At 65.1% G+C, this 115343-nt stretch carries 77 protein-coding genes and 2 tRNA genes (1 of these 79 only partly in view); 36 read left to right on the top strand and 43 right to left on the bottom strand.

All coding sequences use genetic code 11. The features are described 5' to 3' along the window. From R2834_02725 to R2834_02710, 4 genes are all read left to right on the top strand, one after another. On the top strand, positions 1–929 hold the 3' portion of the coding sequence (locus R2834_02725; GenBank protein MEZ4699219.1) for an aldose epimerase family protein. The gene continues 148 nt to the left of window position 1, outside the view; the window shows 929 of its 1077 coding nt (coding positions 149–1077); the start codon falls outside the window, past its left edge; its stop codon occupies positions 927–929. Between the two features lie 196 nt (positions 930–1125). Next, complete coding sequence (gene galE / locus R2834_02720; GenBank protein MEZ4699218.1) at positions 1126–2121, top strand: UDP-glucose 4-epimerase GalE; 996 nt, start codon at positions 1126–1128, stop codon at positions 2119–2121. A 141-nt stretch (positions 2122–2262) separates the two neighbouring features. After that, positions 2263–4587 (top strand): cation:proton antiporter, encoded by a 2325-nt coding sequence (locus R2834_02715; GenBank protein ID MEZ4699217.1) that lies wholly within the window; start codon positions 2263–2265, stop codon positions 4585–4587. A gap of 482 nt (positions 4588–5069) precedes the next feature. Then, positions 5070–6425 carry a glucose-1-phosphate adenylyltransferase gene (locus R2834_02710; GenBank protein MEZ4699216.1) on the top strand — a complete coding sequence of 452 codons (1356 nt, stop codon included), beginning with the start codon at positions 5070–5072 and terminating at the stop codon, positions 6423–6425. A gap of 78 nt (positions 6426–6503) precedes the next feature. Here R2834_02710 and R2834_02705 read toward each other — a convergent pair whose 3' ends face one another. Next, entirely contained in the window at positions 6504–6803 is a 300-nt protein-coding gene (locus R2834_02705; protein ID MEZ4699215.1) for a hypothetical protein, read from the bottom strand. A 405-nt stretch (positions 6804–7208) separates the two neighbouring features. On the opposite strand from R2834_02705, the gene R2834_02700 reads away from it, so the two are divergent. Continuing rightward, entirely contained in the window at positions 7209–7613 is a 405-nt protein-coding gene (locus R2834_02700) for a LapA family protein (protein ID MEZ4699214.1), read from the top strand. A gap of 36 nt (positions 7614–7649) precedes the next feature. Here R2834_02700 and R2834_02695 read toward each other — a convergent pair whose 3' ends face one another. Both R2834_02695 and nifJ read right to left on the bottom strand, forming a co-directional pair. After that, on the bottom strand, positions 7650–8666 hold the full coding sequence (locus tag R2834_02695; GenBank protein MEZ4699213.1) for a dihydroorotate dehydrogenase-like protein: 1017 nt from the start codon (positions 8664–8666) through the stop codon (positions 7650–7652). 76 nt (positions 8667–8742) lie between these two features. Beyond that, the gene (gene nifJ, locus R2834_02690; GenBank protein ID MEZ4699212.1) at positions 8743–12390 is read right to left on the bottom strand and encodes a pyruvate:ferredoxin (flavodoxin) oxidoreductase; all 3648 of its coding nucleotides are present in this window, start codon (positions 12388–12390) and stop codon (positions 8743–8745) included. A 304-nt stretch (positions 12391–12694) separates the two neighbouring features. Here nifJ and R2834_02685 point away from each other — a divergent pair, with 304 nt between their 5' ends. The 4 genes from R2834_02685 (at position 12695) to R2834_02670 (ending at position 16635) form a co-directional block, all read left to right on the top strand. Further along, positions 12695–14164, top strand: a complete 1470-nt coding sequence (locus R2834_02685; protein ID MEZ4699211.1) for a sulfatase — start codon at positions 12695–12697, stop codon at positions 14162–14164. Between the two features lie 6 nt (positions 14165–14170). Further along, positions 14171–14920 (top strand): TIGR00730 family Rossman fold protein, encoded by a 750-nt coding sequence (locus R2834_02680; protein ID MEZ4699210.1) that lies wholly within the window; start codon positions 14171–14173, stop codon positions 14918–14920. Between the two features lie 138 nt (positions 14921–15058). Further along, the gene (locus R2834_02675) at positions 15059–15664 is read left to right on the top strand and encodes a hypothetical protein (protein ID MEZ4699209.1); all 606 of its coding nucleotides are present in this window, start codon (positions 15059–15061) and stop codon (positions 15662–15664) included. Continuing rightward, entirely contained in the window at positions 15661–16635 is a 975-nt protein-coding gene (locus R2834_02670; protein MEZ4699208.1) for an alpha/beta fold hydrolase, read from the top strand. The genes R2834_02675 and R2834_02670 overlap by 4 nt, the downstream gene beginning before the upstream one ends. On the opposite strand, the gene R2834_02665 is transcribed toward R2834_02670, so the two are convergent. Beyond that, positions 16628–17869, bottom strand: coding sequence for a sterol desaturase family protein (locus R2834_02665; GenBank protein MEZ4699207.1), 1242 nt, complete (start codon positions 17867–17869; stop codon positions 16628–16630). The genes R2834_02670 and R2834_02665 overlap by 8 nt on opposite strands. Before the next feature lie 119 nt (positions 17870–17988). Here R2834_02665 and R2834_02660 point away from each other — a divergent pair, with 119 nt between their 5' ends. Continuing rightward, a complete protein-coding gene (locus R2834_02660) occupies positions 17989–18954 on the top strand; it encodes a primase-helicase zinc-binding domain-containing protein (GenBank protein ID MEZ4699206.1) in 966 nt (321 codons plus the stop codon). A gap of 75 nt (positions 18955–19029) precedes the next feature. After that, the gene (locus tag R2834_02655) at positions 19030–21678 is read left to right on the top strand and encodes a T9SS type A sorting domain-containing protein (GenBank protein MEZ4699205.1); all 2649 of its coding nucleotides are present in this window, start codon (positions 19030–19032) and stop codon (positions 21676–21678) included. 192 nt (positions 21679–21870) lie between these two features. On the opposite strand, the gene R2834_02650 is transcribed toward R2834_02655, so the two are convergent. After that, positions 21871–22455 (bottom strand): fasciclin domain-containing protein, encoded by a 585-nt coding sequence (locus tag R2834_02650; GenBank protein MEZ4699204.1) that lies wholly within the window; start codon positions 22453–22455, stop codon positions 21871–21873. Between the two features lie 253 nt (positions 22456–22708). On the opposite strand from R2834_02650, the gene R2834_02645 reads away from it, so the two are divergent. The 3 genes from R2834_02645 (at position 22709) to R2834_02635 (ending at position 27678) form a co-directional block, all read left to right on the top strand. Further along, positions 22709–22921 carry a hypothetical protein gene (locus R2834_02645; protein MEZ4699203.1) on the top strand — a complete coding sequence of 71 codons (213 nt, stop codon included), beginning with the start codon at positions 22709–22711 and terminating at the stop codon, positions 22919–22921. A gap of 125 nt (positions 22922–23046) precedes the next feature. Continuing rightward, on the top strand, positions 23047–24492 hold the full coding sequence (locus R2834_02640) for an efflux RND transporter periplasmic adaptor subunit (GenBank protein ID MEZ4699202.1): 1446 nt from the start codon (positions 23047–23049) through the stop codon (positions 24490–24492). Between the two features lie 48 nt (positions 24493–24540). Next, the gene (locus R2834_02635) at positions 24541–27678 is read left to right on the top strand and encodes an efflux RND transporter permease subunit (GenBank protein ID MEZ4699201.1); all 3138 of its coding nucleotides are present in this window, start codon (positions 24541–24543) and stop codon (positions 27676–27678) included. Between the two features lie 101 nt (positions 27679–27779). Here R2834_02635 and R2834_02630 read toward each other — a convergent pair whose 3' ends face one another. Together R2834_02630 and R2834_02625 are read right to left on the bottom strand one after the other, a co-directional pair. Beyond that, entirely contained in the window at positions 27780–30479 is a 2700-nt protein-coding gene (locus R2834_02630; protein MEZ4699200.1) for an ABC transporter permease, read from the bottom strand. A 24-nt stretch (positions 30480–30503) separates the two neighbouring features. Next, the gene (locus tag R2834_02625) at positions 30504–30848 is read right to left on the bottom strand and encodes a PadR family transcriptional regulator (protein ID MEZ4699199.1); all 345 of its coding nucleotides are present in this window, start codon (positions 30846–30848) and stop codon (positions 30504–30506) included. A gap of 153 nt (positions 30849–31001) precedes the next feature. Here R2834_02625 and R2834_02620 point away from each other — a divergent pair, with 153 nt between their 5' ends. After that, positions 31002–31667, top strand: coding sequence for a DUF2461 domain-containing protein (locus R2834_02620; GenBank protein MEZ4699198.1), 666 nt, complete (start codon positions 31002–31004; stop codon positions 31665–31667). Positions 31668–31678: 11 nt separating this feature from the next. Here the strand turns inward: R2834_02620 and R2834_02615 are convergent, their stop codons facing one another. Then, positions 31679–32842 carry a lactonase family protein gene (locus R2834_02615; GenBank protein MEZ4699197.1) on the bottom strand — a complete coding sequence of 388 codons (1164 nt, stop codon included), beginning with the start codon at positions 32840–32842 and terminating at the stop codon, positions 31679–31681. Between the two features lie 193 nt (positions 32843–33035). Between R2834_02615 and R2834_02610 the strand changes: the two genes are divergently transcribed. Both R2834_02610 and R2834_02605 read left to right on the top strand, forming a co-directional pair. Beyond that, positions 33036–34136 (top strand): alkaline phosphatase, encoded by a 1101-nt coding sequence (locus R2834_02610; GenBank protein ID MEZ4699196.1) that lies wholly within the window; start codon positions 33036–33038, stop codon positions 34134–34136. Positions 34137–34382: 246 nt separating this feature from the next. Next, complete coding sequence (locus tag R2834_02605) at positions 34383–34994, top strand: hypothetical protein (protein MEZ4699195.1); 612 nt, start codon at positions 34383–34385, stop codon at positions 34992–34994. 95 nt (positions 34995–35089) lie between these two features. On the opposite strand, the gene R2834_02600 is transcribed toward R2834_02605, so the two are convergent. Beyond that, positions 35090–35656: a hypothetical protein gene (locus tag R2834_02600; GenBank protein MEZ4699194.1), complete on the bottom strand. Its 567-nt coding sequence runs from the start codon at positions 35654–35656 to the stop codon at positions 35090–35092. Positions 35657–35852: 196 nt separating this feature from the next. Between R2834_02600 and R2834_02595 the strand changes: the two genes are divergently transcribed. Next, entirely contained in the window at positions 35853–37460 is a 1608-nt protein-coding gene (locus tag R2834_02595) for a choline dehydrogenase (protein ID MEZ4699193.1), read from the top strand. 136 nt (positions 37461–37596) lie between these two features. On the opposite strand, the gene R2834_02590 is transcribed toward R2834_02595, so the two are convergent. From R2834_02590 to R2834_02550, 9 genes are all read right to left on the bottom strand, one after another. Next, complete coding sequence (locus tag R2834_02590) at positions 37597–38145, bottom strand: DUF2911 domain-containing protein (GenBank protein MEZ4699192.1); 549 nt, start codon at positions 38143–38145, stop codon at positions 37597–37599. A gap of 168 nt (positions 38146–38313) precedes the next feature. After that, on the bottom strand, positions 38314–38580 hold the full coding sequence (locus tag R2834_02585; GenBank protein MEZ4699191.1) for an antibiotic biosynthesis monooxygenase family protein: 267 nt from the start codon (positions 38578–38580) through the stop codon (positions 38314–38316). 31 nt (positions 38581–38611) lie between these two features. Further along, on the bottom strand, positions 38612–39091 hold the full coding sequence (locus R2834_02580) for a DinB family protein (GenBank protein MEZ4699190.1): 480 nt from the start codon (positions 39089–39091) through the stop codon (positions 38612–38614). A gap of 13 nt (positions 39092–39104) precedes the next feature. Then, the gene (locus tag R2834_02575) at positions 39105–39617 is read right to left on the bottom strand and encodes a hypothetical protein (GenBank protein ID MEZ4699189.1); all 513 of its coding nucleotides are present in this window, start codon (positions 39615–39617) and stop codon (positions 39105–39107) included. A 111-nt stretch (positions 39618–39728) separates the two neighbouring features. Next, on the bottom strand, positions 39729–40250 hold the full coding sequence (locus R2834_02570; protein ID MEZ4699188.1) for an N-acetyltransferase: 522 nt from the start codon (positions 40248–40250) through the stop codon (positions 39729–39731). A gap of 64 nt (positions 40251–40314) precedes the next feature. After that, the gene (locus R2834_02565; GenBank protein MEZ4699187.1) at positions 40315–40932 is read right to left on the bottom strand and encodes a peptidylprolyl isomerase; all 618 of its coding nucleotides are present in this window, start codon (positions 40930–40932) and stop codon (positions 40315–40317) included. Between the two features lie 67 nt (positions 40933–40999). Then, the gene (locus tag R2834_02560) at positions 41000–41614 is read right to left on the bottom strand and encodes a hypothetical protein (protein ID MEZ4699186.1); all 615 of its coding nucleotides are present in this window, start codon (positions 41612–41614) and stop codon (positions 41000–41002) included. 219 nt (positions 41615–41833) lie between these two features. Next, a complete protein-coding gene (locus tag R2834_02555; protein MEZ4699185.1) occupies positions 41834–42475 on the bottom strand; it encodes an NAD(P)-binding domain-containing protein in 642 nt (213 codons plus the stop codon). Positions 42476–42567: 92 nt separating this feature from the next. Next, positions 42568–43002, bottom strand: coding sequence for a MarR family transcriptional regulator (locus R2834_02550; protein MEZ4699184.1), 435 nt, complete (start codon positions 43000–43002; stop codon positions 42568–42570). Positions 43003–43273: 271 nt separating this feature from the next. On the opposite strand from R2834_02550, the gene R2834_02545 reads away from it, so the two are divergent. The 4 genes from R2834_02545 to R2834_02530 all read left to right on the top strand — a co-directional run bounded on the left by R2834_02545 (position 43274) and on the right by R2834_02530 (position 46542). Beyond that, positions 43274–43765, top strand: a complete 492-nt coding sequence (locus R2834_02545; protein ID MEZ4699183.1) for a hypothetical protein — start codon at positions 43274–43276, stop codon at positions 43763–43765. Positions 43766–43801: 36 nt separating this feature from the next. Beyond that, positions 43802–44854, top strand: coding sequence for a UDP-glucose--hexose-1-phosphate uridylyltransferase (locus tag R2834_02540; protein ID MEZ4699182.1), 1053 nt, complete (start codon positions 43802–43804; stop codon positions 44852–44854). A 1-nt stretch (position 44855) separates the two neighbouring features. Then, positions 44856–46025, top strand: coding sequence for a galactokinase (gene galK, locus R2834_02535; GenBank protein ID MEZ4699181.1), 1170 nt, complete (start codon positions 44856–44858; stop codon positions 46023–46025). Between the two features lie 148 nt (positions 46026–46173). Then, complete coding sequence (locus tag R2834_02530) at positions 46174–46542, top strand: hypothetical protein (protein ID MEZ4699180.1); 369 nt, start codon at positions 46174–46176, stop codon at positions 46540–46542. Between the two features lie 91 nt (positions 46543–46633). Here R2834_02530 and R2834_02525 read toward each other — a convergent pair whose 3' ends face one another. The 5 genes from R2834_02525 to R2834_02505 all read right to left on the bottom strand — a co-directional run bounded on the left by R2834_02525 (position 46634) and on the right by R2834_02505 (position 53515). Beyond that, positions 46634–48085 (bottom strand): pitrilysin family protein, encoded by a 1452-nt coding sequence (locus tag R2834_02525; GenBank protein MEZ4699179.1) that lies wholly within the window; start codon positions 48083–48085, stop codon positions 46634–46636. A 205-nt stretch (positions 48086–48290) separates the two neighbouring features. Then, complete coding sequence (locus R2834_02520; GenBank protein ID MEZ4699178.1) at positions 48291–49658, bottom strand: pitrilysin family protein; 1368 nt, start codon at positions 49656–49658, stop codon at positions 48291–48293. A gap of 62 nt (positions 49659–49720) precedes the next feature. Next, entirely contained in the window at positions 49721–51346 is a 1626-nt protein-coding gene (locus tag R2834_02515; GenBank protein ID MEZ4699177.1) for a tetratricopeptide repeat protein, read from the bottom strand. Between the two features lie 2 nt (positions 51347–51348). Then, positions 51349–52323: a hypothetical protein gene (locus R2834_02510; protein MEZ4699176.1), complete on the bottom strand. Its 975-nt coding sequence runs from the start codon at positions 52321–52323 to the stop codon at positions 51349–51351. 7 nt (positions 52324–52330) lie between these two features. Then, positions 52331–53515, bottom strand: coding sequence for a hypothetical protein (locus R2834_02505; protein MEZ4699175.1), 1185 nt, complete (start codon positions 53513–53515; stop codon positions 52331–52333). A 151-nt stretch (positions 53516–53666) separates the two neighbouring features. On the opposite strand from R2834_02505, the gene R2834_02500 reads away from it, so the two are divergent. Next, the gene (locus R2834_02500) at positions 53667–55634 is read left to right on the top strand and encodes a serine hydrolase (protein ID MEZ4699174.1); all 1968 of its coding nucleotides are present in this window, start codon (positions 53667–53669) and stop codon (positions 55632–55634) included. A 15-nt stretch (positions 55635–55649) separates the two neighbouring features. On the opposite strand, the gene R2834_02495 is transcribed toward R2834_02500, so the two are convergent. After that, on the bottom strand, positions 55650–58043 hold the full coding sequence (locus R2834_02495) for an ABC transporter permease (GenBank protein MEZ4699173.1): 2394 nt from the start codon (positions 58041–58043) through the stop codon (positions 55650–55652). A 262-nt stretch (positions 58044–58305) separates the two neighbouring features. Between R2834_02495 and R2834_02490 the strand changes: the two genes are divergently transcribed. Further along, positions 58306–60174, top strand: a complete 1869-nt coding sequence (locus R2834_02490; GenBank protein MEZ4699172.1) for a pyrroloquinoline quinone-dependent dehydrogenase — start codon at positions 58306–58308, stop codon at positions 60172–60174. Here R2834_02490 and R2834_02485 read toward each other — a convergent pair. The 5 genes from R2834_02485 to R2834_02465 form a co-directional block, all read right to left on the bottom strand. Beyond that, the gene (locus tag R2834_02485; protein ID MEZ4699171.1) at positions 60171–63677 is read right to left on the bottom strand and encodes a T9SS type A sorting domain-containing protein; all 3507 of its coding nucleotides are present in this window, start codon (positions 63675–63677) and stop codon (positions 60171–60173) included. The genes R2834_02490 and R2834_02485 overlap by 4 nt on opposite strands. A 292-nt stretch (positions 63678–63969) precedes the next feature. Next, positions 63970–67524, bottom strand: coding sequence for a T9SS type A sorting domain-containing protein (locus R2834_02480; GenBank protein ID MEZ4699170.1), 3555 nt, complete (start codon positions 67522–67524; stop codon positions 63970–63972). A gap of 116 nt (positions 67525–67640) precedes the next feature. Continuing rightward, on the bottom strand, positions 67641–68552 hold the full coding sequence (locus R2834_02475) for a cation diffusion facilitator family transporter (protein MEZ4699169.1): 912 nt from the start codon (positions 68550–68552) through the stop codon (positions 67641–67643). Between the two features lie 107 nt (positions 68553–68659). Continuing rightward, positions 68660–69223: a PRC-barrel domain-containing protein gene (locus R2834_02470; GenBank protein ID MEZ4699168.1), complete on the bottom strand. Its 564-nt coding sequence runs from the start codon at positions 69221–69223 to the stop codon at positions 68660–68662. A 158-nt stretch (positions 69224–69381) separates the two neighbouring features. After that, positions 69382–70332, bottom strand: a complete 951-nt coding sequence (locus tag R2834_02465) for a sugar phosphate isomerase/epimerase family protein (protein ID MEZ4699167.1) — start codon at positions 70330–70332, stop codon at positions 69382–69384. 281 nt (positions 70333–70613) lie between these two features. Here R2834_02465 and R2834_02460 point away from each other — a divergent pair, with 281 nt between their 5' ends. Next, the gene (locus R2834_02460) at positions 70614–72173 is read left to right on the top strand and encodes a hypothetical protein (protein ID MEZ4699166.1); all 1560 of its coding nucleotides are present in this window, start codon (positions 70614–70616) and stop codon (positions 72171–72173) included. Positions 72174–72188: 15 nt separating this feature from the next. Here the strand turns inward: R2834_02460 and R2834_02455 are convergent, their stop codons facing one another. Continuing rightward, positions 72189–74942 (bottom strand): hypothetical protein, encoded by a 2754-nt coding sequence (locus R2834_02455; GenBank protein MEZ4699165.1) that lies wholly within the window; start codon positions 74940–74942, stop codon positions 72189–72191. Between the two features lie 288 nt (positions 74943–75230). Here R2834_02455 and R2834_02450 point away from each other — a divergent pair, with 288 nt between their 5' ends. After that, positions 75231–76022 (top strand): peptidase E, encoded by a 792-nt coding sequence (locus tag R2834_02450; GenBank protein MEZ4699164.1) that lies wholly within the window; start codon positions 75231–75233, stop codon positions 76020–76022. Between the two features lie 190 nt (positions 76023–76212). Here R2834_02450 and R2834_02445 read toward each other — a convergent pair. The 3 genes from R2834_02445 to R2834_02435 form a co-directional block, all read right to left on the bottom strand. Continuing rightward, a tRNA-Asn gene (locus R2834_02445) sits at positions 76213–76284 on the bottom strand. A 116-nt stretch (positions 76285–76400) separates the two neighbouring features. Further along, positions 76401–79511, bottom strand: a complete 3111-nt coding sequence (locus R2834_02440) for a two-component regulator propeller domain-containing protein (protein ID MEZ4699163.1) — start codon at positions 79509–79511, stop codon at positions 76401–76403. A 75-nt stretch (positions 79512–79586) separates the two neighbouring features. Next, a complete protein-coding gene (locus tag R2834_02435) occupies positions 79587–81512 on the bottom strand; it encodes a M1 family metallopeptidase (GenBank protein MEZ4699162.1) in 1926 nt (641 codons plus the stop codon). Between the two features lie 174 nt (positions 81513–81686). Between R2834_02435 and R2834_02430 the strand changes: the two genes are divergently transcribed. Both R2834_02430 and R2834_02425 read left to right on the top strand, forming a co-directional pair. Next, positions 81687–81770: transfer RNA gene (locus R2834_02430), tRNA-Leu, on the top strand. A 2118-nt stretch (positions 81771–83888) separates the two neighbouring features. Beyond that, the gene (locus tag R2834_02425) at positions 83889–84596 is read left to right on the top strand and encodes a hypothetical protein (GenBank protein ID MEZ4699161.1); all 708 of its coding nucleotides are present in this window, start codon (positions 83889–83891) and stop codon (positions 84594–84596) included. A gap of 200 nt (positions 84597–84796) precedes the next feature. Here the strand turns inward: R2834_02425 and R2834_02420 are convergent, their stop codons facing one another. Continuing rightward, positions 84797–86131: a T9SS type A sorting domain-containing protein gene (locus tag R2834_02420; GenBank protein ID MEZ4699160.1), complete on the bottom strand. Its 1335-nt coding sequence runs from the start codon at positions 86129–86131 to the stop codon at positions 84797–84799. A gap of 436 nt (positions 86132–86567) precedes the next feature. Next, positions 86568–88937, bottom strand: coding sequence for a malectin domain-containing carbohydrate-binding protein (locus R2834_02415; protein MEZ4699159.1), 2370 nt, complete (start codon positions 88935–88937; stop codon positions 86568–86570). A 367-nt stretch (positions 88938–89304) separates the two neighbouring features. On the opposite strand from R2834_02415, the gene R2834_02410 reads away from it, so the two are divergent. The 3 genes from R2834_02410 to R2834_02400 all read left to right on the top strand — a co-directional run bounded on the left by R2834_02410 (position 89305) and on the right by R2834_02400 (position 92710). Next, the gene (locus tag R2834_02410) at positions 89305–90411 is read left to right on the top strand and encodes a mannonate dehydratase (protein MEZ4699158.1); all 1107 of its coding nucleotides are present in this window, start codon (positions 89305–89307) and stop codon (positions 90409–90411) included. Between the two features lie 77 nt (positions 90412–90488). Beyond that, positions 90489–91916, top strand: a complete 1428-nt coding sequence (locus R2834_02405; GenBank protein ID MEZ4699157.1) for a sulfatase — start codon at positions 90489–90491, stop codon at positions 91914–91916. Between the two features lie 47 nt (positions 91917–91963). Next, positions 91964–92710, top strand: a complete 747-nt coding sequence (locus R2834_02400; GenBank protein ID MEZ4699156.1) for a carbohydrate-binding family 9-like protein — start codon at positions 91964–91966, stop codon at positions 92708–92710. Positions 92711–92823: 113 nt separating this feature from the next. Here the strand turns inward: R2834_02400 and R2834_02395 are convergent, their stop codons facing one another. Next, positions 92824–93576, bottom strand: a complete 753-nt coding sequence (locus R2834_02395) for a hypothetical protein (GenBank protein MEZ4699155.1) — start codon at positions 93574–93576, stop codon at positions 92824–92826. 308 nt (positions 93577–93884) lie between these two features. Here R2834_02395 and R2834_02390 point away from each other — a divergent pair, with 308 nt between their 5' ends. The 3 genes from R2834_02390 to R2834_02380 all read left to right on the top strand — a co-directional run bounded on the left by R2834_02390 (position 93885) and on the right by R2834_02380 (position 97436). Next, complete coding sequence (locus R2834_02390; protein ID MEZ4699154.1) at positions 93885–94751, top strand: hypothetical protein; 867 nt, start codon at positions 93885–93887, stop codon at positions 94749–94751. A gap of 273 nt (positions 94752–95024) precedes the next feature. Continuing rightward, positions 95025–96047 (top strand): ROK family protein, encoded by a 1023-nt coding sequence (locus R2834_02385; GenBank protein ID MEZ4699153.1) that lies wholly within the window; start codon positions 95025–95027, stop codon positions 96045–96047. A gap of 27 nt (positions 96048–96074) precedes the next feature. Beyond that, entirely contained in the window at positions 96075–97436 is a 1362-nt protein-coding gene (locus R2834_02380) for a macro domain-containing protein (GenBank protein MEZ4699152.1), read from the top strand. A gap of 24 nt (positions 97437–97460) precedes the next feature. Here the strand turns inward: R2834_02380 and R2834_02375 are convergent, their stop codons facing one another. From R2834_02375 to R2834_02365, 3 genes are all read right to left on the bottom strand, one after another. Then, complete coding sequence (locus tag R2834_02375) at positions 97461–105239, bottom strand: CARDB domain-containing protein (protein MEZ4699151.1); 7779 nt, start codon at positions 105237–105239, stop codon at positions 97461–97463. A gap of 315 nt (positions 105240–105554) precedes the next feature. Next, a complete protein-coding gene (locus R2834_02370) occupies positions 105555–106007 on the bottom strand; it encodes a phage tail protein (GenBank protein ID MEZ4699150.1) in 453 nt (150 codons plus the stop codon). Between the two features lie 116 nt (positions 106008–106123). Next, positions 106124–108445 (bottom strand): T9SS type A sorting domain-containing protein, encoded by a 2322-nt coding sequence (locus R2834_02365; GenBank protein MEZ4699149.1) that lies wholly within the window; start codon positions 108443–108445, stop codon positions 106124–106126. A 234-nt stretch (positions 108446–108679) separates the two neighbouring features. On the opposite strand from R2834_02365, the gene R2834_02360 reads away from it, so the two are divergent. Together R2834_02360 and R2834_02355 are read left to right on the top strand one after the other, a co-directional pair. Continuing rightward, positions 108680–110665 carry a VCBS repeat-containing protein gene (locus R2834_02360; protein ID MEZ4699148.1) on the top strand — a complete coding sequence of 662 codons (1986 nt, stop codon included), beginning with the start codon at positions 108680–108682 and terminating at the stop codon, positions 110663–110665. 37 nt (positions 110666–110702) lie between these two features. Next, positions 110703–111677 (top strand): hypothetical protein, encoded by a 975-nt coding sequence (locus R2834_02355; protein ID MEZ4699147.1) that lies wholly within the window; start codon positions 110703–110705, stop codon positions 111675–111677. A 101-nt stretch (positions 111678–111778) separates the two neighbouring features. Here the strand turns inward: R2834_02355 and R2834_02350 are convergent, their stop codons facing one another. The 4 genes from R2834_02350 to R2834_02335 form a co-directional block, all read right to left on the bottom strand. Next, entirely contained in the window at positions 111779–112738 is a 960-nt protein-coding gene (locus R2834_02350) for a hypothetical protein (GenBank protein MEZ4699146.1), read from the bottom strand. A gap of 92 nt (positions 112739–112830) precedes the next feature. Beyond that, positions 112831–113445, bottom strand: coding sequence for a hypothetical protein (locus R2834_02345; protein MEZ4699145.1), 615 nt, complete (start codon positions 113443–113445; stop codon positions 112831–112833). Beyond that, positions 113442–114053, bottom strand: a complete 612-nt coding sequence (locus R2834_02340) for a PepSY-associated TM helix domain-containing protein (GenBank protein ID MEZ4699144.1) — start codon at positions 114051–114053, stop codon at positions 113442–113444. Before R2834_02340 ends, R2834_02345 begins: the two co-directional genes overlap by 4 nt. A 109-nt stretch (positions 114054–114162) precedes the next feature. After that, on the bottom strand, positions 114163–115308 hold the full coding sequence (locus R2834_02335) for an MFS transporter (GenBank protein ID MEZ4699143.1): 1146 nt from the start codon (positions 115306–115308) through the stop codon (positions 114163–114165). Between the last annotated feature and the right edge of the window lie 35 nt (positions 115309–115343).

Here is a 115343-nt window from a genome sequence, read left to right as displayed (position 1 = left end):
TGCCCGACCGCAAGGGGGCGATGGGGGAGGTGACGCTCGGTTACGACAACCTCGACGCCTATCTGGGCGGTAGCCCGTTCTTCGGCGCCGTGGCCGGCCGGTATGCCAACCGCATCGGGAAAGGCTCGTTCACGCTGGACGGGACTACCTACAACCTGCCCATCAACAACGGCCCGAACAGCCTGCATGGCGGGCTCAAGGGATTCGACAAGCAGCTGTGGGACGCCACGCCGATCAACGTGGAAGACGGCGTCGCGATCGAGTTCTCGTACCGGAGCGCCGACGGCGAGGAAGGGTATCCGGGGACGCTGGATGCGAAGGTGACCTACACGCTGACCGACGACAACACGCTGCGGCTCGACTACGAGGCGCGGACCGACAAGCCGACCGTCGTCAACCTCACGAACCACACCTATTTCAACCTGAAGGACGGCGGGAAGACGCCGATCCTCGACCACGAAATCCGTATCAATGCCGACCGGTACACGCCGGTGGATGAGAACCTCATCCCGACGGGCGAACTCGCGCCCGTGGCCGGCACGCCGTTCGATTTTACCACCGCGCACCGGATCGGCGAGCGCATCGATGCGGACAACCAGCAGATCGCCTATGGCCGCGGCTACGACCACAACTTCGTGCTCAACCGGAACGGCGACGGGCTCCAGCTGGCCGCCGAAGTCTATGCCCCGTCCACGGGCCGCGTGCTGACGGTCCGCACGACCGAACCCGGTGTGCAGTTCTACACCGGCAACTTCCTCGACGGCGCGTACAAGGCTCCGGACGGCACGCCGTACGACTTCCGCCACGGGCTGTGCCTCGAAACGCAGCATTTTCCGGACTCGCCGAACAAGCCGGATTTCCCCTCGACGCGGCTCGATCCGGGCCAGGTGTACCGGACCACGACCACGTTCACGTTCTCGACGCGCTGACGCGTCCGCGTCACCGCAACTTTCGTCGCCCCGCCGCGATGTGACGACTGCCAGTCGTCCGCTCGCGGCGGGGCGCGTTCGTTTTCCGGAATCGAAGATCCGGGCAGCACTTCCCCTCTTTCCCCGCCGGCCGCGTGGACGCCTGCCGGCCATCGTTCCGGCGCACATCACGGAAACATATCCCAGAGGGCATCTCATGAAGATACTCGTCACCGGCGGAGCCGGGTATATCGGCAGCACGGCGGTTCGCGATCTCATCGAAGCCGGCGATGCCGTCGTCGTGCTGGACAACCTGTACCAGGGCCACCGCGCCGCCGTCCATCCGGACGCCGTGTTCGTCGAGGGCGACCTCGCCGACCGCGCCCTGGTGGACGACACGATGGCGGCGCATCGCCCCGACGCCATCATGCATTTCGCCTCGCACACGCTGGTGGGCGAGTCGATGGAAAAGCCGTTTCTCTATCTGGGTGACAACATCCGGAACGGGTTGAACCTTCTGGAGAGCGCCATCGCGCACGGGGTCCGCAAGTTCATCCTCTCATCGACGGCCAATCTGTTCGGCGCCGCCGAGGTGATGCCGATCGAGCCCGAGGCCCCGATCGTGCCGGGCAGCCCGTACGGCGAGTCGAAGTACATCCTGGAGCGGATGCTGCACTGGATGGACCGCGTCTATGGCATGCGGTACGCCGCGCTGCGCTACTTCAATGCGTGCGGGGCGGTCTCGGCCGATCACGGCGAGGATCATACCCCCGAAACCCACATCATCCCGATCGTGCTGCAGGTGGCGCTGGGGCAGCGGGATCATGTGGTGATCTACGGGAACGACTACGACACGCCCGACGGGACGTGCGTGCGCGACTATGTCCATATCAAGGACCTCTCGCAGGCGCATATCCTGGCGCTTCGTGCACTGGACGCCGGTAGCCGCACCTATAACCTCGGCAACGGCAACGGATTCAGCATCCTGGAGGTCGTGGAGGCCGCACGAGAGGTGACCGGCCATCCGATACCCGTCCAGATCGGGCCGCGGCGTCCGGGCGATCCGGCGACACTGATCGCCGGCAGCGACCGGGTGCGGCGCGAGCTCGGGTGGAAGCCGGCGTACCCCGAACTCCGGCAGATCCTGGAAAGCGCGTGGGCCTGGCACAGGGCGCATCCGCATGGCTTTGAGAAGCGTGCCGTGGCGGCCTGAAACGGCGCCGGAGCACCTCCGGATCGGCGCGCGCCTGCACGAAGGATTAACACGGCAACGTGGTCTCTTTTGCGTATTATGGAGCCCGAACGGCCCGGGCGGGTTCGTTCGGTCCTTCTTCGTCTGTAGACCCCCTTCGTCGTGTCCGTAGAGCAAATTCTTCTCGGTATTGTAAGCATCTTCGTGCTCGGTATCGGGGCGCAATGGCTTGCATGGCGTGTCCGGGTGCCATCGATCCTGCTGCTGCTGTTGCTGGGGTTTCTGGCCGGCCCCGTCACGGGTTTTCTGTCGCCGGCCTCGCTGCAGGGCGAGTGGGTGTTTGCGTTCGTTTCGCTCGCCATCGGGGTGATTCTGTTCGAGGGCGGGCTGAGCCTCAAGGTGAGCGACCTGCGGGAAGTCGGGGCGGCCGTCGTGAGCCTGATCACGGTCGGGGTGCTGGTGACGTGGGTGCTGGCGAGTCTCGGGGCGCATTACATCGCCGGTTTCAACATCGGGATGGCGATCCAGATCGGCGCCATCCTGACCGTGACCGGTCCTACCGTGGTCATTCCGCTCCTGCGCCATGTGCGGCCGAGCGGTCGCGTGGGCATCATTGCGCGCTGGGAGGGCATCACCGTCGACCCCGCCGGCGCCATCCTGGCGGTGCTCGTTCTCGAGGCGATCGTGCTGCTCAACGGCGCCGAGGCCGAACACGTCAGCGAGGCGGTCTGGGAAGCCCTGGCCGGCCTCTTCAACGTGTTTTTTGTGAGCCTGGGCGTGAGCATCACCGGCGCGGCGCTGATGCTGCTCATCCTGCGCCGGCGGCTGGTGCCGGACTATCTGCTCAACCCCTTCGCGTTGATGCTCGTCCTGGCCACCTTCGAGTTATCCAACATCCTCCAGGAAGAATCGGGCCTGCTGACCTCGACGCTCATGGGGATCATGCTGGCCAACCAGCCCTATGTGTCGGTGAGGCGGATCACCGAATTCAAGGAGGATCTCCAGGTGCTGCTGATCGCGACCCTGTTCATCCTGCTCAGCGCCCGGCTGGAGATCAGTGCGCTGGATTACATCGGCTGGCGGGCGGTGCTGTTTCTGGCCTTCCTGATCCTCGTCGTGCGTCCGATAGCCGTTTTTACCTCGCTGGTGCAGTCCCGATTCGGATGGCGCGAGAAGCTGTTCCTGTCGTGGCTGGCGCCGCGGGGGATCGTCGCGGCGGCGGTGGCTTCGTTGTTTGCGTTCCGTCTGGAGCCCATCTACCCCGGCGTGATCGATGCGCTGGTGCCCATCGTTTTCCTCGTCATCGTGGGTACGGTGACGGTGTACGGGTTGACGCTCAGCCCGCTGGCGCGGCGCCTGGGGCTGGCGCAGCCGGCGCCGCAGGGGCTGCTCATCCTCGGCGCGAACGCGTGGAGCATCCGGCTGGCGAAGATCGTGCAGGAGCACAGCCGCAACGTGCTCGTCATCGACGCCAATGCCAAAAACATCGAGCAGGCGCGTCAGCAGGGCGTGCGCGCCCAGTGCACCGACGCTTTGTCGGACACGGCGTTCGACGAGCTGGACCTGGGCGGGATCGGCAAGTTGCTGGCGATGACGCCCAACGACGAGGTGAACTCGCTGGCCACGCTGCATTTTTCCGAGGTGTTCGAGAGCGCGGAAGTCTACCAGCTCGTCTCCCGCACGCAGGACCGGGATACCCGGCACGGGATGTTGCCGCTGCATCTGCGCGGCCGGCCGCTGTTTTCCGAAAAGGCCGATCACGTCACGCTGGGCCAGCGCCTCATGCAGGGCGGCGAGCTGCATGCCTTCGCCATCGACACGCCGGACGACTTCGATACCCTGATGGAAGAGTACGAGGACGACGTCATCCCCCTGCTCCTGCTCAAGCCGCAGGGACGTCTGGACGTCTTCGTCGTGGGCGAAACGCCGACGGCCGAGGTGGGGGATGTTTTCGTGGCGTTCCTGCCCCCGCAGCGCAAGGAGGAGGACGTGCGCGACGAGCGCATCTATGAGGAGATGGTGCGCTCGGCCGGCTTTGTCGAGATGATCAAGGTCGAATCCTTCTCGCGCGTCCTCGAGGAAGGCGCCAGCCGGCTCGCGGGCCGTCTCGGCACGGCCGAGGAAGACATCCTGCGCGGCCTCCAGGAGGGCACGCGCTTTGGCGCGACGCCCCTGACGCGCGGCGTGGTCCTGCCGCACTGCCGCCTGGCCGGCCTCGATCGCCCCGAACTGATGCTCGTACGATGCAGCGGCGGCGTGCGCATCCGCTACGACGAGATGCACGCCGACCCCGAGTTCACCGAAATCCCCGAAGGCAGCACCGATCCCATCTTCGCGGCGCTCCTGCTGGTCACGCCCCTCGAACGCCCCGGGCAGCACCTGCGCATCCTCGCCCACATCATCGGACACGTCGACCGCCCGTCCTTCCTCCCGCAGTGGATGGAAGGCGAAAGTCCGGACGCCCTGCGCGAACTGCTGCTGCATTAAAGGGCCGTCCTCGCCTGCCCATAAACTCAGCATCTGATTGACTTTAGAATGCAGAGGTGGTGTCGATGTTGAGAGGGTACGCTTCGAGCCATATGGAGCGCCTGTAGGGGCGTCCGTCGCGTCGTGCCGAGAGGAACCTGCACAACCCGACGCCGGCGTCCCTCGCAGCCTTCGCGTAGCGGATGGTTATGTTATCATAACAGTTCGTTCACGGACAGATCCGTGATTACGGCACACGATGGCACGGCCGTTGAATCGACGTGTGTTCTATGCACGGTGACGGCCAGACGGGAAAAATCCTCGGGATTGCCGGCGCCGTGGTGGAAAAAGGCACCTGTCCGGTCCGCCGCCCCTTGAACGCATCCGTCCGATCCGGCACCCGGTAGGCTCCCCCCGTCCCGGGCTCGTGTCGAGCGCCGGCGCGTGTGGCAAATCGGCATGGCAACGAAGCTTCTTTCTTACCAGTTATCATGCGTCATTCGATGAACAACGTACTCGCAGTCGTGCTCGGAGGCGGGGCCGGAAAACGGCTTTTCCCGTTGACGGCAACCCACGCGAAGCCCGCCATATCGCTCCTCGGCAAATACCGGCTGGTGGACATCCCCATCACGAACTGCCTGCGCTCGGGCATAGAGCGCATCTTCGTCCTGACGCAATTCAACTCGGCGAGCCTGCATCGGCATCTTTCAGAAACGTATCGTTTCGATGCCTACGACGATCGCTTCGTCTCGATTCTGGCCGCCGAACAGACGCCGCACTCGTCCGACTGGTTCAGGGGCACGGCCGACGCCGTCCGCCAGGTCCTGCACCATCTCGATCATCACGCCGGCGACTACGTGCTGGTCCTGTCGGGCGATCAGATCTACGACATGGACTACGAGACGCTCTATCGGCATCACGTGGAGCGGGACGCCGACATCACCGTGGCGACCACGCCGGTGACGGCCGAGGACGCGACGTCCTTCGGCATCATGCAGATCTCCGGCGACGACACGATCACCGTATTTCGCGAGAAGCCGGCGCCGGCGCAACTTGCGGGGCTGCGGAGTCCGGTGACGGCGGCGATGGAGCAGGCGGGCCGGCACTACCTGGCGTCGACGGGCATCTACCTGTTCAAGAAGGATGTCCTGCGCAAACTCCTGCTCGAGGACCGGTCGCGTCACGATTTCGGGAAGGACATCATCCCGTCGGCGCTCGACCTGTGGAAGGTGGTGAGCTACCCGTTCGACGGGTACTGGAGCGACGTGGGGAGCATTCGCTCCTACCACGCGGCCAACATCGCGATGACGCAGCCAAAGCCGTCCTTCGATTTCCACGCCTCGTGCCTGCACATGCGGACGCGCGCGGAGGCGTTGCCGCCGGCGAAGATCATCGGGTCGCTCATCCACGACGCGATCATCTGTGAAGGGTCGAACGTGACGAACGCGCGGATCTACCACAGCGTCCTCGGGATTCGCTCGATCGTCGGCGAACGCAGCACGCTGAAAAATACCGTCATGATGGGCGCCGACTACTACGAAGCCGGGCCTTCGGGCGGCGTGCGCAACGTGAGTGCGCCGGATCATCCCGGCGTGGGCGAGGCCTGCTTCATCGAAAACGCGGTGATCGACATGAACGCGCGGATCGGGAACGGCAGCGTGCTGGCCAACCAGGAAAACGTCCAGGAAGGCGAGGGGGCGTTCTACTACATCCGCGACGGGATCATCGTGATCCCCCGCAACGCGGTCGTGCCCGAGGGCACCCTGATCGGCGTGACCAATGTGCCCATCCACGTCAACCGGCTGCCGGCCGAATACCTCAAGCCGGCGGTGTCGGTGGGGATGGCGGCTGCGCTGTGAAGCGCACGTCGCGCCGTTGAATAAACGTAAAAAAGCCGCATCCGAGACCGGGTGCGGCTTTTTTCGTGGAATCGAGGCTCACTCGCCGGTGGGCGCGGCGTCGTCCTTCTTGAGTTTGTCGACGAACTTTTCGGCGCCGGCTTTCATCTCGGTGAAGCTTTCTTCGAGGTCGTCCTTCAGCTCCTCCCATTTTTCCTCGCCGGCCTCGCGCGCTTTTTCGAGCTTCTGCTTCAGGATTTCGCGTTTGCCTTCGAGCTCCTTGGCCTTTTCGGCGAGATCTTCCTTCAGGTCGCCGGCTTCTTCGACGAGCTTATCCTTCGTCTTGTCGAACCAGTCGAACAGTTTGCCGGCTTTGTCGAGAAATTCCTGTTTTTCCATGATCGTGCGATTTTGCGGGTTAGGTTCTGTCTGATAAATCATTCAGACCGAAACGTATCCTGAATGTGATTCAGGATCCAACGCTGTTTTGGAGGTTTTTTGGATGCTCCGGGACGGCCCGAACGATTTTTCAGACACGGCCTGGTAGGACGCAGGATGTCAGCGGGCTGATGGCGCCGGCGTCTGACGGCCTGCGGGCGGCGCTGCGATCGGCGCCCGGGTGTGGGTCGACTCATGCAATAGAACGCCTTCAAACTACGCCGGTGCCCTCGAAAAAGATACGAAAAACCGGACCCTGCGGCTCTTTTCACGCCGGGAAGGGTATCTACCCTGAGGCGCGTCCCACGATCCTGCGCATCCCATCGCCGTTCCGGTTCAACCTACATCCACCAGGAGGAAGCTGCCATGAAACTGCGCACCATCATCGTTATCGCTCTGTTATTTCTGCTGATCCTCTTCGCCGCCATCAACTGGAGCGCCTTCACGACGCCGTTTTCCCTGAGCTTCCTGTTCGGCGACATCCAGATGCCGCTGGGCGTATTCATGCTGGGCTTCGTGGGTTTGCTGGCCGTGATCTTTCTGCTTTTCCTGGGGAAGGCCGAAACCGTGGCGCTGCTGGAAGCGCGGAAGCAACACAAGGAACTCGAAAAGGCCCGCAAGCTCGCGGACGACGAGGAGCTCTCGCGCATCAACGAACTGCGCCGGCTGATCGAGACGCGGTTCGACGAACTGCACGCGCGGCTCGATGTGGCGCTGGAGACGTCGGAGCCGTCCCTGGGCGACCCGAATCGGGAGCCTTCCACACCCTGACGCCGGCCGATCGCTTCCGGCTCCGGCGACGACGCCTCAGTACGGCGAAAACCCGGCCGGGTCCGGCCGCCACGACTGCAGCTCTTTCATGTAGTTCGCCCGCTCGAACGCCGAGGGCTCCTTCACGTGCCGCTGGCTCATGCTGCCGCACATCTGCTGGATCGATTCGTATTCGTGCAGCGTCAGCCAGTGCTGCACCTCGTCGAGGATGACGGCGATACGGTCGATGCCGTGTTTCAGGAGTTCGGAGGCCATCATGGTAACGTTCGCGCCGGCCATCACCCCCTTCAGCACGTCCTCGAAGGTATGTACCCCGCTCGTGATGGCGAAATCGACCGGCACGCGGCCGTACAGGATCGCGACCCACCGCAGCGGTAGCCGCAGCTCGCCCGACTCGCTCAGCACGAGATGCGGGCGCACCTCCAGACTGTCCAGGTCGAGGTCTGGCTGGTAAAACCGGTTGAACATCACCAGCCCGTTCGCGCCGGCGCCGGCGAGCTGGAGCGCCATGTGCGCCATGGAGCTGAAAAAGGGGCTGAGTTTGACGGCGAGCGGGATCGAGATGTGTTCGCGGATCGCCTTGACGATGTCGACGTAGCGCGCCTCCACCTGGGCGCCCGTCTGGTCGGGGTCGGTGGGGATATAGTAGATGTTGAGCTCGAGCGCGTGCGCGCCGGCCTCCTCGATATCTTTCGCATACCGTATCCATCCGCCGGACGAGATGCCGTTGAGGCTGCCGATGATCGGGATGTCCACGGCCTCGCGCGCCGCCCGGATCTTGTCGAGGTACTGGTCGGGCCCCACATGGTAGGCCTCGGCCTCCGGGAAGTAGCTCAACGCCTCGGCGAAGCTCTCCGTCCCGTAGTCGAGATAGTGGTCCAGCCGGTGGCTCTCCCGCGTGAGCTGCTCCTCGAAGAGGGAGTGCATCACGACGGCGGCTGCGCCGGCGTCTTCCAGCCGGCGGATCGTCGATACCTGTTCGGACAGCGGCGAGGCAGACGCCACGATCGGGTTCTTGAGCGAGAGGCCGAGGTAGGTGGTCGAGAGATCCATTTGAGTAGCGATTAGCGATTGAAGATTTTGATTTCCGATGTGCGGTCTGTCCTGAGCGAGGCCGGGGGATCGGCGATCATGTCGCCTTGAAGCCGGGGGGCATGGTGGGTTTGGGGCGCGTGGAGGGGGCGGGTGGAGCGGGCGCGGCCATGGCGGCGCCGTCGCCGGATGGGCTCAGGCCGGCAAGGGATTCGAACTTTTTCCAGTGGGCGTCCACATGCGCTTGTGCCGCCTTGAGGAAACGCGCGGCGCCGGCGGGGTCGACCAGGGTGAGGGTCCGGTACCGGTTTTCGTTGTACGCATAGTCCTTGAAGGGCACGGACGGGGCCTTGGAGTCCAGCTGGAACGGGTTTTTGCCTTCGTCGGCCAGGCGCGGATCGAAGCGGTAGAGCGGCCAGTGGCCGGACTTCACGCCGAGCGCCTGCTGATCTACGCCGCGCGCCATGTCGATGCCGTGCGCGATGCACGGGCTGTAGGCGATGATGAGCGACGGGCCGTCGTAGCTTTCGGCCTCCTCGAAGGCGCGCACGGTCTGGGTGTCGTCCGCACCGAGGGCGATCTGGGCGACGTAGACGTAGCCGTAGCTCATGGCGAGTTCGCCGAGGTCCTTTTTGGGAGTTGCCTTGCCGCCGGCGGCGAACTTGGCCACGGCGCCGATGCCGGTCGACTTCGAGGCCTGCCCGCCGGTGTTGGAGTAGACTTCGGTGTCGAGCACGAGGACGTTGACGTTTTTGCCGCTGGCCAGCACGTGGTCGAGCCCGCCGAATCCGATGTCGTAGGCCCAGCCGTCGCCGCCGACGATCCACACGCTGCGTTTGACGAGCGCGTCCGCCACGAGGGCGAGGTCGCGCGCCTCGGCGCTGGTGTCGCCGGCGATGCGGGTTTTAAGCTGCTGGACGCGCTCGCGCTGGGCGGCGATGCCGGCGGGCGTCGTCTGGTCGGCGTTCAGCAGGTCGTCGAAGAGGGCGCCGTCGTGGTGGCGGAGCCGGCCGAGCAGGTCGCGGGCGTAGGCTTCCTGGCGGTTAACCGCCAGCCGCATGCCAAGGCCGAACTCGGCGTTGTCCTCGAAGAGCGAGTTGCTCCATGCCGGCCCGCGCCCCTCGCTGTTGCAGGTCCACGGCGTCGTCGGGAGGTTGCCGCCGTAGATGCTGGAGCAGCCGGTGGCGTTGGCCACGATGGCGCGGTCGCCGAAGAGGCGGGTCATCAGACTGAGGTAGGGCGTCTCGCCGCAGCCGGCGCACGCGCCGGAGAACTCGAAGAGCGGCTCGAGGAGCTGCACGTCCTTCGAGCGGGTGTATTTGAGGCCGTCGTCGACGTACCGCGAGCGGTCCGGGAGGCTGAGGAAATAGTCCCAGTGCGCCCGGGCGCGTTCGCGGAGCGGGAGCTGCGGCTCCATGTTGATGGCCTTGCGGTCGACGCGCGTCTTGTCCTTGACCGGGCAGATCTCGACGCAAAGCTGGCAGCCGGTGCAATCTTCGGCGGCCACCTGGAGGGTGTATTGCTGGTCCGCCAGCTCGCGCCAGCGGGCCGGCGCCGTCTTGAAGTCGGCCGGCGCGTCGGCCAGCGCCGCGTCATCCACCACCTTGGAGCGGATGACGGCGTGCGGGCAGATCATCACGCACTTGCCGCACTGGATGCAGATGTCGGTATCCCACACCGGGATCTCGTGCGCCAGATTGCGTTTTTCCCACCGGGTGGTGCCGCAGGGATAGGTGCCGTCCACCGGCAGGGCGCTGACGGGCAGCGCGTCGCCGAGGCCGGCGATCATGGATGCCGTAACGTGCTGGACGAACGCCGGCGCCTGCGTGGGTACCACGAGCGGGAGTTCGATCATGCCGGTGGCGGTCTCCGGGACCCGCACCTGGTGCAGGTGGGCGAGGGCGGCGTCGACGGCGGCGTAGTTCATCTGGACGGCCGCCTCGCCGCGCTTGCCGTAGGTTTTTTTGATGGCCTCCTTGATCTTCGTGATCGCCTCCTCGCGGGGCAGGACGCCGCTCAGGGCGAAGAAGCAGGTCTGCATGATCGTGTTGACGCGGCCGCCCATGTTCGCCTCGCGGGCGACGTCGAGCGCGTCGATCACATAAAAGGCCAGGCTTTTTTCGATGATCTGTTCCTGGACGCGGCGCGGGAGGCGATCCCACACCTCGTCCGGTCCGAACGGGCTGTTGAGGAGGAACGTCGCCCCTGTCTCGGCGAGCGCGAGCGTGTCGTAGCGTTCGAGGAAGTTGAACTGGTGGACGGCGACAAAATTCGCCTGCTGGATCAGGTAGGTGCTGTGGATCGGGCGGGGCCCGAAGCGGAGGTGGGATACGGTGCGGGCGCCCGACTTCTTCGAGTCGTACACGAAATAGCCCTGCGCGTACTGGTCGGTCTCGGTGCCGATGATCTTGATCGAGTTCTTGTTGGCGCCGACGGTGCCGTCGGAGCCGAGGCCCCAGAAGACGGCGCGCGTGACGTCCGCCGGCTCGATCTGCCAGTCGGCGTCCCACGGCAGGCTCGTGTGGGTGACGTCGTCGACGATGCCGACGGTGAAGTGGTTTTTCGGGACGTCCCGCTTCAGTTCGTCGAAGATGCCGCGCACCATCGCCGGCGTGAACTCCTTCGAGGAGAGGCCGTAGCGGCCGCCCACGATCCGCGGCATGGCGGCGAAGGGAGCGGCGCCGCCGGCCATGCCTTCCACGACCGCGGTGAGCACGTCCTGGTAGAGCGGCTCGCCGGCGGCGCCGGGCTCCTTGGTGCGGTCGAGCACGGCGAGGGTCTTGACGCTCGCCGGCAGGGCCTGGATCAAGTGTTCGACGGAGAACGGACGGTAGAGGCGGACTTTCACGAGCCCGACGCGTTCGCCCTGGGCCGTCAGGTGCATCACGGTTTCCTCGACGGTCTCCGCGCCGGAGCCCATCAGGACGATGACCCGCTCGGCGTCGGGCGCGCCGACATAGTCGAATAGCCGGTACGTGCGTCCGGTGAGGGCGCCGAGTTCGTCCATCCGCCGCTGCACGATTTCAGGTACGGCGAGGTAGTAGGGGTTGACCGTCTCGCGGGCCTGGAAGTAGACGTCCGGGTTCTGGGCCGTGCCCCGGATGAAGGGGTGATCCGGCGAGAGGCCGCGGGTGCGGTGGGCGCGGACGAGGTCGTCGTCGATCATCGTGCGGATGTGCTTTTCGGGCATCATCTCAATCTTCTGGATCTCGTGGGAGGACCGGAAGCCGTCGAAGATGTGGAGGAAGGGGATCCGCGATTCGAGGGTGCTGGCCTGGGCGATGAGGGCGAAATCCATGATCTCCTGGACCGAGTTGGCGAAGAGCATGGCCCAGCCGGTGGCGCGGGCGGCCATGACGTCCGAGTGATCCCCGAAGATCGACAGCCCCTGTGCGGCGAGGGAGCGGGCGGCGATGTGAAACACCGTGCTGGTGAGTTCGCCGGCGATCTTGTACATGTTCGGGATCATGAGGAGGAGGCCCTGGCTCGCCGTGAAGGTCGTGGTGAGCGAGCCGGCCTGGAGCGCCCCGTGCACCGCGCCGGCGGCGCCGCCTTCGGACTGCATCTCGACGACGTCCGGCACCATCCCCCAGATGTTTTTCTGGCGCTGCATCGTCCAGAGGTCGGCCAGTTCGCCCATGGGAGAGGCCGGCGTGATGGGGTAGATGGCGACGACTTCGTTCGTCTTGTGGGCAATGTAGGCGGCGGCTTCGTTGCCGTCGATCGTGGCAAAGGTGCGTTTCATGGTCCGCAACCAGAAGGTGAAAGTCGGGGCGATACGTGCCATGAAAGAACGGGGCGACGTGTAAGGCAACGTGACGGGGCAGGTCGCCGGGATGTGGCGGTGCGGGGGCGTACAGACGTGTAGGCGGGGATCCTACAGGGCTGCTTCCTGCCGAAGCGCGTGCGAGGGCCCCGAGGGATGGGGGGAGATGTGATGTGATGAAAAGAAATCCCTACATTATGCGCGGCCTGCGCCGCGCCGGCTTCTCCGGTGGCTGGCTGCAAGGCCGGTGTTCGTGATCGTCCTCCCCAACCTACACTGCATCATGAGGCTTTCTGTGCAGGGAGCGCTGTGGCTCCTCATTTGCCTTACACTCGGATTCTCTCTTCCCGGCGAGCGGACCGCCGGCAACGCGCCGAAGGCGCCGCGCAACGTCGTCTTCATCCTGAGCGACGACCATCGGTACGACTTCATGAGCTTCCATCCCAACGCGCCCGACTTTCTGGAGACGCCCAACCTGGACCGGATGGCTGCCGGCGGGATGCATATCCGCAACGCCTTCGTCACGACCTCGCTGTGCTCTCCGAGCCGCGCTTCCATCCTCACAGGGCAGTACTCGCACCGCCACGGCGTCGTCGACAACGCGACGGACGTGCCCGAAGGGACGCGCTTCTTTCCGCAGGATCTCCAGCAGGCCGGCTACCAGACCGCGTTTTTCGGCAAGTGGCACATGGGCGGCGAGACCGATGAGCCGCGCCCCGGCTTCAACCACTGGGAAAGCTTTCAGGGGCAGGGGACCTACTATAATCCCGTCCTCAACATCAACGGATCCCGCGGCGAAATAAAAGGCTATACGGCGGATATCCTGACCGATCATGCGCTGCAGTGGCTCCGCGACCGGCAGGCGGATCAACCCTTCTTCCTGTATCTGTCCCATAAATCGGTCCACGCCGAGTTCGAGCCGGCCGAGCGGCATCTGGGGCGCTACGACGACGTCAAGCTCCGCTACCCGGAGACCATGGCGAACACCGAGGAGAACTACCGGGGCAAGCCGAACTGGGTGCGCGAGCAGCGCTATGGATGGCACGGCGTCGACTACATGTACCACGGCACGATGGATTTCGACACCTTCTACCGCCGGTACTGCGAAACGCTGCTCGGGCTCGACGAGAATGTCGGGCGTGTGCTGGATTACCTGGAATCGTCGGGGTTGATCGAGAACACCCTCGTCGTGTACATGGGCGACAACGGATTTTCGTTCGGCGAGCACGGGCTGATTGACAAGCGCCAGGCCTACGAGGAGTCGATGCGCGTCCCGATGCTCGTCTACGCACCCGGCTATGTGAAGGCCGGTTCCGCTACGGACGAGATGGTGCTCAACATTGATATCGCCCCCACCGTGCTCGAACTGGCCGGCCAGGCGACGCCGGCGCGCATGCAGGGGCGTTCGTTCGTTCCGCTGCTCGAAGGCAAGACGGTGCCCGACTGGCGGAAGGAGTTCGCCTACCAGTACTACTGGGAGTACAACTTCCCGCACACGCCCACGGTCTTTGCCCTCCGGGGGGAGCGCTACAAGTTCATGTTCTATCACGGGCTCTGGGATCAGAACGAGTTTTACGATCTGCAAACCGACCCCCTGGAGAAATACAACCTGATCGACAGTCCCGAGCACCAGGCGTTGATCGCCACCATGCAGGAGCGCCTGTTCGACATGCTGGATGCCGAGGATGCCGTCAACGTGGCCTTCCGCCGGCCGCGTTATCGGCAGCAAGATCAGCGCAAATTGCACGATTGAGGCCGGATGACCGAATCGAACCAGGCGACGGCCGAGGTGGCCGGCGACGATCTTCCCCTGCTGCAGGGGCCGCAGTCGCGAAAATCAGAGCTGTGGCGGGCCATCCGGGTCTTTTTTGAGATGCTGCGGGGCTTCCGCGTCCTGCACTTCGTGGGGCCCTGCGTCTCCGTCTTCGGGTCGGCTCGCTTCAAGGAAGACCATCCCTATTACGAACTGGGCCGGCTGGTGGGGCGGGAACTCGTCCATGCAGGATTTACCGTGATGACGGGGGGAGGCCCCGGCATCATGGAGGCCGCGAACCGGGGGGCGAAGGAGGCCGGCGGACATTCGGTGGGGTGCACCATCGAGCTACCGCACGAGCAGACGGACAATCCCTATCTCGACCGCAGCGTGCGATTCCGGCACTTTTATGTGCGGAAGCTGATGCTGGTGAAGTACTCCTACGCCTTCATCGTGCTGCCGGGCGGGTTCGGGACGCTCGACGAATTGTTCGAGACGGCCACGCTCGTTCAGACGGGCAAGATTCGCGCATTTCCGCTGGTGCTGGTGGGGAAGTCGTTCTGGGAGCCGATGCTTGCGTTCATGTACGAGCGTCTGGCGGCGGAAGGAACGATCGACGGCGAGGATATGAACTACTTTTATGTGACGGATTCGCCGGAAGAGGCGGTGCGTTATGTGCGGGATGTGGCGATGGAGCGGTTCGGCCTGACCTATGGGGCGCGGATCAAACGGCGGTGGATTCTCGGCGAAGGGTAGATAAACACGGTACGTTGTTGCCGGCGGATGTGTCTGGTAGGGTAAAGACCAGCGTGGTTGCCCCGCAAAAACCCGAAGGGTCTCCGAGACCCTTCGGGTTTGGGGAAGGCCCCACCTCACCAGCCCTCGATTTTCGCCATGTCCAAACCCATCCCCCTCCAGTTCGGCACCTACTACCACATCTATAACCGTGGAAACAACCGTCAGAACCTGTTCCTCGAGGAGCGCAACTTCGCGTTCTTTCTGGACAAATACTGGCGCTATATCCCACCCGTTGCCGACACGTTCGCCTACTGCCTCCTCTGGAATCACTACCACTTTCTCGTTCGTATCAAAACCGAAGAAGAGCAGCGCGCCTGGTGGGCCGCCGAGCAAAAGCGGTCCCCGGAACACGTACTGCTCAAAGGGCCGAGCCAGCAGTTCAGCAACCTCTTCAACGGCTACGCCAAGGCCGTGAACAAGGTCTATGGTCGAACGGGTTGTCTTTTTGAACATCCCTTCCATCGGATCGAAATCCACGGAGAAGCCTACTTCAGCCGGCTCGTGACGTATATTCACCTGAATCCCCAGCACCACGGGTTCGTTAGCGATTTTCGAGACTGGCCGTATTCGTCGTACCCTGTACTGCGCTCGCCGGCTCGCACGCTCCTCATGCGGGACGCGGTGATCGAGCACTTCGACTCGCTGGACCGGTTCGAGAGCGCCCACCGCATCGTCGCCGACCCCGGCGCCTTCACCCCATGACTCCTGCCAAAGCTGTTTTTTTGATCCTGGGGATTGCCCTCGCGATCGCCTTCGTGCTCGGACCGCGCCCCGACGTCGACGAAACCATCCAGCCCCTCGACCTGCCGGCCGATCTCGACACCTACCTCGCCACGTCCGAGGCGCGCTTCGACGACATCATCCCCGGCGCCGAAAAAACGATCGTCTGGGCCAACCCGGAGAAGGCGCGCACGCCGGTTTCGGTCGTGTATCTCCATGGGTTCTCCGCCACGCGGCAGGAGACCAGCCCGCTCTCGGATTCCGTCGCCGCGCGCCTCGGGGCCAACCTGTTCTACACGCGCCTCGCCGGCCACGGTCGCAGCGACGACGCCATGGGGGAGGCCCGCATCAACGACTGGCTGAACGACACGATGGAAGCCTATGCCATCGGGCAACGGCTGGGCGAGCGGGTCGTCGTGATCGGCACGTCCACCGGAGGCACCCTCGCCACCTGGCTCGCCGCGCAGCCGGACACGGACGCGCTGATGGCCGTCGTCCTCATCTCGCCGAACTACGGTCCGAAAGACAAGATGTCCGGGCTGCTCCTCTGGCCGTGGGGCAAACAACTCGCCCGGATGGTCGTGGGCCCTTATTACATCTGGGAGCCGGCCAACGAACAGCATGCCCGCTACTGGAAAACACGGCATCCAAGCAGTGCGCTCGTGCCCATGATGGGGCTCGTGGATCTGGTGAACCGCCTCGATTTCGGGCGCATCCAGACCCCGCTGCTCGTCGTCTGCTCGCCTGACGACCAGGTGGTGGACCCCATCCGGATCGCCGAGGCCTATCCACGATTCGGCTCGTCGGTCAAGGAGCTGGTCCTCGTCGAAGAGGCCGGCGACCCCTCGAACCACGTCCTCGCCGGCGCCATCCTATCGCCCCGCGAAACGATGCCGACGGTCGAGCGCATCGTGACGTTCCTCGCGCCCCTCGCCGCCGAGCCGGTCAGATGACCTCCGCGCTCCGCGACGGGCGCAGCCACTTGAGCCAGATGAAGGCCGCCGTGCTCGCAACCGAAAACACCGCGCCGGCCGCGAAGGCCACCGGCGCAAGCGGCACGCCGGCCTGCTGCACCATCCACATCCCCACCGGAATCGTCAGCAGCCGGCCGATTTCCAGCGCCGACAGCCAGCCGTTTTTGTGCTCGAAGAGGAAGCCGAACATGAGCGTCGTCACCAGGATCCAGAGCGCGTAACAGCCCTTGGTGACCGGGTCCAGGGATGCGTGGCGGAAAAAGTACAGGGCGTTGATCGCCAGCGCGCCCAGAAATTGCGCGAGGATGTAGAGATTCACATCCCGCGCCTCGTGCTCGTCGTATTTGGTGTAGGATGGATCGACGGCCGCCAGGGGCGCCGATCCGCCCAGATACGCCGGCTGCCACCCGGGGCGCTTGAACAGGATCCGTAACACGTCGCCGGCGCTGCGCGCCTTCCGGGCCGTGTGAAACAGGTCGATGTAGTGCGCGAAGTTGGCGTAGACCGGGTTCCAGCTGCGCAGCGGACGGGTAATGCCGTAGTGCGGCCGCTCCTCCTCTTCCTGGAAGGTCCCGAACAGCCGGTCCCAGACGATCAGCACGCCGGCGAAGTTCTTGTCGATGTATTTCGGATCCCGCCCGTGATGCACCCGGTGATGGGAAGGCGTATTGAAGATCGCCTCGAACCAGCGCGGCATCTTGCCGATGTGTTCGGTGTGGATCCAGAACTGGTAGAGCAGATTGATGCCGCCGACAAACACGAACTGGATCGGATGGATCCCCACCAGCGCCATGGGAAGATAAAACGGCAATCCCCAGATAAAGCCGGTCGACGTCTGCCGCAGCGCGACGGACAGGTTGAAGTCCTCGCTCTGATGATGCACCACGTGCCCGCCCCAGAACAGGCTGATCGTGTGCGCCATCCGATGCTCCCAGTAGTAGCACAGATCCCACATCAGGAAGGCCACCGCAAACGTGCCCCACGTCTGGTCGAGCTGCACGAACGCGAATCGTTCATAGACGAGGGTGTAGATCCCTATCCGGAACAGCGTCAGAAACGTGTTGGTGAGCTGCTGTAGCGTGCCCGTGCTGACGTTGGTGACGGCGTCGTTCAGCCGGTAGGTTTTTCGATGGGTGATGGATTCGTAGACGAGCTCGACGGCCATCAACGTGAAATACATCGGGATGGCGATGATGACGGGGTTGAGATCCATGGAGGGAACGGGGTTGCAGGGCGATGCGGGAACGGGCCGTCACATAAAATACGATCCCGTTCGCTCATTCGAGAACTCGATGTGAATATGTGTGTAACATGTGCATAAACAGACTGCACATGGCTTCCATCCTGGATCACATTCCGACTCGGCTCCGCCGCGCCGGCGCCACGAACGGCGGCGAACACGCCGGCCCCTGCCCCTGGTGCGGCGGGCGGGACCGTTTTCGCGTCTGGCCGAATCAGGGCGCGTCCGGACGGTACTGGTGCCGGCGATGCGGCCGCAGCGGCGACGCCATCCGCCTCGTGCGCGAACTGCGCGGCCTGGGCTACCGGGAGGCCTGCGCGGCGGTGGGGGTGATCGCCTCGCCGACGGAAAAGTCGCTGGACCGGACCCCCGAGCGGCTCGTGCCCCCCTCGGAGGCGTGGCAGGAGCAGGCCTGGTGCGAGGCCGAACGCGCCCGCGACCGGCTCTGGGCGCCCGATGGCGGCCGCGCGCTCGACTGGCTCCGGCGGCGCGGCCTGGCGGATCGGACGATCGCCCTCGCCAGCCTCGGCTATCAGCCGGCCGACCGCAGGGATCCCCCCGCCCGCTGGGGCCTCGATCAACCGAACGACGTCTACCTCCCGCGGGGCATCACGATCCCCTGGATCATCGACGGGTCGATCTGGCGGCTCAACGTGCGCCGGCCCGCGGGGACGCCCCGCTACATAGGTCCCGCCGGCTCCTCAAACGGCCTCTACAACGCGGACGACATCCAGGCGGCGCGCCCGGTCGTGCTGGTCGAGGGCGAAATCGATGCGCTGTCCGTCATGCAGGATGCCCCCGGCGTAGCCGCCGTCGCGACCGGCTCGACGAGCGGGGGACGCCGTCGGCACTGGATCGACCGGCTCCAACGGGCCGGGACCGTACTCGTCGCCTTCGACTCCGACCCCGCCGGCGAACAGGCCGCCCGGTTCTGGCTCGATACCCTCCCCCTCGCCCGGCGCTGGCGGCCCTACTGGGACGACGCCAACGCCATGCTGCAGGATGGCATCGACCTGCACGCCTGGGTCGGGCGCGGGCTTGCCGACACGGCGGATTGACCCACCCCTGAGCCGCCCCGGCCGCCGTTGCTGCTTACTCCATCGCAGCCCTTCCGTCACCAGAGAGGTTTTACGATGGACATACGCCTTGCCAACGCGGCGCGACGCCCCGGCGCCCTGCTTGTTCTGTTCCTGCTTTTCACCGTGCCGGCCGCTCGGTCCCAGCCCGTCATGCAGCAGCTGCTCGACGGTCACGTGCTCTATCACGACGTCTTCGGTTGGGATACGGCCATGAACGACCGGTACATGGCGATTTCTTCGATTTATCCCCACCAGCCCGATCCTCCCACCCTCCCATCGGGGAGCGTCCGGATTTACAGGAGGATCAATGGCGCATGGCAGTTCTGGTTCGATCTGGAGGCGCCCGAGCCCGGGCCCATCAATGTGTACTACGGGCGCTCCATCGATCTGAGCGGGGGGATGCTGGCGGTCGGCGCGCCCCTGTACGACAGCATCGGACGCGTTTTTCTGTACGACCTCGACAGCGACACGCCGGCCACGCCCGTCGCATCCCTCGCCCGCCCCGATCCCTTCGTCCTGCCGCCGCTGGACGGACAGGCTTTCGGCATGTCGGTGTCGATCGACGGCGCCACGCTCGTTGTGGGATCCCCTTCCGAAGATCTCGCCGAGGAATTGCGCACCGGCGCCGTCCATGTCTACGAGGAGGTCAATGGCGTCTGGACGCATGTAGCCCAATTTTATCCGGAGGCCATCGACTTTCCGGATGGGCAATACGGTTTCAGCGTCTCGCTGAGCGGCGACACGTTTGTCGTTGGCGCGCCCGAGACAAGCGGGGCTACCGGGCAGGCCGAGCTGTTCCAGCGCAGAAACGGCCGGTGGGAGAAGGTCTTTCGCTTCCTCAATTTCGAGGTCAACCAGGACGTCGATTACGGCGATCTGTTCGGCTTTTCGGTGTCCGTTCAGGGCGATGTGATTGTGATAGGCGCACCGGGCGATGGCGGGGTGCGAGGCTACGACCGGGCCGGCGCCGTCTATATCTACGAGCGCCAGAGCGGCTCCTGGTCGCGCAGGACCTACGTCAAACGGGAAGAACCCACCCCGGGCACCGAAAACTGGTACGGATATGAAGTGGCGTCGTTCGACGGCGTCGTCGCGGTGGGCACCCGCTACCCGAGCGGGACGGGACCCGGGCCGGGCGGAGCGCCCAGTTCGACGTATCTCTACCGCGAAGAAACCAGTGGCTGGGAGATCCTGGAGGTCCTGAACGCTCCGGCGCAAACCTACATGGACGCCTTTGGCTGGAGCATTTCGCTGCTGCGTAACGAAGCGGTCGTCGGGGCGCCCTGGTACGGGACGACCATCGGCGGCGTGTGGGCGAATCGGGTCGGCGCGGCCTATGTCATCACGCCGGCGTTGTCCGGCCCGTTCTGGCATCGCGTAGGCGCGGCGATCACGTCCGGCACCGACGATCCGTGCGACGGCTTTGGTACCGACCTGGCGATCCATGCCGGCACGATGGCCATCTCCGTTCCCTTCTACGCGGGGCACGGCGGCGTGCAGACGTATCGCTACGTCGACGGCCGCTGGATGCAGGATGCCACCATCGTGCCCGAGGACGGCCGGCCCGGCGATCGATTTGGCGCTTCGATGGCTTTTGCAGGCGAATCGCTCGTCGTCGGGACGCCCGGCCGATCGGCTGACGGCAAAACGACATCGGGCGGGCTCGTCACCTACCGGCAGGTCGACGGCGTCTGGGTGGCGAGCGACAAGCCGCTGGCGCTGGACGGTGTCCTCGGGCTGGGGGAAACGGTGGTTGCTTCCGGCGATTGGATTGCAGCTACCGCGCGGAATGCGGCCGGCCTGGCGCAGGTGCATCTGTTCGACGGGTCGGATGGGGTGCTCGTTGAACGCGGCGTGCTGACCGCCGAAACGCCCGAGGAAGGCTTTGGCAGCCTGGCGCTGGCCGGCGATGTGCTCGCCGCGCAGACCGGCGGAAAAGAAGGGAGCATCCGCGTGTATCAGCTTCTGGAGGGCACATGGCGCGAGGTCCAGCGGTTGGGCGAGGGTTGGAGCCCCGAAGCCGCCATCGCCCTGTCTGCCGATCGCCTTGTGGTGGGGGAAAACGGACGCGTCCACATCCTCGACCGCAAGGGCGGGCTCTTTGCGGAGACGATGGTCCGTTACGGAGCGGAGAACGAGCCGGCCTTCGGCGCCTCGGTGGCCATCGAAGGCAGCCGGATCGCCGTGGGCGCTCCCGGTGTGGAAGTCAACGGAAAGATCTACGTATTCGACGGGCAGGACGAGCTGCTGGCGCCGTCGATCTGGAAAGGAGAGCGGCCGGCCTCCGGCGCAAAACTGGCGATCGGAGACGGCGTCGTTATCTCGGCCGTCGTGTCGGATTGTTTCGAATACGGACTGGTCGAACTGCCCGCCATCGCGTTGCCGAAGGCGGCATCTGCCGCCGCGCCGTCAGCGCCGGCGCGCGCCGATGGCGACGCCTTCGCCGGCTGGTCGCTCGGGCAGAACTTCCCGAATCCCGCGCGCGGGGACACCCGCATCGAATTCGTTGCACCCACCGCCGGCCACGTCGCCGTGCGTCTTTTCGACGCGCTGGGGCGGCAGGTCCGCGTCCTGTTCGATGCCGACCTCGGCGCGGGGACCCATTCGGTGCGCATCGACACCGAGGGCCTGAGCGAGGGCGTGTATTTCTACGAGTTGCGCGCCGGGTCGTGGCGCGCCGCGCGCCCGATGCTGGTCCGCTGACCCGAAGAGCAGGGCTCCACGGTCTTTGATATTGACCGTGGAGCCCTGTGTTATGTGTCGTGTTTGCGCCCCGTGCACGACGGTCGCCCGAAGCGGGGTACGAGGATGCCGGGTCGCCTGTCAAAAACAGGGTTCTTGCGGCACATTCCGGGATCCTGCATCCCTACGATGTCGCCCGCGGCGTCATGCCGTTCAGGGCAGGACGACCCGGTCGATCACGTGAATGACGCCGTTTTTGGCCGTGATGTCGAAGAGGCCGGCGCCGACCAGAATCTGCGCCGAGCGCCCGTTGGCGTCGATGAGCGCCGCGTTCTCGGCATCGACCTGGAGGCTGCCGCCCTGGAGGGTCGGGATCGACTCGGCGTGGAGGACGCGGTTGGAGAACCAGCGACCGCCGGTCACATGGTACAGGAGGACCGTGGTGAGCGTGGCGTCGTCGATATCGTCCAGGCTCTGCAGGCCCAGCTCATCCAGGAGGGCCAGGAAGGCGGCGTCGGTCGGGGCAAACACCGTTTTGGGCGTTTTTTCGAGGAACGGCGCGACGAGGTCGACGCGCGTAAGGGCGGCTAGCAGCACGGAAAACTCGCCGCTTTCGGCGTTGACGTCGAGGACGATTTCGGCGATGGTTTTCGAGGTGCGCTTGGAGTCGTCCTTGATCCGATCCCCGCTCGACGCGGAGGGGGTTGCCGGCGATTCGGTTTCGAGAACGCTGACCGGGTCGCTGCAGCCGATAAGAATGGTGAGCGTGAGGGCGAAGGTGAGAATGCGAGTCATCATGGTTGCGTGATCCGTGGTTTTCATGCGTACGTCTTCCTGTCCCGGCGCGTGGACGCCGGGCGGAGCGTATGCGGAGTTTGCGAAACGAAAAAAAGGGCTGCAAGGGAGAAGCGGTGCGCGCAGCCATATGGGGTACACGTGCCGCGGCGGAGGATGACCATGCCGGGCCGCGAGATTTTCCTGTCTGGGTTCAGGGTCTGAATTTGTACGCGACGAGGGCCGGATCCACAGCCACGCTCTCCGTCGCACCGCTATGAACCAGGCCGAAGCCCGACACATCCTCAACCTGTGCAAGACCCACAACCTGCCGCGCCCGCGGCGCGAGAACGCGCGCGCCGGCGAAGGCGTCTATCAACTCGTCTGGAAAACCCAGCGGCTCCAGGTGGCGTACATCGATTTCGACGCCTCGGTGCACTTCTGCCGTTCCATGTTCGAGGAGCGCAGAAGAGGGGGACGGACGCTTTGAGCCGCAAAATTTACATCTTTAACATGGCTTTATCGTCCGCTTAACCCCCCGCAGGAGCCGCGCGAATATCTTGTCGTAACACTGATTGGATTATTATCCCTTCCTATATCCTTATGCAAAGCTCCATGAACCGTCGGCTCGTACAGCCCCGACGTGCGGCGTCGCTCGCCGTTTCGACGCGGATGACGCCGGCGGTCCCCCGTATGGTATCCTTGCTGGCGCTCGTCGCCATGCTGTTGGCGGCCCTTATAGCGGCCGGCTGCGGCGATGGCGAGGCGGCCGGTCCATCTGGCCCCGGCGGTCCGGGAGGGCCCGGCGGTTTCGGTGGCTTCGGCGGGCCGGCGGTGACGCCGGCGGTCGAGGTCGTCCAGGCCCAGCTGGGTTCGCTGCCGCTTGAAGAACGCCTCGTAGGCACCGTTCGGGCCGACAACCAGGTCGAAATCTACCCGGAACTCACGGCTCCGATCGCCGAGGTGCTCGTCCGCACCGGCGACGTCGTGCGGAAGGGCCAGGTGCTCGTGCGCCTGGAGGCGCGGCAGTTCCGCGAGCAGCTCAATCAGGCGAAGGCGTCGCTCCGCATCGCCGAGGCCGACGCCAAGCAGGCGGAGGCCCGCATGCGCGAGCTGGTGCTGCAGCTGGAACGCACCGAGAGCCTCGCGGCCAAGGAGCTGGTGTCCGCGCTCGAATTCGAAACGCAGCGCGCGCAGACCGACGCCGCGCGTGCCAGCTACGAACGTTCGCTGGCCCAGGTGGATCAGGCGCGCGCCATCGTGGAAGAGCGGGAGACGAACCTGGCGCGTACGAACATTTTGTCGCCCATCAGCGGGCGCGTGGGTCTGAGCAATGCGGAGGTGGGCATGCGCGCCGCGGCCAACGAAGCATTGTTCACGATCGGCAACCTGGAACGGGTTCGCGTCGAAATCCCGCTGACCGAGAGCATGCTCGGCTACATCGAGACCGGCCAGACGGTGCGGATCTCCAGCGATAACTGGCCCGACACCGCCGTCGTGTGGAAACTCACCCGCATCTCGCCGTTTCTGGAGGATGTCTCGTTCAGCACGACGGCCGAGATCGAGGTGTCGAACGCCGGCGGACTCTTCAATCCCGGCATGTTCGTCAACGTGGACGTCTTCTACGGGGAAAGCCAGCAGGCCACCCTCGTCCCCAACAGCGCGCTGTACGAAGACCCGAACTCGGGTGTGATGGGCGTATTCGTCGCGACGACACTCGGCGTCGAAATGGAGGTGATCATGCCCGAATCGGAGAACGAGCCGGCGCCGCTATCCGAGCCTACGCCGCTCCAGTTCCACGCCGTGCAGGTGGTGGCGGAAGGGCACGATATCACGGGCATCAGCGGGATCGATCCGAATGCCTGGGTCGTGACGCTGGGGCAGCACCTGCTCCGCGGTGAAAAGCCGCAGGCCCGCGCACGCGCTACCACGTGGAAGCGGCTCGTGGCGCTCCAGAACCTCAAGCGCGAGGACCTGCTGGAGCAGTTCCTGGAAAAACAGCAGCAGGTAGCCAAGTCCGGCGGCATCTTCAAAAACAGCTCCCTCGAAACCTCTCCGTGAGGCGCGTCCCGCGCTCGCCGGACACCCCTCCTTTAGCCCGATACGTCCATGAGTTTTCTCACAGATACCTCGATCAGGCGGCCCATCGCTACGACGATGTTCTATCTGGTGGTCATCACCCTGGGCATGGTGGGCTTGCGCTACCTGCCCATCGACCTGCTGCCGAACATCGAGTTTACGCAGATCTCGGTGTCCACCAACTATCCCAACGTCGGCCCGGAAGAGATCGAGACGATCATCACGGACCGCGTCGAGAATGCGGTAGCGAGCGTTCCGAACATGGAACGGGTCACGTCGCGCTCGCAGGACGGTTCGAGCCGCGTGACGCTCGAGTTCTCGCGCGGCGTCGATCTGGCGGAAGCCTCGAACGACGTGCGCGACGCGCTCAACCGCGTCGTCAGCCAGCTTCCCCCGGAAGTGGATCCGCCGCGCCTCTTCAAGTTCGATCCGAACAGCTTCCCGATCATCATTATCGCCGCGAAATCGACGCGTCACCTCGAAGAGCTGACGCGCATCATCGAGCGCGACCTCGCCCAGCGCTTCGAGCGGATTCCCGGGGTGGGCTCGATCAATATCTTCGGCGGCATCTATCGCGAAATCCGCGTCGAGCTGGATCGCGAGCGGCTCAAGGCCAGCGGCCTGACTCCGCAGGACATCCAGCAGGCCATTTCGCGTGAAAACAGCACGCTTCCCGGGGGCAACCTGAAGTCGGGACTCAACGACCTCTACGTCCGCACCCGCGGCGAATACACGGAAGTAGGCCAGATCGCGCGGACCGTGGTACGCGTCGTCAACGGCAAGCCTATCCGCGTGCAGGACGTCGGCGAAGTGAAGGACGGCTTCGAGGACGCGTTCAGCCTGGTCGAACTCGACGACGTGCCGATGATCCGGTTCGCCGTCCAGAAGCAGTCCGGCGCCAACACGGTGGCCGTGGCGGAAGAGGTCAAGGCCGAACTGGAACGCATCAACAAGGAACGTACGGATATCCAGCTGACCGTCATCAGCGACCAGAGCACGTTCATCCAGCAGTCGATGGATAACGTGCAGAGCTCGGCGCTGTACGGGGCCTTCCTCGCGCTCTTCATCCTGTTCATCTTCCTGCGCAACGGGTCGACGACCTTCATCATCTCGCTCTCGATTCCGATCTCGGTGATCGCGACGTTCGGGCTGCTGTTCTTCAGCGGCATGACGCTCAACCAGATGACCTTCGGCGGTCTGGCGCTGGGCATCGGGATGATGGTGGACAACGCCATCGTGGTGCTGGAGAACATCGTCCGATTAAGGGAGACGGAGGGGGAGACGACGCACCGGGCGGCCCTGCACGGGACCAAACAGGTGACGGGCGCCATCATCGCGTCGACGCTCACGACCTGTGTGATCTTCCTGCCGCTGGCCTTCGCGACGACGACGTCGGGCGCGCTCTTCCAGTCGCTGGCGATCGTCATCGTGTTTTCCCTGATGTGTTCGCTCATGGTGGCGTTGAGCCTGGTACCGATGCTGAGCAGCCGGTTCCTGAAGGTCGGCCAGAAGGACAAGGACGCGAAGCCGTCGCGCATCGCGGCCTTCTTCCAGCGCGTCGAAACGGGATACGGCCGGCTGCTCCAGCGCGCCATCCATCGCCGCGGCCTCGTGTTCATCGCCGTGGGCATCATGCTGGTCCTGAGCGGCTATTTCTGGACCAGGATCCCGGTCGAGCTGGCGCCGCAGACCGATGCGGACGAGATCAGCGTCGACATGGAGATGGCCGAGGGGATGAATATCGCCGTCGTGCGTCAGTACCTCGACGAACTCGCGCTGGTGGTGAAGTCCGTGGTGCCGCCCGATCAGGTGAAGGAATTCACGACCGAGGTGCGCAACGGCGACGCGCAGGTGGAGATAACGCTCGTCGATGCCGCGCAGCGGCGGGTGAGCAGCCTCGAACTGGCCGACGAGATCCGTAACGCCGTCGCCGGCCTGATCCCCGGCGCCGAGATCCGCGTCCGGGCCCAGTCGGGTCTGTGGATCCTCAACCGGCTCTTCAGCTCCAGCGACGACGCGGAGGCGGTGCAGATCGAGCTCCGTGGGTACGACCTCGAGACCGCCAATGCCTTCGCCCGCACGATCCAGGAGCGCGTAGCCACGGTCCCCGGCGTCCGCGACGCCCGCGTCAGCCGGCGTGAAGGGCAGCCGGAAGAAAACCTGGTCTTCGACCGCGAGAAAATCGCCGACCTCGGCCTCTCCGTGCGCGACGTCGCGCTGGCCGTCCAGTCGAGCGTCGGCGGCGTCCTGGCCGGGCAGTTCCGGGTCCGGGGCGATGAGTTCCCCATCCGCGTGCGCCTTCGCCCGGAGGACCGCCTGACCACGATCGACCTGGACGACATCGGCGTGCGCACGCCGGCCGGCGAGATCGTGCCGGTCTCGGCGCTCACGCACCAGGAGAAAGGCCGTACGCCCACGACGATCAGCCGCATCAACGGGCAGCGCGTCACCTACGTAACGGCCAACCTCGAACAGGGCGTCCCGCTGGGCGATGCCGTCGAGCAGATCCGGAGCGACCTCGCGCAGCTCCCGTTCCCGGATGGCTTCTCCATCGTGTTCAGCGGCCAGTACGAAGAGCAGGAGAAGGCCGAGAAGGATTTCCTCCTGGCCATCATCATGGCGCTGGTCCTGATCTACATGGTCATGGCCGGCCAGTTCGAGCGCTTTCTCGATCCGCTTATCATCATGCTCTCCGTGCCGATCGCCATCGTGGGCGTGGTGCCGATGCTGATCCTCACGAACGACACGCTCAACATGCAGAGCATCATGGGGCTGGTGATGCTCATCGGTATCGTGGTGAACAACGCGATCGTGCTGGTGGACTACATCAACCTGTTGCGCAGGGAGCAGGATATGTCGATCGAGGAGGCCATCACCGAGGCCGGCCGGCTGCGGCTGCGGCCTATCCTGATGACCACCCTCACGACGGTGCTCGGCCTCGTTCCGATGGCGATGGGCATCGGCGCCGGCGCTGAAATCCAGGCGTCGCTGGCCCGCGTCGTCATCGGCGGCCTGTCGGCGTCGACGATGATCACCCTGATCCTCATCCCGCTCGCCTACATCAGCGCATACCGCGTCCGCGGGCGTGTTGCAACGCGGGTGCGAGCGCTCGTCGCCCGCTGGCGTCCGAGCTCCGGCACCCAGCCGGCGGTCCAGCCGGAGGGCTGATCGCCCCGCTTTTACTGCAAGATGCCTCCACGCAAGCCGGGGAGCTCACCGCCGAAGCGGTTGGGCTCCCCGGCTTGTTTCCGGGCGCCTCGCTTCGCCGGCTATTCGTAGCGCAGACTCTCGACAGGATCCGCCAGCGCCGCGCGCATCGCCTGCAGCCCGACCAGCGTCAGGGCGAGTCCCAGCGCCGCCAGCGCCGTCACCGCGAAAAGCCACCACGACAGCTCGATGCGGTAGGCGAAGTCGCTCAGCCAGTGCGCCATCACGAGGTACACGGCCGGTGTAGCGAGCAGGATGCCGGCTCCCACCAGGACGGCGAATTCGCGCGACAGGAGCATCACAAGCTGGGCGATCGACGCGCCGATGACTTTACGTATCCCGATCTCCTTGGTCCGGCGCGTAACGGAGAGCGCCGCGAGGCCGAGGAGGCCCAGACTGGCAATGAATACGGCGAAAAAGGCGGAATAACGGACGATCTGGCCCCAGCGGCGATCCTCCTGATACTGGGCCTCCATCTCGTCGTCGAGAAAACGGTACGCGAAGGGGATGTCCGGCGCCACGTTCTCCCAGGTGCGGCGCAGCAGGGCCATGCTTTCCGGGATGTCGCTCGGCGCAATGCGCACCAGCACGTACTGGTATCCCCATGACGGATCGAGCGTCATAACCATCGGGCCGACGGGTTTATAGAGCGACTGATGGTGAAAGTCGCGCACGACGCCCACGATGCGCGGGCCGCCTTCGGGATCGTCGCCCGGTGCGCCCGGGATCGGCTGGCCGATGGGGTCGGCGAGGTCGAAATCGCGGACGAGCGCTTCGTTGACGAGGATCGACGCGCCGGCGTCGGCGCCCCGCCGCGCATCGAAATTGCGGCCGGCCACCAGCTCCAGACCGAGAAAGTCGACGAAATTCGGCTCGACCTTAAACACGTTGAGCACGTGCCGCTTGCCCTTGTGCTGAAATGCCGTCCCCATCGTGCCCGTCTGTCCCAGCATGTTGCCCGTCGCCGTCACGCCCACGATCCGCGGCTCGCCGGCCAGCGCGTTGCGAAACCGATCGGCCACCTGCTCGCCATCGAGCCCTTCGAGCGGCAGAATGACGATCTGCTCTCGGTCGAATCCCAGCGCCAGCGACCGCGTGTAGGCCAGCTGGCGCGCCATGATCGTCGTGCTCGCGATGAGAAACATGGACAGGGCGAACTGCAACGCCACGAGCCCTTTCGTCAGGCCGTTGGAGCCGCTCAGGCGCAACCGGTTCGTGAGGGTCTCGATGGGCTGAAAGCCGGAGAGCACGAGCGCCGGATAACTCCCGGCGACGAGGCCGGTGAGCAGGACCAGCCCGACGAGCATCGCCGCGGTAGTCCCGTTGGCGATGAGATCGATTTCGAGCGTCTTCCCCGCGAGGTCGTTGAACGTGGGCAAAAACGCCGCGGCCAGCGCGAGCCCGCACACTAGCGCCGCCACGCTGAGCAGCAGCGCCTCGCCCCAGAACTGGGCGATCAGCTGTCCTCGCCGGGCGCCGACCACCTTCCGCAGCCCGATCTCCCTCGCCCGCCGCGTCGACCGCCCGATGGAGAGGGTGGTGAAATTGATGCAGGCGATCAACAGGACGGCCAGCGCGATGCTCGACAGGATGTACGAGTAGACCGGATCGCTGGCATCCGTCAGGTGCACGTCGGCGATCGGGCGCAGCCGGTAGGTTTGGACGACGCCCTCCTCCAGCCGGCCCTGCGCCTTCATCCGCGCAATGTCCTCCTGGTGGTAGGTCGCGTAGAACGCGGGCAGTTTCGCCTCGACCGCCGCGCGGTCGGCGCCGGCGTGCAGCAACACGTAGGTCTCTGGCGAGAAGAAATGCCAGTCGGTGGCCAATTCCCGATACATCTCGCTAAAGGTCGCAAGCGTCTCGAACGGCAGCACGATGCCGAACTGGATCGTAGAGTTTCCCGGCACGTCGCGCGCGACACCCGTGATCACGAAATCCTCGTACGTCTCATCCAGACGGATTTGGAGGGTGCGTCCCATGGGATCCGTGTCGCCAAAATACCGACGCGCAATGGACGCGGTGATGACGACGTTGCCCGGGTCGGCGAGTACGCCGGCCGGGTCGCCAGCGACGAGGGGAAAGCTGAAGACCTCGAAAAACGGCGCATCGGCGAAAAGGATCGGTTCGTCCACGGCATCGTTCGTCGCGCCGGCGGGGCGGGTGTAGGCGGTCCGCCGCTCGATCCGAACGAATTGCTCCACCTCAGGGATGTCCGCCTGGAGCGTCGGGCCGAGCACGCTGGGCAGCTCGATGGAGCCGTCGTCCATGCGGCCGTCGGGCTGGATCGCGGCATCCTGCACCCGGTAGATTCGATCACCGAGGCGGTGGAACCGGTCGTAGGTGAGTTCATCCCGGACAAAGAGAAAGATGAGGACGCAAAAGGCGATGCCCACGGCCAGTCCGAACACGTTGATGAACGCGTAGCCTTTCTCGCGGAGCACATTGCGCCAGGCGAGTTTGACGTAGTTTCTGAACATGGTGGCTCTCCAGGTCAGTTCGTGGATGAGTTCGCCTCGCCGGCGCCGCTTCCCCCAGTACACCTTCCGGTATTCCGTCTCCGCGGTTACATGATCCCCCATCTCGCGCAGCGCCTGGCGGTAGGCCGGCTCCAGGGCCAGGCCCCCGTCGACGAGGCTGGCCACCTGATCGCGCAGGTGCTGCTCCAGCTCGTCGAGGTCGTCGGCGGAAAAGGCCGGGTTGAAGGTGAGGCTCCGGCGCCAGGCCGCCAGGGCGTTCTCCAGGTCGAATCGGTATGCGGACATCGGCGTCGGGTGTTTCCGGAACCGTCAGGCCAGCTCGAGCCCGGGCGACGGATTCCACAACTGCATGAGCGCTTCATGGACGTCCATCCACAACTGCTTCTCGTGCTCCATCGCGCTACGCCCCTTCGGGGTGAGGGCGTAGTACTTGCGGCGCGGGCCGTCCGGCGAGATGCGCCACTCGCTCTGGAGCAACCCGTTGTTTTCCATCCCGTGGAGCACGGGGTAGAGCGTACTGGTCGTCCATTCGATCTGGCCGGCGGTCAGGGCTTTCACACGCTGGATGATGGCATACCCGTAATTCTCACCTTCGGCGAGGATCGAGAGCACGAACGGTTTGATGGATGCGGCGACGAGCGCGGTTGGGATCATGGCGTCAATGGAGGTATCTATGTCGTGTGAGGACGTAGTGTACGTCGCCATACGATATAGTGCAAGCCGGGTTACGGAATCGATCGGCAAAAACTTCGCTGCGGAGGCGGCGCGGTGTGTTGAGGCGCCGGGGCCGGCGTGTTATCTTGGGATATGGGCGCACTCCATCCCGACACGTTTGCCTTCCTGACCGACCTCGCGGCCCACAACGACCGCGACTGGTTCAACGCCAACAAATCGCGTTACGAAGCGGTCTGGGAGGCGTTTTCCGCCTTTGTCGAGGCGACCACGCGCCGCATCGCCGGCTTCGATCCCGGTGTGGAGGGGATGACGGCGAAGGACAGCCTGATGCGCATCTACCGCGACGTACGCTTTTCGAAGGAGAAGACCCCATATCAGACGCATCTGGGGGCGCACATCGTCGCCGGCGGGCGCAAGGCGCACGAGCGCGACCGCGCGGGCTATTTCATCCGGCTGGAGCCCGGCGCTTCGATCCTGGCGGGCGGGGCGCACCTGCCCCCGGGGCCCTGGGCGCAGGCCATCCGAACGCGTATCGACGAGGATCCGGACGCGCTGCGGGAGATCCTCGCCGCCGGCCCGTTTCGGGCGTATTTCGGGGAGATGGCCGGCGACCGCATGAAGTCGGCGCCGCGGGGGTACGCCAGGGATCATCCCGCCATCGATCTGCTCGGGATGAAGAGCTACCTGGCCGTCCACCAGGTGCCGGACGCCGTCGCGCTGGCCGACGACTTCGCCGAGCACGCCGGCCGGGTGTTCGAGGCGCTGGCGCCCTTCGACCGGTATCTCAACGGGGCCTAGAGGTCGCCGGTTCAGCCGGCGAGGAACTGGATGCACACCGGGGTGGGCGCCTCGGCCATGGCGACGCGTTCGAGCATCCCGCTTCGTCGGTCGATCGTGTAGCTGATGATCGTGTCCGTGTTCTGATTGGCCGCCAGGAGATGGGTGCCGCCCGGGGCGATGCAGAAATTGCGCGGCGTCTCGCCTTCCGTCGAGGCGTGGCCGACGGCCGTAAGCTGGCCGTTCGCGGCGTTGAATGCGAATGCGGCGATGCTGTTGTGGCCCCGGTTCGAGCCGTACACGAAGCGGCCGCTCGGCGCCACGTGGATGTCGGCGCAGGAGTTCGATCCGGTGAACCCTTCCGGCAGGGTGGAGACGGTATGCAGCTCCCGCAGCGCCCCCGTCGCGCGGTCATACGAGAGGGCGCTGAGCGTCGAGTTCAGCTCGTTGATCACAAACGCGAACCGCCCGGAAGGGTGGAAGTCGAAATGGCGCGGGCCGGCGCCGGGCGCGGTCTGGAGCGACGAGGTCGGTTCGGGGGAGAGGTTGCCCGACCGGGGATCCCAGCGGTAGACGACGACGCGGTCGATGCCCAGGTCCGCCGCGATGGCGAAGCGGTTGCGCGCGTCGAGATGGATGGAGTGGGCGTGCGGCCCCTCCTGACGGCTCGTATTGACGCTGCTGCCCTTGTGCTGCACCACCGTCGCCGGCGGCGCGAGCCGGCCGTCGCGGCCGACGGGCAAGACGGCCAGGTTGCCGCCGCTGTAGTTGGCCACCAGCACCCATCGGCCCGTTTGGTCCGTGATCAGATGGCACGGGTGCGCCCCGCGGCTTGGCTGCTGGTTCAGAAAGCGCAGATCGCCGGTGCGTCGGTCCACCGCGTACGCACTGACGGCGCCGCCGGGCGCGTCGTCGAAGGTAGCGAGTTCGTTGACGGCGTACAGGGTGCGACGGTTCGGGCTGAGCGCCAGAAACGACGGATCGGCGCTTTCGACGGCGAGCCGGATATCGGAGAGCGCGCCGCTGGCCGGATCGAACTGCGCCGTGTAGATGCCCTGGCTGGCCTTGCTCGTGTAGGTGCCGATGTATACCCGGTTGGCGCGGGCATGGGCGGCGAAGGCGGACGGGGCGAATGCGAGGGCGGCGCCGGCGCCGGCGAGGGTGTGCAGGAAGGCGCGGCGGGTTGAAGCGGACATGGCAGGGCGATTCGGCTTGCGAAAAACGGACGAAGCTCCAACGTACGAACGTCGAAACGATGCGTCAATCGGTCGGAAACGATATCTTGGAGACGTCCCCGGCGACGTTCCTCCCTGCCGTAATCGTCGCTTAACCTGTATGGCGTAGGATGCCGGCGCACGCCGTGGCCTTCATCCGCAACTTCCTATCGCGATGTTCTTCCGTTCCGCACCCGCTCTTCGATGCCTGAGCGCGCTCAGCGCCCTCGGCTTATCCGTCATCCTCCTGGCCGGTTGCGCCAAGCCGGCGGAGACCGCCCCGCGCAACGTCATCCTCCTGATCGGCGACGGAATGGGGCTGGCGCAAATCTCCACGCTATACTACAACGACACGGTGAAGCGCTCGGCATTCGAGCGGTTCGAGCGGTTCGGGTATATCAAGACCCAGCCGGCCGTCCAGAAAGTGACCGACTCGGCTGCCGGCGCGACGGCGTTTGCGTCGGGCGTCAAGACCTACAACGGGGCGATCGGCGTGGATGCCGATAGCAACAGCGTCGAGACCATCGTCGAGCGCGTGTCGAAAGAAGGACTGCTGACCGGCCTTGTGGCGACATCGTCGATCGTGCACGCGACGCCGGCGTGTTTCTTTGCCCACGTGCCGGCGCGAAGCAGCTACGAGGACATCGCGGCCCAGCTGCCCGAGTCGGGCGTCGACTTCTTTGCCGGCGGCGGCACCCAGTTCTTCGCGCGGCGGTCGGACGGCCGGAACGTGTTTCAGGCGCTGTCCGATGCCGGTTTTGTGATGGACTCGACGGCGCTCGCTACGGCGGCTCCTCTCGACAACGGGAAAAAATACGGCTTCCTGCTGGCCCCCGACGGCATGCCCCCCATGTCGGAAGGCCGCGGCTCGTTCCTGCTCGATGCCACGAACATGGCGATCGATTACCTCCGCGGCGGCAAGGAGGGCTTTTTCCTGATGGTGGAAGGGTCGCAGATCGACTGGGGCGGCCACGGCAACAACTACGCGTATCTCGCCTCGGAGATGGCCGACTTCAATACCGCCATCGGCGCCGCGCTCGACTTCGCGGCGCAGGACGGCCACACCCTCGTGATCGTGACCGCGGATCACGAAACGGGCGGTCTGGCGCTTTCCACGGGCGCGAGCTACAACGAGATGAAGGCTACGTTCTCCACCGGCGGGCATACGGGTACGCTGATTCCGGTATTCGCGTACGGCCCCGGATCGGATGCCTTTTCGGGCATCTACGAGAACAGCGACATCTTCCACAAGATCATCGCGGCGACCGGGTGGTGACCTGACACCCGTCGGCGCGTGACCTACACGCCGGCGCGACACTTCATGAATGGCTTTATCGGCTGTATCTTACAGGCTGCATGTTGCCTGCACGGGCATCATCTAGCGCAGGGTTCCTCACGGCAGTGGCAGAGCCGGGTGACTAATCTACGGACAGCATCCTGTTAGACCGATCGCGGTGGCCCGGTTCAGGTTGTGACGGGAGTACACCGCCCCGGCGTCTGGTCATCTTAAACGGAGGAAGCCATGTCAACTACACCCCAGGCGAAACGAGGCCTGCCTGCAGCGAATCGATTGATTCCGCATCTGTTGCTCGCGGCTCTTTTTAGCGCATTTGCGCTCCCCGTGCTCGCCCAAACCGGTTCCTATCCACCCCCGCCGCCCGACGACATCATTCGGACGGAGTTCGCGGCCAAGAACATGAAGGTCGACATGCTGAGCATGTACAACCTGAGCGGCATGAGCGAACAATGGTGGAAGGACCTCGCCGCCGCCATCGATACCAAACTCGTCGGCACCGACGCGGAGAAGGAAGATGGCATGCGGATGATCGTGTTTCTGGCTACGTATTATCCCGACAAAGCGGATTTCAGCCGGAACGCTACCGAGCTGTACAACATCTACCGGTTCGACGGCAAGGAAGAGTTCCGCGTCATGGCGCTTGCGGCCCTGTATGCGGAAGGGGATGATGCGGCGATGCGGCTGATCGCATACCATACTCCCTATGCCAAATCGGCCCCGTGGGAGTCGAACGATCTCGTGCGGCGCGTCACCGACGCGGCCATTGCGCGGCATTTCGGAACGCCGTCCGTCACCGTGGAACCGCCGACCATGATCAGAACGGCCCCGCCGAACTGATCCCCCCGGCATCGTACGAAGGGCGCCGCTCGAGGCGCATCAAGAGGCTCGCTCCGGCGGGCCTCTTCTTTTTTTGGGGGATGGACCGGACCCGGTCAGTCGAGCCGGATGCGCACGCCGATGCCCGCGCTCGCCTGCGGCTTGAAAACGCCGTTCGCGACGGGGACCTCGACGGATACCCATTTCGGTGTGCGGACGAACGAGCCGACGACCACACCCACCGCGCCGCCGGCGACCATGCCGAACGTGATCCCCAGTGCGGCGGGATAACCCCGGTCGAACACGCAGAACGCGTGTTCGTCGCAGCCCTCGCTGCGCGAATAGGCCGCGATACCGACGCCGAGCATGCCGGCCGCCGCCCCCAGCGCCGCGCCGCGCCAGGTGTTGCGCTGCGTGCCCCGGCTTACGTCGAGTTGCAGGATCGCCTGCGCCGGTATGCGGAGCGAGGCGCCGCGCCGGGCAATGGACAGGACGTCGTCGTGGAAGCGCTCAAAGTCCCCCGTGAACGGCGTGCGCGGGGTCCACGCCAGTTGCACCTCCACCGGCGTCGCCAGGGTGACGCGGACGCGCTCGCCGGCGCGCAGTTCGTAGACCGTCTGCGCGCGCAGCGCCGGCGCCAGCCCGAGGAAAAGAAGCAGGTAAAGCGGTGATAGACGTGCCATCGTGACCTCCGCATATGGACAAATTCGCGCTACAACGTACGCAGATCGACCTGTCGCGGCGGCGAGGACGCGACGGGAATGGATGCCGGGCGACATCCTACAGCGACTCCGGCGGCAAAAAAACGCGCGACCGATTTAAGAAGAGACGGCGATCTCGTAAGTTCATGCGCGAACACCCACCAACCCCGCACCCTCTATGGCTACCCCGAATGCCGCGTTCGACTATATCGTGGTCGGCGCCGGCGCCGCCGGCTGCGCCGTCGCGCATCGTCTCAGTGAAGACCCCCACGTCAAGGTGGCGCTGCTCGAAGCGGGACCTCCGGACCGGTCGCCGCTGATCCATATGCCGGCCGGGTTCACCAAGCTCGTCGGGCAAAAGGTGAACTGGGGGTTCTCAACCGTCCCGCAGCAGCATGTCGACAACCGCGAGATGCATTACCCGCAGGGGCGCACCCTGGGCGGAAGCACGTCGATCAACGCCATGATCTACATCCGCGGTCACCGCCTCGATTACGACGAATGGCGGGATCTCGGCAACGAAGGATGGGGATACGACGACGTGCTGCCCTACTTCAAACGGTCCGAAAACAACGAGCGATTCGTCAACGAATACCATGGCGTCGGCGGGCCGGTCAACGTGGCGGACCAGATTCAGTCTAACCTGCTCACCCGCGCCTTCGTGCGGGCCGCGCAGGAGATCGGCATCCCCTATACGCCCGACCACAACGGCGCTCAGCAGGAAGGGGTCAGCTATTACCAGGTCACGCAGCGCAACGTGCGCCGCGAAAGCGCCGCGACGGCCTACATCCACAGCGTGAGGCATCGAAAGAACCTCACCGTGATCACCGATGCCTGGGCGTCGAAGGTGCTGGTCGAAAACGGCCGGGCCGTGGGGGTCGAGTACCTCCAGGCGCGCAAAAACCGGGTGACGCTTCGCGCGAACGCGGAGGTGGTCCTCAGCGGCGGCGCCGTCAATTCCCCGAAGCTGCTGCTGCTCTCCGGCATCGGGCCGGCGGACGAACTGCGGCGGCTGGGCATCGATGTGGCGCACGACCTGCCCGGTGTCGGGAAAAACTTCCAGGACCACATGGATGTCTACATCGCGGCGGAAGCGAGCCAGCCGGTGAGTTATAACGGAGAGGATCGGTGGGACCGGGCCGTCCGGCACGGCATCCAGTACCTGCTGTACAAGACGGGTCCGGTGACGGCCTGCGTGGCCGAGGCCGGCATCTTCCTCAAGAGCAGCGAGGACGTCCGCTCGCCCGACATCCAGATCCACTGCCTGCCGGCGTATGTCGTTGACCACGGGCGGATGCGGATCAAGGGGCACGGCGTGACGATCAACACCTGCAACCTGCGGCCGAAGAGCATCGGCTCGGTGACGCTCCGCTCGACGAACCCGCTCGACGCGCCGGCGATCGACCCGAACTTCCTGGACGATCCGTACGACTGGAAGATCTCCATCGAGGGATTCAAATGGGGGCGCCGGCTGCTGGCGTCGGAGGCCTTCCGGCCGCTGATCAAGCGCGAATACCTCCCCGGGCCATCGACGCAGAGCGACGAGGAGATCAAGGCCTACATCCGGAAATGGTCGAAGACCGACTACCACCCGGTCGGCTCGTGCAAGATGGGAAGCGACGACATGGCGGTGGTGGACACCCAGCTCCGCGTCCGCGGCGTCGAGGCGCTCCGGGTGATCGATGCCTCGATCATGCCCACCCTCATCAGCGGCAACACCCAGGCGCCGTCCATCATGATCGGCGAAAAGGGGGCGGCGATCATGAAAGCGGGAAGGGTTGTTTGAGTGTAAATCGCAAAATGTATATCGCAAAATGAAAGGTCTTTGCGGCAGCGTGCAGTAGCCTAAAAAGCAAATTGGGTGACGCGACCTGGCCGCGAGCACCCAATTTGCCTTTTGCGATGTACGATTTACGATCGAATCACATCGTGCCGATGTTGATCCCCACCATCTTCGTTTCCCACTTCATAACCAGGGTCGCTGATTTTTCGCTCACGTTTTCGAACGTGTAGCTCAGCCATTCCTGGTTCGGGATGGTTTCGGCTTTCACCTTCACTTCGAGCACCTTGTTGGCCTCGTCGTACATCGTGCCCCAGCGGACGGGCTTGGCGAAGATGGCGCCCCATTCGCCGTTCTCGGCAAGGCGGAAAAAGAGGTTATAGGTGCCGGCCACGAGGTGCTGGCCTTCGACCATGATGTCGTTCTCGAACGTCAGGGTGGTGGGCTCGTTCGCGCCGGCGCGCCAGACCTTGCCGTATGCCTCGAGACCGCCGAAGATCTGGCGTCCCTTGACGCCGGGACGGCCGTATTCGACGTTGATGACGGTTGTGCCAATGGTTTGCGACACGGACGCGTTCGGGCTCGGGCGGGGTTTGCTGTTGTCGCGCTGTGCGTTGGCCGGCTGGGCGGCGAGCACGATGAGGACGAGCGCAAGGAGGCCGGTAAGGCTATTAAAAAACGTCTTTCGCATGGTTGCTATGAAGGTATAGGATAAGGTACGCGTGGAAGATCGCGACGCACAACGATTGCGCGAACGGCGAGTCATGTGGGATCGTACGAGGGGCAAGCACGAAAAAAGCGGTTTCAGGTTCCAGCAGCGGGGTTCGACTTTACAATTCGTCGCCTTGCCCGCCGGCGTCTACAGCTCGCGTTCCGCGATGTCTGCGCGGACGATGAGCGCGAACAGCGGGTCGTCCGGACCCGACCCTCGAAAGGCCTCGAGCGCTTCCATCGATTCCCATTCCTCGAAGATGTTCACGCGGTCGGGATCGACCGGATCGGGCGACACGGCAAAGTCGCGGCATCCGGGCGTCTGGCGGGCGGCGACGACGGCGGCCGTGGATCGGGTGACGAAGGCATCCCGCTGCCCGGTCTGGATGTAGAGCTTGCCGGAAACGATGATCATGAAACGGCCCGTGGTGGATGGTTCTACGTGATCAGGCATTCGGCCAGAGGCCGAGGAGTTGTCGGAGCAGCACCAGTTGACCGACGTGGTACGCGTTGTGATCGGCGACGAGGAGCAGTTCGCGAAGATAGGTCTGCCCCGCCCCGTGGGGGATGGGGGCGAAGAGGTCGATCGCGGGGTCGGCGGCGAGCGCTTTCATGGCGGCGCGGTCGGCCCGGTACGCCGCGACGCTGGTTTCCCACGCCGCATCGTTCGCCGGCGCCGGCTCGGCCGGCCAGTAGTCCGCCGGCCAGTTCGGCTGCGTGTAGGCGGGGTTGCGGCAGAAGTCGAGGATGTCCCACTGGGCGATGCGCAGGTGTTCAAGCAATTCCCAGGCGGAATGCGGGGCGCCTTCGACGCGCACGCCCCGGAAGGCGGGCGGGATGCCGGCGACGGCGGCGTCGAACGAGACATGGGCGTCCTGCCAGTCGAGGAGGCGGACGAGGTGGTCGCGGAGGGTGGCGTCGGACATGGGCGAGTGTGGGTCAGGGGGTGAGTTGGACGTCGAACGCATTCGAGCGTCGCAGCGAATCCGGCAGGGGGCATCCGACCTCGTCGCGGCAACGGCTGACGTCGTAATAGAGTCGGAACCGGCCCTCGAGCCGTCCCAGAGGGGTTCCGCCCGACCACGCGTTGGGGCCGACAAGGTGCAGCGTGTCCGTGCGCGCGCCGCGCGGACGGATCGCGATCGGGTGATCGTGTCCCGCACAGGCCCAGGCGGTATTGTACGCCGCGCCCCCGTCGTCCGCCGGCTCGATCAATTCGATGCCGTAGATGGGATGCAGGTCGTCCGGGCGACAGCGGGCGAGGTAAACCCAGTGCCGGTTCCGGTTCTCGATCCGGGTAACGAGGGTGAATCCGTACCGCTGTGTCCCGGGCTCCCGCTGGGCGGTGTACTGGGTCCGATCCGTCTGGATGGTCACATGAATCGGCGTTGTGTCATGATCTGGCAGGAAGGAGCAGCCTGCGAGCAGGAGGGCGAGGGCGGCGAGGCGCATGGATCTCCCGGTGGTTATGCCAACATGGCGATGATAGATGATACAACGTCCGTGGGCCCGCCGTGTTTGGGGCCCTCGCATGCGTTGATACATGCCGGCGCCTATCCGGCGCTATTCCCGCCAGTATTCCGGCCTATCGAGGCATGCCGCGCAGGCGACCCGGCCCCGGACGTCGGCGTTTCCGAGCCGGCGTACCATCCAGGCTTCTTCCGGGTCGATCGGATAGGGCGGGAGCAAGCCGCGGGGTACCGCCGGCTCGAAGCCGGATCCGGTGTAATAGTCCGGATGGCCGAGCACGAAGACGAGTTGTATCCCCGATCGGGTCAGCCGCTCGATGCCGGCCTGGATGAGTGCGCGACCGATGCCGCGCCGCTGGTGCGCCGGCACGACGGCCATCGGCGCGAGGAGCGCCGCCGGGACATCGCTCGCGGTTTCGCGAAGCGTCGCCTTCGTGAACAGGATATGGCCGGCGGGGCGGCCGTCCACGTAGGCCAGCAGGGAAAGACAGGGCGCGGCGGTCGGGTCCTGCAGCAGGGCGGCCGTCAGGCGCGCCTCGTCCTCCTGGCCGAACGCGGCGCGCTCGACCGAGAGGACGTCCGAGAGATCGGCGTCAGTAGCTTCGACGATGTTCATGGCTGGGTAGGGGTCGGGTTACTCCATGGGCTGTCCGCCTTCCGGGCTGCGTCGCCGCATCGGGTCATTTGAGCCGGCGGACGCCCCGTATCCGGACGGGCTCCGTCAGCATCTGGCTCGAATCGGGCCGGCTCTGGATGTCGCGAACCACATCCATCCCTTCGACGACGACGCCGAAGGCGGCAAATCCCTGCCCGTCCGGGTTGCGCCGGCCCCCGAAGTCCAGCTCGGGCTGGTCGCCGATGCAGATAAAAAACTCCGAACTCGCCGATCCCGGCTCGCTCCGGGCCATCGAAAACGTGCCGTCCAGATGCCGAAGCCCTGTTTTTGCGGTCGTTTCGTGGGGGATGGGCGCGAGGCGGAGGTCGCTCTCGGCGAACCCGATGCCGCCCTGGATGACTTCGATCTTCACCTCGTTGTTCGGCTGGTTGTCCATCCGCACGGTGCGGTAAAACGAGGCACTGCTGAACCGTCCTTCGTCGACATACCGAAGGAAGTTGGCGGCGGTGATCGGGGCGTTTCGGGTATCGACCTGGACGACGATGGCGCCGCGATCGGTCTGGATGAGTACGCTCGGATCGGCCCCGTGCTTCAGGCCCTGCCCGAAGCATGCCGAGAGTCCGACGGCGCAACAACATAGCGCTGTCCAGCGCCAGAACGCTTTGGGCTCGCGGTTTGGCATGCGTGTGTTCGGTTGGATGGGTGAGGTGGTCGAATGCGCCGGTGTCGAAGGTGCGGGAACGGGTAATCTAAGTCCTGCGCCATTGCAATAGATCCGCGATCCTCCGCGTCGATGGCGTGTAGGGATGGGTGAATGCCCGGTCGATCAATCGTTCCACGGTCTGCCGGTAGATGCGATCGGCTTTCCTGATTTCGGCCATGTGCGCGGATACATTGTTTTGGCTCTTGAGCACGCCGTGCTCAAAAACGAGCTCCACCACCGATTTGTACTGCCAGTACGTGGCCAACTCCCTATTTCCGTAGTCCTTTTGCAGGAACTCATCAATGAGCAACACGCTGCCCGTGTATTCGATAGCCATGTTCAAGCCCTGGTAGTGGTTATTCCAGGACCTCATTTTGTCCGTGGGATAGGTCGGCGACACGCCCATGAAGACGGGCCCCTTTTTATCGAGCCATTGGCCGGTGGATGGACTGGGGTCTATCAGATGTACGAACAGGGTGTCGAGAACGAGGCGCGACCGTTTCAGGGCGTACAGGGCCACATACCCACGCCAGCAAAACGTGCCGGCCATGACGGGCTTTTCGCCCAGGGACTCGATCGGAACCGGATTGGCGGCGCTCCATGATTCGATCTCGTACGTTTTTCTCTTATATCGAAAGGTGTCCCTGACTTGCATGGTCATAGGCCCGGCCCTCCAGCAAAGGTGCGCGTGGAACGATGGCTTGCTCGGTGCAAGATATGACTGTATAAGCAGTGTCAGTATACCTGCGTTTCCGCAATGGGCTCCGTGCGTCGTGTGGTCGGTGGATGCCGGACCCGCGCGACCCGGGTTCCGGACACCTTGTGCGGGTTCGGCTCCCGGATCGCAGGCCGGCGGTAATGTGCAGGAAGCACCTGGGTGTTAGCGCAGCACCTTGAACGCGTGCGCCCAGTCGTTGCGAACGAAGCCCGGAATGCACCAGAGGATGCACAGCGGTTCGATGGCGCGCGCCGCCTCGACGGGGCCCATGTCTTCCGCATCCCACCCGAAGGCATCGAGGATGCCGGTGACTTCCGTTTTGGCGCCCGCGTCGTTGCCGCAGATGAACATGGTCGGGCGGGACTCGAGCTGCGGGTCGACCATCAGCGCGGCCCCCACGCAGCTGAATGCCTTCACGAAGTGGGCCTCGGGGAACGCGCGCTGGAGCCGTTCCATCAACGAGTCGTCCAGCGTGGTGAAGAACGAGAGGACGCCGTGCGTCGGCGGCTTCTCGGCAATCGGGTTGGTGGCGTCGGCGATCGTCTTCCCTTTCAGGTTTGCCGCGCCGGCCGCGGTCAGCGCCGCCTCGGCCGCCGTGCCTTTGGTGGCCAGCACCACGAGGTCGCCAAACGCCGCGACCTCGTCGAACGTCCCGACGCGGACGCCCGGATGCTGCGCCGCCCAGTCCGACAGCTTCGCCGGCGTGCGGCTGCCGATCATCACGTCATGGCCGTGTTGGAGGAAGCCGGCGGCCAGCGTCTTGCCGACCGTTCCGGAGCCGAGGATGCCAATGTTCGTTTTCATAGGTGTTATTATTGTTTGTGCATACAAATGATGGATACCGAATGTCCGGGAATCGAGCGGAGCGAGCGGGATGTGCCGCGTCGTCCGCCGGCTCAGGTGGCGTCTTCCACCCGGGCCGTCGCCTCGGTGAGCCGCGCCGCGAGTTCGGCGGCCGGCGCCTGGCCCAGCAGGTCGCCGTAGCGCACGTACAGCGCGTTCCAGGCCTCGCGAAGCGGCGCGTCGAGCGCCAGGGCGGCCTCCGTAGGGAAAACGCGCGACGCCCGGCCGTCCGACCGGCGCTCCACCAGCTTCTTCGACTCCAGTTTCTCGACCAGCCGGGTGACGGTCGAGGGCTGGAGCTGCATGATGCGGGCCAGTTCGCCCGGCTGGATGCCCGGCTCCTTGTTGACCGCAAGCAGCAGCAGCGCATGCGACGGGGCGAGGCCGACCGCGCTGAACGCGTCCTCTGCCAGCCGCGTCATCGCCCGCGCGAACGCGTTCGCGGAATAATAGAGGCAGTTGCAGTAGAGCGATTTCGATTCGGACATGACGCAATATACTCCGTATGCTTGTACATGCAAATATAAAAGCCGATTTTCCTGGCATCGGGCCGGCTTTCGTATGACGGAGCCTGCGAAACGAATCAAGAACAACCTGCTCGTGGTGCGTATCGACCCACTTCGGATACGCCACGCAAGGACCGGGTGGGCAACGCGGAGATCGGGCTCGATAGTCCATTTGGGCGTACATTGTGACGAGCCGTATCTTCAGAGCCGATCCACGATCGGTCGATCTGCACTGCAAGCCACAGAGTTTTCCATGCATTCACTGTTCCATTTGCGCGCAACGCTGGTTGCCATCGTGTTGTGCGTCGTTCAACTCGTCGTCTCGTTGGGGTTTGGTTTCGATGTGTTTGAAGCCTTCCTGGCCTTTCTGGCTCGTTTCGAGCCCTTCGAGCTGGACGAGATTTTTGTAGGTCTGGTAGTCGTCCTGATCGGGGCGCTCTGGGATCTGACCGTGCTTCGCACCCGCGAGCGGCGGGAGCGGGAGTTCGAGAAGCAGCGCATCAAGGCGCTGCAGGCCACGATGGTCAACGCGACGGAGATCGTGAACCTGCTGGTGGCGAGCGTGAAGCTGTTTCGCTACGAGGCGGAGGCCACCGGCGAGGTCTCGTCGACGGACATTGCCCGGCTGGACGCGGCGATCGGCCGCACGCACGATCAGCTCGACGCGCTGCGCAACGTGAAGTCGGTGCGCGACCTCAAGTCGCTGCAGCGGCTGAGCCAGGCGCTGCCCGGGGGATCCAACTGATCGCCGGCATCCTTTTTCCTCCAGTCCGGGTTCAGCGTGTCTGAGGCATCTCCTGGTTTGTTCGATGGCGTTCACCGCCGGCGCAATGCGCTGACGGGCGAATGGGTGCTGGTATCGCCCCACCGGGGTAAACGGCCGTGGCAGGGGCAGGTGGAAGAGGTGCCGGCGGACGAGCGCCCGACCTACGACCCGGGATGTTATCTCTGCCCGGGCAATACCCGGGCGGGCGGCGAGACCAATCCCCGGTATGGCGATACGTTCGTGTTCGAAAACGATTTCGCGGCGCTGCAACCGGGCACGCCGGCGTGGGCATCCGATGATCCGCTCCTTCGGGCCGAATCGGAAAGCGGCCGGTGCCGGGTGATTTGCTTTTCTCCCCGTCACGATCTGACCCTGCCCGAGCTGGATGTGGCGGACATCCGCCGCGTGGTGGAGGTGTGGGTCGACGAATACACGCGGCTCGGCGCCGACCCCGACATCGGATATGTCCAGATCTTTGAGAACAAGGGGGCGATGATGGGGTGCAGCAACCCCCATCCGCACGGGCAGATCTGGGCGGAGCGCCGGGTGCCGGTGGAGCCGGCGAAGGAGAGCGTCCAGCAGCTGCAGCATTTCTCGGCGCACGGGTCGACGCTCCTCGGCGACTACCTGGCTACGGAGCGCCGGCTCGGCGACCGCCTCGTTTGCGAAAACGAACACTTCACCGTGCTGGTCCCGTACTGGGCGTTCTGGCCGTTCGAAACGCTGGTCGTCGCGCGCCGGCCCGTGCCCGACCTCGCGCGGCTCACCGCCGACGAACGCGCGGCCCTGGCCGACATCCTCAAGCGGCTGACGACGCGGTACGACAACCTGTTCAGGGTATCGTTTCCCTACTCCGCCGGGATCCATCAGGCGCCCACCGACGGCCGGCCGCACCCCGAGTGGCATCTTCACCTTCATTTTTACCCGCCGCTGCTCCGCTCGGCGACGGTCAAGAAGTTTATGGTCGGCTACGAGATGCTCGGCAATCCGCAACGCGACATCCTGCCCGAGGCCAGCGCCGAACACCTCCGCGCGATGAGCGAGACGCATTACAAGCCATCCCATTGATATGCCAGAGACGATCCTCACCCGGATGCGGGACGCCTGGACCGGCGCGTTCGGAGACCGTCTGCCGACGGTGTGCGTGCGCGCGCCCGGCCGCGTCAACCTGATCGGCGACCACACCGACTACAACGACGGCTTCGTGCTGCCCGTCACGCTCGAGCACGCCGTCTATGCGCTCGCGGCGCCGCGGAACGACCGTTCGGTGCGCCTCTTCTCGATGAATTTCGACGAGATGGCCGAATTCGACCTCGACGACGCCGGCCGGCAGGGGGCCTCGTGGCGCGACTATGTGGGGGGGGTGACGGCGGAGGTGCACGCCCGCCGGCCGCTGCCGCACGGGTTTGACGCGGTGATCTTCGGCGACGTGCCGCTGGGGTCGGGCCTCAGTTCGTCGGCGGCCATCGAGGTGGCTTCCTTGCTCATGCTGCAGGAGCTGTTCGGGCTGGATATCGAACCCGTGGAGGGGGCGCTGCTCTGCCAGCACGTCGAGCACCGGTGGATCGGGCTCCAGTGCGGGATCATGGACCAGTTTGCCTCGCGCCTCGGCCGCGCCGGCCACGCGCTGTTTCTCGATTGCCGCTCGCTGCAGTATCTGGAAATCCCGATGGTGCTGGGCGACGCCGCGTTGCTGATCGTCGACAGCAAGGCGCCCCGTTCGCTGGCGTCGTCGAAATACAACGAGCGGCGTGGCGAATGCGAGGCCGGCGTGGAGATCCTCCGTCGGTCCGACCCGGCGATCGCATCGCTGCGCGACGTAACGACGGGCGTGCTCGAGGCGAACGAGGCCGCGATGCCCGCCGGCGTTTACCGCCGCTGCCGGCACGTGGTCACCGAAAACGCGCGGGTGGAAGAGGCCGCCATGGCGTTGCGATCGGGCGACCTCAAGCGCCTCGGCGCGCTCATGAGTGCTTCCCACGCCAGCCTGCGCGACGACTACGCCGTGAGCAGCGCGCCGCTGGACCGGATCGTCGACTCGGCGCTGGCCACGGAAGGGGTGTACGGGGCGCGGCTTACCGGAGCGGGGTTTGGCGGGTGCGTCGTGGCGCTCGTCGATCAGGAATGGGCGCCGGTGATCCGGGAGCGCATCGACACCGACTACCGGGCGATGTTTGCGATCGCGCCGGCGTTTTACGAGGTGCGGGAGAATGTGGAGGCGGGGGTAGTTAACCTTTGAGTGCCTGCCGCGAGCGCCCGATCACCCGGCTGTTGCTACACGCTCAAGGGCATACCGCACGTGATTTTTATGGATTGATGTAGTTATGCCCCGACCTCATCCTCACATCAGGCCTTACGTTGCGCAGGTGTTCTTCGGCGCCCTGGGAATGATGGTCCTCGTCAAACTGATTGTGCGTCCCTGGGTGTTATCCCGCGACACATCGCCTGTCCTCGAGATCATCGCTCTGTCCTTCCCGAGCCTGATCGAGGCGATCGTCGTGCTGACGATCGTGTTCGGACTCGTGTCTGCCGGCAAGGCGTATGCCCTCCCGGTGTTGCGGCGACTTTCCAGGCCTGTGCTGTTAGCCCTTTCCGTCGTGCTTGTGGGCACGTACGTCCTCACACAAGAGCTTTCTCCGCAGAATCTGGGAGGCGCGAACGTCGTTGATCCCTGGGACATCGTGGCATCGCTGGTCGGTCTGGCCGTGATGTCCCTGCTGTTCGCTCGATATGGGATGCTGGAGGATGCCGAGTGATACGGGTTCGCACCCGCTCAGGCGGTTGTAGCGGGCGACACCCCGGGCGCACCGGCGATCCGCGGATGGTCGCGCTTTCGACGGTGTAGCTTTACTCCATCCCCCCATCCATCGCCGGCACCGGACCCAGCACATCCTCCACCGACAGGTACTCGATCTTGCCGAGCTTCAGGTCCTTGATCTGCTGCTCGATGACTTCCCGGTCGCCCACGACGATGATCGCGAGGTTGTCCGGGTCCACGTATTTTTTCGCCACGCGCTGCACGTCGGCGCCGGTGACGGCGAGGATGCGCCGCTGGTAGGTGGCGAAGTGGTCCGCCGGCAGGTGGTAGGCGGTCATGTCTTCCAGTTCGCCGGCCACGTCGCCGACGGTCTGGAACGCCTGCGGGTATTGCAGCGCCTCGTAGTTCTTGGCGCGTTCCAGCTCTTCGGCCGGGATCGGATTGCGGATGCCGCGCAGCTCCTTCATGAACTCGGTGAGCGCCGGCCCGGTGACGTCGGTCTGCACGGCCGCCGTGGCGAGGAACGGACCCGGCACCGGGAGGAAGCTGAAGCGCGAGCCGGCCCCGTAGGTGTAGCCCTTGTCCTCGCGCAGGTTCTGGTTGAGGCGGGAGGTGAACGAGCCGCCGAGGATCGTGTTGAGGACCGTCAGGGCGTAGTAGTCGTCGGTATCCCGCGCCGCGCCGATGCGGCCGATGCGGATGATGGATTGCGCCGAGCCGGGCTTGTCCACGAGGTAGATCGTCCGGCCCTTCACCTGCTTCGCCGGCGCGACCGTCGCCGTCGGGTTCGAGCCGGCCTGCCAGCCGCCGAACGCCGTCTCCAGCGCCGGCTGGATGCTGGCCTGGGTGACGTCGCCGGCGATGATCAGCGTCGCGTTGGCGGGGTTAAAGTAGGTTTTATGGAACGCGGCGAGATCTTCCGTCGTGAAGCCGCGCAGGCTGGCCTCCGTGCCGGCGGTGCGCGTGCCGTAGGGGTGGCCGTCGCCGAAGAGGGTCTTGTTGAACTGGGCCAGGGCGATGGCGTTGGGCTCGTCGTGCGCCTGGACGAGGTCGGTGAGCCGGTCGATGCGCATCCGCTCCAGCTCGGCGGCGTCGAAGTTCGGGCGCAGGGCGACATCGGCCATCAGGCGGAGCGCGTCGTTGAGCTTGGAGAGGGGCGTGAAGAGGTCGACGGAGGCCGTATGCAGGCCGGCGCCGGTCGACAGCGAGGCGCCGAGGAAGTCGACGGCGTCGGCCAGTTCGAGCGCGTCCATCCCGCCGGCGCCTTCATCCATCATGTCGAGCGTGAGGCTGGCGAGGCCGGTCTTGCCGGCCGGGTCGTCTACCGCGCCGGCGCGCACCATCAGCGTCAGCTGGACGACGGGGACCTGGTGCTTCTCGACCATCACCACGGCCAGGCCGTTGCCCAGCGTGAAGCGGACGATCTCCGGCGCCTCGAGCATCGGAGGCGCTCCGGGGATGGGCGGCGTCGAGCGGTCGACCTGCGCGAGGGCGGCAGGGGCCAGGAGAAGGAGCGCGATAGCGGCGAGGATGCGTTTCATGGTATGTCTGGTCCCCACATTAAAATGTGGGGGGGGGAATATGGGGTTAACGGCTTACTCTTTCCGATGTCATCTCGACCGGATCCCCGCATGCGCGGGGAGTAGCGGAGAGACCTCCTGACGTATTGCACGACCTCGGGAGGTCTCTCCGCTTCATCGCCACTCGGGTGGCGATTCCGGTCGAGATGACATTGAGTCCTCATACCTAGCGGCCGGCTGGGAGGAGCTGGGGGGCGAGGTCGGTGGCGCCCTCGGGGACGACGCCGAGGACGACGCGGGCGTCGTCCTTCAGGAACGAGCGGGCCATGGCCTGGATGTCGTTGGGGCGTACGGCCTTGAAACGGGCCAGGTCCTCGTTGAAATAGTCGGGATTCCGCGTGTAGTAGTAATAGCTGTTGAGCTGCTCGGCTTTCCCACGAAACCCGCCGATGGACTGGAGGGCGTTCAGGAACTGCGACTCGTACTGGTTCACGGCGCGGCCCAGTTCGCGTTCGGTGGGCGGCTCGGTCTTGATCCGGTCGATCTCTTCCTGGATCACCTCCTGCAGCTCGCTCAGCGATACGCCGGGGCGCGCGGTGGCCACGATGTAAAAGGCCGACGACAGGCTGTTCGCGTCCTGGAAGGCGAAGACATCCTGCGCGATCTGGAGGTCGTACACGAGGCGGTTGTAGAGGCGGGCGTTTTTGCCGCCGGCGAAGATATCCGCCAGCAGCGACATCTCGGCGTCGCCGGGCTCGAAGGCCGGCGGCGTCAACCACGCCATGTACAGACGCGGAAGCTGCACGTCATCCTCGAGCAGGATCCGTTTTTCCTGATCCAGGAACGCCGGCGGGGCGTCGATCGGCGTCACGGTTTCGGACCCCGGGACATCCCCGAACCATTTCTCGACCGCCGCGCGGGCCTCCTCGGCGGTGACGTCGCCGGCGATGGAGAGGCTCGCGTTGTTGGGGCCGTAATACCGCTTGAAGAAATCGACCACGTCCTCATAGCTCGCCGCCGAGAGGTCGTCCATATAGCCGATGGTCGGCCAGTGGTAGGGGTGATCGGCCGGGTAGAGGGCCTCGCCGAGCGTCGGGAAGGCGAGCCCGTAGGGGCGGTTTTCGTACGACTGCCGGCGCTCGTTTTTCACGACGTCGCGCTGGCCATCCACCTTTTCGGGCGACATCGCGTCGAGCAGAAAGCCCATGCGGTCGGACTCGAGGAAGAGCGCCAGCTCGAGTGCGTTGCTGGGCACGTCCTCATAGTAGTTCGTGCGGTCGCCGGTGGTCGAGCCGTTGTTGTTGCCGCCGGCGGCCTCCAACCACTCGTCGAACTTGCCCTCGGGCACGTGTCCGGAGCCCTCGAACATGATGTGCTCGAACAGGTGGGCGAAGCCGGTGCGGCCGGTCTTCTCGCTCCCCGAGCCCACGTGGTACCACATGTTGACGCTGACGAACGGCGTCGAGTGGTCCTCGTGAACGATCACGTTGAGGCCGTTGTCGAGCGTGAACTGGGTGTAGGGGACATCGATGTCCTGGGCCGAGGCCGGAAGGCAGAGCAATCCGGCGGCCAGCAGCAAACAGGCTCTCTTCATCGAGGCGGATGGTATGGTGAGTGGGTCGTCGGGCTCGACCAGCGGTGGAAAATTCTCCCGTTCTACTGGTTTTGCGTGAGCCGGTTGCGGAGCGCCGCATATTGCCGGGTTTGCCGCGGGTTCAGGGCGGTCTGATCGATGGCGCGGAGCAGCCGCACGGCGCCGGCGCGGTCGCCTTCCTCCTCCATCTGTTCGGCATACCGAAGCCGCGTGGCATTGGCGCGACCGGGGTTGCCCAGTTCCTCATACCCCTGCGCCAGGAAGGTAACGAGCCGCGCGTCGAGCGAGACGCGGGGGAGCGCGTCGCGCCGCGCGATGCGTTCGTTGTACTCCACGCGGACGTCGAGCGCGTGTTCGAGCTGGAAGATGGCGGAGGCCACGGTGTTGTTGTCACCCCACACGCCGATGGTGGCGTACAGGATACCGAGGGTGCGGTGATAGGCGTAGATCTTCCGGTAGTCCGACTTCTTGTACGCCGCGCCTTTGCCCTGGAACAGCCGCACGCCGTATTGCTCGGTCATCTGGCGGACCCGGTCGATCTGACCCTGTTCGACATACAGCTCGGAGAGATTCACGAGCGCTTCGAGATCGGGCTCGCGGTCCGTTTGTTGCGTGAGCTGGAGGGCGTACAGGTAGAACGTTTCGGCGCTTGCGTCGTCGCCGAGATGCCGGTGCCAGTCGCCGAGGCCGCGCAGGAGGATGCGGTAGCCGTCGCGCGGCCACCAGCCCTCTTTCGGGTCCATGTCCGGGTCGCCTTTGTCGGCCCACCAGGACGTATTGCTGGCGTCGAGTTCGGGCAGGGCGGTGAAGGCGTCGATCACCTCGCGCACGCCGGCGCCCACGTCGCCGTCGTCCGCCAGGCCGCGCAGGAGCCGGGCGATCTCGCGCTGGTCGGCCGGTCTGTCGGTTTGCTCGTCGAGCAGGGGCGGGCCCAGCCGCGCGCGGCTGAGGCTGACCACGACGCAGGTGAGGAGTTCGGCTTTCTGCCGCAGCATCGCCGGATCGGTCGCGCCGGGCGAATACAGGCGGGTCAGCGTCTGCAGGGCGGCGAGGGCGGCGCCGATCTCGCGCCGGTTGTCGATCTGACGCCAGATGTGGGTGATCAGCGCCGGCACGTCGGCCTCGGCGTAGACGGCGTTGAGGCCCTCGATGGCCTCGGGCATGTCGGGCCGCTCGTCGAGCGCCAGCTGGTAATACCGGGCCGCCTCCTTCGGGCGCCCCTGGTCGCGGAGCAGGTTGGCGAGATTGAGCGCGTAGAAGCCCCGGTAGTCGTCGTCCAGCGCGATGGCCTCTTTGTACCGCGCCTCGGCGTCGGCGGGCCGGCCGGTGTCGAGGTACAGCTGGGCGAGGTTGTTGAGCGCGCTCCCCGAATTGGGCTGGAGCACGAGGTAGCGTTCGTAGTGGGTGACGGCGCGCGCGACGTCGCCGGCGCTCTGGGCCTTCAACGCGCGCTGCTGGAACGTGAGGCCGAGCTGGAATTCGTACGAGGCCTGCAGTTCGGCGTCGCGTTCGGTCGTGGCCTGCGCGAGCCCGTCCTCCAGCAGCACGACGGCGCGGTCGTAATCGCGGCTCTTGAGGACGTTTTTCGCCTGGTTCAGCCGGGTCCGGGAGGTCGCCACGTCATCCTGCGCGGCGGCGAGGCCGGGGGTGAGGGCGAGGGCGAGCAGGAGCAAGAGGGTTCGCGGCATGGTCACATCCCTCCCGGCGTTTCTTCGGTGATGAGGCCGCCCGTGGTATGCATGTACGGCCGGCGGCGGTACTTCACCATGAAGAGCCGCAGCTCCTGGAGGTGGTCGTTGCTGAGCACGGACCGGATGTCGTCCCATCGGCCGGCGATATCGTCGTCCGGTTTCAGCTCCAGGTTGGGGTAATCGAAGCAGCGCTGGTCGCCGTCGGAGCAGGAGATGGAGACGAGGATGTCGTCCGCGAAGCCGGGTTCGCTCAGGCTGCCCGTGGGGCGGAGCAGCATCCGCCCGTCGACGGCGGTGCCCACGAACGACGACCGGAATTCGGCGCGAAACTGGGTGGTGTCCTCGGGGAAATAGGCCGAATACCGGATGGGGATCGGCAGCAGGTTGGCGCCCTTGTCGAAGTCGAGGATCGGGTTCGGCGGCGTGATGAGGGCGAGCGTGATGTGGCCGAGGAACTTGCGCGTCAGGATGGCGCCGAAGCTGTCGGTGACGTGCTGTTCCATCCAGCGGTCGATCTCGCCGGCGAGCCGCTCGGGGTCCTGGGCGAATTTTTCGTCGATGGCATCGAAGAGGATCGGGTTGCAGTTGATCTTGCCCTCGTCGTCCGTCGCGCCGAGGTCCACCATCCCCGCGCCGGCGACGACGCTGTAGAAGTGCGCCCGGATCTCGGTGCCGAGGAGCCGTTCGATGCCCTCGATCTCGATGATGAGCCGGTTGTCGTCGGTGTCCGACGGCGCCGGCCCGACCTTCCATACGATGAAGTCGAGCGCGCCGAGATCGTCGACGTAGCGGACGAACGAGGCGGCGATGCCGGACTCGATGGCGGTCAGGCTGGCCTGGAGCTGGTCGCGGTACAGCGGCGCCGTGATCCGGGCGTCGACGTACACGACGGGGAAATCGGTCTGCGCGCGGGCCGGCGTCGCCGTCAGCAGCAGGCCGATGGCCGCGAGGCAGAACGTTTGCAGGCGTTTCAACGGCATCTCATTCGATGATTTCCAGCGTGTAGGGTCGATCCCCGACGGTAGTAGTTAGGCTGTAGACGGCCGCGGGTTCCGCAGAGGCCGTCGGCATGACCTCGATGCGCACGGCGTCGCCGGCTTCGAGCCGGCGGGCGGTCACGAACCCGGTCTCGGGGGATGTCGTGCGCTCGACCAGCCGTTCAACCGTCGACGCGTCGCTCGTCAGTCCCCCGAAATAGCCGCGGAGGCGGCTGTAACGCTCCTCCGCCGGCGTGCGGTTGACGATGCGGCGGGTGCGCTCGGCGTCGGTCCCGATACAGTATATGCGCTGGCGCATGGTGTCGACCGACACGACGCGGTCGCGGATCTCGATCCGGAGGCGGAACGGCGCGGCCACGGCGCCGTCGACCGGCGGCAGTTTCTCCCACAACAGACGCCCCGGAGCGACGCACACCGCCCGGGCATTGCGGTCGGCCGCCTCGTTCCGCACGGCGCGCCAGCCGACGGTGGCGGCCAGGAGCAGCACGAGCAGGATGGGGAGCTTTACGATCCCGAGCAGCGATTGCCACCACGGCGGCGTCGGACGGTGCAGCTCCCAGTCCGAATGTTTGATTTCGCCGGCGGCGATGTAGGGGCTCCAGTAGGTCTCGACGAAGTCCCGGTTGAAGAAGTCGCTATGGCGGAAGTTGTGGAACCGGTCGCGCACGCGGCTCTTCCCGAACCCGAACGTGCCCGACGGCCCGAATCCCCACGTCATGAACTTCGCCATCACCGGCCAGATATCGCGCGTCCCGCAGTCGTTCAAGATCTCGTGGTGGACGCGGTCGGCCACCTTGTCCCACCGAAAATCCTGGGGGATGATGGAGCCGCAGAGGATGAGCCGGTCGATCTCGATGTCGGTTTCGTTGTCGAGCACCTGCGCCGTGGCGTACGTCCCGAAGCTGTGCGCGATGAGCGAGAGGCGGGCGTCGGGGTACTGCTTCCGGATGTCGCGCAGCTCGCGTGCCAGCTGCTGGATGGGGCCGCGCCGGGTGAGGACGGGCGTCAGAAACCGGAACATGTTAAAGTACCCGTAGCGTACGGGGATGACCTTCTGTACCGTCGGCTCGTCTTCCAGGCAATGCATGACCATCTCCGCCCACGGCGCCTGCGTGCGGATCCCGTGCACGAGCACGACGATCTGAGGGGAGTCGGAGCTGGGTGGCATGGTGTGAGTCCAGGATGGATGTTCGACGGGGGAATATAGCCGAGCCGGCGCCGTTCGGCAATCGGCGCCGCGCCGGCGCGGTTTGCGTCGGCGGCCGGCCAAACGGTATGTTTATACCGCTCGATGCCCTCTCCACCTGCACCTTCCTTCCATGCCTCGCGTCATTCGGTTCTTTCCCGGCCTGTTTTTTCTGGCGGTGCAATTATTGTCCGCCCAGCCGGCAGTAAAACTGGCGGCCGGCGACCGCATCGCCGCCGAAATCGAGGCCGAGGCGACCCATCGCTATCTCGTCGATCTGAAGGACGGTCAATTCGTTTCCGGTGCGGTGGATCAGCAGACGGTCGATGTCGTCGTCGCCGTCTACGATCCGTCGGACGTCCTGATCGGCACGTTCGACGAGTCGGCGTGGGGGCCGGAAGACGTTGTGTTCGAGACGTCGCGCGCCGGCGACTACCGCATCGAGGTCAGCGGGTTTAAGCAGGCGACGGGGCGGTATGTCGTGCGGTATCCGCAGGTCGGGCCGATCGCCGCGACGCCCGAAGAGCAGGTAGACCGCCTCATGGCATCCTACGGCGAAGAAACGCCCGGCGGCGTGGTGGCCGTGGTGGAGGGCGGCCGCCTGCGGTTCGCGAAAGGCTATGGCATGGCGGACCTCGAGTTCGGGGCGCCCAACACGCCGGCCACGCCGTTCCACATGGCCTCGGTATCGAAGCAGTTCACCGGCTTCGCCATCGTGCTGCTGGCGCAGCAGGGCAAGCTGTCGCTGGACGACGATGTGCGCACGTACCTGCCCGACCTGCACGACTTCGGCGTCCCCATCACCCTCCGGCAGCTGCTCAACCACACCAGCGGCCTGCGCGACCAGTGGAACCTGTGGACGCTCGGCGGCGGCCGCATGGACGATGTCATCCGACAGGAGGACCTCTACCGGCTCATCGTCCGACAGCGCGAACTCAACTTCCGGCCGGGCGACGAACACCTGTACTGCAACACGGGCTTCATGCTTCTCACCCGGGTGGCGGAGGCCGTGACCGGCGAGGCCTTCGGCGACTGGATGCGAACGAACGTGTTCGATCCGCTCGGCATGGCGTCGACCCAGATCTACGACGACCACGAACGGATCGTCCACGGACGCGCCTACTCGTACCACTATGCGAATGGCGGACTGAAAAAATCGGTCCTCAGCTATGCGAATGCCGGCGCCACGAGCCTGTTCACCACGGCGGAAGACCTCGCGCGATGGATCCGCAACTTCCACACCGGCGAGGTGGGCGGTCTCCAGGCCTTCGCCACGATGCAGGAACGCGGCGTGCTCAACAGCGGCGACACGCTCGACTATGCCCTGGGTATCGTCGTCGATCGTTACAAGGGGCTGCGCCGCCTGCAGCACGGGGGAGCGGACGCCGGCTACCGGACCATGCTGACGTATTTTCCCGATCTCGACGCCGGCGTGATCGTGCTCGGCAATCTCGCTTCCTTCCGCGCCGGAAGCCTGGCGGATCAAGTCGCCGACGCCTTTTTTGCGGATCGCTTTACCGCCGACGGCCCGCCGGCGCCGACTTCGCCGTCCGCGGTGGCGCTGCCGCCCGAACGGCTGGCCCGCTATGCCGGCACCTATATGAACGCCGCGGGCGGCACCGTGATCGTCGGGCAGGATGGCGATCGCCTGACCGCCGGGATCGACGGCGCGTTTCCGATCGCGCTGGCCGCGCGGTCGGCGTCGGACTTCGACGCCGTTGGCCGGGAGGGCCGCATCGTCTTCCAGATCGCCCCGGACGGCGGCGTGACAGGACTCACCGTGCGCCGGCAAGGGGCGACCGACTACCACCGTCAGCGCCCGTGGGAGCCTGCGGCGGACGACCTCCAGGCGTTCGCCGGGCGCTACTACAGCCCGGAGCTTGAGACGTTTTACACCGTGGGCGTGTCAGACGGCAAGCTGATGGCGCAGCACATCCGGCACGGCGAGTTCCCGTTGACGGTGCGCGAACAGGATGTGTTTTCGAGCACCCTCTGGTTCTTCGGCGTCGCGGCGTTTGAGCGGGATTCGGCCGGCGTCGTCACCGGCATGCGGGTTTCCAACGGCCGGGTGCGGCATCTTCTGTTTGAAAAAATCGACTGACGCGGCCCGGACCGATCATTCGCAGCGCAGGCTCTCCACCGGGTCGGCGAGGGCGGCGCGTACGGCATGGTAGCTGACCGTCGCCAGCGCGATGCCCACGACGAGCGCGCCGGTGATCAGGAAGAGGCCGGCGCCCATCTCGGCGTGGTAGGCGAAGCCCGCCAGCCAGCGCTGCATGCTGAAGTAGGCCAGCGGCACGGCGATGGCGAACGCGATGCCGACCAGCTTGAGGAAGTCTTTCGAGAGCAGGCCGACGATGCTGCCGACGGATGCGCCCAGGACCTTCCGCACGCCCACTTCCTTGATCCGCTGCTCGGCCGTGAAGGTGGCGAGCCCGAACAGGCCGAGGCAGGCGATAAAGATGGCGAAGCCGGCGAAATAGCCGAAGATCTCCCCGAGTCGCTCGTCCGTCCGGTAGAGCTGTTCGAACCGCTGATCCAGAAAGCTGTAGGTGAAAGGTGCGTTGATGGCGGTGGATTCCCAGGTGCGCTGCAGGTAGGAGAGCACATCCGGCAGATGCCCGCTTTCCGCGCGAACGAGCAGCTGGCCCGGCGTGCCGGGATCGACGCGTAGCACGAGGGGGCGGATCGGCTCGTGGAAGGACTCCAGATGGAAGTCCTCTACCACCCCGATGATGGGGTGCGCGACGCGATCCTCTTCGAAATTCTCCCCGTCGAAGTCGTAGAATCGCTTGCCTTCCGCGGTATCCCACCCGATCTGGCGCAAGGCCGTCTGGTTGACGAGCAGCGCCGAAGAATCCCCCGGAAAGGCGTCGGAAAAGTCGCGGCCCTCCGCCAGCGTCATGCCCAGGGTCTCGAGGTAGTCCGCATCCACGCTATACACCCACAGATGGATGCTTTCGTCGAGCCCCTTGCCTTCGGGAAAGTATACCTGATCGTTCGCCGGGCCTCCCGGGTAATGGTTAGCCGCCGTGGCGCTCCGCACGCCCGGCTGCCGCAGCACCTCTTCCTTGATGGACCGCGCGCGCTGCATGAGCGCGCTGTCCTGGTAGAGGGGCAATACGATGACCTGCTCCTTGTCGAAACCAAGCTCCTGGCTTCGAGCATAGTCGAGTTGCCGCTGCACGACGAAGGTGCCGATGATGAGCGTCGCCGAGACCATGAACTGGAAGACGACGAGCCCCTTTCGCAGCCACACGCCGGCCAGCCCGGTCTTGAACGCGCCCTTCAGCACCCGCACCGGCGCGAAGCCGGAGAGGAACAGCGCGGGATAACTCCCGGCCAGCACGCCGATCCCCAATGTGACGCCGAGGTAGGTCAAGAGCAGCGTTCCGTTGCCCGCAAAACCGAGGGATAGATCCCGCTCCACGAGCCCGTTGAACGCCGGCAGGATCAGCCAGACCAGCCCCAGCGCGAGGCCGGACGCGACGAGCGTCAGCACGAGGGTTTCCGCCAGGAACTGGATCACCAGCTCGCGCCGATAGGCGCCCAGCACCTTGCGCATGCCCACCTCTCGCGCACGCTCGACGGAGCGCGCGGTAGACAGGTTCATGAAGTTGATGCAGGCGAGCAGCAGGATGATGACGGCGACCGCCGAAAACATGTACACGTAGGTGATGTTGCTGTTGGGCTCCAGTTCGTTCAGCAGGTGCGAGTGGAGGTGGATGTCCGTCAGCGGCTGCAGCTCCAGCTCGAAGAGCGCACCGAGCCGTTTGATGATCCCGCCGACGTTGCGATCGATCAGCCCCGGCAGCTTGGCTTCGAGCGCCTCGGGCGTGGCGCCCGGCGCCAGCACGAGGTAGGTCTTGAAATCGATATTCCCGAGCCAGTCCTCGCTCCGGCTGTAGGACAGCGACGAGAGCGCGGCGAGGAAATCGAACCGGAAGTGGGAAGGGGCGGGGACATCCTCGATGACGGCCGTCACGGTGTAGTCCGTATCCCGGGCACGGAGGGTCCGGCCGACTGGATTGGCGTCGCCGAAGTACCGCCTGGCGGACGTGCGCGTCAGAACGACATCGTTCGGGCGATCGAGCGCCGTCCGGGGGTCGCCGGCGATGAAGTTCCAGCTGAATACCTCGAAAACGGTGGAGTCCGCGTAGTAGAAATGCTCCTCCCGAAACCGCATGTCGCCCACGCGCACCACCTCCGCGCCGCTGATGACGCGCGCCGCGGCCTCCACCTCGGGAAACTCGGCGTGCAACACGGCCGCCATGACCGGGGCGGCGCTGGCGAAGTGGGTGTTCGACCCCGAGACGCCGGCTATCGTCGTCAGGCGGTAGATCCGGTCGGCCTTCTCGTGGTAGCGGTCGTAACTCAGCTCGTGCCGCACATACAGGCTGATGAGGAGGCAGCAGGTCAGCCCGATCGCGAAGCCGGTGGTGTTGATGAAGGTCAGACCCAGCTCGCGCCGCAGCCGGCGGGCGGCCATTTTCAGGTAGTTCTTCAGCATGGGAGAGTTCCGTTTTAGGGGTGCTCGGGCCAGCGGGGTCGATCCACTTCAGGCGGCGCGTACGGCTGTATCGTTTCCGGGCGTATCGTTTCGGGGCGTATCATTTCCGGGGATGCACGAAGAACGGCTGCTCCGCGGGAAAGGTTACGCGCGCCGCGAAACGCGCCACGCAGCGGATGACGAGGCACGCAGCCTGATGTATGTCTGATCGGTGCGGAGTACCTTGTAGTTCGCTGCCCCCATCGACCTGCCTCCCGCGCCCATGACTGCGAAGTACGCCCTCGCCGCATGCCTCCCGATCGCCGCCCTCGCGATCGGATGCTCCTCGCCCTCGCCGGCGCAACCCGAAGATTGGCCCGTCTACCGCGGCGACGCCGGCTCGCAGGGTTTCTCTTCGCTGGCCCAGATCGACACGAGTAACGTCGCCCGGCTCGAGCTGGCCTGGACCTTCGAGCCGCCCGGCGACGAGCGTCTCACCATCGAATGCAATCCCATCGTCATCGACGGCGTGCTCTACGCGCTGTCGCCCGGTCTGCGCGCCTTCGCGCTCGACGCGGCCACGGGGGCGATGCGCTGGTTTTTCGATCCGGACGACTACGGGGTCCGCCCCTGGAACGGGCAGCCGCACGGCCGCGGACTGACGTACTGGGCCGACGGCACCGACCGCCGGCTCTTTTATGTCGCGGGGGGGCGGCTTTTTGCGCTCGACGCGGGGACCGGCCGGCCCGTCCCGTCGTTCGGCGAAAACGGCTCGGTGGACTTTAAAGTCGGGATCGACCGCGACCTCGGCAGCCGCTCCATGAGCGCCACCTCGCCCGGGGCGATCTTCGAGGACCTGCTCATCATCGGGTCGTCCTCCGGCGACGGCATCCTCAACGTTCCGCCCGGCGATATCCGCGCCTTCAATGTCCGCACCGGCGCGCTCGCCTGGGTCTTTCGTACCGTCCCCCGGCCGGGCGAATACGGGTACGACACGTGGTCGCCCGACGCGTGGAAGCACGTCGGCGGCGTCAACAACTGGAGCGGGATGAGCCTCGATCCCGAGCGGGGCGTCGTCTACGTCCCGACCGGCTCGGCCACGTACGACCACAACGGGTCGGACCGGATCGGCGTCAACCTCTTCGCCAACACCCTGCTCGCCCTCGACGCGCGGACCGGGGAGCGCATCTGGCACTTTCAGGCCGTGCATCACGATCTGTGGGACTACGACCTCCCGTCGGCGCCCACCCTCGTCGATCTCCGGATCGACGGGCAGCTGCGGCCGGCGCTGGCGCAAACCACCAAGATGGGGCACCTTTTTGTGCTCGACCGGGTAACCGGCGAGCCCATCTTCCCCGTCGAGGAACGCCCCGTGCCGCAGTCGGCCATCCCCGGCGAGCAGTCCTGGCCGACGCAGCCGTTCCCGACGAAGCCGCCGGCCTATGCCAGACAGGGCTTCACCGAGGCCGACATCACCGATCTCACCCCCGAAGCCACGGCGGACATCAAGGCGCGCCTGTTCGACCGGTACGGTCCTTCCGTGCTCTTCCAGCCGCCCACGGTGGACGGCGCCATCTATTCGCCGCAGTTCAACGGCGGCACCGACTGGGGCGGCGGGGCGGTGAACCCGGCGACCGGCATGTTTTTCGTCAACGCCAGCAACGAGCCCGAGACGATGACGATGCAGCCGGCGCCGGCCAACGCGAACCACGATTTCGACTGGGTGGCCGACGGGCACATCGAGGTGTACGATCCCGAGGGCTTTCCCATCTCCAAACGCCCCTGGGGGACGATGAACGGGATCGACCTCAACGCCGGCGAAATCGTGTGGCAGGTGCCGCTCGGCACCTACCCCGAACTCGAAGCCCGCGGCCTGCCGCCAACCGGCACCTTCAACATCGGCGGGCCGATCGCCACCGCCGGCGGGCTCGTGTTCATCGGCGCCACGCGCGACGAGCGCATCCGCGCGTTTCATCAACGCACCGGCGAGGTGCTCTGGGAGTACCAGCTGCCCGCCGGCGGCTACGCCACGCCGGCGACGTACGCGGTGGACGGCCGGCAGTACGTCGTTATCGCGGCCGGCGGCGGCGGGAAGGCGGGGACGAAGCAGGGCAACGCCTACCTGGCGTTCGCGCTGCCGGAAGCCCCTTAATTGCCGAGCACCCCGCTTGGAGTCACCTGTTTTTTGACGACGGCGAACTTCAACGTCTGGCTCCCGACGCCGGGGACCTCGACATGGATCAGGTAGATGCCGCTGCCGATGGGCAGGTCGTTGTCGGTGCGCAGGTCCCAGCGGATGAACCGGTCGGGACTGTTTTTACGGATCGTCTTCACCAGCGTCCCGTTCAGGGTAAAGACGCGGATCGTGGCCTCCGGAGGCAGGTTGGTGAAGCGGACTTCGTCGGTACTCCGGGTCCGCTCGTAGATCGAGGCGCCGACGTAGGGGTTGGGGACGATGCCGATCGCGTCGAGGTCCGCCGGCCCATCCGGCTCGCTCACCCCGAACCCCCGGGTGTCGATGGTGAAGACGTCGCCGGCCCTGGGCGCCTTGTTCGTGTAGATCCGAAAGACGGTGCCCGGCTCCGGCAGCGGCGCGTTGACATCCGGCCACACCCCGCCGTTGAAGTTCACCAGAACCGTGCGGGCGAACACTTCGCCACCCCTCTGCGTGGTTGCTCCCGAGAAAAACGCCCGGTAGCCCGCCTCTCCGGCCGTCTGGTCTTCGGGGAGATTCCAGTAGATCCAGTCGGTGAAGGGATCGTTGTCGCCGCCCGAGATCGGGTGGTCGCCGCCGAGGTCGTACACGAGCGAATCCGTGCCGGCTCCGCAGGCTTCCTCGCAGATATACGGGATCAGCCGAAGATCGTCCGACGGGTCCTCGAACGTGCCGACGCCCACGCGCCAGAGCGAGAACGGCACCTCGACGATGGCGCCGTCATCGAAGGCGCGCAAGGCCAGGCAGTCCGTTTCTTCGATCACGCCGTCGATGCCGTCGGCGCAGGCCTGCGTGAAGCGCATCTCCCAGTCGAAGAGGCCGAGGCGCTCGGTGTTGTCGTTGCGCACTGCGCGGCCGAGAAAGGTCGTGCCATCGCTCGTGGAGCCGAAGTTGATGCTCGAAGCGCCACCCGCGTGAAAGCCCCACCTGGCCGCGCTGAGTGCCTGCTGGACGCCCTCGGTCGGGCGGTCGTTGGATGGGTACGAACCTTCCGGCGTGAGGGTACCTTCGAGGACCGGGAAGCCCGAGCTGTTGAAGGCGAAGGCCGCCATGTCGGGCGGGTCGATCGGGCCGGCATGGTTCGCCACGGCGGCGAAGCCCTTGATGCCGGGTTCGGGGGCAATCACGCTGAAGCGCAGGCCGTCGATCTGGGCGACGTCCTCGCGGAAGGGCGCCGGCCGGCCGGTGGCCGAGCCGTCGAAGACGACGGCGCCGTTGCGCTTGATGTCGTACGTGGTGGCGGTGGTGCGGAGGGTCTTCTCGGCGCGGGCGGGGGCGGGGTCGACGACGCCCGCTTCGCCGGCGGAGGCCTCGGTGTCGACGTCGATATCGTAGAACTCGACCGTGTAGAGGGCATCCTGGACACGCGCCGGGTTGACGATGTCGGCCCAGACGCGGCCATCGGTCTGGGTGGAGGGCACGCCGGGGAAGTCGGGCTCGGCGAAGTCTTCGGCGGCCTCCACGGCGGCCTCGGCGGCGTCGTCCATCGGCCGGGCCGGCGTGACGGTCACGCGTGTGATGGCGCCCTGGATGATGCTCGGAAAGGTCGCCTCGTTGTAGGCATACGCCCGCACCCCGAAGTGATAGGTATTGTAGTTGGTCAGCTTCTGAACGCGATGGAAATGCTGGACGCCGCTGTCGGTGCCGCGTGCCAGTTCGTAGTGGAAACTGTTGGGCAGGCCCTCGATGATCGTCGTGACGCCGTTGACGAGGTCGTACGTGGCGACGACGGCACCGACGGTGTCGGCCGCGTCGGCGTATTGGATAATGTCGTAGCCTTCGAAAGCGTACGACCGTTCCGCGAGCGGTGCGTCGATGGCGGTCTGGGCGAGCGGGGAGAGCTGCTGGTACCCGTCGAGGTAGTTGTTGGAGGTGGGCGGGTTGCTCCATTCGAGGACGACCTCGCGGTCGATGGCGGTGACCGTCACCTCCGGGGCGTCGGGCCGCTCGGCCAGCCGGAAGTCGTTGTCGAACAGGGCCTGAACCGAGGCATCCGCACGCCGCAGCGCCTCGACCGATTCCCAGTTATCGGTGCCTTTCGCATAGACCACGGCGAAGAACAGCTCCTGTTCGTCCGACGGGTTGATGGTAAATGGACCCGTGGATACCATAAATCGCCGGTCTCCCGGGCTTCTGGGGGGGTCGGCGTTGGTAAATGGGTTAGGGTTGCGCTCGGTCCAGCCCGTGTTGGTGTACGGGTCGCCGTGGAAAAGGAAGTTGGTCGGGATGTTGGATACCTCTCCCGGATAGCCCCATCCGCCGACGGACCAGCGGCTTCCATCCTTGCAGCGCCCGTCCATTTCATAGTAGTAGTCAAGCGCGTAAGTCGGGTCTCCGCATGTGTTGGCGCCTTTCCAGATGCCGCCGAACGCCGTCATGGTGAGGTTGCGGTAGTCGGGGATGCGGCGTTCGCCAAGACGTGCCGTGTCGCCGGGGGAGGGGACGATGGGGCCGCGCAGGAAGTCGAAGCCCACCGCCGGCGGCGGGCTGCCGTACCCTTCGCCGCTGACGTCGTCATTGTCTGAGTTATAAACATACCCGAGGCCCAGCGTGGTATCCGACCCCACGTAGTCGTCCGCGAAGTCGCCGAGGTCGGGGTCGACCTTGATCCCGAAAAAGGCCCGCTCCAGCGGCTGCGTGTTGCGGTAGAAGATGCGGTAGCGGTAGTAGGTGGCGTCGCCGATCGGCGAGAGGGAAAAGGAACGGGCAGCATCGGCCCTGAACTCCTGCTTGAAGGCGAAGGCGGAGCCGTGCACCTCGACGCCGACGGGCTCGCCGCGGCTGCGCTCGTGGGTATTGCCGAGGTCGTTCATCACCCACCAGATCATCTGGTCGCCGATGATGGCCGGCCGCTCGCCGGCCTCAAGGTCGATGACCCGGTCTTTGCGTTCGGCGAGCGGGACGGTGATGTCGAACGCGATCTCCTCGCCGGCCTCGTCGATCTCGCCGTCGCCGTCGTCATCGATCCGGTTCTTCGGCGGCGCCAGCGTCGGCGCGCCGAGACCGGTGGGCCATTCACGCAGGTCGTCGGTGGCCTTGCCGGTCTTTTCGTAGGCGGCGATGTCGTCGCGGTAGACGCTGTAGAGCCGGTCGTACGCCGCGCAGTCGAGCGGCGGGTTGCCGTTTTCATCGAGCGGACCGGCCCAGAATTCCCACGGGCCGTAGGTGGAGCCCGCCATGCGCGGCACGGTCTCGTTCCCTACAAAGCCGCCGATCCAGATGTTGGTCGAAAAGATGGCGTTGGACGGAGAGCTTTTCGGGACGTTGTAGACGTGCGGCTCGCCCCGGTAGAACAACCCGCCGTTGTTCAGAATGCGGGCACGTACGTTGTTGACGTCGAGGTACGCGTCTCCGAGCGCGCGCTCACAGGAGCCGACGGTCTGGGCCCGCACGCTGCCGGCGAGGGTCAGCAGGGCGATGAGGAGGAGTAGTTTATGCATGCGACCAAAGGAGCTCATAACAGTCCGTTTCCTGTATTCCAATAGTGTTATCTCGACCAAGCCAGCGCCTCTGCGATGGCGCGCGAGACCTCCCCGTTCAGAGCATTGTCATCTCGACCAAGCCAGCGCCTCTGCGATGGCGCGCGGAGAGACCTCCCCGAGTCATGCACGACATGTTCATTGTTGGCATGGCGTTATTCATCGGGAGGTCTCTCCGCTTCTCCCCGCATCCGCGGGGAAGCGGTCGAGATGACAATCATTTTTTTGGGGTGTTCGTGATAATGGATTCCATTTATTGCCCCTCCACCACCCCGCTCGGGTTCACCTTCTTTTTGACGACGGCGAACTTGAGGGTCCGCCCGCCCGCGCCGGGGACCTCGACGTGGATCAGGTAGATGCCGCTGCCGATGGGCAGGTCGTTGTCGGTGCGCAGGTCCCAGCGGACGAACCGGTCGGGACTGTTTTTGCGGATCGTCTTCACCAGCGTCCCGTTCAGGGTAAAGACGCGGATCGTGGCCTCCGGAGGCAGATTGGTGAAGCGGACTTCGTCGGTACTCCGGGTCCGCTCGTAGATCGAGGCGCCGACGTAGGGGTTGGGGACGATGCCGATCGCGTCGAGGTCCGCCGGCCCATCCGGCTCGCTCACCCCGAACCCCCGGGTGTCGATGGTGAAGACGTCGCCGGCCCTGGGCGCCTTGTTCGTGTAGATCCGAAAGACGGTGCCCGGCTCCGGCAGCGGCGCGTTGACATCCGGCAGCGTACCACCGTTGAAGTTCACCAGAACCGTGCGGGCGAACACTTCGCCACCCGTCTGCGTGGTTGCTCCCGAGAAAAACGCCCGGTAGCCCGCCTCTCCGGCCGTCTGGTCTTCGGGGAGATTCCAGTAGACCCAGTCGGTGAAGGGGTCGTTGTCGCCGCCCGAGATCGGGTGGTCACCGCCGAGGTCGAATACGAGGGGATCCGTGCCGGCATCGCAGGCTTCCTCGCAGATGCCCGGAATGAGCCGCACGTCGTCCGAAGGATCGGAGAACGTGCCGGCGCCGACGCGCCAGAGCGAGAACGGCACCTCGACGATGGCGCCGTCCTCGAAGGCGCGCCAGGCCAGGCAGTCCGTTTCTTCGATCACGCCGTCGATGCCGTCGGCGCAGGCCTGCGTGAAGCGCATCTCCCAGTCGAAGAGGCCGAGGCGTTCGATGTTGTCGTTGCGCACCGCGCGGCCAAGGAAGGTGCCGCCGTCATCGGCCGGGCCGAAGTTGATGCTCGTGCCGCCGCCTTTGTGGAAGCCCCATCTGGCCGGGCTGAGCGCCTGCTGGACGCCCTCGGTCGGGCGGTCGTTGGATGGATACGAACCTTCCGGCGTGAGGGTGCCTTCGAGGACCGGGAAGCCCGAGTTGTTGAAGGCGAAGGCCGCCATGTCGGGCGGGTCGATCGGGCCGGCATGGTTCGCCACGGCGGCGAAGCCCTTGATGCCGGGTTCGGGGGCAATCACGCTGAAGCGCAGGCCGTCGATCTGGGCGACATCTTCGCGGAAGGGCGCCGGCCGGCCGGTGGCCGAGCCGTCGAAGACGACGGCGCCGTTGCGCTTGATGTCGTACGTGGTGGCGGTGGTGCGGAGGGTCTTCTCGGCGCGGGCGGGGGCGGGATCGAGGTTGTTCTCGTCCTCGACAGAGGCGGGGGCGTTGACCTCGATGTCGTAAAACTCGACGGTGTAGGTGGCCTCCCGGACACGTGCCGGGTTGATGATGTCTGCCCAGATGCGTCCGTCGGTAAGACCGTTCGGTACACCGACCAGGTCGGGTGCCTCGAAATCCTCGGCGGCCTCGACGGCGGTCTCCGCAGCGTCGTCCATCGGCCGGGCCGGCGTGACGGTAACGCGGGCGACGGGGCCACGGAGGATGCGGGGGAAGGAGGTCTCGTTGTAGGCGTAGGCGCGCACCCCGAAGTGGTAGGTGCGGTAGTTGGTGAGATTCTGGAGGCGATGGAAATGCTGGATGCCGGAGTCGGTGCCGCGGGCGAGTTCTTCGTTGAGTTCGTTGGGGAGTCCCTCGACGATGCGGGTGACGCCGTTGACGACGTCGTACGTGGCAATGACGGCACCGACGGTGTCGGCCGCGTCGGCGTACTGGATAATGTCGTAGCCTTCGAATGCGTACGACCGTTCCGCGAGGGGTGCGTCGATAGCGGTCTGGGCGAGCGGGGAGAGCTGCAGGTACCCGTCGAGGTAGTTGTTGGAAGTCGGCGGGTTGCTCCACTCCAGCACGACCTCGCGGTCGATAGCGGTGGCAGTGAGTTCGGGTTTGTCGGGCGGAGTGGCCTGACGGAAGCCGGCGTCGACGAAGGCCTGGCCGGCCCGGTCGGCGCGCCGCATCGCGGCGACGGACTCGAAGTTATCGGTCCCCCTGGCGAATACGACGCCGAAGACGATCTCCTGGCTTTGCCCCGGCTCGATCGTGAACGGCCCTGTGGACTGCAAAAATCGGCGATCGCCCGGATTGATGGGAGGCACCGCATGGTTGAAGGGATCTGGATTGCCTTCGGTCCATCCTGTGTTCGTGAACGGGTCACCGGAATACATGAACGAGGTCGGAACGGTGGAGCCGCCGCCCACCACATCGCGGCCGTTTCCGCCGTAGGTGAACCGCTGGCCGTCCCTCCACCGCGCCTGCATGTAATAGTAGAAGTCCTGGGCAACAATAGGTTCACAGGTGACGCACCCGCCCCCGTAGTAGAAGGCGAACGAGGTCATCTGCAGGTTGCGCATGTCCGGCAAGAGCCGGTCTCGGACACGCGCGGTGTCGCCGGGGGAGGGCACGATGGGGCCCTGGAAAAAATCGTAGCCGACGGCCGGCGGTGGCGAGCCGTATCCCTCGCCCGACAGGTCTTCGTTGTCTGAATTGTAGACATAGCCTATCCCCAGCGTCGTGTCCGATCCCACATAATCGTCCGCAAAATCGCCCAGATCGGGGTCCGACCAGATGGTGAAGTACGTCTTTTGTAAGATCCGGTCGTTTCGGTTGAATACCGTGTAGCGGTAGAGCGTCATGTCCGACAATGGGCCGAAGCCGGGAGTGGTGGCACTTCGCAATCCTGTCGGTTGAACAAAGGCGAAGGCCATGCCGTGGACCTCGACTCCCAGCGGGAGGCCATCGCTGCGCTCGTGCACGTTGCCCAGGTCGTTCATCACCCACCAGATGGTCTGATCGCCGAGGATTGCAGGCCGCTCGCCAGCCGCGAGGTCGATGACCCGATTCGTGCGCTCCGCGAGCGGGACGTTGATGTCGAACGCGATCTCCTCGCCGGCCTCGTCGACCTCGCCGTCGCCGTCGTCGTCGATCCGGTTGCGTGGTGGCGCCAGGGTCGGTGCGCCGAGGCCGGTGGGCCAGTCGCGCAGGTCGTCGGTGGAGACGCCGGTGGCTTCGTAGGCCTCGATATCTGCCCGGTAGACAGAATAGAGTCGGTCGTACTCCGAACAGTCGCCGGGTGGGTTGCCATTTTCGTCAAGCGGGCCGGCCCAGAATTCCCAGGGGCCATACATAGAGCCGGCCACTCTAGGCACGGTCTCGTTGCCGACTAAGCCGCCGATCCAGATGTTGGTCGCGAAGATGGCGTTGGACGAAGAGCCTTTCGGGACGTTGTAGACGTGCGGCTCGCCGCGATAAAAAAGCCCGCCGTTATTCAGGATCCGGGCGCGGACGTTGTTGACGTCGAGGTACGCCTCGGCGAGCGCTGGCTCACAGGAGCCGAGGGCCTGCGCCCGCGTCGTGGAGGGACTCGTGCATACTAGCAGTAAAAGGCCGGCCAGCCCGATCGTACGGTCCCTGCCGGCCAGCGTACGCTGTGGCCTCATGGTGTGTCTTCCTATCTTTGTGCCGGCGTGCATCAAGGCCGGCCTAACACACAAGGTATGACGAAGCGCGGCGAGGGGAAAGGGCAGAAATGGTTGCAGGCAGCGGCGCGTCCGGCTCACTCGAGCGGGACAACACCGTTCTCCGGATGCCGGCAGGGGCTCAATTCCATTTCGAGGGTCGTGTGCTGAATCGCGTGGACGTCGCGCACGGCGCGCTTGATGCGCTCTTTGAGCTGGTCGAACCGCGGCATCGCAGCGGATGCGACGACGATATGGGCTTCGAGCGCCGTCCGCTGTTCGTCGAGCTGCCACAGATGCACGTGATGGACATCCTCCACGCCGTCGATTCCGCGCATCGTGGCCACGACGGCATCGTAGTCGATGTCCGCCGGAGCGCTTTCCATCACGACCCCGATCGCTTTCCGGAGCGCGCGATAGCTGTGCTTTATCAGGTACAGGGAGATGAGCACGGTAAGCAGGGGATCGACCCAGTACGCTTCCGTCGCCAGGATAGCCACACTGCCGAGCATCACGCCGACGGTCGCCAGGGTGTCGCCCAGCATGTGCAGGAACGCGCTGCGCATGTTGAGGCTGTGGCCGGCGTCGCGGTACAGGAGAACGGCTGAGATCAGATCCTCGATGAACGCGATGCCGCCCACGGCCAGCATCATGGTGCCGTCGATGGGTTCGGGTGCGGCGAACCGTTCCACGGCCTGGGCGATCAAAAACAGCGAAATGACGATCAGGGCGACCAGATTGATCAGGGCGCCGATCGTCTCGGCCCTGCGGTACCCGAAGGTGCGCACGCGATCGGCCTTCCTGCCCGCGATCCGGAAGGCGTAATAACTGATGCCGATGGCGGCGGCATCGCTTGCGTTATGCACGGCGTCGGCCAGCAGCGACAGGCTGCCGGAGAGGAGTCCCCCGGCGACCTGTACGACGGTGATGCCGGCGTTCAGGAACAGCGCTGCCAGAAGCCGCGCGCCGCCGGTATCGCGATGGGTCGTGTGGGCGTGATCGGATGCCATGCTACGGAGTTCGGTAAAGGGCATTCCCTGCGTAGCGGCCGAAGGATGGGAAGCCGGCCTGCTGCCTCACAAGGCTACGTCGCAGGGGATTGCACGCTACGGGGCGCTCAGCGGATGCGCCGGCGCAGGTAAGGGTTTCGATTGAGCGTAGACGTCAGGGCGCCTGCGCGGTCGATGAGCTGGCGCCGCCGGCGCTCGAGAAATCGATTCCCGTCGAAATGCGGGTGCTGGTAAAACGAATCGTCGTCGGGGGCCGAGGTGGCGTCCGGTTTCCGGGAAAGTGTCTCCCGCGTGGAGCGCTCGAAGGACCGTTCGATGTGGTCGCCCAGAAAGTGGGGTAGACCACGCACGTAGGCCGTTTCGACGCCCACAAGGTGCACCTTGTCTTCCCGTTTGTCCGCCGAGATCATCCCGATCGGGATGATCACATAGGCGGCATCGTCCGACGCGTCCTCGGTCATCCGCACGAACACGTAGCGCACTTCGAGCCGGTCGGGATCGACGATGAGATCCTCGATCATGCCGATGTGCGCGCCATCGACGCCGAAAACCTCCCAGCCGCGAATGTCGAGGTCGGGGTTGGCCACTTCGAATCCATCGAGCACCTTGAGCCGGTAAAGACCCGGGCCGGCATGGTTACGGGCGGTCTGCGTGGGTTGCGGGGTATTCATAATCTCCTCCTCATCTGGTTGAAAACTAGGGGCCTGTTGGCCCCGCCAGTAAACAACCTAACGGATCGCTCGCCGGAGCGATACCGTAATCGGGATCATACCCTGTCGGAGTGTGCAGACAGCCGGCGTAGGACTGCGCCTACAACCCGGTCCGGCGCTTACGCCTCGATCAGTTTGAACGCGCGCGTCATGGCCTCGTGCGTCGCGCGTAGGGCGTCCTCGTCGTCCATGTCGCGGAGCGGCTGGTTGAAGGGTTCGGCGCGGACGGGGCCGGCGTAGCCGATGTCGACGAGGGCGGTGAGGAAGGCCTTCAGGTTGATCTTGCCGGTGGCGCCGGGGAGTTCGCGGGTGCCGTCGAGCTGCTCGTCGCGGGAGAGGTCGACGCGGGCGTCGTTGAGGTCCACGGTCACGACCTGCGCCGGCGTGAGGGCGCGGAGGTCGTCGGCCGAGTCGCCGGCGGTGTACCAGTGGAAGCTGTCGAGCACGAGACCCATGTTCGGCGTCCCGATGGCGTCGCAGAGTTCGAGGCCTTCCGCCATCGTCCGCATGAACGGGTACCGGCCGCGGACGAGAAGGGTTTTGGGCCCGACATATTCGAGCCCGAGCCGGATGCCGTGATCTTCGAGCACCTCGGCGCAGGCGCGGAGACGGGCTACGTGCTGTTTCCAGTTCTGCGTATAGGTCAGTTCGTTGTGGAACGGCATGATCCAGGTGTTCATCCGGGTGGCGCCGGCGGATTGAAGCGCCTTCGCCATCGCCGGCAGCGCCTTCAGTCCCTCCTGCTGGGCCGCGTCCGTCGTCCGGAAATCCACGGGGAGGTTGCCTGATCCCCAGGTGATCGCATGGTCCTTCATCTTGCCGACCAGCGCATCCATCTCACCCTTCGAAAAGGCGGCCAGCTGGTCGGGCATCGAGATGATGGCCTCATACCCGTGCGCGATCGCCATGTCGAGCAGCGTCTGCTGGTTGGCGGCGACGCCGATGTTGCCGGGGTTCAGGCAGAGCCGGAAAGCGCGCTCGGCCGGCCGTGTCCACGCGAAAACAGAGCGTGCCGCCAGCGTGGAGGCGGCGAGTGCGGAGGTGGCGGCGATAAAGTGTCTGCGCGTCATGGGCATGCAAGGTCACGGGTTGCGGGGGATCGCGAGTGCGGTCTGGAGAGAACCTACGAAAAAGTTCGGCAATCCGGGAAGTCCCCGGCGCGGGAAACACGCGCAGCGGGCTCGCCGTCAACCGATCTTCCTACCCGAGCTGTGCCGCGAGTCCTACAGCGAACCTCATGATCCTGGGGGATCATGGGGGGGACAGGGGGGGCAGGTTTAATGCGGATGTGATGATCTTCAAAAGTATCCCACCAGATCGAACACCATCCTCTATGCAACGCCGGATGTTCTTGATACTCCTTGCCGGGGTCGTCGCGCTGCTTGTGGTGGGGGCGATCGTCGTGCGGCAGCACATCGACGCGGCGTTCGTCGAGGCGCGCATCAATCGCGCCCTGGCCGAGGCCGGCCGGCCCGGCCGCGTATCCGTCTCTGCGTTCCGCCTGTCGCTCCTGACGCGGTCGTTTGTCGCCCGCGATATCGCCTATGTGGCCGATGGCGATTCCACGACGCCCGGCATTGACGTCCGCATCCCCTTGCTGGCCGTCCAGGGCATCAGGCTGCTGCCCTGGCTGATCGATCGGCGCATCTCCATCCGCGCCATCGCGTTGGAGGGATTGACGGTCGATGGCGAACGAGCGTCCGCCCCTGACGACGAGGCCGGCATTTCGATGGCGCATCTCGTCGGTCGGCTGCCCGATGTGTCGGTGGATCGCATCACACTGCCGGCGCTGCGGCTCGGCGCGGCGCCGTATCTCGGCGCGTTCGACCTCGAAATCATCGGACTGGAACTCAGCGAGGCCGGCCTGCGCGACACCACGCGCGTCGCGTTCTGCCGGGATCTCCGCTTTGCCATACCGTCAGTCCGGTGGACGACGGCCGACAGCCTGCATGCGGTCACCCTGGACGGCATCGCCGGCTCCACCCGGCAGGGTCGGCTGGATGTGGATTCGATGCACGTGACGCCCATGTTTGCGGACGAAGCCTTCATGCGCCGCGTCGCGTTCCGTACAAATCGGATCGCGACCGGGATCGCCGGCGTCCGGCTGGCCGGCGTGGATTACCGCGCACTCCTCGATCAGCAGGCCATCCGCATCGACGTGATCGCTGTCGATTCAGCGTTTCTCGATGTGTACAAGGATAAACATCTACCGGAGGACCCGAACAAGCCCACTCCGATGTTGCCTCACGAGGCCCTCCAGGCCATCGGCATGCCCGTCTATCTCGACGCCCTCTCGCTCCGCACGGCCCACATCCAGTACCGGGAAATGGAGGAAGACGGGGAGCTGCAGGGCATGGTCTGGTTCGACGAGGTCAACCTCGCCGGCAGCGGCATCTCCTCCGAGCCGGACACGACGCGGCCGGACGGCGGCGCCGCGCTGCTCTATGCCCGCGCGCGGTTTCAAGACGCCGGCATCCTGCATGCCGCGTTCGAAATGCCGCTCCACGTCCCCACCTTCATGATGCGCTACCATGGCACCCTCAGCGGCATGTCGGCCGAACTCGTGTCGCCTGTCCTCACCAACCTCAAGGGCATTCGCATCGGGAGCGGGTATGTCGACAGCCTCGCGTTCGACATCCGGGTAGACGATGCCCGGGCCGACGGCGAGGTGCGGGTGGCCTACCGCGACCTGAAAATGGGGTTTGTCGACAAGGTCGATCGGTCCAGGCGGTTGCAGGATCGGCTCAAGACCTTCTTCGTCAACGGCGTCCTCATCGCGGAGAGCAATCCCGCCAGTCCCGACGAGCCGTTGCGCGTGGGGGAAACGGCGTATGTGCGGGACGAGGACCCGTTCTTCCGGTTTCTCTGGCGCGCGCTCCGCGACGGACTCAAGGCCTCCGTCAACCGGTGACGGCCCGGCGAACGCCTATCCCCAGCGATCGCCGACCAGCGCCAGGCACTGGATGGCCGCGAGCCCCAGCTGGGCCGTGCCGTTGCTCGACACCGTCGGCGCCTCGTCGATGGGTCGCAGGACGTCGGGGCCCGCCAGGCGCGTCGTCTCCGGGGCCCGCGCCGACGGGATGCGCCCGCCGCGGCCGGAGAACTCGTCCCACGCCCGCGCCGCGAGGGCCGGATCGTTCGTGGCGCGCGCGGCATAGGCGGTCAGCCGCGAGTGCCCCTGGCGCAATCCGTTGTTTCTGAAGGACTGACCGAGCCGCCGTTCCTGCTCCTCCGCCGGCGCGCTGTAGAGCGTGCAATACTGCAGCCACGCCTGCTCGAATTCCGGCACGTCGAGCAACTGGATGAGTTCGGCGCAGACCTCGACGAGGCCAAAAACGGCGTTGAGGTGCGATACGCCCACCTCGTCGTGGGTGACGAGGTCGAAGGCCCCGGTGTCGAGGTGCATCACCTGCCCCGTGCTGAAGAAGCCGTGCGGCTGCCGGCCGAGGGTCTGCATGCCGGCCACGAGCCGGTCGCGCATCCGCGTATCGCCCGTCCGCTCCCACTCCGTCAGCCAGGCGCCGGCGAGCGACCCCCAGTCCGTACCCACGCTCACCCCGATCCGGTCGGGATCGGTGGGCCGCGCGCGGTCGAGGTCGCCCGGCTTCTCCGCCGACGCCAGCTTGCGGCCCGGGGGGATGCGCTGCAGCGCGCGGCCGGCCTCGATCTGCTCCCGCATCAGGTCGCCGACACGCTCGTCGGCGGTGAGGTAATAATAATAGCGCCGGTTCAGGGCCGTACCGATGCGCAGCTGCTTGGCGCTGCATCCCCAGTGGAGCACGTTGTGCCGCGACCCCAGCGGTGCGAAGCGGCCGGTGTGGTGGACGTCCACCTCGCCGGTGTGCCGCGTCATGGCCTCGGCGAACCGGAACAGGTCGGCGCGTCCGCTGCGGATGAACTGCAGCCAGAGCCAGAGGTCGGTGGACAGCTCCGAGTTGTCCCAGGCGTACCCGCCCACGTCGTAGCGCCACTCGTGGCGGTCGGCGTCGTACGTATGCATCACGTCGCCGTAGTTCCAGAAGCCGTACCAGCGCCGCTGCTCGCGCTGGTTCCGGTAGAAGTCGAAGAACCCGTCGAGCGTGTCCTCGATGTCGGCGCGCGCCGCGGTCGACCGGTCGACCGGCGCCCAGATCCCGCCGAAGACGTCGCAGGCATGCAGGTACGCCGGCGTGGTGACGAGAACCGGCGGCGTGCGGACGGCGGCCGTCAGCTGCGCGAGGCGCTCCCGGGGCGGCGTCGACGACAGGGCCCACAGGTACAGCTCGCTGGTGCGGGCGACGCCTTCGGGGGTGTCGAAGCCCGGCTCGTAGTCCTCATAGGTGATTTCGAGTCCGCCATTGTACTGCTTGTCGTACGTGTCCTGCCCCATGCCGTCGTGGTAGGGGCGGAGGTCCATAGGCTGCGCGTTGGGGGCCCACATCCACAGCGTAACCGCTGCGGTATCCGTCGCGGCGTCGCGGATGTCGAGCTGGGCCGGGTAGCTCTGCCAGAAATGGCGGAGGCCGAACCCGAGCCCACCCGCCGGCGTGCCGACGTAGCCGAAGCCATCGGAGCGCTGTCCCTGGGCGGCCGTCAGCCAGGTCTGACCGTCGGCGGTGCGCTTGCGAATCTGGAAGCCGTCGGCGGTGACCTGGTCCAGCGTCCAGTCGTTGTAGGCCGGCACGTACGGCAGGCGCGGCGGCACGCGGGGATTCCAGGCGTCCAGCGGCGGCGTGGCGCGTCCGGCCACCTGGGCCTGGCGGACGGCCTCGCCCGGGTCGATCCGCAGCCCCGTCAGCCCGCGAACCGCCTCGGCGAAGAGGCCGCCCTCGCTGCCGGCGAAGCGCACGTGCCGGTCGTGCAGTTCGCCCCGCATCGGCACGGAAAAACGCAGGCCGAGCCCCGCGATGAAGTCGTTGTGCTCGTCGCCGTCGAACACGATGGTGTGCATCACGCGGACGGCCTCGCCGCCGGCGTAGAAATAGAGCCGGACGGTAAACGGCAGCCACGCCCGTTCCGCGCGGGCGTGCCGCCCTTCGACCCGGACGACCGCGCGGACCGGCCCCGACTGTTCGAGGGTCACGGCGTCGATGCGGCCCGTGAAGGCTTCTTCCCGTTTGATGCCCGGCTGCGTCCGATCTTCGAGCAGGCAGACGAGCCGGCCGTCCTGCGCGATGAGCGCTCCGCCGCGCGCGATGTCCCTCACGATGACCTCTCCCGTCTTCGCGATGCGGGCCGTGAGGACCCCGGTGTCGATGGCGATGCCGTCCGGCGTCTCGACGGCCGTCAGCCGGCGGGGCGGGGGGGCGGGTTGTCCGGGAACGAGGCGGTAACGCGCCGCCGGCACGGCATCGGCCGGGATGGCGTGGGCGGTCCACTTCAGCGAGCCGTCGGGCCAGAAGGCCGTGGGCCACGACTGCACCGGGACGCCGGCGCCGGCCTCGGATTCGAGGGCAAAGGACGTGTCCGCCGGATGCGCCCCCCGAGGCCAGGGTACGCCCCAGGTGGCGCCGGCGAACGCGGCCGGCGCGTCGCCGTCGAGCCAGCGGACCGGCGCTTCGCCCTCGACGAGCGGCTCCGGCGGCGACGGTGGGGCGGCCAGCGCTGCGGTCACGAAGGGGAGCGACGCGACGGTGACGTTCGTGCGCTTGAGGAATTCGCGTCGGTTGAAGCGGGCGGGGTTGGGCGGTTGATCGGACATGCGGCGATTGCGGTGCGGGGGGAGGGGATCATCTGATGCTGCGGGTCTCGGCGCTCGTCCCGGGGTGAAGAGGGTCGAGGAATGCGGTAAAAGTATAGCGTTCGCCGGCATCAGAATCATCCGCACCCTGTCGCCGGGGCGTGGCGCCTATGCTGGTCGGAGACTGGCCTGCCCGTCATCGGGCAGGCGCTGCGATGCCGATGTAAACGGCTGGGCGATAAAACGCGTCAAGGTAGAGCGCCGGCGCAGTGCCGCCGGCAGAAATCGCAAACGCCCATGGGGTGAATCATGAAACGTAGAGACTTTTTGCAAACGGCCGCGGTCGTGCCGGCGGCGATGCTGCCGCTTCCCGGGTCGCGACCTGAACCCGCACCTTCCGCCGTCAGGAAAATCTTGGTCTACGGGGGGGACTTTGATCGAGGCTTTACGAAATACGCCGCCTCGCTGACCGGCAAAACCAATCCCCGGATCTGCTTTCTGCCCACGGCAACCGGCGATGCGACCGGCTACGTCATGCGCTGGTTCGAGACATGTGCCGACCTGCCGATCAGACCCTTCGTGCAGCGCTCGTTTATTTCATCCTACAGCCAGAAAGAGTCCTTCGAGACCGTGTTTGCCCGGATGGACGCGATCCTTGTGGGAGGGGGTAACACGCTGAATATGATGGCGATCTGGAAGGCACAGGGGATCGATCTCGCGCTGCGCAAGGCGTGGGAGAACGGGGTGGTGCTGGGCGGAGGAAGTGCGGGTTCGCTGTGCTGGTTCGAGCACGGCACCACCGACTCGCGGCCGGGCGAACTGACCACCGTGGAAGGCCTGGGTTTGATCGAAGGAAGCCACTGTCCGCACTACGACGCCGAAGGGGAGCGAAAACCGCTCTATTGGTCGAAGATCAAACGAGGAGAATTTAAGCCCGGCTACGCGTGCGACGACCGCGCGGGGATATACTTCGAGAACGGGGAGGTCAAACAGGTCGTCGCGCTCGATGAAAAAAGCAACGCCTATTTTGTCACCCTGGCTGGAGGCGAAATTCAAGAGACCGCGCTGCCCCACGTCGTGCTCCCGCCGGCCTGGCCGTGATTAGCGGAGATGCCGTAGCCGATCATCAGATGCCGGCGCCCCCATCCATGACGCGCTTTTTCGAGGAGAAACCCCGCATCGTACATCCATGCCGGGTTGCGTAGCGCCCGTTCCGGAATTGAGCCGTCATCGCGTGGTATCCTACGTAAAAAAGCCCGAAGCATCGTGATGACGCTTCGGGCTTCTCAGGCTCCCCGGGTAGGATTCGAACCTACAACCCTTCGGTTAACAGCCGAATGCTCTGCCATTGAGCTACCGAGGATCAACGGGAGGCGTATAAACCGGAAACCGCCGGGCGGGGTTTCCGTGTCGGGGCAAAAAAATACAACCTGCTTTTGGCCGCACGCAAGATCCCGGCCGGCTTACGCCAATCTTCACTCAACCCGCGCCGACATCGGCCGGGACGTCCACCGGGATGGTCACGTAAAACGTCGAACCTTTGCCCGGTCGCGAGCTGGCCTGCAGGTGGCCGCCGAGCAGGGCGGTGAGTTCGCTGGCCAGCGCCAGCCCGATGCCGGTGCCGCCGAATTTTCGGGTGAGCGACATGTCCGCCTGCGAAAAGGCTTCAAATGCGAGGGCGATCTGCTCCTCGCTCATCCCGATGCCGGTGTCCTGCACGGCCAGCTGCAGCCAGGTGTCGCTCAGCGCGCCCTCGGGCGGGCGTACGCGGCGGACATCCAGCCGCACCATCCCCCGCTCGGTGAACTTGACGGCGTTGCCGAGGAGCTGGTTCAGGATCTGCAGCAGATGCCGGCGGTCCGCCTCGAACGCTTCGGGCACGTCGGGTGCGACATGTGCCTGCAGGTCGAGCCCCTTGATCTCGGCGTCGCGGCGGATGGGGCCGATCGCGTCGATCAGGAGATCGTTCATATCCAGATGCTCGATGGACACCTCGCGCTGGCTGCCGGCGAGGTCGGAGAAGGTGAGCAGGTTTTCGATGATCTCCATCAAACTCCGGCTGCAGTCGGCGATGGTGGCGGCATACTCTTTTTGCTCCCCGTCCAGGTCGGTGGTGAAAAGCAGGTCGTTCATCCCCATGATGCCGTTCATCGGGGTGCGCAGCTCGTGGGTGATGGCGGCCATGAAATTGGTCTTCGCCTGCGCGGCGGCGAGCGCTTTCTCGCGCGTGGCGAGCAGTTCGGTGTGCGTCCGCTCCAGCTCGGCGGTGCGCGACGTCACCATCTCCTCGAGCCGCTTCCGCCGCTGGTTGAGCGCGTAGGTGCGGAGCTGGACGATCCCGAAGACGAGGGCCAGCGCGCCCAGGCTGCTCAGCGCGATGAACCAGGGGCGTAGCCAGAATGGCGGCGTAATGACGAGCCGGTAGGTCGCCGGCGTATCGGACCACACCCCGGCGTTGCTCCGGGCGCGGACGTGAAACGTATAGTCGCCCGGAGGAAGATTGGCGTAGGTGGCCGTCCGGCTCTCGGTAAGCGGGAGCCAGCCGTCGTCGAACCCTTCCAGGTAATACTGGTAGCGCAACAACTCGGGGTTGGTGAAGCTCAGCCCGTGATAGTCGAACGTGATGTGGTTCTGGTCGTGGTCGAACGTGGGTGTTGCGTCGGCCTTCGGGGTGAACGGCTCCCAGAACAGCCGGATCTCGTTGACGTGGATGGGCGGAGGGGCGGTTTTCTGGGGCGCGACGCTCGCGTCGTATTGCATCAGGCCGAGGATGGTCCCGAACCAGAGCCGATTCCGGGTGTCGACCACCGCCGCGTTCATGTTGGTCTCGACGCCGATGATGCCCTCGAACTTGCCGAAGGAGCGGATCATGATCTCGCCCGCGTCGCGGTAATGCCCCACGTCGAAGCGGTTGACCCCGCGGCTGGTGCCGATCCACAGGTAGCCGTCCGCGTCGCTGACGGTGAAATAGACGGTGCCGCCGTTGAGCCCATCCGCTGTGCTGATGGTGTCGCGCACGACACCACGATGCCGGTCGAAACGGAGGACGCCATACCCTTGCGTGCCGAGCCACAGGAGGGAGTCGGCCTCGGGGGTGATGCTCGCCACGGGGATGTCGGCCAGCGCCGGCAGCAGGACGAGCGAATCTCCCTCGATGTAGCCCAGTCCGCGCGACGTGCCGGCCCAGAGGACGCCCCGCTCGTCCTCGCGGAGGGTGTAGACGATCGTCGACATCGCCGGCGTGGTCGTGCGGATCGGGATGATGGCCTCGCCGTCGATGCGAGCGAGGCCGTTTATCGAGCCGGCATATACCGCGCCGGTCGACGTGGCGAGCACGGTGTAGACATAGTAGTTGGTAAGCATCGGCGGGAGTAAGCGCCCCGCATGGAGCCGGCTGACGCCGCCGGCCGTGGCGATCCACATGTCGCCGCGCGCATCGCGCGCAAAGGCACGGACGTGGTTCGAAGCCAGCCCGTCCGCCGCGGTGTAGTGTCGCAGAGCGTCGCCATCCCGAACGAAAGCGCCCTGGGTGAGGGTGCCGATCCAGAGCCGATCGAGCGCGTCCTCATGGACGGCCAGGATCACGTCTTCGTCGATCCCCAGCGGCGCGTTCTGTTGCGTGAAGGCGGTGTGTCGCAACTGGATCACCCCCTGCCCGGATGTCCCCGCCCAGATGTTGCCCTCACGGTCCTCGAAGAGGGCGCGGACGAGCAGGTTGGCGCTTTTGCTGACGACGGTGGTCTCGCCGCTGCGTTCCCTGCGCGTGATGCCGCCGTCGGTGCCGGCCCAGATGGCGCCCTCGTCGTCGATCAGGAGGACGGTGGTCCGGTCGACCGGCAGCTGCATGGCGTCGTTGGTGACGGTGATCGTTCCGTCTTCCATCACCGCGGTCCCGCTGAACGACGCGATATGCACACGGCCATCCCGGTCGACGAGGATGTCGTCGATCTGGCGGGCGGGTAGCAGGGCCTCGGGGTGGTGGCAGTCGAACCGGTAGCCGGCTTCGAGGCTGCAGAAGCCGTCCCGCGTCGCGATCCAGAGCCTCCCATCCGGCCCTTCGTTCAATGCGAGGAGCACATTGTCGGGCAGGCCGGCCTCGGTGGTGTAGCGCAGGAGATGGCCGTCCTGATACCGGCCCAGACCGGCCGTCGTGGCGATCCAGATGGTATTGTCGGATGTGCGCAGGAGGTCGGTGACGAACGCGGTACCCAGCTCGCCCTCCAGCGGCATGCGGTGGAAGCGGTCATTCACATAGACCGTGATCCCCCGGTCGGTGCCGATCCAGATGCGGCCGTCGGCATCCTCGGTGAAGGCGGTGACCTGGTTACCCGACAGGCCGTTCTCGACGGTCGAATTGACGAAATAGATGCCGTCGAACTGACTCACGCCCCCCATCGTCCCGATCCAGAGGTGCCCCTTGCTGTCCTGGAAAAACGCGTTCACCTGCGATTGCACGAGCCCTTCCTCCACGCCGTAGGTGCGCGACACGTAGTGCTGCGCGCCGGCTCCGGCGGGCGCCGATGCCAGGAGTAAGCCAAGGATCGCGCATACGCGCCACGCACGTACGCGCCAGAAGGGGCGCGATGCCATCACGTCTCAGCCGGTAGGGAGATGCGGGGTATACCGGGGAGGGTATCGGCCGGATGGGGGGGGACTATAGGGGGGCTATTCGTTGAGCCACCGATTGTTTTCGCGGTCGACGTCCGGGAGGAAGGCGCCGGGGTCGATCTCGACGCGGGTGACGGTGCCGGGTTCGAAGGTGAGCACGGCGGTGCGTTCACCGGCGAGCCAGGTTTCTACCGGGACGGTCTGGTCCGCGGTGCGGCCGTCGGCGTAGGTGACGCGGACGGGGAGGGGCATCGGGGTGAGGCCCTTGTCGACCACGGTGACGCGGACGTTTTCGTTCGAGACATCGACCGATGCGATGGCCTGGTCGAGCGTCCAGGTTTCGAAGAGCAGGGGCGTCCAGAACCAGTCGAGATCCATGCCCAGGACATCCTCAAACGTATTGAAGAGGTCGTACGGCTGCGGATGCTTCCACATCCAGCGGTTTGCGTATTCGCGGTAGGCGGTGGTGAAGGCCTCCTGCCCGACGAGCCCGCGGAGGGCGTGCAGCGTCACGGCCGGCTTGCTGTAGGAGGCGATGCCGCGGGCCGGCGAGTTGGGCGGGTATTCGTCGGCGTGGCGCATGGATTCGACCTCGCGCCCGGTGCCGGCGATGCGGTAGTAGCCCTGGTTTTCCGGTGCCCAGGCGGTGGAATCGTTCCAGAAGTCGCGCTCGGCCTCGTTAGTGTTGTAGGACGTCAGGCCTTCGTCCATCCAGGTAAACGCCTTTTCGTCCTGCCCGACGATCATCGGAAACCACATGTGGCCGATTTCATGGAACGTCACGCCGAAGAGGGACCGGTCGTTGCGCCCGCCGCCGATGTGGGTCAGCATCGGAAACTCCATCCCGCCGCCGATGACGCCCTCGACGGTGGTCATGTGCGGATACGGGTAGGGCATAAACATCTTCGACAGGTACTCGATGGAGAACTTGGCGAACTCGGCGGAGCGCTGCCAGGTGGTCATGTTCGGCCGGTAGAAGGCGTTGATGCCGCTGCGGTCCGGCGTGCCGTCGCCGTTGCGGTCGCCCACGACGGCCGAGGTGGCGTCCCACAGGTAGCTCGCCGAGGCGCCGAACGCGAAGTCGCGCACCTGCTCGGCCTTGAAATGCCAGGTGAGATGGCCGTCGGGGCTGTCGGCGGTGGATACGCCGGCCTTGCGGTCGGCCTCCGTCACCACGTGCACGATGTCATCCGACGTCGCCGCCCGCGCCAGGCGCTCGCGGGTCTGCGCCGAGAGGACCTCCTCGGGGTTCTGGAGCACGCCGGTCGCGTCCATCACCCAGCCTTCGGGGAGCGTGAGGCGGACATCGAAGGTCCCCCAATCCGCATAGAACTCGCCGTTGCCCATGTAGGGATCGGCCTTCCAGCCGTTGACGTCGTCGTAGACCGCGATCTGCGGGTACCAGTAGCCGACGAAGAACATGTCGCCGTCGGTGCCGATGCGGGGGGCGCCGGCTTCCGGGACTTCAAAGTCCCACGCGAATTCGAGCGTGGCTTCGCCGCCGGCGGGGATCGGCTCCGCGAGGCGGATCTGCATCACGGTGCCCTGAATGCGGTAGCCCGGCCCGCGCAGGAAGCCCTCGGCCTCCGCCATGTCCGTCCCTTCGACGCGGACGAGCGACACCGGCATCCCGTCCGTCAGCTTCTGGGGCCGGTTGCGGATGGCGCCCGGGGCATGGAGGTTCTGGTGGAGGTGCACGAACACGTCCGTCAGCGCGTCCGGCGAATTATTGTGGTACCGCACGCTCGACTCCCCGCGGACGCGGCGCGTCTGCGGGTCGAGGGTGGCCGAGATGGTGTAGTCGGCCGCGTTCAGCCAGTAGTTGGGTCCGGGCCGGCCGGTTACCGTCCGGGTGCCGGCATCGAGGCCGCGCTGGAACTGGACCGACGGGATAACAGGGTAGGGGACGGGCCGGCGGGTCTGGGCCGTCGCGGGTGCGGTCAGGAGCAGGAGGGCGGCGAGGAGGAGGCTGAAGCGGTGCATGCGGATCGTGTATCGGAGATCGGGAATCGAAAAATGCGGGCGGTGGGCCTGTGGGTAAACGTAGGGCCGGCATTTTTATAGATTTGATGGAATCCCGTTCCGGGGTCATGCGTAAGAGCCGACATTGTTGCGCGAGGCGCTGTGTCGTTTGTATTATGGCGCCCCGTTTAAGCAGCCCAAGTGGCGGAATTGGTAGACGCGCTACGTTCAGGGCGTAGTGGGGGCAACCTCGTGATGGTTCGAGTCCATTCTTGGGCACAACGGTTCAAACGCCGGCTCTGGTTCAGAGCCGGCGTTTTGCGTTTGGGGCAAACAGTGAAGCAGGCGGTAGACAAGAACCTCCTGGGAAACGTCTGCACCCAGCTGGTGAAGCGCCCGAAGCTCCTCGGGCTGGGGAAGGGGCAGACAAACTAAAGCGTGGACTGATCGCCTACCCGTGCATATGGTGTGGGCAGTCGCACACCGGGAAGCAGAAGCGGTATCACCCGGAGTGCCTCAGGAAGGCCGATGCGGAACGAAGGGAGAAGGGTAGGTAGACGGTCGATAACCCGCGAGTGTGCGCCTGGACGGGGTGTTCGGAGCCGGTAGGGAAGGGGAGGAGGTACTGCTCGGATAGTTGCAAACAGAGGGCGTGTAGGGCGAGGAAGGGGCGAAACTAGCCTTTTCTGCGGCGGATGCTTGGACGGCCACGAGTCGCCTCAGTGGCCGCCCTCACTTCTCAATTACGTCAAATGAATACGAGTTAATACCCAGGCACCTCGGCTTGCACCGAAAATGTCATTGGCCCCAGCTCGCATTGATTCGTATGCGTGAGTACAATTGTCCTGCCTGGGATTGGCTCAAAGGAAATATCTAGCGAGACGCACCCGAATCCTTGAACAAGCTGGCCTACGTCTGCGCGTAGGAAAGATTCGAATCCGGGCGTCACGGCAAATTCCCGACGTTCGATCCATGCGGGGCCCTCCTGTAAGGTAAAGTCTTGGACGGCCAAAGTGTCGAGACCGGTCGGCGTCTGTAACAACGTCGTGCCATCTCTCCCGCTCACCAGATGATACTTCAAGAGAACAGATACCGAGTCGCCCCAGGCTGTAGTACCGCCAGTGTCAAGCCTGCGAGTCAGAGTGCGAGATGACCTGAAGATATCGTCGATGTAGATTTCAAACAGCACACTTGAACCGGTCATCAACTGCCCACCGATGTAAAGGAGTTGTGATCCATCTTCCGCATCGAACGTGTACTCCCATGGTGGCGAGATTCGATCAAGTCGGATGATCTCCCCAGACGCGTCCATGTAGGTTATATTGACCTCCGCCGTCGCGGAACCCTTGGCGGAGTACCGTATCTGTGATCTGGTACTGGATCCCGACAAGGCATCGCATCCAAAGAGGCAACTAGAAAATACGATGCAAGCCCAGAGGAGTGCGAGTCGATGCATATGAATTATACTGGAATGACGTGTTATGTATGGGGGTCGTTGCGGTATGACGGATGGACACAAAGCCTTGCTGCTTATCCCGCCCTCAAATCCTGCGGTAATCGCCCGAACGTCTGCTGCTAGCTGTGGTGCTACATCCATCCGGCGAGTTACTCGTCAGACCTCAGTTCACGCGTCGTTTCATCTAGGAATCCCCAAAGCTTGCCTGATAAATGAACTGAATAGCGCCAACCGGCACCATTTCTAAAAAAGAAAATCGCTGCTGCCAGCCCACTCAGTCCAGCAAAGAACACCATTGCATAATTATCGTCTCCTATCCCGAAGACGGCAATGACAGCGCCTATGGCGCCAGCTACCCAAATTAGTCCCAGTCCAATCAAAAAGAAATTACGGCAGTTGTAAGACGAAGAACAGTCCTTGTGTTTGCCATGACGATCGCGAGATTATTCTCAGGGGCAACCTAATTAGATACAACACGCCTCCGCGCCTAAACTGTCAGCAACTCAGTCGCAGACGCGGGTTAATTGATTTGCTTATGATTTTCGCCGCGAATCCGTATCTGTGCGGAATTTGAAACACCTCCCCCGCATGCTTCCTTCCAGCATGCGCCGAACCGAAGCCGCCGACATCTACCGCCTCTGCGCCCGCCACGGGCTTCCCAGGCCACACACGGAAGGGGAGGAGGACAAGCTGACCCTCGTGTGGGACTCCGAGCCGCTACGCGTCCGCCTGAGCGCCTTCAAGGCCGCTGTGTATCTCCTGCGGGCTCTGTACGTTGGGGAGGGAAGGCGGCGCGGCTGCATGTCGAGCGCAACCAGCGCATCCTGGGCGATCCTACGAGCGAACTGCTGTTGTGGGGGGTGATGTGTCCGCATGCATTGTGGTGTGCGACGATTGATCGTCGATGATCAACCGACATCTCACCAGCGCAGTTCATTCTTATGCGTCATCTCTTTTTACTTGCTGCCCTTGTATGGTCCATAGGGTGCGCGACAACAACCAACGTACCTCAGGACACACGCACGAGGATCTACAATAAGTCCGCTACAGAAGCGCAACAGGCTGCGGTGCAGTTGCTGGAGGCAAACGGTTATTCCGTTGATGTCTCGGCTATCCAGGTTGGCATGATCAAAGGCGAGAAACCCCTGAGTACGATTGCCGCTGCACTTGTGGGTGATGGTCGATTTGAATTGAGTTTCCTCATTCGCGAGGCAATGGACGGGAAAACCAGTGTAACTATCAGCCCGCGTTCGTATAGCTCTAATGCATTCGGAGTTGAGCGCCAGGATTCATTCACCGGCAAGCAGATCCAGGCCCTCGTTGACGATGCATTTGCTCAATACACTGTACTGATTGGTGGTGGAGACCTTGGATCGGTAGCGTCAGCCAAGGCAAGCGAGGCCGATGCTAGCGGGCGCCTCGATTGCTCGGATAGCTCCTATAAGGCGGATCAATTGCGGGTTGTCGTAGCCAGCAATACGCCCGTATACACGCTCGCCAACACGAATAGTGCAATGATGCTCCATCTCAACGCAGGCGTGGACGTGGTTACATACCGCACTCAAGGTGACTTCACCCAAATATGCTCAGGTGAATCAAAGGGCTGGGTAAAAACCAACACAATAGGTAAGAAGCGAATGAGCAAGTGATCTGTTCGGCATGCCAGTGAACTGCCCCGGATTTGCCTGATTCTCCAACGTGTGGGAATCTGGAGTCATGAGCACACGAATCCAGATTTAAGGGGGTCCGCCTTCCCCGCGTGATCCCACGCGAAATGGCATCAGCTACCCCGATGCCATGACCTTTCGGCACCGAGGTAGCTGATAATGGAGTTTACACCTTTCGGGAATTACTTGAGCAGTACCATTTGCTGGACGAAGCTGCCTGCCGGCGTCTCGAGGCGGTATAGGTAGGTCCCGCCCGGCAGGTCGCCGGCATTGAAGGTTACTTCGTGGCTGCCGGCTTCCTGTATGCTATCGACAAGGCGCTCGACTTCTCGGCCCAGCATATCATAGACGGTCAGGCGCACCTGGGCCTGCTCGGACAAAGCGAAGGTGATGGTAGTGGTTGGATTGAATGGGTTCGGATAATTGTGAGTCCGGTTGTTGATCGGGCCCATTGCTTGTCCGGGTCCATCGTCCATGCGACCACTCACGCTGGAAATATGGCCAACGTTGATATCGACAGGGAAATCGAATATATAGGCCGCGCCGGCATCTTTGCCGGCCTCATCGTTGTTTGCAACTCCAATCAGGGCATTTTTTGCGGACAGGGCGACGCTACTTCCAAATCCGTCGTACGGTTCGCCATCGCCTGCGATCAGCTTGGCGACTTGTGTCCACATGCCTCCCGTCCATTCGAATACATAAGCCGATCCGGTATCCGAGGCTGTCTCGTCAGCACCGATGGCTCCGATGAGCGCATGCCCGCCGTACATCGTCACGGAGGAGCCGAAGAGATCGCCCGGTGAGGCATCGCTCGCTTGCAGTTGGGCGACCTGCTCCCATGTGTCATCAGTCAGCGCGAAGACATAGGCTGCGCCGTGCGAATTACCGCTGGCTGGCATCACTTCGCTCCAGGGAGCCCCGATCAGCGCCTTTTCTCCTTCGAGAGAGACCGAGACCCCAAATTGCGCCCGACGTGCACCGCCATTCAGCACCGGCAGTTCCAACTTTGCGACCTCTCGCCATGAGCCATTCTCGGGTTCGAAAAGGTACGCGGCCCCTGAAGCTCGCCCGTGGTTCGTGTTTTCGGGCGCACCGATCAATGCATGAGCGCCGGAAAGCGCAACGGAATGCCCGAACTTGTCCCGGGCTTCACCGTCGCTGGCCGTTAGTTTGGCTACTTGAATCCAGGCACGACCCTTGCGTTCAAACAGATACGCGGCCCCAGGGTTACCCCCGAAACCGTAGCCAGATGCACCAATCAAAGCGCGATCGCCTGACAGCGCTACAGCGCCTCCAAAGCCTCCCCGTAAGGCGCCTTGGCTGGCCACTAGCTTGGCGACTTCGATCCACTCGTTTCCACGTCGTTCGAAGATGTATGCCGACCCTTGACCTTCGTACTCAAACGGTGTGTCCTGACTGTCGCCCGGTGCGCCGATGATCGCTCGGTCGCCGACAAGGGCGATCGATGAACCAAATAAATCATTGAGACCCCCGTCGCTCGCGGTCAACTTGCCCACCTGTACCCAATCCCCTGCCTATTTTCAAGAATGTAGACGGATCCCGGGCCGATCCCGTGTCATCGTCCACCGGAGCTCCGATAAAGGCTGTATCGCCCCAGACGGATACCGACCGTCCAAAACGGTCGCCTTCTGCGCCATCGTTCGCAATCAACTTGGTGCCTGCTTGACCGTGGGCCTCCCCGCTGGTCGATACCATGACGATCGTGAGGGCGATTCCGTAGCTGAGTGTTCTGATCGAGTTAAGCAGATTGTATAGCATGATGCCTGATTCCTCAGGGGGGAATGTGTAAAACGGTTATCCAACAGGATGTGACAGGGGGAGGGTTAGGGAGATTGCTTGATCTAAGGCCGTGTCAAACGTCAGTTCGCGTTGATCCAGCGCGCTGTCATGGTGCAAATCAGCGTCTGGATGTCAAACGGTGCAACGCCGGGTTCATTTCACCAGCACCATCCGATGCACGAAGCTGCCTGCCGGCGTCTCGAGGCGGTAGAGGTAGGTCCCGCTCGGCAGGTCGCCGGCGTTGAAGGTTACTTCGTGGCTGCCGGCGTCACGCACCCCGTCTACCAGGCGCGCGACTTCGCGCCCGAGCAGGTCGTACACCTGTACCCGCACCGCGGCGGATTCCCGCAATGAGAAGCGGATGACGGTGGACGGATTGAAGGGATTCGGGAAATTGCGCTCCAGCCGGGTCGCGACAGGCACCTCGAGGCTCGACCCAGAACGCGTGTCCGGTTGAGCGAACTCCGCGGGATCGTTGGCGCTGGTCGCGCGCGAGACCGAGGCCGTAACGTTGGTGATCTCGATTCCGCTGATCAGCGGGCGACCGTATGCCATTTCCGGACTCAGCGATAGATCCAACGCGTTGTCGGTCACCTGTGTATAAAAGCACGAGCGAAGGGCCGTGGCGCCGCCGGTTTCTGCGTAGATGTCCAGATCATTCACGGCCACGACGTTTTCGGCGACGACGTCGAAGACGCGTGCGCCCGCGCTCCAGTACGTCTCTTCGCCTTCAACGAACAGGAGGCACACGGTGTAGTCGCCTTCATCGACCGGGAATGCCCAGTTCATGGGGATTTCCGGGGATTCGCGAGGATCCCAACGATAGCTTTGAAAAAGCGCATCAGGCACCGGCGTGGGATTGAGGAAGGGCTGCTGATTTCTACCGGTTTTGTTGTTCGAGCCAGTAGCCAGCAAGAAAGACGAGGGGGTGGATCTGGTATCCCGCTGCCAGTCGATAAGATCGGCAGGGATCTTTTCGCCGCCGGCGTTCACGCGATAAAGCGGCTGCGGATCGCGATACTGGGCGAGGTAGATGTCCTGGCTTTCGCCTATGTAGTCTACGATATACGAGGTGTTGCTGGGGTCGAAATCCAGCAAGTTCTGAAAGGCACCGCCAAAGTGACCTGCCAGATGGATGACCCCGAAATCGTCCACTTCAAACCCTTCGACATACATGCCGTACCACGCTTCGCTGATCTCAAAGGCCCAGACCAGTTTTCCTTCCGCAGAATATTTGGCGATGTAAGCGTCTTCAGAGGAACGGCTGCCCAACAACCATGCTGCCGGCCCGGGATCGAAGTCGGTCTCCCCGACCATCGTGCCCGCGACATACAGTTCTCCCCGCATCGAAACGTCGACTTCCGCGCTATTCAGCACACTCCCTCCTTCTCCGTATTTCATCGCCATGAGAAAGTCGCCGTTGGACGCGTAGTGGGCGATAAAGCCACTCTGTGTGGTGCTCGACAGGATGAACGCACCAGCACCCGGGTCAAAATCGACTGGGTCATCAGGACTCATCCATCCGGTCACATAGAAGCCATCGGACGCGTCGATCTCCAGGTCTTTCAGCGCCATGGCCTTCTCCCCGCCGAGATGTGTGCTCCAGCGATGGCGGCCATTCCGGTCGTAACTGACCATAAACACGTCCTGGCCGGCGCCAGCGGTCAGTGAGATGATCTGGTTGCCGCGGGCGACATCGATGGTACCGGTGAAAACGCCGCCCACCAGAAGGTGGTCCTGTGCGTCGATCCCGATGGCAATACCGCGATCGAAGCCAACATCACCGATGCGGTGTCCCCACAGAAAACCTCCCTGGCGATCGTATTTCGCAAAGAAAAGGTCGTTGCTGCCCGCACTCGAAATCAAATATTCTTCCTCGCCTGGGTCGAGGTCCATGTCTCCGGAAAAATCGCCGGCTACGTAGACGTCCCCATCCCGTGCGAGGGCGATATCTGCGATCTCAAAGGCACCACTCAGGCCGATGGCCCACAGAAACGTGCCGTCCGGAGCATATTTGGCGAGGTAGCCGGCCTTGAAATTTTCGCCGGTCAGGAGATATTCGTTCGGGCCAGGATCGAAATCTACTGTTCCGTTAAACCGGCCGGCGATGTACACATTCCCTTCGTCGTCAACGTCAACTTCATGGCCCCGGTCGCAGGAGGGACCACCGATTACGAAGGCCCACAGGATCTGGCCTGAAGGATCGTATTTCGCGAGATACGTATCCTCGATACATCCCGTCGACGGTTTGCCTGTGAGGATGTATTCGCCCGGGCCCGGGTCGAAGTCGTACGTAGACGGCAGATTGATATGCTCCAGGGTGCCTGTGATGAACGTGTTGCCGTCCCGGTCGACGGCCAGGCCGTTGGCATAGGAGTAATTGTCGTACGTGTGAGATGCGCCGACGGCAAAGGCGTAGTCGAGCGATTGGCTTTTTCCCGGTGTGCCGAACAGGCATCCCAGGAGAACCGAAAGAAACAGGCATCGGATGGCCCTGAAGTCGCACGTGCTTGGAAAAGACATGGCTTGGTCTCCAGGGGGGCGTGGTTAGGTGTGTACCCAGCATACTGGATGCCGCGTCGAATGGGATCAAGGTGCAAGGCGATTCCGGAGCAAGGCACCTGGTATCGCGCATGGGGAGCGCCGGGGGGCCGTGTACAGGTGGCGCATACGGGAAACCCCACTCGCGAGACTGCATGCATGTTGCCGAGCAAGGGAGAGGGGATTACCTTGAGCCCTATGGCGCAGTCACGGGCTATTTCCGCCTGCGAATCGATGGGCCGATCCCCGTGTTCGTCTCGACCCCTTCAGATCGGGGTAGTTCGGCGTCACGGTCACCGTGCAGCGTTTCTGTTTGTGCGAAACGCCCGCCGCGAATTAGGTGAACACGATGAAACGCAGAGACTTTGTCCGGGTCGCCGCCGGGGGATCCATCGCCGCCGTCAGCGCGGGTGACTATGCAACCCGAAGGGCGCAGGGCCGACCCGCGGCGCGCATGAAGGTGGGATGCCAGCACGGCGGGGTCACGAAGGAGAATCTCGAGTTCCTGGCCCGCCACGGCGTCTACCACATGGACGCCGGGAGCCCGCGCCTCATCGAGGGCGTCGGGTGGGACCTCGACGACTCGCTGCGCATCGTGGATGCGGCCGGCGCCTACGGCATCCGCGTCGTCGCCTATCACCTGCCGCTGACGTCCGCCGGCATCGACCGGGTGGCGACGCCGCATATCATGCTCGCGAAGGATCCGGAGCGGGATCGGGAGATCGAGATGATCCAGCAGATGATCCAGGTCGCCGCGAAGAGCGAGGTCCGTCTCCTGCTGTACAACACGACGATCCTCCCTGTCATCCGCACCGGCAGAACGAATGATCCCGGTCGGGGCAACTCGCGGTATTCCACCTGGAACTACGAGGAGGCGCTCCAGCGAGGCATGGATGCGGAGCTGACCGTGGCGGGGCAGGTGGATCTGGACGAGCTCTACGCCCGCATCACGTATTTCCTGGACCGGGTGCTCCCGGTGGCGGAGGAGTACAACGTGCGGCTCGGCAACCACATCGCGGATCCCCCCACGCCGATCGGGTACCGGGGCATCAGCCGCTGGAACAGTCCGGACGTCCGCGAAGGCATCCGGCGTTTCGCCCAGCTCTACGACAGCCCCTCGCACGGCTTCAACCTGTGCCTGGGGTCAACGGCGGAGGGCTTGACGGATCCCCGCACGGAGATCCTCCCGATCATCGAATGGATAGGCCGGCGCGGCCAGATCTTCAACATCCACCTGCGCAACATCAAGGGCGGGTGGAACGACTTCCAGGAGGTGTGGCCCGACAACGGGGACATGGATTTTGTCCAGGTCATCAAGGCGCTGCGCGACGTCGGCTACGACGGGATGGTCATGCCGGACCACATCCCCCAGCACGACGATCCGGCGAGCGCGCTCCAGGGACACGCGTTTTGTTTTGGCTACATAAAAGCGTTGATTCAGGCGATGGGGGCGTAGCTGATCCGCCCCCCATAAACCCCACCGCCTCCGGTTCGACGAAAAACCAGAGCATGCACACAGCGCCTCCGTTTTACATGACACTACGCTCTATCGATGCGGCGGGACGCCTCGCGATCGTCCTCCTGGCGAGCGTCCTCCTCGCCGGCTGTCGGCCGGCCCCCCAGCGTCCCCCCAACATCGTCCTCATCATGATCGACGATCTGGGGTGGATGGACCTGCGCGTCCAGGGCAATCCGCTGCTGGATACGCCGGTTCTGGACCGCCTCGCCGCCGAGGGGATGCGGTTCACCGACGCCTACGCCGCGGCCCCGGTCTGCTCGCCGACGCGGGCGGCCGTGATGACCGGCCTCTCGCCGGCGCGTCTGGCCATAACCAACCACATCACGGGCGACCAGGCGCAGTTCCAGCCGCCGGGCGCCACCCTCCGCGCCGCGGAGATGTACAACTACCTCGCGCTCGACCACGTCACGATCGCCGAGCGGCTCCGCGAGGCCGGCTACGCCAACGCCTTCATCGGCAAATGGCACCTCTCGGGGACAAACGATGAGATGGATTCCGTCGAGCCCGGACGCCGGCCCGAGTTTCAGGGGTTCGACCTCAACGTCGGCGGCGTCAGCTTCGGCGGGCCGCCGAGTTACTTCGACCCCTATCGCAATCCGGCCATCGCGGACCGGCGCGCCGGCGAATACCTGACGGATCGGCTGGCGAATGAAGCCGTCGCCTTCATGCGCTCCCACCAGACGCAGCCCTTTTTTGTCGCCCTCTGGCCCTATACCGTCCACTGGCCGATGGAGGCGCCGGCGGCGCTTGTCGCGAAATACACGGCGCGTCCCGGCTTCACCGACCACGGGGACGGCCTCGACGCGAGCCAGCGCTACGGCGCCATGATCGAGGCGATGGACGCCGCCGTCGGCCGCGTCCTGGCCGAGCTGGACGCGCTCGGGCTCGCCGAGGAGACGCTGGTGATCTTTACATCGGACAACGGCGCCTACGGCGGGGTCGCCGACCTCGCGCCGCTCCGGGGAGCGAAGGGGCATCTCTACGAAGGAGGGCTCCGCGTCCCGCTGATCGTGCGCTGGCCCGGTAAAATCCCCGCCGGCACCGTCTCGCCCGAGCCGGTCGTGAGCATGGACTTCTACCCGACGATCCTGGAGGCCGCCGGCCTGGCTCCGGCCCCAGACCGCCCGCTCGACGGCGAAAGCCTGCTTCCGATCCTCACCCGCTCCGGCCCGCTCCGGCGCGACGCGCTCTTTTTTCACTATCCGAACTACGCGTTTCACGGCGAAAACCGGCTCGGCGGGGCCGTCCGGGAAGGGGACTACAAACTGATCGAGCACTACGACGACGGCTCCGTGGAACTCTACCGCCTCTCGGACGACCTCGGCGAGCAGCGCGACCTGTCCGCCGACATGCCCGAAAAAGCCGCCGCGCTCAGGAGCCGGCTCGACGCCTGGCTCGTCGCGTCGGGCGCACGGATGCCGGTCCCGATCGCGGCCGACTAGGCCCGGTACGCTTGGTCTTTCAGCACGTCGCCCACCCCTGAGGAATCATGCCTATCCCATTGCTAACCCGCTTCCTGGTCCTGGCCGCCTGCATGCTGCTGGTGACGGCCTGCGAACCTTCGCCGCCCACGCCCACGGAGGTCCCGGAGGCCCGGATGGCCGTCCCCTCCACCGCCGATTTTCCCGTCACCGGCGACGGCGACAACCCCGCCTGGGACCGCGCCGCGTGGACGCCGTTGACCGTTCGCCGCGACAACGGGCACGGCTACGAAGCCCGTGTCAAGATGCTGTATTCCGAGACGGGGCTCTACGTGCTGTTCGATGGCACCGACAGCCTCCTCACGGCCACGCTGGAGGGCGACTACCTGAAGCTGTGGACGGAAGACGTGTACGAGTTCTTCGTCTGGACCGACGAGCGCTATCCGGTCTACTTCGAATACGAGATTTCGCCGCTGGGCTACCAGCTGCCGCTGCTCATTCCCAACTTCGAAAACCGGTATTTCGGGTGGATTCCGTGGCAGTATGAGGGCGAGAGGATGACGCGCAAGGCGGTATCGATCCAGGGCGGGCCGGCGCTATCGGGCGCCGCCATCGCCGGCTGGCGGGCGGAGGTGTTCGTCCCCTACACGCTGCTGACCCCCTTGCAGCAGGTGCCGCCCGGGCCGGGCATGCGCTGGCGGGCCAATTTCTACCGCGTCGATTACGACGGGGGACCGTCGAGCACGTGGAGCTGGGTGCCGGTGGGCGAGTCGTTCCACGCATTCACGCGCTACGGCACGCTGGTGTTCGAGTAACCCCGCGCCACCCCCGTCTCGGTACGCGATACCGGCTTCACAGCAGGATGATCGCGTCAAACGGGCGCTTCGCGCGATCTCGCTTCAGGATCCCGAGCCGATCCGTTGATCTGTCAGGGTTTGTTGTCGCCCGGCGTGCGCGTTGGATCGGGTTCGACGCGATTGAACAGGTAAACGCGCCTGGGGCCTCGTGCCAGGGCGCCCACCGTTCCGCCCAGCAGGGCCCCGACCCCCGCCGGCAGGAGGGCGTACGCCTCATAGCCTGTGTCCTCGCGGACCAGCCCGATGTACGCCGCTCCCCCCAGAACCACCGCCCCGATGCCTGCGCCGAACAGGATGGGTCGTACGGAAAGCCGGCGAGGCAGGTCCACACGCGACAGGGAGGACGTCGCCACGGCCCGGCGGCCCAGGCGGGTCTCGGCCCATGAGGCCGAATCGGGACCGAGGGTCAGGTGGTCGGCCCGGATCGGATCGGCGCCTGCCAGCGTGATCGTCGCCGCACCGGGCATCGAGCGCCGCTTCCATAACGCACCGCCCACGCCGCCGAGCGTTGCGCCAAGGGTGGTCGGCACGATAAAAAACTCGCCGAAGGAGAGCGCAAAGACGGTCCCCACGAGGACGGCCCCGACGGCAGCGCCCTTGAGGATGGTGCTGCGTCTGCTCCGACGGACCGGCGTGATGTCCGTTATGGAGGATCGATCCACCCGGCGAAGACCGGACGTACCGGCGGTCCACGTCGTTGAGTCATGTCCTACGAGCAGATCGATCGCCGCGAGCGACGTGCCGTCGCGCAAGGCGATCCGGCCGTACAGCCCGGCAGCGCGCTCGTTGAGGCCGTTCAGCACGTCGGAATCGTCGACATCCACGCCGCGAAGGGTTGAAACGCATCCCGTGAGCGTAAGGAGTGCAGCAAAGCAGCACGTCGAGAAGGCCCGCATAGAGGTAACCGGAAGGGATGCACGAGGGGAAGAGGGGGCGGCAATGTACGCGAACGGGTGCCAGACTATGCGGTGCCCACGTATCCCCCTGAAAAGAAACCTGAAAAGAAACCTGAAAAGAAAGATCTGGCGTCGGAGAAAACGTCGCGTGGGGTTCAGGCGTTACCCTGTGCGAAAGGTTCGCCGTTTGAGGCTGTCCCGATCCCGCCATCACGCCACCCTACCCTCCGATTTCCATGCAAAAGCTCTTTGTTCTGTTCATCGCCGTGCTGGCGCTTGCCGCTTGTGAACCGCCGCCCCCGGGCGACGCCGACCTGGCCCGCAGCATGGCGAACGACGCGCAGTCCCGGCTCGAGGCCTCCGAGGGCGGCCGGCTCCTGCTCCGCGCCATCGACGCTCATGGCGGTCTCGAGGCCTGGTTTGCCGCGCCGACCAGCTCCTACACGTGGGAGTACGCCAACGCCGGCTCGAACATCCGCTTCAAGACGCGCCTCGTGGCGGACAACCGCTCCCGCCGCATCTACCACGACCTGCTCGAACTTGGCACCCCCGACGCCCCGCGACCGGCGAGCGGCCGGTTTGCCTGGGATGGCGAAAAGGCCTGGATCAGTCCGGACACCCTGCAGGGCATCAATCCGCGTTTCTGGGCGACGACCGGCTATTATTTCGAATCCATCCCCTTCATCCTCGCCGACCCGGGTCTGCACTATACCGTCCTGCCGGAGGACACCCTGAACGGGATGCCGCACGATGTGGTGAAGGTGTCGTACGACGCCGGCGTGGGCGACTCGCCCGACGATACCTACACGCTCTACCTCAACCAGGAAACCGCGATGGTCGACGGCATCCGCTATACCGTCACCTTCGGCGGCGGACCCCCCGCGGCCGGCGAACCCGTGCGCGAGACGCTGTTCTACTACGCGAACTACACGACCGTCGACGGCCTGACCGTGGCGACCCGCTTTCGCGGATTCAACGTGGTGGACGGCGTGGTCACCGGCTTCAAGAACGAGGCGTGGGCCGACGAGATTTCCTTCTCGAAACCGTTCGACGAAAGCCGGCTCGCCATGCCCGAAAACGGCCGCGTGCAGCCGATGCCCTGAGGCCGACTTCACCCGCCGGCGCCAAAAAAAAGGCACCGGGGCCTGTGAGTTGCGCGTGAGGCCCCGGTGCTCCTAGAACCACTCATCGGAAGAGTGTGTAGGTCCTTACGTGGCGCGTCCGGAAGGGGTTACAGAAAAATGCTATTTTTTTAACACATAGCGGCCGGCGCCGAACTTTGCCGCTCCGCAATTGGGTTTTGCCCGAACAGCGTTATCTTCAGGCGACGGGCGGATCTTGCTAGAGAGATCGCCTCAACCATCACATCGGACGCCATGGGGACAACGGAAGACCGCTATTTTGCAGGATTGGATATCGGGGGCACCACGATCAAGTCGGTGCTCGTCAACAGCGACGGAGAGCAGGCCAGCGACTTCGTGGAGGTTCCGAGCCGCGTCGCGGTGGGGTACGAAGCGACGATCGTGCAGCTGAACGACGCCTTGCAGCGCCTGGCCGCCAGCGCCGGCACGACGCGCGACGCCATCCGCGCGGCCGGCATCGACGTGCCGGCGGCGAACAGCGGCGGCGTCATCTGGGGACGCGCCAACCTGGCGCAGGACTGGGTGGGGAAGAACATCCAGGACATCTTCGCCGATCGCTCCGGCATGCCGGTCTACGTCACCAACGACGGCAACGCCGCCGCCCTGGGCGAATACATGGTGCGCCGGAAGCACCTCGGCAGCCTGCTGTATGTGGCGCCCGGGACCGGCCTCGCCGGCGGGCTCGTGATGCCCGGCGGGAAGATCTACGAAGGCGCCAACGGCCTCGCGCTGGAAGTCGGCCACATCTCGTCGCCGTTCCAGGAAGACGACGGCGCGTTGCCGCCCTGCTCGTGCGGCTGGAAGGGCTGCGTCGAGGCGTGGGTGTCGCTCGTGGCGCTGCGCCGGCGGCTCCGACTCGAGCTGGCGAAGCCGGAATGGGCCGGCCACCCGCTCAACGGCCAGGAGACCTCCATCGAGGAAAAAGCCTTTCAGCTGCGGAATTTCGCGGCCCAGGGCGATGCGCTCGCCATCCAGCTGTTCAAACAGCAGGGCTTCATCTTCGGCTACGGCATCGCCGATCTGGTGCGCGTGTTCGACCCCGGGCTCGTCGTGATCGGCGGCGGGCTGGCGGAGGCGTCATTCCGGGACCAGTACATGGACTGGGTGATGGAAGGATTCACCGAGCGTGCGTGGCCGATATACCGGACCAGCCCCATCGACAACGAGACCGTCACCACGCGCTTCGAATGGGCGACTGCCGGCGACTCCGCCGGCGCTCTCGGAATGGGGTTTGCGGCGCTCGAGATGTTTCGCTGATTCCCTACCGCTGAGCCGCTGACGCCCATGTCCGAGTTGCCCGACCAGGTTGCCGAAGGCAAGATCCAGCAACGCTATACGATCGGCAATTCGACCGTGACCCTGCGTATCGGGGACATCCTCGATTCCAGGGCGCAGGTGCTGGTGAGTTCGGACGACGACCGCCTGAACATGGGGGGCGGCGTGTCGCGCGCCCTGCACCGGGCGGCCGGCGACGCCTACAAGCTCGATGCGCAGGCGAAATACGCCGGGCATCACGACGTCGGCGACGTGGTCGTGACCGGCGCCGGCGCCATCCCGGCGCCCTGCCAGTATGTGTTCCACGCCATCTCCCGCCGGTTTGACGACCTCCATCTCCCGACGGAAGACCAGGCCCGAACCGCCATCCGGCGGATCGTGGGCAAGGCCATGGCGCTGCTGGAGCCCATGGGGCTGAGCTCGATCGCGTTCCCCGCCGTGGGCACCGGCGCGGCCGCGTTTGCGCCCGAGGATGTGGCCCTCGTCATGGCGGACGTGCTCCGGGACGATCTCACGGCGCGCGAGGCGTCGCTCGACGTGGAGATCTACATCTACCCGGATGACATGGCCGGCAACACCTACGGCACGTTCTTCAAAAGCTTCGACATGGCCAGCGGCTGGCTGGGGCACATCGTCCGGGATCATCTCGTGGTGATGATCCACGGCATCCGGACCGAGGCGCGGTGGTTCGACGACGTAACCGCCATCCTGCGCGAGGAGGATCACCAGCTCAACCCCGTCAGCACCGGCTACGAGTACTTCGATGTGGTCCGCTTCCTGCTGCCGTTCCGGTGGGCCAAGCGGCGCGTCATCGAACGGGTGGAGGAGAAGCTGCTGGCGGTGATCGACGATCCCGCGTCGGTCAAGGTGTCCGTCGTCGCCCACAGTTTTGGCACGTACGTGCTGGGCGAGGTGCTGCAGCGCAACCCGCGCATCACCATCAACCGGCTCATCCTCTGCGGCGCGGTGTTACCCCAGGATTTCCGATGGAGCGCGCTTCGGGATCGCCTCACCGTCATCGACCCGCACGAATACCCCACGCAGCGCCTGCTGAACGAGTGCGGATGGCGCGATACCTGGCCGGTGCTGGCCCAGTTCATGACCTGGGGGTATGGATCCAGCGGGCGGTTCGGCTTTCAATCGCCGCTCGTCAAGGATCGTTTCCACGATCTCGACCACAGCGGCTTCTTTCAGGAGGCCTTCGTGCGCGACTACTGGTGCCCGTTTATCACCGAGGGCGTGATCAAGGATTCGGCCGGCAAGCGACCCCCGTCGCCGTGGTGGCTGCAGGTGCTGACCGTGCTCAAGTTTCCGATTCTGCTGCTCGGGTTCCTGGCGCTCGCGGTCTGGCTCCTCGCCGCCGGCTCGTGATGGCCGCGTCGGCCGGCGCCGGGCTCATTTGACCAGCACCAGTTTCCTTACGGCGCGAAACGCGAAGTCTTTCGCATCGCCGACCCGTAATTCGTAAAAGTACACACCGCTTGCCAGGGCGGACAGGTCGACCCGGTGCGTGTAGTTTCCGGCCGGCTGGGTGCCCATCCTGTAGCGCTGCACCCGCTGCCCCAGCACGTTGTACACGATCAGCTCGACATCGCCGGACTCGGGCAGTGCGTACGGGATCGTCGTGCTCGGATTGAACGGATTCGGATAATTCTGGCCGAGTGCGAAGGCCGACGGTATTTCGCGGACGCTTTCCGTATTGACCTGAACTACGGCGTCGGCCTCCGTTTTCAGGGGCTCGGTGTTGCCGGCTTGATCCGAGGCGATGGTGAAGAACCGATACCGGTGGTCCCGGTCGGCGTTGAAAATCACCTGGGTGGTTTCGAGGTCTTTCTGGTAGACCTCGAACGGGTCGCCGTCGCGCGAAACGTACAGCGCATAGCTCCGCAGACCGGAGGCGTCCGGGTCGTCCCGGGCGGTCCAGCTGACGGTAAACGCCGTGGTATCCTGCTTGAAGGGCAGTCCGGATACGGCGCTCGTCGGCAGTCCGGCATCGACCGTATTAAAGATCGGAGGCGTTTCGATGGGCGCGTTGGCATCGAAGACGATCTGTGCCAGCGCGTCGATGCGGTCGCCGGTGACGGCCTCACGGTCCGGGCGCACGGAGTAGCTCACGAAGCCCTCGCCGGCCCCCAGCGAATCGTTGACGGGGAGAAAACCGGCCAGCGGGTTGGAGGGCGCCCCACCGGTCGCCGGGTCGATCGACCGGATCACCCAGAAGGCGCGGTTCTGCTCGATATCGATGCCCGCATTGACGTCGACGAATACGCCGAGGGCGTCGCGTACATCGAGCCGGTCGGTATAGGCGGAGACGTTGGGGGGCGGTTCGAAGGTGAAATCGCCAAAGCCGAAGGGCCCGAGCCGGAACGAGCGTGCGTCCAGCGTCGCGTCGAGCTGCTGTTCGATGGTCACCACCTGGGCCGGCGCCGTCGCTTTGACGGGATCGTTCTCAAAACGAATTGTGTAGGGCAGCCGCGCCGAGACCGACACCCACTGCTCGTCGCCATAGCCTGCCGGCCCGATCATATCGTTCGGGTCGATCGACACGACGACCAGGATCTGAGTGATCGGCGGCCCGAACGGGATGTCAAAGTCCGGCGGCGGCGGACGCTTGCACTTTTTGGGGTTGGATGGAATTTCGAACGAACTGATGAAGCTCTGTTCCAGGTTGACCTGCGTATCGAACCCTTTGGCGACGCCGCAGTCCTGCAGATTGCGGGCGATCAGATCGTACTCCCCCCGGTCGTTCTCATTAAAATCGTAGCGGTCGCCGAATTCGAACTCGATAGTGGCCCTGTAGATCACCGTACACCCCGGCTTGCACCCGGGCTCGGCCGGTGTCGGAATGCGCCGTACGGTGATGTTGGTGGCGCGGCCATCGGCGGATTGAAACCCGCCAAATCCGGTCACGAGATCGCATCCCGGCACATGCTTTCCGAGGCCGAGTTCTTCCTCTTCGTCGTTAAAGGGGTCATTGTAGGGGATCCCGACCTGGCCATCGTCAATGTACATGGACGGTTTGTTCACCATGACGCCCAGGTGGTCGAGATCTTCATCGGGCAGCATGGAAAGGATGGGGCCTTCGCAGCCTTCTGCCTTGATCTTTGACGTCAGCGAATGATCGGCGGCAAGAATGGCGTCGGTACTCACCTCATCGAAACTCCGGACGGCATCGTCGTGATGGCGAACCTTGTTCGCCACCTCGGAATCGTTGCCGTAGACGATCTTGCCGCCTTCGACGCCCCCTGTGATAAACGACAGGAGATGGCTGGCGCCGGTAGGTCCTTCACAGATGGGCGAGGCCATGCCGGCCGCCGCGCCGGCCAGGGTGGCGAAGTCCTGCGCGAGCCGGGTCGCGGAGCAGTCGGCCGATGCGCCCAGCTTCATGACATTGAACGGGGGCAAATCATTGATCGGCAGGTTGGGGGCGAGGGACAACACCGATCCCGTCTGGGTAAAGAACGGCGGGGTCTGAAGCGACTGCAGAGCCGACTGCACGGCATGCATGAGCAGCCGGCTACCGTCGGTCTCCTGGATGCCGCTTTTGGCCAGTCGGGAAGCCGTCTTCGTCAGCAGCCTTTCGTAGCCGCTCCAGCCGGAGCCGGCCAGTTCTCTGCGCATGGCGTCGGTTGCTTCTTCGAGGCCGAACGCCTCGGTGTCGAGCGACGCGGCGCGCAGCTCGCGGTCGAAATCGAACGGCATACCGTTCGGTGTGGCATGGACGACGTAGAGTTCGAGCAAGGCGCTCGAATCCGGCGCCTGCGCGAGGAACGACACGCGGTGCTCTTCACCCGGCCGAAGGATGCCGGCGAAGGGACCCTCCCCCAGTGCCAGGACCCGCTTGAGCCCGCCCGTCACGGTCTCGTCGGGGTGCAGGGTGGTGTACGTGGCGGGGCTCGTACCTACCAGCAGGAGCGGGCTCACCATGTCGTTATCTCCGCGATTGGCCACGACGATATCCGTCGTGAACAGCTGCCCGACGCGGAGGATCGTGGGGGCGGTCGCGCTGATTTCCGGCTCGACGCGCGGCGCATCGACGACCTCGAAGGCGTCTGCAAGCACCGAACGGAGAACGATATCGTCGGGCTCGTAGGGCTCGCCGGCGCCGGGGGTTTCGGTGAGGTACGATGCGTTCTGTTCGAGCACGACATCGTAACGTCCCGTCGGCACGTCGCTGAGGTCGAACGTGGCGTAGGCCTCGACGGCGCTCGTTCGGAGGATGTCGAAGGTTGGATACCGGGCCCCATCCTTCTCCAGCGCCGCGCGCAACCGCCGGCCGAACGCCGCACCGGTCATTTTGACGGTAACCGCTCCGCCCGTGCCGCCGCGCGGGATGTCGATTCCGGCCAACTCGAAACTAACCGGTTCGGCAGCGAGGGTCACTAGCTGTGCCGCCTCGGGGCCCTGGCGGGCGAATAGCAGGACGAAATAGGAGCCGGGCTCGCCGGCGGGCACCAGGACGTCCTGGTCGCCCGCGAAGGGGTCGCGCGTGCTCACGTCGAACTCGGTACGCGTCGGCACCGCTCCGCCGCGCACAAACACCTCATTGCTGGCGTTGGCCGCGTCGCTGGTCGCGGTCACTTTAAAGGTCGTCACGTCTTCCGGGACGTTGACACGCACGTACCGTGAAGCGCCCGTCGTCAGCGACACCGTGATGGAGCCGCCGAGGTCGAGCACCGGGAGGTCGGTCGCGATGCGATCCGACGAGGAAGTGGCATTGTTGGCCTCGTCGGTTTCGCGGATGTTGTTTCGGATGTCGACCCGCACGATGGCGCGATAAGTCCCCGGCGCGAGGCCGGGTAGTTCGCCGGTGATGTTCCCTTCGGCATCGCTGCGGTACAGCCGGCTCAGATCGACGGTTTTACGGACAGATAACGTAGCCCCCGGGGCCAGGTCGACGAAGCGGAGTGTCGCGCCGAGGAGGGGGTCTTCAAGCTGCCACGTGTCGTCGGTCGAGAGATACACGGCGTCGCTGAGCTGGCCTCGTACGGCGTTTTCACCCTGATTCTGGACGGTCCATGCGATGGTTACGGGTTCGCCCGGCGTGCCGGTCTCCGGGACGACGATGTCGGTCACGACCAGGTCGCCCGGAGGCGGCGTATCGATCGAAAGCTCGAATACCGCCCTGTTGTTGGTTTCCCCAAGGCCTTCGAACACGTCGTCATCCTGGTCGATGGCGACGAGGATGTAGTTTACGCCGGAATAATAGATGGGCAGTGTGACGTCGAGGCTGGTCTCGTAGGTCGCACCGGCAGCGAGCGGCGGCGTCGAGGCCGCGGTGCCGAGCCGGACGTCCTGCGCGTTGATCGTCTTGTCGGTAGAGAGAAAGACGGCATCGCTCCAGAGGCCGGCTGCTGCGGCTTCGCCGCGGTTCTCAACAGTCCACGAGATCGTCACCGGCTGGCCGCTTATGCCGGATGCCGGCCCGTCGATCGCCGTCGGCACGAGGTCGGCGTTCGGCGATAGCGCAATGGTCAACGGCGCAGCGCTGACGGCGGAATTGTTGGAGGGAACGGCGTCGGCGATCTGGCCGGCGTCATCGGTCTGCACAAACAGGTAGAAGGTGCCGTCGACGCCATCGGGGAGGGTGACGGCGGCGGAGCGGGTGTAGCTGCTCCCCGGGGCGAGTCCTTCGGAGCGTGGTGTCCGGGCTATTTCCAGGTCGGCGTCTGGATCGAGGCGCTGGTCCGCGGAAAGATACAGGACGTCGTCCCACCGGGCATGTCGGGGTGCACCTTCGCCGAGGTTCTCGATCGTCCAGCGGATATCGATGGGCTGGCCCGTGCTGCCCGTTGCCGGCGCCGTGAAGGACGTCACGGCCAGGTCGACCGGTGGGTAGGGCGCGATCTCGATGGGCACGGAACGCACGTTGTTAACGGCGTCGTCGGGGAATTCGAACAGGCTGCCCGCATCGTCGGTGCGGAGGTGGAGATAATGCAGGCCGGCATCGATGGTTTTCAGCTGAACCGTGTACGCGCGGGTATAGGAACCATCCACATCCAGTGCATCCGCCGCAGGTATTGACATAAGCGGCGTGGCGGTCGAGTCCCAGAGGGCTCTTTTCGATAGATAGAGCCGATCGTTCCAGGCGGGAGCGGCCCCGGTGTCACCCTCATTTGCCACCGCCCAGCGCACGTCGATCGTGGCACCCGCTTCGGCCGACGTCGGTGCGGTGAACTGACGGATGGCGAGGTCGGGATAGGGCGGCCGCGTGATTTGAAACGGCGCGCTGCCGCGATTGTTGGTTTCGAAGGTGTGTTCGAAGATCGATCGCCCCCCGTCCGTCTCTACCACGAGATAATACAGGCCTTCGAGGCCGTCGGGAATGCTCACCGCCGCCTCGGCCCTGTAAAGGCTGTCAGGCGCTATCGTGCCAAACCGACCGACGCGCGTCAACGCGATCGCGGTACGCGCATCCCATTCCGCCGCCGGCGAGAGATAGAGGTTATCCTGCCAGCTTTTTTCGCTCGCCGCACCGGGCCCCTGGTTTTCTACGTCCCATATTACCTGGATGGTGCTGCCGGCCTCGACCGTTTCGGGCACCGAAACACGCACGACCACCATGTCCGGTGGGGGCGAGAGGGTGACGGTAATCGGATCGCTCTGGAATACGTTGTTGTCCTCTCCGTTGTGTTCGAAGAGATCGTCTGCATCGTCTGCCGCCAGGTAAAGGTAGTAGGTGCCCGAGATGCCCGCCGGCAGGGCGACGGACGCCGTATCCGTATAGACCTGTCCGGGGGCGAGGTCGCCGGTCACGGAATGCGTAGTGAGCAACACGGCCTCTTCCCGGTTGAAGAAGGCCAGGGGGGAGAGGTACAGGGCGTCGGTCCAGCCACCGGCCACGGTGGCGGTGCCCGTACCGGCGTTCGTGATCGACCAGCCTATGTTGACGATGTGTTCGGAGAACGCATTGAGCGGAGCGGTGAGCGCTTCGACCTGCAAGTCGGGCGGAGGCGTCAGCGCGATTTCGATGGGGACCTGCGCCGCGTTGTTGTCCAGATTCGATTCGCCTTGCAGGTTTTCGGCATTCGCGGTAATCCGCAGGTAGTAGGTCCCGACGGCATCCTCCGGCAGCCTGATGGTGGAGGATGCGGCGTAGCGCTCGCCACCGGACAACGCGCTCCCGTTTACGGCCTGAGCGAGCACTTCGACATCCGCCAGAAAGAACGCATCGCTCGATATCGCGATCTCGTCGAACCAGACGGGTTCTTCGGTGGGCACATCGCTGGCATTGACGACCACCCAGGAGATATCGAGGGGTTGTCCACTGAAGCCCCCGTCCGGTGCCTGGATATCCTGTACCTGCAAGTCGGGCAGCGTCTGGGTTGTAAAGGTCCATACCGGCCCCGGCGTCTCGCCGTCCAGGTTCCTGGCGACGATGCGCCACGCATACGGTGTATTGCGTTGTAGCAGCAACGCCTGTGTGGGTGCACGCGGTGTTTCCAGGCCGGCGATCGCCGGTTGCGCGGGTTCCGGCTCGGCGGCGGGCCAGAGGTACAGGTCATACACGTCGGCGAAGGCCGCCTCGGCCCAGGTAAGCTCGGCATCGACGGCGACCCGTACGTCGCCATCCGAGGGGGAGGGATTCGAGGGGGCGTCGGGCCGGCGGGGCTGGAAGGTGTTGCCTGCGGTGGTCGAGCCCAGCGTGAAGGCCCCGAAGGACGACAGATTGCCGGCCGCAACGAGCCCGTCCGCGTCGAGGCCCTGGCCGGCTACGGTCCACGGCGCCTGCTGCCCGGAGCGCCGGAGCAGCCGGAGCGCGCCGGCATCCGAGATGCCGCTGAGCGGCGCCGGGTCGAGCGTGAGGTTCGCTGAAAACGCGGCCGTGGCCGGCACGAGGTCAATGGTCCAGTACTGACTTTCTGACCGTACCACGATGCCCGAAGGGGGGGCGCCGCCGGCGTCGGCCGCGTAACGACGCATGGCGACCAGGACCGGCCGGTCCAGGGTTCCGAACTGGAGCTGCATCAGCGTGACCGCATCCGGCTCGTCGAAGGCGACCGGCGATAAATCCTCCCGGGTGAACGCTCGGGTGACGCTCGCCTGGAACGAGGCGTCAATCGGATCGTTGCCCGTGTCATCGAAGGTAGCCGGCGGCAGGGTCATGGCCTCGGTCGTCACGGTCAGGCTGCGGCCGCCATCGGGACCGTCAAGTTCATACACCCAGTCGCCCGTGTTGGCGCCGTCGGCATCCGGGTCGATCGCGAAGACATAGGTCAGTTCCTGGTTCTGATTGACCGGAACGGTCGTTTTCCAGTACCCATCCGGAAACAGACTGAGTTCGTGCACGCCGGCATCCGGGCCGCTGAGGAGGTCCACGAAAAGCCGCATGCCGGCCGACGCCTCGAAAAGCTCGAAGGGCGTGAAGAGGCCGACCGCCTCGAGACGGGCCGTGTCCAGTTGAAAGGTGATGGGCGCTCGGGAGCGGAGGATCTCGAGTTCGACGCCGGTGTCGATCTGGGCGTAATTGCCGGCGACGTCGGTCACCGTGATCTGGAGGTACAGGTTGCCTTCCGGTGCGAAAAGGGCCACCAGCGCGGCGCTAACGGGGATGTCGCCCTGCCAGGTGCCGTCCAGCGTGGTGCCGGCCGCCAGCGCGGCGTTGACGGCGCTCACGCCGATCCCTTCGGAGGTCGCGAGCGTGAACGTGACCGAGTTCAGTCCCGACAGGTTGTCCGCTAACGATGCCACGACGGATACGGTCTGATCCCCGGCTTCCAGGTCGAGCGTCTGCGGCGAGAGGGTGGGAATGCCCTGTACGACGGGAGGTTCGGGGTCGCCTCCCGTGACGGTCAGGGTCACGTCCGTATCGACCGACGCCAGGTTGAAGCCGAAATCGAGCATCTCGATGTGCAGCGCATAGGTGCCGGCCGGCGAGTTCGCTAGAACCACCGTGGTGGCAGTCCAGGTACCGTCGAGCGGGGTGCCCGCCGTGTTGGCGGCCTGGAACGACGCTATGAACGTTTCGCCGTCGGGAGATACGAAATAGCCGTTCGCGAGTTGGACGCCCGCGCCCGCATCCGTGGCCTGAAAAGAAATGGTTACCTCGACGTTACCCCCGGACAGATCGATCTGGGAGGGTGTCACGCTCGGGGTTCCGACCAGTGCCGGCGGCGTCTCATCCGTTTGCGCCCATACCGTCTCGACGCCGGCACCTACTGCGCACCAGAGCATCAGGGAGATAAGGATAGCGGTGCATTGCGTATTTCGTTGCCGCGCAACGGGGAAATGATCCTGGATCATGGACATGGAACGATACGGGCCAGGCGAATGGGAAAGACGGCGTGTACCCTGTTGCGGAGAACGCACCGCGGTAGATCGCGGAGGATCGAAAACAGGTGTGATCGAAAGAGGGGCACTGCGTGCCGCCGAGGGGTTGCATACTATATACGGACTGACCGCATGGATCACCCCACGTTTTTCCCGTCGGCAACGATCGGCGAATAACGTGACCGACGCATGCGATATGGAGCGCCAGCGGGCGAGCCCTCACGCCATCTCGAAACGCTCAAAGGCGATCTCCAGACTTTCCATGAGCGGCTCCGTCCCCAGTGCATCCAGCGGGGAGAAGGTATAGTTCACCGGCATCGCCCCCTGGAATTTCCATACGAGCACGACGTCCGAACGCGACTCGTTCAGAAGCGAGATCGTGATATTGCGGGTGGCGTCGGGCTCCCCATCGCGCAGGGCGTTCCACCAGGCATACCAGTCGAGCGCGCCGATGGCGTGACGCCGCAGGATGAGCGTCCCGTAGCGGGTGGTCGTCACCAGGTGTCGGACATCCTTCGTCGGCTGGTTGCCGCTGCGGAAGGCGAGGGTGTGGAGCCGGGCATCCGGGAAGACGACCTCGGACACGCCGGCTTGCAGGCTTTTGGCGTTGCCGTCTCCGAGGTCTACCAGAAAGTTGATGCCCGGATACGGGCGTTCGCGTAATACGGCCATGATGTTTATTGGGGTGGATGAAAGAAGGCGCCGCACCCGTTCCGGCGCGGCGCCACCAACTTACGCGATTTGTTGCCGTGTTGAAATCGGCGCGGGGGAGAGGTGGTGCGGATCGGTTATTTGAGGAGCAGGATGCGCCGGGTGAAGCGCGCCGTAGGGGTCTCGAACCGGACCAGGTACAGGCCGCTCGGCAGGTCGCCGGCGTCGAACACCGCTTCGTGCCAGCCGGCGTCCAGCACGCCGTCCACGATGCGCTCGACTTCCCTGCCGAGCAGGTCGTACACGGCGAGCCGCACGTTCAGGGCTTCGGGCAGTCCGAAGCGGAGCGTCGTCGTGGGGTTGAAGGGATTGGGGTACGCGCTTTCGAGCGTGGTCCGGTCCGGGATCGTCGCGGCTTCCCGTTGAAGCGCCGGGGGGTCATCGCCGGCGATGCGATCGGGCGGTTCGATGGTCACCTTGCCCAGCAGGTGCACCACGTAGGGCTCGCCGGCTTCGCCTTCGCCATGGGGCTGTGCGTAGGCGGTCACCGTGAGCGTGAAGTGCCCGAACAGGAACCAGGTGAGGTCCCCCGTCGCATAGTTTCCCTCGATATACTGGCCGTTGATGTCCCCGAACAGCGCATAGGGGGGCATTTCCTCGAGATGGTCGTAGTTCAGTTCCGGAATACTGAACCGCACGCTCTCGACCGGTCCCTGTACATCGGCGCGGATGCTGAAATTGGGTGGGGGCCAGTATCTGTAGTCGAACACGTCGCCGTCCTGCACGACGTAAGGGTAGATGACTTCATTTAACGGGACGTCGATGAAAGCCAGTTTCGTGATCAGCAAGCCGGGTGTGTCGCGGACGAAATTGAGCGTGATCTGGAGGGTGTCGCCGGCCATCCCGGTCGCGTCGTTCAGCCCGTAAGGCGTGGCGAGCAGGATATGGCTGCCGGCTTCGATTTCGGCCCGCGTATAATCGCCCTTGAGATCTCCGAAGAGCGCGTAGGGCGTGCGATTTTCCGTGTGGATGGTGTCCGCCGCCGTCCACGCGAAACGCACGCTCTCCACGTTGCCCACCGGGTTGGCCCGCAGATTCAGGTATTTCGGGAGCAGGTTCAGGTTGAGCGTGGTGTCGGCGTCGATGGCCTCGAGCCCCGGCACGGGCAGTTCGGTGTCGGCATCGATGAGCGAGACGCTGGCGATGCGCGACCGGGACGCCAGGTCATAGACGTACACCGCGCCGGCGCCCCGGGCCACCTCATCCCGGCGCGGCGCCGCGACCACGGCGAGGTCGCCCTCGATCGCCACCGGCCGGCCGTACTCGTCGGCGTCCTGGGGCTCGCTGGCGCCGATCCGCGCGACGAGCGGCCAGGTGCCGTCGGGCCGGCGTTCGAAGAGATGCACCCATCGCGTGAGGACCGGACTTTCGTCGTTGCCCGCGCCGCCCACCAGCGCCCGGTCCCCGCTCAACGAGACGGCATAGGTGAACGTCTGGTAGGGATTTGCGGGATCGAGGACGAGGAGCGGCGCCTCGACCCAGGTGCCGTCGCTCCGTCGTTCGTACACGGAGGCCTGTTCGGAATTGGATCCGATGAGCACCCGATCGCCGTCGAGCGATACCGAGGCGCCGAAGTTGGCTCCCGACGCCGGGTCGCCCGGAACCAGGTACGCGGCCACGGTCCATGCGCCGGTGGCCTGCCGCTCAAAAACATAGGCCGACCCCTGTTCGACGCCGATCGCGTTGCTGTCGCCGACGACCCCGATGAGCGCGCGATTCCCTTCGAGAGCTACCGAGCGGCCGAAGAAGTCCCAGGCCTCCGGCTCGTCCGCGGTCAGCATGGCGGTCTGGATCCAGCTCCCGTCGTCCTGCCGCTCGAATACATAGGCGGCGCCGGCGCGTTCGAGGGCGCCGTTGTCCAGATTGGTAAAGTCGGCCGCGATCAACGCGCGGTCGCCGTCCAGCGCGACGGATGAGCCGAAGCTCTGCACGATGGAGCCGTCGACCGGCGCCAGTTTTGCCGCTTCGAGCCAGGAGCCGTCGGCCTGTTGTTCGAGGAGGTACGCGGAGCCGGACTGATAGCCGTTCACCACGTCGAAGATGGCTCCCACCAGCGCGCGGTCGCCGTCGAGCGAAACGCCGGCGCCGAAGAGATCCAGCTGTCCCCCGTCGCTGGCGCTCAGCGTCGCGGTTTGCACCCAGGCGCCGTCGGTCTGCCGCTCGAAGAGGTAGGCGATGCCGGCGTTCGGAGCCTTCAGGTCGTTGCCACGCGCGCCGATCAGGAGCCGGTCGCCGTCGAGCGAGATGGCGGTCCCAAAATCCTCGAATTCGTTTGCGGCCGGCGGAAGCAGCCTGGTTTCGATCTGCGCCAGGACGCGGGTAGCAGGCAGAAGAGCCGATGCGGCGGCGAAGAGCACGACGAGCGGCAGTCGGGATGCGAAGGAAGGATGGGCGTTCATGACGATCTCCCTGCGGTTGATGGAGCGGTTGGTCGGCGTCCTTCGTCGGCCCCGGTGATAGCGTCAACATAGGCCGCACAGCGGGCGGAGACGGACGGGTGGAATGGGAAACGGGTGTTAGGCCGGCGCACCGATGCCGTGTAAGCCGCAACCTGACGCGGGACGGGATAGATTATGTGGTTCGGATTGCTCATTTTGGAGGCCCTTGCCCGGCCCATCGCATCCCGCAACCGCATGATCATCCATCCCCCCTCCGCCGCACCCGGCCTCAGCGCGCTCTGCCTGTGCGTCGCGCTCGGCGCCTCGTGCGTCTCGCCGCCCGAGGCGGCCCCGCCCTCCACCCTGGGCGACTTCGTCCGCATCGCCTACAATAACCCGGACGCGGATCCCTATCTCGGCGTCGGGCTCTGGGCGTGGCCGCTGCCGATGGACTACGACTTCGACGGCGACATGGACCTGCTCGTGTCGTCGCCCGATGTGCCGTTCAACGGGCTCTATGTCTTCGAGAACCGCTCCGGCGAGGCCGTGCCCGTGTTCGAGCCGCCCGTCCGCATCGGCGACGCCATCCGCAACGTCCAGGTGTCTTTTCCGGCCGGCGAGCCGGACGTCCTGGTCCCCGGCGCGATCCTGCAGGATTTTCGCACCGCGCTGGATTCCATGCCGGCGCCGCTCTTTCCGCCCGATTCGATCCTGAAGGACATCGTCAAGGGCCGCTTCAACCAGTGGAAACGGGTCGACTACGAGGGCGACGGCGACCTCGACCTCCTCGTCGGGGTGGATGACTGGGGCGACTACGGCTGGGACAACGCCTTCGACGCGCAGGGCCAATGGACCAACGGGCCGCTCCACGGCTTTATCTACCTGGTCGAAAACGACGCCGGCGCCTACGTCAACCGCGGCCGGCTCCAGGCCGCCGGTGCGCCGATCGACGTGTACGGGGCCCCGACCCCGAATGCCGCCGACTTCGACGGCGACGGCGACCTCGATCTCATCGCGGGTGAGTTCGTCGACAAGCTCACCTGGTTCGAAAATATCGGGTCGCGCGAAGCGCCGGTCTATGCGGCCGGCCGGTACCTGGCGTCCGACGCCGGCGTGATCGCGATGGATCTCCAGATGATCATCCCCGTGGCGGTAGACTGGGATCGCGACGGCGACGTCGACCTCGTCGTGGGCGACGAAGACGGGCGGGTCGCGCTGATCGAGCACACCGGCCGCGTCGCGGATCGGATGCCGGTCTTCAAGCCGCCGGTCTATTTCAGGCAGAAGGCGGGCCTCCTGAAGTTCGGCGCGCTCGTGACGCCGGTGAGTGTCGACTGGGACGACGACGGCGACGAAGACCTCATCGCCGGCAACACCGCCGGCTACATCGGTTTTATCGAGAATCTCGATGGCGGAGACCCGCCCCGCTGGGCGACGCCGCACTATCTGACTGCCGGGGGCCGCCCCATCCGCCTCCAGGCAGGGCCGAACGGGTCGATCCAGGGTCCGGCGGAGGCCAAGTGGGGCTACACGACCCTGTCCGTGGCGGATTGGGACGGCGACGGCCGCAAGGACCTCGTCGTCAACTCGATCTGGGGACGCGTCGAATGGTACCGAAACGCCGGCGAAACGCTGGAAGCCGCGCGCCCCGTGCAGGTCGACTGGCCCGGTGCGCCGCCGAAGCCGGCGTGGAACTGGTGGGATCCCGCCCCCGGAACGCTCGCCACCCAGTGGCGCACGACGCCGGCGGCGGTGGACTGGAACCGCGACGGACTCATGGATCTGGTGATGCTCGACCACGAAGGGTATCTCGCGCTGTACGAGCGGGCCCTCCGAAGCGGTGAGCGGGTGCTCCTGCCGGGCCGGCGCATCTTTCACGGGACCAACGCGTCCGCCTTCAGCTCGTCGAACGAGGCCCGGAACGAGGCCCCGGGCCCGCTCCAGTTGAACAACGGGCTCTACGGGAGCAGCGGCCGGCGCAAGCTGGCCATCGTCGACTGGGACGCTGACGGGGACCTCGACATCCTCGTCAACAGCCGGAATGTCGCGCTGCTGCGGAACGACGGGGAGGTCGACGGGATCGTCCATTTCACCGACATGGGCGACCTCGCCGCGGGCCGGCTGGCCGGCCACACCACGAGCCCGACGGTCGTCGATTGGAACCGCGACGGCGTCCCCGACCTGCTGGTCGGCGCCGAGGACGGGCATCTGTACTACCTGCGGCACCCGGCGGCAAACTGATTCGGCACCGAAAGTCCGTGTTGCGTACCTTCCTGCCATGACGCCAACGTGTACACACAACGTCCCCGCATCCAGCGCCCGGCCGGCGCGCGCCGGCCGGCCGTTCCTGTGGGCCGCCGTCCTTCTGATCGGGCTGGCCGGCTGTGAGGACGCGAGTCTCGATCCGTTCGAGAACGACGCAAAATACTTCACGGTCTACGGCTATCTGGATGTCCTGGAGACGACCCATGCGCTCCGCGTGATTCCCATCACCCGCCGCTCGGCCGTCATCCAGACCCCTTCGGATCCCGCGGCCGACCTGGATGTGCAGGTGACGACCACCAACCTGCGTACCGGCGAGGTGGTGCACTGGGTGCACAACCTGGAAGAACTGGCGGACGGCACCTACGGCCACATCTACCGGGCCGTGTTTCGCGTGGAGCAGGAGCATTCTTACCGGCTGGAGATCCTCCGCAACGACGGCGCGCTGACCACCGCAGAAACCACCGTGCCCTACATTCCCGACGCCGCGCTGTTCGAGCGCGGCCCGGTGATCTTTAATGCAGACTCCACGCAGCTCACCCAGCGCATCCGCATGCCCGATGTGGCCTCGCCCTGGGCGATGGAGGGCATCTATCTCTGGGGCGGCGGCGACATCAACCACCGGGTATACGCTCCGTACGGCCGGCGCGGCGTCCGCACCGCCGGCGGCGACTGGGAATTCGAACTCACCATCAGCGAGGACCAGCGGTACGTGCGCGAGAACATCCAGGGCCTGATCGATATCGGACGCATCGCGCCCGGGACGCTCGGCACCCTCACCGCCATGGGCCTCCGCCTCCGGATCCTCGACGATCAGTGGGATCCGCCGGAAGGGATCTTCGATCCCGAAGTGCTCTCGCTGCCGTCGGGTGTCACCAACGTCGTAAACGGGTACGGCTTCTTCGGGTCCATCGGGCTGTACCGGCAGGAGTGGAATACCTGCGAACTCTCCGGCGTGCTGGGGTATTCCTACGCGCCGGCGGATTGCTAGGCGCGAACCCCTTCCCGGGTTGACAGGGATTTCGGCTTCAGGTTGTCAGGCTACGGTGCAAAGCGAGTCGACCTGGAGCCTCGAACGCGCCCTGGCCCCCCTTACTTCAGGGTCTCCAGCCAATCGACGATCTGGCCGGCCTGTTCTTCCATGCCCGACGCATTGGCGTGGCACCCGTCCGCGATGACCTGGTCGGGTCCGAGCGGCCCCAGTTGGAGCCCGACGGGTTCCTGCGCCTGGGTGTTCGCGACGGCGAGCGCGGCGACTTCCGCGGCGAACGGGACGCCGGTGTCGCCGGTGATCGAGCAGGTCATGCCCGGGTCGTACCCGACCATGCCGGTGACGTAGAGCGGCACGCCCGGTGCCGTCTCGGCGATGCGGCCGGCGATGTGCTGCACCTCATCCAGGTAGTCCGCGGGATCGGCCGTCACCTCTTCCTCCCGGATGCAGATCTCCCACAGGATGAGGTTGGTGCCCGGCCAGAATTCCAGTCCTTTTTCGAAGGCGTTCCACTTGTTGTTGTACCCGTTTTCGCCGGGCTGCCCCCAGCGCAGGATCGTGCCGCCGCTGTACTGGGTCATCACCTTGGTGCCGTCGGAGGCGTATTTGGACCAGCTCTCGACGTTCGAGTACAGTTCCAGGCCGGCACCCTTGTCGCGCGTCATGCTGCATCCCAGGAAGCCGACGACGAAGTCGCCGCCGGGCGTCGGAGGCGGCTCGATGACCTCGGCCGGCATGAGATACGCGGCATCGACAAAGCCGTCGATCTGGCCGGCATCGTCGAAGTCTACCTCGGTCCACTCGATGCCATTTTTGACCTTGACGCGGAGGACGCTCCCCGCCGTCAGCGCCGGGGCGGTGCCGATCGGGCTCTGGGGGTCGCGGTAGACGGTGACGGGTTCGGATGTGGCGACCCGCTCGCCGGCGTTGAAGGCGAACACACCCGCCAGCGCGAGGTCGGACTGCGGGTCGGCGTCGAGCGCGCTGTCGCACGCCGTCAGGAAAAACAGGGGGAGCAGCGCTGCCAGCATGGACGGCGCACGGTGTAGAAACGGACGCATCGGTACGGAGGTGATGTACGAGGAAACGATCTACCTCCGGGATCGGCAGCAAGCGGTTAGAGTTTAGCCGGCCGCGCGTCCGATTTCGATCGTTACATCATCATCAAACATGCGCAAAACGTCAGAATTCCCGCCGCCAGCCCCGCGGCGCCCCAGCCGCGAAGCCCGGGAGCCTGCCACCAGACCACGAGCCCGGTGAGGACCCAGAGGAGAAAGCCGATCGAGGTGACATCCACCATGAAGGCCCAGGCGTCGTTCAGCATGCTGTCGTGCTGGTAGCCGGCGCGGGCGTGCATCCCCGTCAGGATGTGCTGGGGGAGGGGCTTTCGGGTAAAGAGACGCAGCGTCTGCGCGTCGATGTCGTACGAGAGGCGCCGCGTCGTCCAGAAAGCGGGGAAATACACGTCGACCTTGCGCGGCCCGGATCGATAGGCGCCGAACGCCTTGTCGTCGAGGCCGGCCACGTCGAGGAGCGCCGCGCCGAGGTCCTTGCCCACATCGCCTTCGGTCGGCACCTCCACGGTGCAGGGCCACGAATCGACCTCCGTCCACGCGTCACCGGCCGTATTGTACAGGTCTTTGTCCGACGGAAACCACTCGGGATGGCTGAAGGCTACGGACGAGATGCCGTACATCACGAACCAGGGCAGACAGAACAGCCCGAGATAGAGATGCGCGCGCCGGGTGTAGTAGATAAAGGATTTCATAACAGGCCGAGAAAAAGGGCGAAGAGGGCGACGCCGGCGGCCAGAAACAGCGCGCCGAGGCGTCTCGTCTTGAGCATCTCCCACCACATCCAGAGTCCCGTCGCGGCCCACAGCAGGATGGCGACGATCACGCTGTCCACGATAAACGCCCAGGCGTCGTGGGCGAAAAACGGATGCTGGAAGCCGCGCCGGCGGTGGAGCATTTCGAGGACGAACGCCAGGCCGAACCGCTGCCGCTCGATCCGGACCGTGGCGGCCGCGGGGTCGTACGTGATGCGCCGGGCGCCGATGGGCCGGTCGCGCACGATGGTGAGCGGCCCTGTTTCGAGGTCGCCCCGCACGGAAAAGGCGCCCTCCAGATCCAGGTCGGCCAGGATCCGCTCCGCCACGGCGTGGCGGTCTTCCCCTTCCGCCGGCGCCCGCTCATAACGCTGCTCGCTGACCAGCTCGTAGCCCGGGTCGACGCGGCGCTCCTCCCCGGTAAATAGCAGCCGGTGGTGCATGGAGATGGTGCTCAGCGCGTACATCAACACCCACGGCGTGAGAAAAAGCGCGAGGAACAGGTGGGTTCGGCGGATGAGCCGGGAGGGCGTGAGGGTTCGAGGCATAGGCGTGGAAGAACGAGGTGGGACAGCCCGATGCCTAAAACTACGCGCAAATCCATTCAATCTCACGAAATGAAGGAATTTGCGATGACACACGCGCCGGGTGAGGGGGTTACCGCCCGCGGAGAGCGACGGTCAACGCCAGCGCCGTCAGCAGGATGAGATACCCGAAGCCGGTCGTGAGCGAGAACGTGTGCGCGATGCCGCCCATGACGACGGGACCGAGGAGAAACCCGGTGTAGCCGACGGTCGCCACGCCGGCGATGCCCTGCGCCGGCGAAACGCCGGGTTTTTTGGCGGCCTCGCTGAAGACGATCGGCACCAGCAGCGCGTAGCCCAGCCCGGCCACAGTGAAGCCGGCCAGACTCACCCAGGGGATGCGCGTGACGACGAGGAGGAGGCCGGCGGCAACGATGGCGAAGGCCCCGAGCAGGATGGGGCGCGTCCCCCGGCGTTCGATGAGCAGGTCGCCGGAAAACCGGCCGAGCGTCATGGTGAGAGAGAAGCCCGCATAGCCGAGCCCCCACATGTACGGATGGGAGTCGGGAAGCTCCTCAAGGAAGACAGCGCTCCAGTCGGCGACGATGCCTTCGCCCTGCATCGAGCAGAAGGCGATGAATGCGAGGCCGAGCAGCGCCCTTCCAGGCAGCACGAGGGCGCTGCCGCCGTCGTCGCCGGCGTCCCGGATGACGCCGAGCATCGGGCGAAGCCAGAGGAGGGTCAGCGCGAGGGCGAGCGCCATGCCGGCCAGCATCTGCGTGGTGGCGCCGACGCCGCCGGCGATGGCGAGGCTGCCGATCGTCGCGCCGATCATGCCGCCGAGGCTGAAAAATCCGTGGCAGGTAGACATGATCGATACGCGGCGGCTCCGCTCGAGCGTCGCCACCAGCGCGTTCATCGATACATCCATCGCGCCGCCGGCGAGCCCCACCACGAACAGGCCGACGGACAGTGCCACCGCATTCCAGGCCAGAAACGGCAGGATCATGCTCGCCACCATCGCAACGGTCGTCCAGATCGTCACGAAGCCGACCCCGAAGCGGTGCGTCAGCCAGCTGACCGACAGCATGGCCGCCAGCGCACCGAGCGGGAGGAAAAACAGCACGATCCCGAGCGCGCCTTCGCTCAGGCCGAGTGTGGCCTTGACTTCCGGGATACGTGTCACCCAGAAGGCGAAGAGGACGGCGTGGATCGCAAAGACGACGCCGACGCCGACGAAGGCGCGCTCCCGGAAAAAGCGGCGTAAATGCAGCGGCATAGAGGGCTTCGATGAGATTGTGTGCCAGAATTAAC

It is taken from the genome of Rhodothermales bacterium (genome assembly GCA_041391505.1).
GTDB lineage: Bacteria > Bacteroidota > Rhodothermia > Rhodothermales > JAHQVL01 > JAWKNW01.
The sequence above is the reverse complement of the archived record's forward strand: the minus strand, read 5'-3'. Positions and strand labels throughout refer to the sequence as shown.

Coding starts and splice junctions, on each gene's coding strand:
- galE (MEZ4699218.1), top strand. CDS start 1,126: ATGAAGATACTCGTCACCGGCGGAGCCGGGTATATCGGCAGCACGGCG.
- R2834_02710 (MEZ4699216.1), top strand. CDS start 5,070: ATGAACAACGTACTCGCAGTCGTGCTCGGAGGCGGGGCCGGAAAACGG.
- R2834_02705 (MEZ4699215.1), bottom strand. CDS start 6,803: ATGGAAAAACAGGAATTTCTCGACAAAGCCGGCAAACTGTTCGACTGG.
- R2834_02700 (MEZ4699214.1), top strand. CDS start 7,209: ATGAAACTGCGCACCATCATCGTTATCGCTCTGTTATTTCTGCTGATC.
- R2834_02695 (MEZ4699213.1), bottom strand. CDS start 8,666: ATGGATCTCTCGACCACCTACCTCGGCCTCTCGCTCAAGAACCCGATC.
- nifJ (MEZ4699212.1), bottom strand. CDS start 12,390: ATGAAACGCACCTTTGCCACGATCGACGGCAACGAAGCCGCCGCCTAC.
- R2834_02685 (MEZ4699211.1), top strand. CDS start 12,695: ATGAGGCTTTCTGTGCAGGGAGCGCTGTGGCTCCTCATTTGCCTTACA.
- R2834_02680 (MEZ4699210.1), top strand. CDS start 14,171: ATGACCGAATCGAACCAGGCGACGGCCGAGGTGGCCGGCGACGATCTT.
- R2834_02675 (MEZ4699209.1), top strand. CDS start 15,059: ATGTCCAAACCCATCCCCCTCCAGTTCGGCACCTACTACCACATCTAT.
- R2834_02670 (MEZ4699208.1), top strand. CDS start 15,661: ATGACTCCTGCCAAAGCTGTTTTTTTGATCCTGGGGATTGCCCTCGCG.
- R2834_02665 (MEZ4699207.1), bottom strand. CDS start 17,869: ATGGATCTCAACCCCGTCATCATCGCCATCCCGATGTATTTCACGTTG.
- R2834_02660 (MEZ4699206.1), top strand. CDS start 17,989: ATGGCTTCCATCCTGGATCACATTCCGACTCGGCTCCGCCGCGCCGGC.
- R2834_02655 (MEZ4699205.1), top strand. CDS start 19,030: ATGGACATACGCCTTGCCAACGCGGCGCGACGCCCCGGCGCCCTGCTT.
- R2834_02650 (MEZ4699204.1), bottom strand. CDS start 22,455: ATGATGACTCGCATTCTCACCTTCGCCCTCACGCTCACCATTCTTATC.
- R2834_02645 (MEZ4699203.1), top strand. CDS start 22,709: ATGAACCAGGCCGAAGCCCGACACATCCTCAACCTGTGCAAGACCCAC.
- R2834_02640 (MEZ4699202.1), top strand. CDS start 23,047: ATGAACCGTCGGCTCGTACAGCCCCGACGTGCGGCGTCGCTCGCCGTT.
- R2834_02635 (MEZ4699201.1), top strand. CDS start 24,541: ATGAGTTTTCTCACAGATACCTCGATCAGGCGGCCCATCGCTACGACG.
- R2834_02630 (MEZ4699200.1), bottom strand. CDS start 30,479: ATGTCCGCATACCGATTCGACCTGGAGAACGCCCTGGCGGCCTGGCGC.
- R2834_02625 (MEZ4699199.1), bottom strand. CDS start 30,848: ATGATCCCAACCGCGCTCGTCGCCGCATCCATCAAACCGTTCGTGCTC.
- R2834_02620 (MEZ4699198.1), top strand. CDS start 31,002: ATGGGCGCACTCCATCCCGACACGTTTGCCTTCCTGACCGACCTCGCG.
- R2834_02615 (MEZ4699197.1), bottom strand. CDS start 32,842: ATGTCCGCTTCAACCCGCCGCGCCTTCCTGCACACCCTCGCCGGCGCC.
- R2834_02610 (MEZ4699196.1), top strand. CDS start 33,036: ATGTTCTTCCGTTCCGCACCCGCTCTTCGATGCCTGAGCGCGCTCAGC.
- R2834_02605 (MEZ4699195.1), top strand. CDS start 34,383: ATGTCAACTACACCCCAGGCGAAACGAGGCCTGCCTGCAGCGAATCGA.
- R2834_02600 (MEZ4699194.1), bottom strand. CDS start 35,656: ATGGCACGTCTATCACCGCTTTACCTGCTTCTTTTCCTCGGGCTGGCG.
- R2834_02595 (MEZ4699193.1), top strand. CDS start 35,853: ATGGCTACCCCGAATGCCGCGTTCGACTATATCGTGGTCGGCGCCGGC.
- R2834_02590 (MEZ4699192.1), bottom strand. CDS start 38,145: ATGCGAAAGACGTTTTTTAATAGCCTTACCGGCCTCCTTGCGCTCGTC.
- R2834_02585 (MEZ4699191.1), bottom strand. CDS start 38,580: ATGATCATCGTTTCCGGCAAGCTCTACATCCAGACCGGGCAGCGGGAT.
- R2834_02580 (MEZ4699190.1), bottom strand. CDS start 39,091: ATGTCCGACGCCACCCTCCGCGACCACCTCGTCCGCCTCCTCGACTGG.
- R2834_02575 (MEZ4699189.1), bottom strand. CDS start 39,617: ATGCGCCTCGCCGCCCTCGCCCTCCTGCTCGCAGGCTGCTCCTTCCTG.
- R2834_02570 (MEZ4699188.1), bottom strand. CDS start 40,250: ATGAACATCGTCGAAGCTACTGACGCCGATCTCTCGGACGTCCTCTCG.
- R2834_02565 (MEZ4699187.1), bottom strand. CDS start 40,932: ATGCCAAACCGCGAGCCCAAAGCGTTCTGGCGCTGGACAGCGCTATGT.
- R2834_02560 (MEZ4699186.1), bottom strand. CDS start 41,614: ATGACCATGCAAGTCAGGGACACCTTTCGATATAAGAGAAAAACGTAC.
- R2834_02555 (MEZ4699185.1), bottom strand. CDS start 42,475: ATGAAAACGAACATTGGCATCCTCGGCTCCGGAACGGTCGGCAAGACG.
- R2834_02550 (MEZ4699184.1), bottom strand. CDS start 43,002: ATGTCCGAATCGAAATCGCTCTACTGCAACTGCCTCTATTATTCCGCG.
- R2834_02545 (MEZ4699183.1), top strand. CDS start 43,274: ATGCATTCACTGTTCCATTTGCGCGCAACGCTGGTTGCCATCGTGTTG.
- galK (MEZ4699181.1), top strand. CDS start 44,856: ATGCCAGAGACGATCCTCACCCGGATGCGGGACGCCTGGACCGGCGCG.
- R2834_02530 (MEZ4699180.1), top strand. CDS start 46,174: ATGATGGTCCTCGTCAAACTGATTGTGCGTCCCTGGGTGTTATCCCGC.
- R2834_02525 (MEZ4699179.1), bottom strand. CDS start 48,085: ATGAAACGCATCCTCGCCGCTATCGCGCTCCTTCTCCTGGCCCCTGCC.
- R2834_02520 (MEZ4699178.1), bottom strand. CDS start 49,658: ATGAAGAGAGCCTGTTTGCTGCTGGCCGCCGGATTGCTCTGCCTTCCG.
- R2834_02515 (MEZ4699177.1), bottom strand. CDS start 51,346: ATGCCGCGAACCCTCTTGCTCCTGCTCGCCCTCGCCCTCACCCCCGGC.
- R2834_02505 (MEZ4699175.1), bottom strand. CDS start 53,515: ATGCCACCCAGCTCCGACTCCCCTCAGATCGTCGTGCTCGTGCACGGG.
- R2834_02500 (MEZ4699174.1), top strand. CDS start 53,667: ATGCCTCGCGTCATTCGGTTCTTTCCCGGCCTGTTTTTTCTGGCGGTG.
- R2834_02495 (MEZ4699173.1), bottom strand. CDS start 58,043: ATGCTGAAGAACTACCTGAAAATGGCCGCCCGCCGGCTGCGGCGCGAG.
- R2834_02490 (MEZ4699172.1), top strand. CDS start 58,306: ATGACTGCGAAGTACGCCCTCGCCGCATGCCTCCCGATCGCCGCCCTC.
- R2834_02485 (MEZ4699171.1), bottom strand. CDS start 63,677: ATGCATAAACTACTCCTCCTCATCGCCCTGCTGACCCTCGCCGGCAGC.
- R2834_02480 (MEZ4699170.1), bottom strand. CDS start 67,524: ATGAGGCCACAGCGTACGCTGGCCGGCAGGGACCGTACGATCGGGCTG.
- R2834_02475 (MEZ4699169.1), bottom strand. CDS start 68,552: ATGGCATCCGATCACGCCCACACGACCCATCGCGATACCGGCGGCGCG.
- R2834_02470 (MEZ4699168.1), bottom strand. CDS start 69,223: ATGAATACCCCGCAACCCACGCAGACCGCCCGTAACCATGCCGGCCCG.
- R2834_02465 (MEZ4699167.1), bottom strand. CDS start 70,332: ATGACGCGCAGACACTTTATCGCCGCCACCTCCGCACTCGCCGCCTCC.
- R2834_02455 (MEZ4699165.1), bottom strand. CDS start 74,942: ATGTCCGATCAACCGCCCAACCCCGCCCGCTTCAACCGACGCGAATTC.
- R2834_02450 (MEZ4699164.1), top strand. CDS start 75,231: ATGAAACGTAGAGACTTTTTGCAAACGGCCGCGGTCGTGCCGGCGGCG.
- R2834_02440 (MEZ4699163.1), bottom strand. CDS start 79,511: ATGGCATCGCGCCCCTTCTGGCGCGTACGTGCGTGGCGCGTATGCGCG.
- R2834_02435 (MEZ4699162.1), bottom strand. CDS start 81,512: ATGCACCGCTTCAGCCTCCTCCTCGCCGCCCTCCTGCTCCTGACCGCA.
- R2834_02425 (MEZ4699161.1), top strand. CDS start 83,889: ATGCGTCATCTCTTTTTACTTGCTGCCCTTGTATGGTCCATAGGGTGC.
- R2834_02415 (MEZ4699159.1), bottom strand. CDS start 88,937: ATGTCTTTTCCAAGCACGTGCGACTTCAGGGCCATCCGATGCCTGTTT.
- R2834_02410 (MEZ4699158.1), top strand. CDS start 89,305: ATGAAACGCAGAGACTTTGTCCGGGTCGCCGCCGGGGGATCCATCGCC.
- R2834_02405 (MEZ4699157.1), top strand. CDS start 90,489: ATGACACTACGCTCTATCGATGCGGCGGGACGCCTCGCGATCGTCCTC.
- R2834_02400 (MEZ4699156.1), top strand. CDS start 91,964: ATGCCTATCCCATTGCTAACCCGCTTCCTGGTCCTGGCCGCCTGCATG.
- R2834_02390 (MEZ4699154.1), top strand. CDS start 93,885: ATGCAAAAGCTCTTTGTTCTGTTCATCGCCGTGCTGGCGCTTGCCGCT.
- R2834_02385 (MEZ4699153.1), top strand. CDS start 95,025: ATGGGGACAACGGAAGACCGCTATTTTGCAGGATTGGATATCGGGGGC.
- R2834_02380 (MEZ4699152.1), top strand. CDS start 96,075: ATGTCCGAGTTGCCCGACCAGGTTGCCGAAGGCAAGATCCAGCAACGC.
- R2834_02375 (MEZ4699151.1), bottom strand. CDS start 105,239: ATGCTCTGGTGCGCAGTAGGTGCCGGCGTCGAGACGGTATGGGCGCAA.
- R2834_02370 (MEZ4699150.1), bottom strand. CDS start 106,007: ATGGCCGTATTACGCGAACGCCCGTATCCGGGCATCAACTTTCTGGTA.
- R2834_02365 (MEZ4699149.1), bottom strand. CDS start 108,445: ATGAACGCCCATCCTTCCTTCGCATCCCGACTGCCGCTCGTCGTGCTC.
- R2834_02360 (MEZ4699148.1), top strand. CDS start 108,680: ATGATCATCCATCCCCCCTCCGCCGCACCCGGCCTCAGCGCGCTCTGC.
- R2834_02355 (MEZ4699147.1), top strand. CDS start 110,703: ATGACGCCAACGTGTACACACAACGTCCCCGCATCCAGCGCCCGGCCG.
- R2834_02350 (MEZ4699146.1), bottom strand. CDS start 112,738: ATGCGTCCGTTTCTACACCGTGCGCCGTCCATGCTGGCAGCGCTGCTC.
- R2834_02345 (MEZ4699145.1), bottom strand. CDS start 113,445: ATGAAATCCTTTATCTACTACACCCGGCGCGCGCATCTCTATCTCGGG.
- R2834_02340 (MEZ4699144.1), bottom strand. CDS start 114,053: ATGCCTCGAACCCTCACGCCCTCCCGGCTCATCCGCCGAACCCACCTG.
- R2834_02335 (MEZ4699143.1), bottom strand. CDS start 115,308: ATGCCGCTGCATTTACGCCGCTTTTTCCGGGAGCGCGCCTTCGTCGGC.